Raw genomic sequence first — 115,343 nt, forward strand, 5'->3', positions numbered from 1 at the left:
CGACAAGGGCACGCAGCGCCTGTTCGAGAACGTCCTGCTGACCGGGCTTGGCGGTCAGAGTAGCAATAGCGGTAAAGGGCTGGGACATGCGCGGACTCCAGAATCGGGGTGAATTCGATGGAGGCCATCATTGGCTATTTCTCTGCGCGATAAAACCGGCTAAAAGAGCAGTCTCTTTCAATATTTTTTTGATAATCGAGGCTGCGCATGCTGCGTTTTGATGACCTGCAGTTGTTTGTCCGCGCGGCGGATCTGGGCAGCCTGTCGGCGGCGGCACGGGTGATGGACATGTCTGCGGCGGTGGCCAGCGCAGCGTTGAAGCGCATCGAGCAGCAACTCGGCGCACGACTGCTGGCGCGGTCGACCCGCAGCCTGCGCCTCACCGCCGAGGGTGAAGGTTTTCTCGAATATGCGCGCGCCGCCCTGAGCAATCTCGACGAAGGGCGTCGCCTGCTCGCCAGCGGTCAGGATCAGGTCAGCGGGATTTTGCAGCTTTCGGCGCCCTCGGACTTCGGCCGCAATCTGCTGCTGCCGTGGCTCGACGCGTTCCAGCGTGAACACCCGAAACTGACGGTGCGCCTGCTGCTTGGCGACCGCATCGCCGACCTGTTCCGGCAACCGGTGGACATCGCCCTGCGCTACGGCGAGCCGGAAGATTCCAGCCTGATCGCCTTGCCCATCGCCCCACACAATCGCCGGGTGTTGTGCGCATCCCCCGACTATCTGGCCCGGCATGGGGAGCCGCGCCAGCTCGAGCAATTGGCCCAGCACAACTGCCTTTTGTACATGCTCGGCAGCCGCGTCCACGACCACTGGAGTTTTCACGATGGCAAGCGCGAAGTCGGCCTGACCGTGAGTGGCGATCGCTTCAGCGATGACGCCGACGTCGTGCGGCTATGGGCGCTGGCCGGTGCCGGTATTGCCTACAAATCCTGGCTCGACGTCGGCGCCGATGTGCTCGCCGGACGCCTCAAAGTGCTGATGCCGGAACTGCTGTGTGAGCGCGCACCGCTGAATCTGTTGTGCGCCCATCGCGCACAATTGAGTAAGCCGGTGAACCTTCTGAGAGAGATGCTCGCCAGCCGATGCGCCGAATTGAGTAGCCAATTTCCCGGTTTCCTCAAAGTTGATCATTAGTCGCAGGCAATTAGAGAAATTTCTGTCAGGAACAATCGCCACCTGCCCAGGCCCAGGCGCAGGACGTCTGGCTTAACCCGCTTATACTAGCGCCCGCCTCATGCCTGCACTGACACCCGGCGCGCAGACCCCGTAACGCGTTGCCGGCTTTTGGTGACGGTTGCTACTTCTGCTGCCAGGTTGTGTGCCGGAGCAGCTGGTGTCGGTGGCATCCCTTGCCACCGATCCCGGGCGATTTTCGCGTGTTGGCCGATGCCCCATAACCGGCCAGGATGTCTCCGAGCGGTAGACGATACGATTCAACAGGGAGTGAACATATGGAACATGCACCGTGCATCAGCCAGATCGCGACATTGCTGGCCGACCCCAAGCGCAGCGCGATGATGTGGGCGTTGATGGATGGCTCGGCGCGGCAAGCCGAAGAGCTGGCGCTGCTGGCCGGGCTCTCGCCGTCGTCGGCCAGTGCGCATCTGGGACGCCTGTCCGCAGGGGGGCTGTTGAACATTGAAATGCGTGGGCGCAAACGCTTCTTTCGCCTGGCGGCACCGGAAATCGGCGCGGCAATCGAAGCACTGGCCAGCGCCACCATTGCCAGCGCGCCACGGCAAATCCCTGATGCGCTGAAACGCACGACTCCCATGGTCAGGCCGCAGGCGGCGCCGTCTTCGCTATTGCGCGCGCGATTCTGCGACGATCATCTGGGCGGCACCCTGGCGGCCGACCTGTATCAGCGCCTGCTCGACGCCGGCTGGATCGAACAGCTTGAGCAGCGGGTGGTGGTGACGCACAAGGGCTCCACCCGACTGGCGCAGCGCGGAGTGTTCATCCAGGCCCTGGCCCATCGCAACGTGCAGGTCGCCTGCGCCTGCCCGGACTGGAGCGAGCGCCGTCCGCACATGGGCGGCTCACTGGGCGCGGCGCTGTTGCAGTTATTCATGCAGTCCGGCTGGCTGACCTTGCCCAACGATTCCCGCGCCTTGCAGTTGACCGCCACCGGCCAGCGCGAAATCCATCGCTTTGCCAAGGAAACCGAGCTGGAAACAGCGTTCTAGAGCGTTGCTCGGCGATGAGCTGAAGGCTGACGTCGTCCACGGCTGTGAACAGGTCGCATCCAGTACGACCTCTGTATGACCATCGCGCACACTCGATCCGGGGATTTTCCGGATGGGGGAGCACAACATGAATACACAACGCTTTAGTGCGGCTGAACGCCTGGAACGGCTGCCGCTCAGCGGCTATCACCGCGTCATTTTCATCATCATCGCCTTGGCGTTTTTCTTCGATTCCATGGATCTGGCGATGATGACTTTCCTGCTCGGCTCGATCAAAGCCGAGTTCGGCCTGAGCAGTGCGCAAGCGGGGTTGCTGGCCAGCTCGAGCTTTTTCGGCATGGTGCTCGGGGCGTCGTTGTCAGGGATGCTCGCCGACCGCTTCGGGCGCAAACCGGTGTTTCAGTGGAGCATCGTGCTGTGGGGCGTGGCCAGTTACCTGTGTTCGACGGCGCAGACGGTGGAGACGCTGACGCTGTTTCGCATCCTGCTCGGAATTGGCATGGGCATGGAGTTTCCCATCGCACAGTCGATGCTCTCGGAGCTGATTCCGGCGCAACGACGCGGGCGCTACATCGCCCTGATGGACGGCTTCTGGCCGCTGGGGTTTGTCGCGGCGGGCGTGCTCTCGTACTTCCTGCTGCCGTTGATTGGCTGGCGCGATATCTTTCTGGTGCTGGCGGTGCCGGCGGTGTTCGTTCTGGCGATCCGCTTTTTCATTCCTGAGTCGCCGCGCTGGCTGGAACAGGCCGGGCGCGACGTCGACGCGGACAAGGTGTTGAACGGCATCGAAGCGCGAGTGCGTGCTTCGCTGGGCGGTGCAGACTTGCCGGAACCGGTTCGTTTGCCACGCACGGTGACGCCACCGGGTAATTTCTTCTCGGCACTCAAGCAGATCTGGTCGCCGCAATATCGCCAGCGCACAACGATGATCTGGAGTCTGTGGTTCTTCGCATTGTTGGGCTTCTACGGGCTGACTTCCTGGCTCAGCGCATTGCTGCAGCAGTCGGGTTTCGCCGTGACGCAGTCGGTGTACTACACGGTGCTGATCTCACTCGGCGGGATTCCCGGCTTCCTCATGGCGGCGTGGCTAGTCGAGCGTTGGGGGCGCAAACCGGTGTGCATCGTCACCCTGCTGGGCGGCGGGGTGATGGCGTTTCTGTACGGGCAGAGCGCGGTGTTCGGCGGTAACGTGGCGTTGCTGATCGGCACCGGATTGTTGATGCAGTTCTTTCTGTTCGGCATGTGGGCGGTGCTCTACACCTACACGCCGGAGCTGTACCCGACGTCCGCACGGGCAACCGGCTCGGGATTCGCCTCGGCCATCGGCCGCGTCGGCTCACTGCTCGGGCCATTGGTGACCGGGCTGGTGTTCCCGATTACCGGGCAGGGCGGGGTGTTCGCGCTGGGCGCGGCGTGCTTTGCGATCGCGGCGGGCGTGGTGTGGCTGTTCGGGATGGAGACGCGGGGCAAGACGCTGGAAGAGCTTACTGAAGCGCAGCTATTCAAATAAACGCAGCACCCTGTGGGAGCGGGCTTGCCCGCGATGGGGCCAGCAAATTCAACATCTATGTTGACTGACAATCCGCTATCGCGGGCAAGCCCGCTCCCACAAGTATTGATGTGATTTTGCAGTTGCTTACGGTTTTACCAACCGCGCATCCAGGCTGTTCTGCGCCAGGCGCTTGGCCTGATCCTGGGTCATGCCCAGATGCTCATGCAGAGCATGGAAGTTCTCGGTCACGTACCCACCGAAATACGCCGGGTCATCGGAGTTGACCGTGACCTTCACGCCGCGCTCGAGCATGTCGAGGATGTTGTGCTGCGACATGTGATCGAACACGCAGAGCTTGGTGTTCGACAGCGGGCACACGGTCAGCGGGATCTGCTCGTCGATGATCCGCTGCATCAGGCGCTCGTCTTCGATGGCGCGCACGCCATGGTCGATGCGCTGGATTTTCAGCAGGTCAATGGCTTCCCAGATGTACTCCGGCGGGCCTTCTTCACCGGCGTGGGCGACGGTGAGGAAGCCTTCGTCGCGGGCGCGATCGAAGACGCGTTTGAACTTGCTCGGCGGGTGGCCCATCTCGGAACTGTCGAGCCCGACCGCGACAAACGCATCACGGAACGGCAGCGCCTGATCGAGGGTTTTCTGTGCTTCGTCTTCGCTGAGGTGGCGCAGGAAGCTGAGGATCAAACCGCTGCTGATGCCCAGTTGCGTCTCGCCATCCTTGAGTGCGGCGGCGATGCCGTTGAGCACCACTTCGAACGGGATGCCCCGGTCGGTGTGGGTCTGCGGATCGAAGAACGGTTCGGTGTGGATCACGTTCTGCGCTTTGCAGCGCAGCAGGTAGGCCCAGGTCAGGTCGTAGAAATCCTGCGAGGTGCGCAGCACATCGGCGCCCTGGTAATACAGGTCGAGAAATTCCTGCAGATTGTTGAAGGCGTAGGCCTTGCGCAGGGTTTCGACGTCGCTCCACGGCAAGGCGATCTTGTTGCGTTCGGCCAGGGCGAACAGCAGTTCAGGCTCCAGCGAACCTTCCAGATGCAGGTGCAGTTCGGCTTTGGGCAGGGCGTTGAGCCAGTCGTACATAGTCTTTTCTCATCAGGTGCAATTCCGGCATTCTACAGAGGCTGGCCGCAACAATTGGCAAAACCTGACCAGGTGATCGATCAAACCGCCTCTTGCTCACGTCGATACGCGTAGGTATCGGCGAAACGCGACAGCAGGAATTCGGCGCAGGTGGTGGTCGGATATTTCGCCGGATGCTGCGCGTCCTGGCAGCCGGGCAGGCATTCGATGCGCGTGTCCGGGTGCGGTTCGGCGAAGAACGGCATCGAATAGCGATCTACGCCCAGCGGGCTGATCACCCGGTGCGGCGTCGAGCGATAACGGTCGTTGCTCCAGCGCGCCATCATGTCGCCGAGGTTGACCACGAACGTGCCGTCAATCGGTGGCGCGTCGATCCATTCACCTTTGACGTTCTTCACCTGCAAACCGCCGGCGCTGTCCTGATAGAGCAGGGTGATGCAGCCGTAATCGGTATGGGCGCCGGCGCCTTGCTGCTCGGCGGAACTGGCGGTGTGACGCGGCGGATAATGGATCATGCGCAACACGCTGACCGGTTCGACAAAACGCGTATCGAAGAAGTCGCGCTCGATGCCCAGCGCAACGGTCATCGCTCGAAGCAGGGTTTGCGCCAGCGCCTGCATGTCGAGGTAATGCTGCTCCATCAGCGTTTCCCAGCCGGGTTGCGCCGGGTGCCGATTGGGGCCGCGCAAGGGTTTTTCCGCGAGCACCTCGGGATGTTCGTCCGGCAGGTGCAGGCCCATGTCGAAGGTTTCTTTGAGGTCACTGGGTTTGTCCGGGTCCAGTTGCTCTGTGGCAATCGCACCGTAGCCGCGATGATGGCGGGTCTGAGTGATGTCGATCTTGAGTTTTTCTGCGGCGGGCAAGGCGAAGAAGCGCTGGGCGTGATCGAGCAGATCGTCGATGCGTTGCGCCGAGATCGGATGGCCCTTGATATAGAAAAAGCCCCACTCGCGACAGGCTTGGTCGATTTGTTCGGCCACCGCAGGCCAGGCGTTTTCGTCGTCGCTATAGAGCGGGCTGATATCAATGATCGGAAGCTGATCCATACACAATCCTTGAATACGCTGTGTTTCCAATGTGGGAGCGAGCCTGCTCGCGAAGAGGGAGTGTCAGACAACATTTTTGTTTAATGACACACCGCTTTCGCGAGCAGGCTCGCTCCCACAGGGTTTTGTGTGGTGAATCGGGGGACTACTTCGGCATCTCGGCCTTCATGCCCTCAACGTAATAATTCATCGAAGCCAGTTCCGCATTGGTCGCGCTCACGCCCGCCGGGATTTTTTCTACACCGGCCTGATCCTTGATCGGCCCGGTAAACGGCTGCAATGCGCCGCTCTTGATGTCGGCGATCAACTGCTCGGCTTCGGCTTTCACCGGCGCCGGCACCAGGTCGCTGATCGGCAGTTCCACCGTGCCTTCCTTCAACCCGCCCCAGTAATCCTGGGATTTCCAGGTGTGATCGATCACGCTCTGCGTCGCCTGAATGTAGTGCGGCGCCCAGTCGTTGACGATAGAGGTCAGCACCGCTTTCGGGCCGAAGTGGGCCATGTCCGAGGCGTAGCCCACGGCATACACGCCGCGCCGTTCGGCAGCCTGGATCGGCGCCGGGCTGTCGGTGTGCTGGAACACCACATCAACACCCTGATCGATCAGCGCGTTGGCGGCGTCGGCTTCCTTGCCCGGATCGAACCAGGAGTTGACCCACACCACTTTGATTTCGGTGCCAGGGTTGTACTTGTTCAAGGCCAGTTGAATGGCGTTGATGTCGCGGATCACTTCCGGAATCGGGAACGAAGCGACGTAGCCGATCTTCTTGGTCTTGGTCATCTTCGCTGCGAGGAAACCGCTGACGTAACGGCCCTCGTAAGTGCGCGCCAGGTAGGTGCCGAGGTTCTTGTCCTGCTTGTAACCGGTGGCGTGTTCGAACGTCACCTTGGGAAATTGCTTGGCGACTTTCACTGTCGGGTTCATGTAGCCGAAAGACGTGGTGAAGATCAGGTCGTATTTGTCCTTGGCCATGTTGCGGATCACCCGCTCGGCGTCGGCGCCCTCGGCGACGTTTTCCACGTAGTTGGTGGTGATCTGCGTGCCGAGTTTTTCCGCCAGGGCCTTGCGCCCCTGTTCGTGCTGATACGTCCAGCCGTGGTCACCGATCGGGCCGATGTAGACGAAACCGACCTTCAGCGGATCGGCAGCGCTGGCGCTCAGGCTGATTCCCAGACCGATGGCGGCGTACAGCAGTTTGTGCAGCGGACGTATTGGCATGAACCCGAACTCCATTTTGTTGTGTGTGCTCAGGGCCAATGCAAATTGCTGACCAACAGGACAACAAACTCATTTGAAAACGCGGTGCGGCCTTCGCGAGCAGGCTCGCTCCCACAGGGACGCATTTCAATGTGGGAGCGAGCCTGCTCGCGAAGAGGCCGGCAAGGCCAATAAAAGTGCATGCCTGAATCCAGCTGCCATCGCGTGGTGCGCAAAGATGTAACGAAACGTTAGCGGCGCTCGGCAGTCAGTAGCTTCATCAGCTCTTTTCGGCAAAAGGCCCGTCATGCTCTCGATCCTCAAACAAGAAAGCTTCCTGCTGCTGGCAGTCCTTGCCGCGTGCGTCGCTTATCCACTGGAACACTGGCTGCTGCACAGCGGCCAGATCGTCGCGCTGGGCGGCGGTCTGCTGCTGATCGCCTTTATCGTCGCCGCTTCGATGCGTGTTGCTCATCACGCTGAACTGCTGGCGGAAAAAGTCGGCGACCCCTACGGCACGATGATCCTCACACTCTCGGCAGTGCTGGTCGAAGTGGTGATCCTGGCGATCATGATGAGCAACGAAGCCTCGGCAACGCTGGTGCGCGACACGATTTATTCAGCGGTGATGCTCGACATCAACGGCATCCTCGGCCTCGCCGCACTGATGGGCGGGATCAAACACGGCGAGCAGTCCTACAACGACGATTCGGCGCGCAGCTACAGCGTCATGATCCTCACCGCGATGGGCGTGTCGATGGTGGTGCCGGAATTCATTCCCGAGGCCAACTGGAAGATGTATTCGGCGTTCACCATTGGCGCAATGATGGTGCTCTACGCGCTGTTCCTGCGCATGCAGGTCGGCCCGCACAGTTACTTTTTCAGCTACAGCTACCCGGACAAACGTCGCAAGAAAGAGCCGGTCGAGCAGGAGCCGAAACCGGTCAGCCTGGCGCTGTCGGTCGGCATTCTGGTGTCGGGGGTGGTGATCATCGGCGCACTGGCCGAGGTGATGTCCAAGACCCTCGATCTGGGCCTGGAAGGCACGGGCGCGCCGCCGGTAATCACGGCGATTCTGGTGGCAGCGATTTCCGCCGCGCCGGAGATTCTCACCGCATTACGAGCGGCGCTGGCCAATCGCATGCAGTCGGTGGTCAACATTGCGATGGGAGCGTCACTGTCGACGGTGATTCTGACCGTACCGGTGATGGAAGCGATGGCGCTGTACACCGGCCAGCCGTTTCAAATGGCGATGACCCCGGTGCAAACGGTGATGATCTTCATCACCCTGATCGTCAGCGCGATCAACCTCAATGACGGCGAGACCAACGCCATTGAGGGCATGACGCACTTTGTGCTGTTTGCCACATTCATCATGTTGTCCCTTTTGGGACTCTGAGCCGAGCCCAGCCCCCTGTAGGAGTTGCCGAAGGCTGCGATCTGTTGATCTTGCTTCTAGAAAACAGATCAAAAGATCGCAGCCTTCGGCAGCTCCTACAGAGGACTGTCGTTGGATCAGGTGCCGGCAATCAACTGCCGGGCCGCCTGGCTGTGATCGGCGATCAAACCTTTCAGATCCAGCCCTTCAACCTGACCATCAACCACACGCCACTTGCCGCCAATCATTACTCGATCCGCACGATCCGCGCCGCACAGCAGCAACGCCGAAATCGGATCATGGCTACCGGAGAAGCGCAGTTCATCGAGCTTGAACAACGCCAGATCCGCCTGCTTGCCCACGGCGATTTCGCCGATGTCGCTGCGACCGAGCAGGCTCGCCGAACCCTTGGTCGCCCAGCCCAGCACGCGTTCCGGGGTGATCTTTTCAGCGCCGTAGCGCAGGCGCTGGATATACAGGGCCTGACGCGCTTCGAGGATCATGTTCGAGGCATCGTTGGACGCCGAACCGTCAACGCCAAGACCGAACAGCGCGCCGGCGTCGGTCAGCTCGATGCTCGGGCAGATGCCGGACGCCAGGCGCATGTTCGAGCTTGGGCAGTGGCAGATGCCCGTGCCGGCCTGGCCGAGGCGGGCGATTTCGTCGGGGTTGAAATGAATGCCGTGGGCCAGCCAGGTACGCGGACCGAGCCAGCCGACGCTGTCCAGATAATCGACGGTGCGCAGGCCGAAGCGTTGCAGACAGAAGTCTTCTTCATCGAGAGTTTCAGCGAGGTGGGTGTGCAGACGCACATCGAGCTTGTTCGCCAGATCAGCACTGGCCGACATGATTTCCGGGGTCACCGAAAATGGCGAACATGGCGCCAGAGCGATCTGGATCTGCGCGCCGTCGCCACGCTCGTGATACTCGTGAATCAGCCGCTGGCTGTCGTCGAGAATCACCTGGCCTTCCTGCACCGTTTGTTGCGGAGGCAGGCCGCCGTCCTTCTCGCCAAGGCTCATCGAGCCGCGCGTGAGCATGGCGCGCATGCCCAGTTCACGCACCGTTTCGACCTGCACGTCGATGGCGTTTTCCAGACCGTCCGGGAACAGATAGTGATGGTCGGCAGCGGTGGTGCAACCCGAGAGCAGCAATTCGGCCAGCGCCACTTTCGTGGCGAGGGCGAGTTTTTCCGGGGTCAGCCGCGCCCATACCGGGTACAGGGTTTTCAGCCACGGGAACAGCGGCTGATTGACCACCGGCGCCCAGGCGCGGGTCAGGGTTTGATAGAAGTGATGGTGAGTGTTGATCAGGCCCGGCAGGATCACATGCTCGCGGGCATCGAACACTTCATTGCACGGCGCCGACGGCTGCTGACCGGCAGCGAGGACTTCGACGATGACACCGTCTTGCACGACAAGGCCGCCACGGGCATCAAGCTCGTTGGAAGTGAAAATGGCGAGGGGATTTTTTAACCAGGTACGGGTCGCAGGCATTGTGGCCGGCTCCTCTGAAAGTTGGGTTCAGGGTTGCCAGCTCAGTGTTGCCCTGTCTGCTGATCCAGGGTCGCCGCGAAGGACGAGGCGCGCAGTTTCAAACAAATCGCCCCATCGGGCAAGCCCAACCCGACCGGACACCACGGTCCCGTGTAGGAGCTGCCGAAGGCTGCGATCTTTTGATCTTGATCTTGATCTTGAAAATCAAAAGATCGTCCGATCGCGGCCCGAGCCTTCGGCAGCTCCTACACAGGAGATTCGTAGACTTACCAGGAAATGGTTTCACCCTTGTAATTGACGAAGTGATGCCCGCCCTTGCCGGTAAACGCATTGACCTGATCGATCAGCCCGCGGGTGCTGGTCTCGACGTCGAGATCGGCGCCTTCGCCGCCCATGTCGGTCTTCACCCAGCCCGGGTGCAGCGAAAGTACGGTCAGTTTCTGCTCGCCCAGTTGCGTGACAAAACTGTTGGTCATCGAATTCAGCGCCGCTTTGCTCGCCTTGTACAACGCCAGTTCCGGCGCGTCGGGCATGGTCACGCTGCCGAGTACCGAACTCATGAACGCCAGCACGCCGCTGCCGTCGCGAATCTGCCCGACGAAACGCTGGGCCAGATTGATCGGCGCCACCGCGTTGGTGAAAAACAGTTGCCCGACCTCGGCCAGGGTCGCGCCGCCCGGCGTCTGCACGTCCGGGCCTTTGACCCCGGCGTTGATGAACAACAGATCGAAGGTTTCGCCCTTGAGCTTCTGGCTCAGAGCGATCACCGCTTGCTGATCGTCCATGTCGAGCTTCTCGATGCGCACGTCACCCAGCGCTTGCAGCGCCTCGGCCTTCTGCGGATTGCGCACTGTCGCGGTCACTTGCCAGCCATCGCCCAGCAGGGTCTTCACCAGACCGAGGCCCAAGCCGCGGGAGGCGCCGATGATCAGTGCGTTTTTTGCCTGAGACATGATGGGTTTCCTTGAAAGTCAGCATTCAGGATTCAATGGACACGCCTGACCGCGCCACAGTTGCAGCGCTTGGCGAAAACAGGCTTTGATCCCGGAGCATACTCCAGGCGTCTTGAGTTTCTCGAGGGTGTTTGATCAGAAATAGTTGTGGGTCGTGCTCCAGATGTTGCCGGTGCGGACGCTTTCGCGAGCAGGCTCGCTCCCACATATGCCCGCGTTCACTCAGATCCCCTGTGGGAGCGAGCCTGCTCGCGAAGAGGCCCGCTCTGACATCAACTAATGTCCCGATTGCCACGGCTGCCCCAACGAAACCGGCGCATACAACCGAGTGCGCACGGCATCGCGGGACAGCAACACCAGCACCAAAATCGTCGCCACATACGGCAGCATCGCCAGCAGGCTCGAAGGTATCGCCAGTCCCAATCCCTGTGCCACCAAGTGCAGGATGCTGGCGAGGCCAAACAGATACGCCCCGAGCAACAACCGCCACACCCGCCAACTGGCAAACACCACCAGCGCCAGGGCAATCCAGCCGCGCCCGGCGGTCATGTTTTCCGCCCACATCGGCGTGTAGGCCAGCGACAGATAGGCCCCGGCCAGCCCGGCCATTGCTCCGCCGAACAACACCGCCAAGGTACGCACGGTCAGCACTGGCAAGCCCATCGCGCTGGCCGCATCCGGGTTTTCACCGACCGCTTGAATGATCAGGCCGACACGGCTTTTGATGATCACCCACGCCACCAGCGCAAACAGCGCGAACGACAGATACACCAGCAGATCCTGGGCAAACAGCATCCGCCCGATCAGCGGGATCTCACTCAGATACGGAATCGCCAGAGGCTCGAAACCCGCCAGCGGCTTACCCACCCAGGCCGCGCCGACAAACGTCGAAAGCCCGACACCAAAGATCGTCAGCGCCAACCCGGTGGCCACCTGATTGGCGTTGAACACCAGCGCGACCAGGGCAAACAGTGACGACAACAACATCCCGGCCAACATCGCCAACAGCACACCCAGCCACAGGTTGCCGCTGTTCAGCGCGACGATAAAACCGATCACCGCACCGAACAGCATCATGCCTTCCTGGCCGAGGTTGAGGACGCCGCTTTTCTCGCAGATCAACTCACCCAATGCCACCAGCAACAGCGGCGTGCCGCAGCGGACCATCGCGTAGAAAATATTGCTCAACAGATCGATATCCATCACAGCGCTCCGGCGGTTACGGCAGGGGTCGAGGCGCGCCGGGTCCAGCGCAGTTTCAGGCGTGGCCGATAGAGAATCAGCACGTCACAGGCGAGCAGGAAAAACAGCATCATGCCTTGAAACAATTGGGTGATCGCCTGCGGCAGATTGAGCGACATCTGCGCGCTCTCGCCGCCGATGTACAGCAGCGCCATCAGCAGACTGGAGAACAGAATGCCAAGCGGATTCAACCGTCCCAGAAACGCCACGGTGATCGCTGCGTATCCATAGCCCGGCGACACCTGCGGCACCAGTTGGCCGATCGGCCCGGTCACTTCGCAAACCCCCGGCGAGTCCGGCCAGAGCACCGCTGATCAACAGCGCCAGCCAGATCAGGCGCTTCTCGCGAAAGCCGACAAAACCTGCCGCACGTTTGTCCAGCCCGAGCACTTTGATCTGGAAGCCGATGAAGCTTTTCTGCAACAACACCCACACCGCAACCAGCGCGAGCAGGGCGAAATACACGCCGGCATGCACGCGGCCGTCCTCCAGCAGCAGCGGCAAACGACTGGCGTCGCCGAACATCGCCGACTCGGGAAAATTGAAGCCCGCCGGATCCTTCAACGGCCCGTGCACGCAGAACAGCAGCAGGTTCAGCGCGATGTAGTTGAGCATGATGCTGGTGAGGATTTCGTTGGCATTGAAGCGCGTGCGCAGCCATGCGGTGAGCCCGGCCCATGCGGCGCCCGCCAGCGTGCCGGTCAGCAGAATCAGCACCAGCGCCCAGCGACTTTGCATGTCGATAACGTTCACTGCCAGAGCACTACCGGCCAACGCGCCGAGTAGAAGTTGGCCTTCGGCGCCGATGTTCCAGATTCGCGCCTGATAGGCCACCGCCAGGCCGAGTGCGCAGAGCAGAATCGGCAGCGCCTTGACCAGCAATTCGGACACTCCATACAAATCGCTGACGGGCGCGATCAGCAGTGTGTGCAAGGTTTGCAATGGGTCGTGGCCCAGCGCGATGAACAACAGCGAGCCGCAGCCGAGGGTCAGCGCCGCCGCCAATAACGGCGAGCACCACAGCATCAGGCGCGATTGCTGGCCACGGGGTTCGAGAGAAAGCAGCATGTTGAAACTCCGTTAAACCGAAGCAGCGCGAGGTGAGTGATCGAACTGGCCGGCCATCCACGCGCCGACATCGCTCAGTTGTGTAAGGCCGGTGTCCTGCAGTGCCGACAGACGCCCGCCGCATAGCGCGCCGAGGCGATCGCTGATCTGGAACAGCTCATCGAGGTCTTCGGAAATCACCAGAATCGCCGCGCCGGCATCGCGCAGGGCAATCAAGGCGCGATGGATGGTGGCGGCGGCGCCAACGTCGACGCCCCATGTCGGGTGCGCGGCGATCAGCAGTTTCGGTTGCTGAAGAATTTCCCGGCCGAGGATGAATTTCTGCAAGTTGCCGCCGGACAGGCTGCGCGCAGCGGTTTGCGTGTCCCGGGTTTTCACGCCGAAACGCTGGATGATCTGCTGCGCGAGGGCTTCGACTTTGCCGCGTTGAATCAACCCGTGGCTGACTAGTCCTTGCTGGAAAGCACTGAGCAGGGCGTTATCGGCCAGACTCAACTCCGGCACCGCGCCGTGGCCAAGGCGTTCGGCCGGCACGAAGGCCAGACCGAGTTTGCGCCGCGCATCCGGGCGCAGATCGGCAACGTTTTTCTCTGCGAAGCGCAGGGTCGCCGCTTGCGCACGAGGCAAGGGCTGCTCGCCGCTGAGCAGGGCGAGCAATTCATCCTGACCATTGCCCGCGACCCCGGCGATGCCGACGATTTCACCGCTGCGCACTTGCAGGTCGATGTCTGTCAGCGAGCAGCCGAACGGATCCGGGTTGTGCCAGCTCAAACCCTGCACCTGCAGAAACGCCGCGCCACCGCTGACTTTCGGATACTCGCCAATCAATGCCGCCGCTTCGCCGACCATCAGTTGTGCCAGTTGCTGATCCGTACATTGCGCCGGCAGGCAATGCCCGGCTACCCGACCGCCGCGCAGCACCGTGGCGCTGTGGCACAAGGCCCGCACTTCACCGAGCTTGTGGCTGATAAACAGAATGCTGCAGCCCTCGTCGGCAAGGCGCCGCAGGGTGATGAACAATTCGTCCGCCTCTTGCGGCGTCAGCACCGAGGTCGGCTCGTCGAGAATCAACAGGCGGATGTCCTGCATCAGGCAACGGATGATTTCCACCCGCTGGCGCTCGCCGATCGACAGGCTGTGGACAAGTCGCTCCGGCTCCAGCGCCATGCCGTAACGCCGCGATACTTCGCGAATCTTCGGCTCCAGTTGCTTCGGCGTGCCGGCCGCCGCGCCCATCGCCAGGGCAATGTTCTGCGCGACGCTGAGGGTTTCGAACAGCGAGAAATGCTGGAACACCATGCCAATGCCCAACTGCCGCGCCTGTGCCGGGTTGCGGATCTGCACGCGCTGCCCCTGCCAGAGCATTTCACCGCTGTCGCACTGGGTGACCCCGTAAATGATCTTCATCAACGTACTTTTGCCCGCGCCGTTTTCACCGAGCAGGGCATGGATCTCACCCGGCGCGATGCTCAGGTCGATGGCGTCGTTGGCCAGACAACCGGGGTAGCGTTTGCTGATCTGGCGCAGTTGCAGGCGCGGTGGGGAAGGGGCGATGGACATGGCAGGCTCGACTGACTTTGAGTTGTGCCTGTGGATAAAGCAATTTCCTGGCCATTGAGTCAGGAACGCTTGCGGAGCCAGTCCGCAAGTGCCGACAGCAGCGCATCGGCGGGCGTTTTGCCTTTCTATCGAGCACCAATTCAGCGCAAAGCCATTGAACAGGCTCCAGTTTTGCTCGCGCTACGCTGGTTAAAAAACGAGCAATCAGTTGGGGCCTAGGCAGATCCAGCGACAGCGACGGTCATGAACGGCTTATCCACAGGTTGTTCCACAGTAATTGTGCGCAAGCGCCGAGGTCGGGCATAAGCACTGCGATGCTTTCTTCTAATGGTGATAAACGACGTTAACTATCTGTTTTTACGCTGTTTTTCCGTTTCGTCGGAACAATTGAACGAAAAGTGAACAAATCGCGCAAAGCCGCATGACAAAAGGGTTACAGCCGTGTGTGCTCAGGTTATCCACAGTCGGGTGCACAGCCGATGTGGGCAAGTCTGTGGAATAAGGAAAACGAGGGATGCCCTAAAAGATCGCAGCCTTCGGCAGCTCCTACATTTGAAATGCGATTCCCTGTAGGAGCTGCCGAAGGCTGCGATCTTTTGATCTTGGATTAGCGCTGCAACAAAATCCGCCCACGGCTCAGATCCGCCAACTGACTTTGCAGCACTTCGATCTGCGCTTCTCCTACCGCCAATTTCAACTCAACCCCATTGGCCGTGAAGTTTTCCTCCACCACCAATCCACCGAGATCCGCCACGCGCAACTTCACCAGCGCCAACTCGGCAAATCCGCAGGCGCAACTCAGCGGCACGCGGCTGATCAGCTCGATTTTTTCCGCCGCTTGCAGGCACTTGTTGGCGCCACCGCCGTAGGCCCGGGCCAGGCCGCCGGTGCCCAGTTGAATGCCGCCGTACCAGCGGATCACCAGCACCGCGACCTGATCGCAGTCCTGCGCTTCGATCGCCGCGAGAATAGGGCGCCCTGCGGTGCCGCCAGGTTCGCCGTCGTCAGTGCTGCGATATTGCGCGCCGAGTTTCCACGCCCAGCAATTGTGCGTGGCATTCAAATCGCTGTGCTGCTCGAAAAATGCCTGCGCGTCGGCGGTGCTGCTGATCGGCGTCGCCAGAGTGATGAAGCGGCTTTTGCGAATCTCTTCGCGGTATTCGCAAAAACCGCTGAGGGTGAAAGGCATAAACGTCTTATAGAGAGGGGAGTGAGGCCGCAGCCTTTGAGAATGATGCGGATCAGGTTGTTGCCGGCGTCTTCCATGTCTTGCTTGGTCAACTTGCTGCGCCCGGTGACGCGGCAGATCTGCGTGGCGAAGTCGGCGTAATGCTGGGTGCTGCCCCACAGCAGGAAAATCAGATGCACCGGGTCGACCTGATCCATTTTGCCGGCATCGATCCACGCCTGAAACACCGCCGCGCGCCCGGTGAACCAGGTGCGGTAATCCTGATTGAAATATTCGCTCAGGCATTCGCCGCCGCTGATCACTTCCATGGCGAAGATCCGCGAAGCCTGCGGCTGGCGCCGCGAGAATTCCATCTTCGCGCGGATGTAGCGTGTCAGCGCTTCGGCCGGGTCATCCTCGGCGGTGAGGGTGTTGAAGGTGCTGTCCCACAACTCGATGATGTTGCTCAGCACTGCCACATACAAACCGAGCTTGTTGGTGAAGTAGTAATGCAGGTTGGCCTTGGGCAGCCCGGCATTCTGCGCGATGGTGTTCATGCTGGTGCCTTTGAACCCGTGACGGGCGAACTCGTCTTCGGCGGCTTTGAGAATGGTCTCTTCGTTCTTCTGACGAATGCGGCTGGCGGGTTTGCCGCCGTGGGCTGGGACTTCAAAGGTCATAGGCACTTCCGGGATTGTCTGTGGGTGCAACCAGTTGCGTTGATAGCGCACCCACAGGCATCCGACAAGTCCTAGCGCGGAAAAACAGTTACGCCTGTTCGATCTTGTTCAATGACGCGGGGCTTTTTGTCTCAGCGGTTTTGCCTTCCGGCAACAACAGACACAGGACGATTGCCGTCAGCCCGCCGCTGGTGATCGCCGAGTCGAACAGGTTCTGCACCAGTTTCGGCAACAGGTGCAGCAGGTTCGGTTGCGCGGCGATGCCAAGGCCGACGCCGAACGAAGTGGCGATGATCAACATGCTGCGCCGGTCCAGCGGTGACTGCGCGAGAATGCGTACGCCCGCCGCCGCCACTGCGCCGAACATCACCAGCGTTGCGCCGCCGAGCACCGGTTTCGGAATCTGTTGCAGCACCGCACCGATCATCGGGAACAGGCCGAGGCAAAACAGGATCGCGCCGATGTACAGGCCGACGTAGCGGCTGGCAACACCGGTCAATTGGATCACGCCATTGTTTTGCGCGAACGTTGTGTTGGGGAAGGCGCTGAAGGTCGCCGCGATCATGCAGCTCACGCCGTCACCGAGCACGCCACCGCGCAAGCGGCTTATATAAGAAGGGCCGCTGATCGGTTGGCGGGCGAGCATGCAGTTGGCGGTGAGGTCGCCGACGGTTTCGATGGTGCTGATCAGGTAAATCAGCGCGACCGGCAGGAAAGCGGTCCAGTCGAAGTTGAATCCGAACTTGAACGGCGTAGGAAAACTCACCAGCGGCAAGTCAGGCAACGGCTGTGGCACTAATTTTCCGCTGAACCACGCAGCGAGACTGCCTAGCACCAGTCCGATGATGATCGCCGACAGTCGTACCCAAGGCGTGTTCGAACGGTTGAGCAGAATGATCGTCAGCAGCACGAACACGCCCAAGGCCAGATTGCCCGGCGCGCCGAAGTCCGGGGCATTGAAGCCGCCACCCAGATCGGTGATGCCGACCTTGATCAGGCTGATGCCGATCAGCGTGATGACAATGCCGGTCACCAGCGGTGTGACCACTCGGCGCAACTGACCGATGAAACGGCTGAGCACGATCTGCACGATTGCGCCGAAAAAGCACACGCCGAAAATCATCGCCAGAATATCTTCCGGGCTGCCGCCGCGCTGCTTGACCAGAAACCCGGCCGACAGCACCGCACCGAGAAACGCGAAACTGGTGCCTTGCAGACAGATCATCCCCGCGCCGATGCCGAACGGTCGCCGCGCCTGGATAAAAGTGCCGACGCCCGAGACCATCAGCGCCATGCTGATCAGGTACGGTAGATGCGCGGTCAGCCCGAGCGCCGAACCGATCACCAGTGGCGGGGTGATGATGCCGACGAAACTGGCGAGCACGTGTTGCAGTGCGGCGAGAATGGCGGCGAGTGGTTTGGGGCGATCGTTGAGGCCGTAGATCAGTTCACTGGACGAATCGGAATCTGGCTGCATGGTTTTGGCTTCTTGTTGAAGGACGAGTCAGCCCTTCACTGCAAAAACCTGTCCACTTGCTCAGGTTATTCCTGGATTCTGTCGATGAGGCCCTGCCGGGCTGGGCTCTGCGCGCTTATCTATCGCGTCGCGGCCAGACTCTCCAGGAAACTTTCCAGCACCAAATGAGGGCGCCGCCCCTTGCGCGTGACCGATGCCAGACTCAAATCGTAAAAACGCGTGCCGGCCTTGAGCGCACGCAAACGCCCCTGCTGTACCCAAAGATTGGCGTAGTGATCCGGCAGGTAACCGATGTAGCGCCCGGTCAGAATCAGAAATGCCATGCCCTCGCGGTCAGAGGCACTGGCGGTGCAGTTGAGCGCTTGATAATGCGCCTGAATCTCCGCCGGCAAACGAAAGGTTGGCGCAATCGCGTCCTGACTGTCGAGGCGTTGATCATCGAGTTGCTTGTCGTCGACATAAAACAGCGGATGACCCACCGCGCAATACAGCAGCGAACGCTCGCTGTATAACGGCTGATATTCCAGTCCTGACAAGGCGCTGGCCTGCGGCACCACGCCAACGTGCAGGCGCCCGTCGAGCACACCTTGCTCGACTTCATTCGGCGCAATCATGCGGATCTGGATCTGCACGTCCGGCCCGCGCTCCTTCAACTGCGCGAGGGCATGGGTGATGCGCATGTGCGGCAGGGTGACGAGGTTGTCGGTGAGGCCGATGATCAGCTCGCCGCGCAGGTGTTGGTGCAGGCCGTTGACCTCGGTGCGAAAACTCTCCAGTGCACTCAACAGCTGTAGTGCCGACTGGTACACCTCACGGCCTTCCTCGGTCAGGGAAAATCCGGCCCGGCCACGCTGACACAAGCGCAAGCCGAGGCGCTGCTCCAGATCGCTCATCTGCTGGCTGATCGCCGAACGGCCGATGCCGAGCACGGTTTCCGCTGCGGAGAAGCCGCCACATTCCACGACACTGCGAAAAATCCGCAGCAGACGGATATCAAAGTCACTGACCTGAGCCAGTGGATCGGCGCGGCGGCTGCTCATTTTTTGTTCTCTTTGTTTAGCATTGATCTAACTGAAGGTTAGAAGAGTTGGATTTCACCGACTTTATCGCCGTGGCAATTTAGCTGCAACAACGCTTTCCATCTCCCTGACGCTTATGCCCTGCGAGGTTTTGCCCGATGAACATGCCTGAAAACGCGCCGTCGCCACTGGCCAGTCAACTGAAGCTGGACGCGCACTGGATGCCGTACACCGCCAACCGCAACTTTCAGCGCGACCCGCGTCTGATCGTCGGCGCTGAAGGCAGCTGGCTGTTCGACGACAAGGGCCGCAAGATCTACGACTCGCTGTCCGGTCTGTGGACCTGCGGCGCCGGGCACACTCGCAAGGAAATTCAGGAAGCCGTTGCGAAACAGCTGGGCACTCTCGATTACTCACCGGGTTTCCAGTACGGCCATCCGTTGTCGTTCCAGTTGGCAGAGAAAATCACCGAACTGACCCCGGGCAACCTGAACCACGTGTTCTTCACCGACTCTGGTTCCGAGTGCGCTGACACCGCGGTGAAAATGGTCCGTGCCTACTGGCGCCTGAAAGGCCAGGCGACCAAGACCAAGATGATCGGCCGCGCCCGTGGTTACCACGGTGTGAACATCGCCGGCACCAGCCTCGGCGGCGTCAACGGCAACCGCAAACTGTTTGGTCAGGCGATGATGGATGTCGATCACCTGCCGCACACACTGCTGGCGAGCAATGCGTTTTCCCGTGGCATGCCGGAGCAGGGCGGTATTGCTTTGGCCGATGAGCTGCTGAAGTTGATCGAACTGCACGACGCTTCCAACATCGCTGCGGTGTTCGTTGAGCCGATGGCCGGCTCTGCCGGGGTACTGGTTCCGCCACAGGGTTACCTCAAGCGTCTGCGCGAGATCTGCGATCAGCACAACATCCTGCTGGTGTTCGATGAAGTGATCACCGGTTTCGGCCGCACCGGTTCGATGTTCGGCGCCGAGAGCTTCGGCGTGACTCCAGACCTGATGTGTATCGCCAAGCAAGTCACCAACGGCGCGATCCCGATGGGCGCGGTGATTGCCAGCTCCGAGATTTACCAGACCTTCATGAACCAGCCGACGCCGGAATACGCCGTGGAATTCCCCCATGGCTACACCTATTCGGCGCACCCGGTGGCCTGTGCCGCCGGCCTTGCTGCACTCGACCTGCTGCAAAAGGAAAACCTGGTGCAGAGCGTCGCCGAAGTCGCACCGCATTTCGAAAACGCGCTGCATGGTCTTAAGGGCTCGAAGAACGTCATCGACATCCGCAACTACGGCCTGGCTGGCGCGATCCAGATTGCCGGGCGCGACGGTGATGCCATCGTGCGTCCTTTCGAAGCGGGCATGGCCTTGTGGAAAGCCGGGTTCTACGTACGCTTCGGCGGCGACACCCTGCAGTTCGGCCCAACCTTCAACAGCAAGCCGCAAGACCTCGATCGTCTGTTCGACGCGGTCGGCGAAGTGCTGAACAAGCTCGACTGATTTTTCCCTCTATATATGTACAAAAGTGCGGGCGTCTCTCACGGCGCCTGCGGACCAGAATTCAGGAGTGTTCGATGAGCGTTATCCCGCATTTGATCAATGGCGAACTGGTGACCGAGAACGGTCGCGCGGTGGATGTGTTCAACCCGTCTACCGGCCAGGCGATCCATAAACTGCCATTGGCCAGCCAGGCCACCATTCAGAAAGCCATCGATGCCGCCAAGGCTGCGTTCCCGGCCTGGCGCAACACGCCACCAGCCAAACGCGCCCAGGTGATGTTCCGTTTCAAGCAACTGCTGGAGCAGAACGAAGCGCGCATCTCGCAACTGATCAGCGAAGAGCACGGCAAGACCCTGGAAGACGCTGCCGGTGAATTGAAGCGCGGTATCGAGAATGTCGAGTTCGCCTGCGCCGCCCCGGAAATCCTCAAGGGTGAGTACAGCCGCAACGTCGGCCCGAACATCGATGCCTGGTCGGACTTCCAGCCGTTGGGGATTGTTGCCGGTATCACTCCGTTCAACTTCCCGGCCATGGTCCCGCTGTGGATGTACCCGCTGGCGATCGTCTGCGGCAACTGCTTCATCCTCAAGCCATCCGAGCGCGATCCAAGCTCGACGCTGCTGATCGCTCAGTTGCTTCTGGAAGCAGGGTTGCCGAAAGGCGTGATGAGTGTGGTCCATGGTGACAAGACAGCGGTGGACGCGTTGATCGAAGCGCCGGAAGTCAAAGCGCTGAGTTTCGTCGGTTCGACACCGATTGCCGAATACATCTACGCCGAAGGCACCAAGCGCGGCAAACGCGTTCAGGCACTGGGCGGCGCGAAGAACCACGCGGTACTGATGCCGGATGCCGATCTGGACAATGCGGTAAGTGCACTGATGGGCGCGGCTTACGGTTCCTGCGGCGAACGCTGCATGGCCATCTCGGTGGCCGTGTGTGTTGGCGATCAGGTCGCGGACGCGCTGGTGGCGAAACTGGTTCCACAGATCAAAGCGCTGAAAATCGGCGCGGGTACCTCGTGCGGTCTGGACATGGGGCCGTTGGTTACCGGTCAGGCGCGTGACAAGGTCAGCGGTTATGTGGATGACGGTGTGGCGGCGGGCGCGACCCTGGTGGTCGATGGTCGTGGTCTGAGCGTCGCCGGTCATGAAGACGGCTTCTTCCTCGGTGGCTGCCTGTTCGACAACGTCACCCCTGAGATGCGCATCTATAAAGAAGAGATCTTCGGCCCGGTGTTGTGCGTCGTTCGCGTGAACAGCCTGGAAGAGGCGATGCAACTGATCAATGATCACGAGTACGGCAACGGCACCTGCATCTTCACCCGTGACGGCGAAGCGGCGCGGCTGTTCTGTGACGAGATCGAAGTCGGTATGGTCGGCGTCAACGTGCCGCTGCCGGTGCCAGTGGCTTATCACAGCTTCGGCGGCTGGAAGCGTTCGCTGTTTGGCGACCTGCACGCCTATGGTCCGGATGGCGTGCGCTTCTACACTCGTCGCAAGGCGATCACCCAGCGCTGGCCGCAGCGTGCAAGCCATGAAGCTTCGCAGTTCGCATTCCCTAGCTTATAAGTAGCTGGATGTGCAGAAGGCCGACCTTTCAGGTCGGCCTTCGCGTTTTCGGGGCTTTTTGCCCGATATGACAGAAATATGAAAATAGGTGTTGACGGCAGATTCCAGAGGTCTATAATTCGCCCCACTTCCGGCGCAGTCGAAACGGAAAACTCCTTGAGATTCAAAGAGTTACGCGGTTTTCGACAGCGGCTTGCTTCAGATCATCGAAGCCTGGAAGGAGTTGAAAGAGCAGTGATGTGTAGCTCTTTTAACGGTTCGATCTTCTCGGTCGAAAGCGGAGAAAAAGAGGTGTTGACAGCAGCGATTAACGCTGTAGAATTCGCCTCCCGCTAACGAGAGATCGGAAGCGCAAGTGGTTGAAGTTGTTGAAGAATTCTTCGAAAACTTCTGAAAATAATCACTTGACAGCAAATGAGGCTGCTGTAGAATGCGCGCCTCGGTTGAGATGAAAGATCTTAACCAACCGCTCTTTAACAACCGAATCAAGCAATTCGTGTGGGTGCTTGTGCAGTCAGACTGATAGTCAACAAGATTATCAGCATCACAAGTTACTCCGCGAGAAATCAAAGATGTAACCAACGATTGCTGAGCCAAGTTTAGGGTTTCTTAAAAACCCAAAGATGTTTGAACTGAAGAGTTTGATCATGGCTCAGATTGAACGCTGGCGGCAGGCCTAACACATGCAAGTCGAGCGGATGAGAGGAGCTTGCTCCTGGATTCAGCGGCGGACGGGTGAGTAATGCCTAGGAATCTGCCTGGTAGTGGGGGACAACGTTTCGAAAGGAACGCTAATACCGCATACGTCCTACGGGAGAAAGCAGGGGACCTTCGGGCCTTGCGCTATCAGATGAGCCTAGGTCGGATTAGCTAGTTGGTGAGGTAATGGCTCACCAAGGCGACGATCCGTAACTGGTCTGAGAGGATGATCAGTCACACTGGAACTGAGACACGGTCCAGACTCCTACGGGAGGCAGCAGTGGGGAATATTGGACAATGGGCGAAAGCCTGATCCAGCCATGCCGCGTGTGTGAAGAAGGTCTTCGGATTGTAAAGCACTTTAAGTTGGGAGGAAGGGTTGTAGATTAATACTCTGCAATTTTGACGTTACCGACAGAATAAGCACCGGCTAACTCTGTGCCAGCAGCCGCGGTAATACAGAGGGTGCAAGCGTTAATCGGAATTACTGGGCGTAAAGCGCGCGTAGGTGGTTTGTTAAGTTGGATGTGAAATCCCCGGGCTCAACCTGGGAACTGCATCCAAAACTGGCAAGCTAGAGTATGGTAGAGGGTGGTGGAATTTCCTGTGTAGCGGTGAAATGCGTAGATATAGGAAGGAACACCAGTGGCGAAGGCGACCACCTGGACTGATACTGACACTGAGGTGCGAAAGCGTGGGGAGCAAACAGGATTAGATACCCTGGTAGTCCACGCCGTAAACGATGTCAACTAGCCGTTGGGAGCCTTGAGCTCTTAGTGGCGCAGCTAACGCATTAAGTTGACCGCCTGGGGAGTACGGCCGCAAGGTTAAAACTCAAATGAATTGACGGGGGCCCGCACAAGCGGTGGAGCATGTGGTTTAATTCGAAGCAACGCGAAGAACCTTACCAGGCCTTGACATCCAATGAACTTTCCAGAGATGGATTGGTGCCTTCGGGAACATTGAGACAGGTGCTGCATGGCTGTCGTCAGCTCGTGTCGTGAGATGTTGGGTTAAGTCCCGTAACGAGCGCAACCCTTGTCCTTAGTTACCAGCACGTAATGGTGGGCACTCTAAGGAGACTGCCGGTGACAAACCGGAGGAAGGTGGGGATGACGTCAAGTCATCATGGCCCTTACGGCCTGGGCTACACACGTGCTACAATGGTCGGTACAAAGGGTTGCCAAGCCGCGAGGTGGAGCTAATCCCATAAAACCGATCGTAGTCCGGATCGCAGTCTGCAACTCGACTGCGTGAAGTCGGAATCGCTAGTAATCGCGAATCAGAATGTCGCGGTGAATACGTTCCCGGGCCTTGTACACACCGCCCGTCACACCATGGGAGTGGGTTGCACCAGAAGTAGCTAGTCTAACCTTCGGGGGGACGGTTACCACGGTGTGATTCATGACTGGGGTGAAGTCGTAACAAGGTAGCCGTAGGGGAACCTGCGGCTGGATCACCTCCTTAATCGACGACATCAGCTGCTGCATGAGCTCCCACACGAATTGCTTGATTCATTGAAGAAGACGATAGAAGCAGCTTTAAGCTCCAAGCTGATAGCTCTGAGCTAACAGTTACAAGCTCGAAATTGGGTCTGTAGCTCAGTTGGTTAGAGCGCACCCCTGATAAGGGTGAGGTCGGCAGTTCGAATCTGCCCAGACCCACCAATTTTGTTATGGGGCCATAGCTCAGCTGGGAGAGCGCCTGCCTTGCACGCAGGAGGTCAGCGGTTCGATCCCGCTTGGCTCCACCATAAACTGCTTCGAAGTTTGAGAGTTTAGAAATGAATATTCGCACTGAATATTGATTTCTAGTCTTTTGATTAGATCGTTCTTTAAAAATTTGGGTATGTGATAGAAAGATAGACTGAACGTTACTTTCACTGGTAACGGATCAGGCTAAGGTAAAATTTGTGAGTTCTCTTAGTTGAGAAATTCGAATTTTCGGCGAATGTCGTCTTCACAGTATAACCAGATTGCTTGGGGTTATATGGTCAAGTGAAGAAGCGCATACGGTGGATGCCTTGGCAGTCAGAGGCGATGAAAGACGTGGTAGCCTGCGAAAAGCTTCGGGGAGTCGGCAAACAGACTTTGATCCGGAGATGTCTGAATGGGGGAACCCAGCCATCATAAGATGGTTATCTTGTACTGAATACATAGGTGCAAGAGGCGAACCAGGGGAACTGAAACATCTAAGTACCCTGAGGAAAAGAAATCAACCGAGATTCCCTTAGTAGTGGCGAGCGAACGGGGACTAGCCCTTAAGTGGCTTTGAGATTAGCGGAACGCTCTGGAAAGTGCGGCCATAGTGGGTGATAGCCCTGTACGCGAAAATCTCTTAGTCATGAAATCGAGTAGGACGGAGCACGAGAAACTTTGTCTGAATATGGGGGGACCATCCTCCAAGGCTAAATACTACTGACTGACCGATAGTGAACTAGTACCGTGAGGGAAAGGCGAAAAGAACCCCGGAGAGGGGAGTGAAATAGATCCTGAAACCGTATGCGTACAAGCAGTGGGAGCAGACTTTGTTCTGTGACTGCGTACCTTTTGTATAATGGGTCAGCGACTTATTTTCAGTGGCGAGCTTAACCGAATAGGGGAGGCGTAGCGAAAGCGAGTCTTAATAGGGCGTCTAGTCGCTGGGAATAGACCCGAAACCGGGCGATCTATCCATGGGCAGGTTGAAGGTTAGGTAACACTGACTGGAGGACCGAACCGACTACCGTTGAAAAGTTAGCGGATGACCTGTGGATCGGAGTGAAAGGCTAATCAAGCTCGGAGATAGCTGGTTCTCCTCGAAAGCTATTTAGGTAGCGCCTCATGTATCACTGTAGGGGGTAGAGCACTGTTTCGGCTAGGGGGTCATCCCGACTTACCAAACCGATGCAAACTCCGAATACCTACAAGTGCCGAGCATGGGAGACACACGGCGGGTGCTAACGTCCGTCGTGAAAAGGGAAACAACCCAGACCGTCAGCTAAGGTCCCAAAGTTATGGTTAAGTGGGAAACGATGTGGGAAGGCTTAGACAGCTAGGAGGTTGGCTTAGAAGCAGCCACCCTTTAAAGAAAGCGTAATAGCTCACTAGTCGAGTCGGCCTGCGCGGAAGATGTAACGGGGCTCAAACCATACACCGAAGCTACGGGTATCACCTTCGGGTGATGCGGTAGAGGAGCGTTCTGTAAGCCTGTGAAGGTGAGTTGAGAAGCTTGCTGGAGGTATCAGAAGTGCGAATGCTGACATGAGTAACGACAATGGGTGTGAAAAACACCCACGCCGAAAGACCAAGGTTTCCTGCGCAACGTTAATCGACGCAGGGTTAGTCGGTCCCTAAGGCGAGGCTGAAAAGCGTAGTCGATGGAAAACAGGTTAATATTCCTGTACTTCTGGTTATTGCGATGGAGGGACGGAGAAGGCTAGGCCAGCTTGGCGTTGGTTGTCCAAGTTTAAGGTGGTAGGCTGAGATCTTAGGTAAATCCGGGATCTTAAGGCCGAGAGCTGATGACGAGTTACCCTTTGGGTGACGAAGTGGTTGATGCCATGCTTCCAAGAAAAGCTTCTAAGCTTCAGGTAACCAGGAACCGTACCCCAAACCGACACAGGTGGTTGGGTAGAGAATACCAAGGCGCTTGAGAGAACTCGGGTGAAGGAACTAGGCAAAATGGCACCGTAACTTCGGGAGAAGGTGCGCCGGTGAGGGTGAAGGACTTGCTCCGTAAGCTCATGCCGGTCGAAGATACCAGGCCGCTGCGACTGTTTATTAAAAACACAGCACTCTGCAAACACGAAAGTGGACGTATAGGGTGTGACGCCTGCCCGGTGCCGGAAGGTTAATTGATGGGGTTAGCTAACGCGAAGCTCTTGATCGAAGCCCCGGTAAACGGCGGCCGTAACTATAACGGTCCTAAGGTAGCGAAATTCCTTGTCGGGTAAGTTCCGACCTGCACGAATGGCGTAACGATGGCGGCGCTGTCTCCACCCGAGACTCAGTGAAATTGAAATCGCTGTGAAGATGCAGTGTATCCGCGGCTAGACGGAAAGACCCCGTGAACCTTTACTATAGCTTTGCACTGGACTTTGAATTTGCTTGTGTAGGATAGGTGGGAGGCTTTGAAGCGTGGACGCCAGTTCGCGTGGAGCCATCCTTGAAATACCACCCTGGCAACTTTGAGGTTCTAACTCAGGTCCGTTATCCGGATCGAGGACAGTGTATGGTGGGTAGTTTGACTGGGGCGGTCTCCTCCTAAAGAGTAACGGAGGAGTACGAAGGTGCGCTCAGACCGGTCGGAAATCGGTCGTAGAGTATAAAGGCAAAAGCGCGCTTGACTGCGAGACAGACACGTCGAGCAGGTACGAAAGTAGGTCTTAGTGATCCGGTGGTTCTGTATGGAAGGGCCATCGCTCAACGGATAAAAGGTACTCCGGGGATAACAGGCTGATACCGCCCAAGAGTTCATATCGACGGCGGTGTTTGGCACCTCGATGTCGGCTCATCACATCCTGGGGCTGAAGCCGGTCCCAAGGGTATGGCTGTTCGCCATTTAAAGTGGTACGCGAGCTGGGTTTAGAACGTCGTGAGACAGTTCGGTCCCTATCTGCCGTGGACGTTTGAGATTTGAGAGGGGCTGCTCCTAGTACGAGAGGACCGGAGTGGACGAACCTCTGGTGTTCCGGTTGTCACGCCAGTGGCATTGCCGGGTAGCTATGTTCGGGAAAGATAACCGCTGAAAGCATCTAAGCGGGAAACTTGCCTCAAGATGAGATCTCACTGGAACCTTGAGTTCCCTGAAGGGCCGTCGAAGACTACGACGTTGATAGGTTGGGTGTGTAAGCGCTGTGAGGCGTTGAGCTAACCAATACTAATTGCCCGTGAGGCTTGACCATATAACACCCAAGCAATTTGCTGACCTGAAAAGGCGCCAGATTGCGGTGTGTGAAGACGAAACGAACCGAAAGTTCGAAACGCACAAACACCAGCTGTCACATACCCAATTTGCTGAAGCGAGGCCGTCTGGTCCCGAGTCAGTACCCGAATTTCTTGACGACCATAGAGCGTTGGAACCACCTGATCCCATCCCGAACTCAGCAGTGAAACGATGCATCGCCGATGGTAGTGTGGGGTTTCCCCATGTGAGAGTAGGTCATCGTCAAGATTAAATTCCGAAACCCCAATTGCGAAAGCAGTTGGGGTTTTGTTTTGCCTGCGAGAAAGTTCTTACAGCTTTCGCAGACCTCGTCCGGCTGTCACAGCCGGCCGACAATGCTAAGGTTCTGCCTCGGCTTTAGCGATTTTCCAAGGAATCCATATGTCGGACGCCCAGTCCCTCAACGCTGCATTCATGGTGGTTCAGAGCAACAGTCTCGATGAGCTGCGCAGTCTTGTGGTCAGCATCATGCGGCGCTACCCACTGGCACCCCTGGAAAACGAAATCGCTTTGGTGCAAAGCAACGGCATCGCCCAATGGCTCAAACTGGCATTGGCCGAAGATCCTGAAGACGATGACCTTGGCGGTTGCGGGATCGCTGCGGCGATTGACGTTCAACTACCCGGCAGTTTCATGTGGCAGCTCTATCGCATGGTATTGGGACGAGAAGAGATTCCGGCGAAATCCCTGCTCGATAAGGCTCCGCTGACCTGGCGCCTGATGCGCCTCTTGCCACAGGTAATCGACCGCCCACATTTCGAGCCGCTGCAACGCTTCCTCACCAATGACAGCGATCTGCGCAAGCGCTATCAATTGTCAGAGCGTCTGGCCGATCTGTTCGACCAATATCAGGTCTACCGGGCCGACTGGCTGGAAGATTGGGCGGAAGGCCGCCACCAACTGCGCAATGTGCGAGGTGAAATCAAGCCTCTGCCAGCGACCAGTTGCTGGCAGGCAGAGTTGTGGCGAGCGCTGCTGGATGACGTCGGCGAACAGGGCATGGCGCAGAGTCGTGCCGGCGTGCATCAACGCTTCATGGAACGCATCAACATACTCGACAAGGCCCCGGCTGCGCTGCCGCCGCGCGTGATCGTCTTTGGCATTTCTTCATTGCCCGCACAAGTTCTTGAAGCGCTCGCCGGTCTGGCGCGCTTCAGTCAGGTTCTGCTTTGCGTACACAACCCCTGTCGCCATCACTGGGCCGATATCGTTGCCGACAAGGATCTGCTGCGACATCAATACAAGCGCCAACAACGCAAAAGCGGGATGCCCGTTGTACTTGATGCCGAAACCCTGCATCAGCACGCGCATCCGTTGCTGGCCGCTTGGGGCAAGCAAGGTCGCGACTATATCAACCTGCTCGACAGCTACGACGATCCCAACAGCTACCGCGCAGCCTTTCGTGACGGCCGCATCGACCTGTTCAGCGAAGCCCAGCCGCACAACATGCTTAACCAGCTTCAGGACGACATCCTCGAATTGCGCCCCCTCAACGAGACTCGTGAGCTCTGGCCCGCTGTCGACCTGACGCAGGACCAATCGATCCGGTTTCACATCGCCCACAGTGCCCAGCGTGAAGTCGAAATCCTGCACGATCAACTCCTGGCGCGCTTTAGCGCCGACCCGGCTCTACGCCCACGGGACGTGATCGTGATGGTCCCTGATATCGACAGCTACGCACCGCATATCCGCGCGGTTTTCGGTCAGCTCGATCGATTTGACCCGCGCTTCATTCCGTTCACTTTGGCGGACCAGGGCCAGCGTGGCCGCGATCCTTTGTTGATCGCGGTCGAACATTTGCTCAAATTGCCGGACAGTCGTTTCCCGGTCAGCGAGATTCTCGACCTGCTCGATGTTCCAGCTCTGCGTGCTCGCTTTGGCGTAGAGGAACGTGACCTGCCAACCCTGCACCGCTGGATCGAGGGTGCCGGCGTGCGTTGGGGCATGAGTGCCGAACAACGGGCCGGTCTCGGATTGCCTGAGGAACTGGAGCAGAACAGCTGGCATTTCGGTCTACGCCGAATGCTGCTGGGCTACGCCGTCGGCAGTGCCGATGCATGTGCAGGTATCGAGCCTTACGACGAAATTGGTGGGCTGGATGCTGCCCTGATCGGGCCACTGGTGGCTCTGCTGGATGCCTTGGAAATCGCTCACCAGCAACTCACGCAACCTGCTCAACCGAAAGAGTGGGGGCTGCGCTTGCAGGCGCTGATGCAGGTGTTCTTTCAGGCGAGCAACGAGCACGACGACTACCTGCTGACCCAGCTCGAAGAGCTTCGCGAGACTTGGCTGGAGACTTGCGAGGCGGTCGGCCTGACTGACGAATTGCCGCTGACTGTCGTGCGCGAAGCCTGGCTCGCCGGGCTGGATCAGGGCCGATTGTCGCAACGATTCCTCGCCGGTGCGGTGAATTTCTGCACCTTGATGCCGATGCGTGCCATTCCTTTCAAACTGGTATGTCTGCTGGGCATGAACGACGGCGATTATCCCCGCGCGCAGCCGCCGCTGGACTTCGATCTGATGGGTAGTGATTACCGCCCAGGCGACCGCTCACGACGTGAAGACGACCGTTACCTGTTACTCGAAGCGCTGTTATCCGCACGCACTCAGCTCTATATCAGTTGGGTCGGTCGCAGCATTCGCGACAACAGCGAACGACCCGCCTCGGTGCTCATCGGCCAGTTGCGCGATCACCTCGCCAGCGGCTGGCGTTCAATCGACCCTACCCAGGATCTATTGGAAGCGCTGACCGAAGAACACCCCCTGCAACCTTTCAGTGCCCGCTATTTCCACGAAGGCGAGCAACTGTTCAGCTACGCCAGTGAGTGGCAGGTGTTGCATCAAGAGAAAACGCAGCAAAGTGAAGCACCGTTACTCGCGCCATATGTTCAAGAGGAACCGTTGACGCTGGCATTGCTGCAGGATTTTCTGCGTAATCCGGTTCGGCATTTTTTCACACAACGTCTCAAGGTCTATTTCGAGGCTGCGCAAGCGCCGTTGGCCGATGAAGAACCTTTCGTGCTGGACGCGCTACAGCGCTACACGCTGAGCGACAGTTTGCTGGAAGCCGCACTCAGTCAGCCGGACGATGTCGATCAGGCACTGCACGCCCGGGCGCTGCGCCTGCAAAACAGTGGTCTGCTGCCTATGGCCGGTTTTGGCGAATGCCTACAGCGTGAACTGATCGAACCGCTACCGGATCTTCTGCAGCGTTATCAACAGTTGCTGACGTTATGGCCGACGCCATTGAGTAGTGCAATCCCGGTCAGTCTCGACTTGCAGTGTCTGCGGTTGGAAGGCTGGCTCTCGAGCCTGCACCGACGCGCCGATGGCGGCCTGCTGTCGGTCACGACCATTCCCAACAGCATCGGCTCGATCAAAACTCGCAAGTGGCATCGGCTGACCAAATCGTGGGTTACCCATCTGGTCGCCTGCGCCAGCGAGCATGCGCTGACCACGGCATTGGTCGCCAGTGACGATACGTTGTTGCTGGAGCCAATGGAGCGAGACCGAGCGTTGCGTTTGCTCGGTGACCTGCTTCTTGCGTGGCAATCAGGCATGCGCCAGCCCTTGCCGATTGCGATAAAAACCGCGTTCGCCTGGTTGTCTCAAACTGACCCGGTCAAAGCCGAAGCAACTGCGCGAAAAGCCTATGACGGTGACGGCCAGACCAGCAACGGCGAGCGGCGTGAAAGCCCGGCACTGCTCCGGCAATATCCCGACTTCGATGCATTGTTGGCAGACGAAACCTTCACCGGCTGGTGCGACGCCTTGTACCGCCCATTATTCGAAGCGCCGTGGCGTTCCTTGTCCAGCGAAGGTGCGCGCGCATGAGTACCAAAACACCGTTGGCTCTGGCCTTCCCGCTACGCGGCAGTCAGTTGATCGAAGCAAGTGCAGGCACCGGCAAAACCTTCACGATTTCGGCACTTTATCTGCGGCTGATTCTCGGCCATGGCGGCGAGACAAGCGGTTTTGCACGCGAACTGCTGCCGCCGCAAATCCTCGTAGTGACGTTTACCGACGCTGCTACCAAAGAGCTGCGTGAACGCATTCGGACACGCTTGGCTGAGGCCGCGCGGTTCTTCCGCGACGAAATTGTTGCCCCGGACGGACTGATTGCCCAGCTGCGCGATCAGTTCGATCCGCTGCAATGGCCGGGCTGTGCCAACCGCCTCGATATCGCCGCGCAGTGGATGGACGAAGCCGCCGTCTCGACCATTCACAGCTGGTGTCAGCGCATGCTGCGCGAGCATGCGTTCGACAGCGGCAGCCTGTTCACGCAATCCCTGGAAACCGATCACAGCGATCTGCTTGGCGAAGTGTTGCGCGATTACTGGCGACTGTTCTGCTACCCGATGCAGGGCGATGCGCTGAACTGGGTGCGCAGCAATTGGGGTGGCCCCGCCGCGTTGTTGCCTCGGGTGCGCGGCTTGTTTGCCAGCGAGCGTGACACCGATGAAGGCAAGGCGCCCGCGGAGCTGATCGAAGAGTGTTTGCTGGAGCGGCGAGCGGCGTTGGTCGAACTGAAAATGCCTTGGCGTGACTGGGCAGACGAGCTGCTTGCTCTCTGCCATGAAGGCGTCGCCAGCAAAACCGTCGATGGCCGCAAAATGCAGGCGCGTTATTTCGAGCCGTGGTTCGAGAAGCTCAAGACCTGGGCCGAAGACGAGTCGCTTGAGCAACTGGACATTGGCACTGGCTTCACCCGATTGACGCCCGATGGCATGGCCGAGGCCTGGAAAGGCCCGGCGCCCAGTCATCCGGGACTGGACGCCATGTCCGGACTCAAGTCGAGCCTTGATGCCTTGCCGACGCCCGATGCTGCTGTTCTGCAACACGCTGCCAAGTGGGTCGGCGCGCGTTTTGAAGAAGAGAAGCGCCGTCGCGCAGAAATGGGGTTCGACGACATGTTGCTGCGTCTGGATGCCGCGCTGCAATCGGAGGGCGGCGAGCGTCTGGCAACGCTGATCCGCGAGCAGTTCCCGGTCGCGCTGATCGACGAATTCCAGGATACCGACCCGGTTCAGTACCGCATCTTCGAGAGCATTTACCGTATCGAAGACAATCACCCTGACACCGGCCTGTTCCTGATCGGCGACCCGAAGCAGGCGATCTATGCCTTTCGTGGTGCCGACATCTACACCTATCTGCGCGCACGTCAGGCCACTACCGGCCGTTTGCATACACTAGGCACCAACTTCCGCTCCAGCCACGGCATGGTGACAGCGGTCAATCACGTGTTCGAACGCGCCGAGTCCCGAGAGCAGGGACGCGGCGCGTTTTTGTTTCGCGAGAAAACCGGCGAAAACCCGGTACCGTTCCTCCCGGTCGAGTCTCAGGGGCGCAAGGAAACGCTGCGGATTGCCGGGCAAGACGTCGCAGCACTGAATGTCTGGCTACTGCCCAGCGATCAGCCGCTGTCCGGCGCGGTCTATCGCCAGAAAATGGCCGCCGCCTGCGCCAGTCAAATCACCGCACTGCTCAATGGCGGGCAAACCGGCAGCGCTGGTTTCTTTCAAGCAGACGACTTCAAAGGTTTACGCCCTTCGGACATAGCGATCCTCGTCCGCGACGGTAAGGAAGCCCAAGCCGTACGCGCCGAACTCGCCGCCAGAGGTGTACGCAGTGTTTATCTCTCGGACAAGGATTCGGTGTTTGCCGCCCAAGAGGCGCACGATCTGCTGGCCTGGCTGAAGGCATGCGCCGAACCCGATGTCGAACGCTCGCTCAAGGCTGCGCTGGCTTGCACCACATTGAACCTGCCGCTGATCGAGCTGGAGCGGTTGAACCAGGACGAAATGGTCTGGGAAGCCCGGGTCATGCAGTTCCGTGGCTATCGAGAGCTCTGGCGCAAACAGGGCGTGTTGCCGATGTTGCGCCGCCTGCTTCACGACTTCCACCTGCCGCAAACCCTGATGCAGCGCAGTGACGGCGAACGCGTGCTGACCAACCTTTTGCACCTCTCGGAACTGATGCAGCAAGCCGCCGCTGAACTGGACGGGGAGCAAGCGTTGATCCGCCATCTGGCCGAGTTGCTGGCACTGTCCGGTCAGGCCGGTGAAGAGCAGATTCTGCGTCTGGAAAGCGACGAGCAACTGGTTAAAGTGGTGACCATCCACAAATCCAAGGGGCTGGAATATCCGCTGGTGTTCCTGCCATTCATTTGCTCGGCGAAACCGGTGGATGGCAGCCGTTTGCCGCTGCATTACCACGACGCTGCGGGCAAGGCGCAGATCAGCCTCAAGCCTACCCCCGAGTTGATCGCGCTGGCTGACGATGAGCGTCTGGCCGAAGATCTGCGTCTTCTGTATGTCGCGTTAACCCGCGCGCAGCATGCCTGTTGGCTGGGCGTCACTGATCTCAAGCGCGGCAATAACAACAGCTCGGTGCTGCACCTGTCGGCGTTGGGTTATTTGCTCGGTGGCGGTGCCGCTTTGGGCGAGTCCAGCGAACTGAATCGCTGGCTGCGGGATCTGCAGCAAGACTGCCCGGCCATCGGCATCAGCGAAATGCCTCAGCCCACTGATGAGCATTACCAACCGCCGCGCAATGAAGCAGTGCTACGAGCGACGCTACGGCCCAAGCGCAAAGCCAGTGAAAACTGGTGGATCGCTTCCTATAGCGCTTTGCGCATCAGCGACATATTGAGCGTCGGCAGCGATGAAGCACCGGACAGTCCGCAGGCGCAAAAGCTCTTCGACGACGAGCGCCTCGATCCCGACGCGCCACATGAAATCAGCAGCGGTGGCGCCGATATCCACCGTTTTCCTCGCGGACCGAATCCCGGCACGTTTTTGCATGGCTTGCTCGAATGGGCGGGCGCTGAAGGTTTTTCGGTTACCCGCGAAGCGCTGGAAGATGCAATTGCCCGGCGTTGCAACCTGCGCGGCTGGCAAGGCTGGATCACCACGCTGACTGACTGGCTGCCGCATTTGCTCAAGTCACCGTTGCCGATCGCTGGCGGGCAACCGCCGGTGGTTCTTGAGCAGTTGAAGCAATACCGCGTCGAGATGGAGTTCTGGTTTGCCAGCCACAAAGTCGACGTGCTCAAGCTCGACGAACAGGTGCGCCAGCACACCCACAATGGCGTCGCTCGTGTTGCGGCAGAACCGGTTCAGCTCAACGGCATGTTCAAGGGCTTTATCGACCTGACCTTCGAGCACGCTGGCCGTTACTACGTCGCCGATTACAAATCCAATTGGCTCGGCGTGGATGATCAGGCCTACACGGTGCAGGCGATGGAGCAGTCGATCCTCGACAACCGTTATGACCTGCAATACGTGCTGTATCTGCTGGCACTGCATCGCCAGTTGAAGGCGCGGCTGGCGGATTACGATTACGACCGTCACATCGGCGGGGCGCTGTATCTGTTTCTGCGCGGTACGCGTGCGGAAAGTCGTGGCGTGTACTTCGTGCGTCCGCCACGGGAATTGATCGAACGCCTCGACCGGATGTTCCAGGGCAAACCCGAACCCAAGTCCGAACCCGCCTGGGAACAGGGAGTCCTGCTATGAGCCGCACATTCGCCGATCTGCTGCCGACACCGCTGGAAGCGGACAGCCTGTCGAAACTTTCGCCGCTGACCCGCGCCGATGATTTGCTGTTGTTGCTGAGCCGTTGGGTCGAGCGCGGCTGGCTGCGCGCGCTGGACCGCGCCTTTGTCGCTTTCCTGCATGAACTCGAGCCCGAGACCGACCCGTTGGTGCTGCTGGCGGCGGCGTTGACCAGTCACCAACTCGGCCATGGTCATGTGTGTCTGGACCTGTTTGAAACCCTCAAGGCGCCGGATTTTGCACTGTCATTGCCGCCCGAAGGCGATGTGCAGGGCGGTGTGTTGTTGCTGCCCTCGCAATTGCTCGAAACGCTCGATGGAGCTCATTGGTGCAAAGTGCTGGCAAGTAGTCCATTGGTGGCCCTGGCCGCTGACCCGAGTGAAACAGCGCAGACACGTCCGCTGGTGCTGTCCTCGAAACGCCTGTACCTGCGCCGCTACTGGACCTACGAACGCCGCATCGATGCAGCGTTGCGCCAACGCTTGATGCAGCAGGAGCCGACGCCGGATGATCTGCCGCAGCGTCTGGATGAATTGTTCGGCGGCGCGGAATCTGCAGCTGTCATCGATTGGCAGAAACTCGCCTGTGCTCTCGCTACGCGAAGCGCCTTCAGCATCATCACTGGCGGCCCGGGCACCGGGAAAACCACCACGGTGGTGCGCTTGCTCGCATTGCTGCAGGCACCGGCCGTCGAGGCTGGCCATCCGCTGCGCATTCGTCTGGCGGCACCGACCGGCAAGGCCGCTGCGCGTTTGACCGAGTCGATCAGTCAGCAAGTGCAATCACTGCAAGTCGCCGAAGCGGTGCGCGCGGCGATCCCCAGCGATGTGACTACCGTGCACCGTCTTCTCGGCAGTCGACCGGGCACCCGGCATTTCCGTCACCATGCCGGCAACCGCCTGCCGCTGGATGTGCTGGTGGTCGATGAAGCGTCGATGATCGACCTGGAAATGATGGCGAACTTGCTCGACGCCATGCCGGCCCATGCTCGGCTGGTGCTGCTGGGCGACAAGGATCAGTTGGCCTCGGTCGAGGCCGGCGCGGTACTGGGCGATCTGTGCCGTGACGCCGAGGGCGGTTGGTACAGCCCGCAAACGCGACAATGGCTGGAGTCTGTCAGTGGCGAGTCGTTGCAGGGTAGCGGTTTGCATGAAGACTGCGACGGCACCCATCCGTTGGCGCAACAAGTGGTGATGCTTCGTCACTCGCGCCGCTTCGGCGAGGGCAGCGGTATCGGTCAGCTCGCGCGCCGGGTCAATCAGCAATTGGCCGATGAGGCGCGACAGTTGCTCGCGGCCGGCGGCTACGACGACGTGTATTCGCTACCGCTCAAAGGCGAACATGATCACAAGCTCGAACGCCTGTTGCTCGAAGGTCACGGCAACGGCCCGCAAGGTTATCGCCATTACTTAAGCGTACTGCGCGCTCAGCGTCCACCGTCAACGCGGCCACTTGAGCATGCGGACTGGATCGATTGGGCGCGCGAAGTCTTGCAGGCGTTCGACACATTCCAGTTGCTGTGCGCGGTGCGCAAAGGGCCATGGGGCGTTGAAGGTCTGAACCAGCGCATTACCACTGCGTTGCTCAAGGCGCGTCTGATCGAGAGCGATCAGCAGTGGTATGAAGGTCGGCCGGTGCTGATGACACGCAACGACTATGGTCTGGGCCTGATGAACGGCGACATCGGTATCGCCCTGAAACTGCCCGAGCGTGAAGGCGCAGAAATCGGCAAAACGGTTCTGCGCGTGGCCTTCCCGCGTAACGATGGTCAGGGCGGCGTGCGCTTCGTGTTGCCGAGTCGACTCAATGATGTCGAAACCGTGTACGCCATGACGGTGCACAAGTCCCAGGGTTCGGAGTTCGCCCACACGGCGCTGATCCTGCCGGACGCGCTGAATCCGGTACTGACCAAAGAGCTGATCTACACCGGGATTACTCGCGCCCGGCACTGGTTCACCTTGATCGAGCCGCGTGCCGGCGTGTTTGAAGAGGCGGTGCTGCGCAAGGTCAAGCGTCTGAGCGGGCTGATGCTGGAACTGGAAGAGGGCACCGAGCCTCCGGGATGAAGCGCTGAATGACCGACAACGAATACTGACCAACCGGTCAGAGGCAGGCGCCTCGCTGGTGTTCTGGCGCTGTGCTATCGTTGCGGCATCATTTCGTTACGCTCCAAGAGAATCCCTCCATGAAGGTGGCCGTCTGGGCGACACAGCGTGTGGTGGCCTGCCAGCACGCATTGCTGATCGTTTTGCTCTGGTTGTTCACGGGCAGCGCCATCGCCCAAGCGCAAACCGGGCCGGCCGAGCAACGGGCCAAAGCGGTCACGCAAGTGGTTCTTGGCATCCTCAGTTACGCACGCTGGCCGGTGGAACCAGCGCAATTGCGTCTGTGCATCGTCGGCCCCACCGAATACACCGATGACCTGGTCAAAGGCACCACGCAAGCCACCGGCCGGCCAGTGGCCGTGCGGCGTCTGCTGGCGGACAACCCGGCCATCGTCAGCGAATGCGATGCGGTGTACATCGGCAAGCTCACCGCCGATGAACGCAGTCGCCTGTTTGCATCATTGATCGGGCATCCGGTGCTGAGCATCAGCGAAGCCGACGATCAATGCACCGTCGGCAGTCTGTTCTGCCTGCGCGTCGGCGATGAACAAGTGTCGTTCGAGGTCAATCTCGACTCCGTGGCTCGCAGTGGTGTGCGCATACACCCCAGCGTGCTGCAGTTGTCCCGTCGCAAAGCGGCGGCGCCATGAAGCTGTTCAGTTGGAAGGCTCGCCCCACCCTTGGTTCGGTCATTGGCCGTGGGCATTTGATTGTCGCGCTGGTGGCGGTGGCGATGGCCAGTGTTTCGCTGACCTTGCTGGGCGTGCTCGCGCTGCGGGTCTATGCCGATCACAACCTGCACTTGATCGCCCGTTCGATCAGCTACACCGTCGAAGCGGCCGTCGTGTTCAATGACAAAGCGGCGGCAACCGAGGCGCTGGCGATCATCGCCGCCACCGAGGAAGTGGCAGATGCCCGAGTGCTCGACGCGCAAGGCCAATTGATCGCGCAATGGCAGCGCGTCGAGACCGGCTTGTTCTCCGAGCTGGAAATGCAGATCACCCGCGCTCTTCTGGAAAAACCGGTCAGCCTGCCGATCGAGCATCAGGACCGCGAAATCGGTCGCGTCCTGCTCATCGGTCACGGCGGCAGCCTGATGCGCTTCCTGCTTAGCGGCCTCGCCGGGATTGTGCTGTGCACCGCGATCAGCGCCTGGGTCGCGCTCTATCTGGCGCGGCGGCAGTTGCGCGCGATCATCGGCCCGTTGCACAGCCTCGCCGCCGTCGCCCACGCCGCGCGCAGTGAGCGAGCGCTGGATCGGCGCGTGCCGCCGGCGCAAATCGCTGAACTGGATAATTTGGGCAACGACTTCAATGCCTTGCTCGGCGAACTCGAGTCGTGGCAAACCCATCTGCAAAACGAAAACGAAACTCTCGCTCACCAAGCGACCCACGACAGCCTCACCGGTTTGCCCAACCGCGCGTTTTTCGAAGGCCGCTTGATCCGCGCCTTGCGCAACGGCAAAAAACACGATGAGCGGGTCGCCGTGCTGTTTCTCGACAGCGACCGCTTCAAAGGCATCAACGATAACTTCGGCCACGCCTCGGGCGACGCAGTGCTGGTGGCCATCGCCAATCGCGTGCGAGCGCAATTGCGCGAGGATGATCTGGTCGCGCGGCTGGGTGGCGACGAGTTCGCCGTGCTGCTCGCGCCGCTGCACACGGTCGAAGACGCTGAGCACATCGCTGACAAGATTCTCGCCAGCATGGACATGCCGATCACCCTGCCCGGCGACAGCAGTGTGGTGACCTCGCTCAGTATCGGCATCGCCGTCTATCCCGATCATGGCGCTACGCCTGGGACTTTACTCAACGCAGCCGACGCGGCGATGTACCAGGCCAAGCGCCTGTCGCGTGGCGCGCAATTCACCGCCGGGTCGGAGCGCCCGGTCGATTCCGTTCACACCAGGAGCTGATGTCCGTGTTCACTCTTCCCGTTCGACTTTTTTCCGCATTGCTGATGATCGCCGCGCTGACCCTGAGCGGTTGCCAGACCGCCCCGCAAAAGGGCCTGACACCGGCGCAGGTCGCCGTGCTCAAACAGCAGGGTTTCGAGTTGACCGACGACGGCTGGGAGTTCGGCCTGTCGGGCAAAGTGTTGTTTGGCAGCGATGTCGAAAGCCTGAACGCAGCCAGCACGGAAATCGTCGAACGCATCGGCAAGGCGTTGCTCGGCGTGGGGATCGAGCGCGTTCGGGTAGATGGCCACACCGATGCGTCGGGCAAGGAAACCTACAATCAGCAACTGTCGCTGCGCCGGGCCAAGAGCGTCGCCAACGTCCTCAGCACGGTCGGCATGAAGCAGGAAAATATCCAGCTGCAAGGCCTGGGCAGCAGCGAACCGGTGGCTTCCAACGACACCGCAGCGGGGCGTACGGAAAATCGCCGGGTGTCGATTGTGGTCAGCGCCGACTAATCGGCAAAGCGCATCTCCCGCGTTTCACCCATCAACAACGCCTGATTGCGCTCGGTCATTTTGACTTAGGGCCGAAAAGGGTCAAGTTCACCTTTGCAGGCTTTCAAACGAGCAATGACATCAGATGAGGTTTTCGCAGTGTCGATCCTCCCTGCGCCATCAAGGTTGATTTCCGTCGTTGTCCCCCATTTTGGCGTTATGTCGATACACCTTCTGAGTTTCTTGCCGGACCACCAATCGAACATCATGAAGAAGTCCTTATCTGGAAAGATGTGGCCAATGTCTGCTGTCCCTTCACCGGGGAGCATCCCACCTTTGTCGATACGATGCTGGGTGTTCCAGATATAGCGCAGCTCCTCCTTGCCATCGTTGGGGTAATTCACGACTACTCTCGGCAGAGTTACATACCAAAATACAAGCAAGGTAAGCAGGCAGAGCAGTACTACTTTTCCCTTACTCAACTTGCTTGCAAACGTGGACAATAACGCCATCGCCCCAATCCTCTGGTGTAACTGCAAGAACCTTCTCCATGATCATTTTGGCGGTAATGCCTCCGTCAGGATGCTCAGCAAATAGTTTGATCCCTATGCCAATCGATATCCGATCTGGTACATCGTCATAAGCCTTCATCCCGTCTACACCTGGGGTAGCGTGAGGTCCGCGACGTTTATTCCAATCGAAAACCTTTCGGATGGAGTCCGAGGCAATCTGCTCAACACCGGCACCATCGGCCAACACGCTTTCAGAAAGGCCTCCAGCTCGCCCTACGTAGCCGTAGTGGATATTTGACCAGATATCATAGAAATAGTCGTATTCACCCTGCTTTTGGTAATAGCTACCGAACCTCGCATAGATTTTAGGCTTGTGGTCCCAATCCCGATTTTGTCCAACACGCTCAGTCCAAATCGCCATTGCGGCCGCGCCGTTTGCAGCCCCGATTGCTTGAGGGCTCGTCGCGCCAACTTGGGCATACCAAGGTAGATCCATTTGCTTGCGGGTCTCTGTGGCAACGTCATAACTGAGCAGTTCTTTCATCTTCAAGACAGAAGGGTGATGAATATTGCGATTCATCTCGTCCGCAATGTATTCCGCCACCTCCTCCATCGTGTCAGGGTCTTTGCAAACGACAGGTTCTTCTTTTGCCTCTGGCTTCTTCTCCGGGGGCTTACCGGCTGCCTTAGGATCTACCAAAGCGTTCGCTGCTAAGGCTTTCTCTTTGAGCTTCGGGTCGGCCAACAAGGTCGCCATCTTCTCATCGTCTACGGAACCGTCTGGCCGGAAGGCTCCCAGCGCCATGAAATTAATAATGGTTGCCCCACCAGCGTCACCCATGACGAAGCCACCACCGACATCACCTGACCCCGTGATGACTGTCCCGCCGTGACTGGTTGGGCTCCCTAAGTGGGCCATAGGACGGCCGTTCACTTGTATAGAAGGAAAGCCTGTAGTGATTACTGCACCACACCCACAGGTATCACCAACGCGGGCGGAGCCCATGAAGTTGATATTTACGTCACCGGATGCGGAAGCGATAGGGGTAGTCCCGTGACCGGGCATTGGGCAGACGTGTTTGTCGCCCAGTCGAGCAGAAGAAATCATTGAGCATCGTCCTTGCATCTTTCGTCCATAGACAATCACCAGTCATCAAGCTGGTGCTTGGCAGGCTACCGTAAACATGGAGGAGGGTCTGTAGGAAAAGCCTCAATCGCGAACAGTGGGCGCTGCGAACAGTCCCACTGAGCGGAGTCACAGCAGACAACTGAGGGGAAGGGGCCACACTGACGACTACGTCTGCTATCTGCGCCGCTAAGGGTGTGACTGGGTAATTCCAGCACCAATTTAAAAACACCCACTATAAGCAGAGGGGAGACTTAAAGGTATTTCCCTTAGGTATTCGTTTGTGCAATCACTGGTGAAATCAAAAAAACCTCTCCATAACCAGAAGGGACCTTAAGTTACCCATAAGCCCTTCCTCTCTAAGTCTTCTTACTCGCTTCCTCTCTGGTGATGAATATCAATGACCAATAACCACCTAACCTAAAGGAGGGCTAAGCGATGACTACTCGGTGGGAGACCTGTGTAGCTGTAATCCGCACTCTGGCTACCCACCGTGTCACCTACCGATTTCTTGGTTTACTCCTTGTCGCTTTTGGAGTTAGTCAGGGTGGTGCTGCGGGCGAAGCCTTCGGGAATGTCTTCTGCGTTCTACTCGGTGGCTGTGCTGAGTGACCTTGCTGGGGTAATGGCGAATAGCTTCAGCGCCGACCGTTATAGGAGATAGAGCTTTTATCAATACCTATGTCGTCGCGAACAGCATTGAGGAGGCCGAGAGCCTTTTCCCGGACGTTAGTCCATTCATACGCCGCCTCACCGTGAGAGATTTCCAGAAGATGGTCCATCAACTCATCTTGAGCATCCATTACTGATTGAGGCGCCAGCATGGCGAGATAGCCATAAACCCTCATTCGTTGCTCGTTGAACTCATCGAAACGGGCCCCGGCTTCATTGGCTACTAATCTCCCGCTTTCGTGAGAGTCAAGCGAGGCAAGCAGTCGAGCCACCGAGTCGATAACCGCCCGATAGATCACCATTTTGTCATTCTGAAACCGAAGGGTTGTCTGCATGACAACATCGAGTTCCCGTTTGGTTGACTCAAGCTGAGCGGCAAGTTTATTTGTCTGTTTAGCCAGCATCTTGTCGGCCCATAGCTTCCCAAACCAAGTGGACAAACCCAATACAACGACACTTCCGCCCCCAATTGATACGAGTCCCGTGGCGAATATCTTCAAGGCATCTTCCCAGCTCATAGCAGCATCCTTTGGGCAAAGAATGAGTATGGTTGAATCCGGGGCGTCCTCACGAACCTTTGAGAATCTGACAGGAAAATCTGAATGACCACCTCAATACGGGCGCACTCGCGCATCCCCCCCGTTGGTGCCCTCGCGTGGTCCTTATCACGCCTGCGTGGGTCCTTATCGCGTGCCCATGCGCGCCTCCGGATGAGGGCTTTCCGGCAACCGTTCGGGTTCCTGCGAAGTGTCACAAGTCCTGTCATAACCCCTGTCACAAGTCGTTGCGGTGGCATGCCTGACCTCGCTACGATAGGTCTCCCTTACTCCTTGTAGACGCTCAGTCTGTAAACCGAAGGTCTCGCGTTTCGCCCAGTAATAACGGGCGGTTTAGCTCCGTCACCTCACGAATGTAATCCCACAACAACGTAATCCGCTTCAACTTGCGCAAATCCTCCCGGCAGTACATCCAGAACTGCCGGGTGATGTCGATTTCCTCCGGCAGCACCGGCAGCAATCGTGGATCCTGCGCGGCGAGAAAGCACGGCAGGATCGCCAGCGAGCGGCCCTGCTGCGCGGCGACGTATTGCGCGATCACGCTGGTGCTGCGCAAATGTGCGCTGGCGCCGGGCAGCACGTTGGCCAGGTAGAGCAGCTCCGAGCTGAACGCCAGATCATCCACATAACTGATGAATTGATGCTTGCTCAAATCGGCCGGGCGGCGGATCGGTGGGTGTTTGTCCAGATAGTCCTGGGTTGCGTACAGCTGCAAGCGGTAGTCGCAGAGTTTGCAGCAGACGTACGGCCCGTGCTCCGGCCGCTCGAGGGCGATGACGATGTCGGCCTCGCGCTTGGACAGGCTGATGAAGTGCGGCAGCGGCAGGATGTCCACTGAGATTGCCGGGTAGGCGTCGACGAAGTGGCTCAACTGCGGGGTGATGAAGAAGCTGCCGAAGCCTTCAGTACAGCCCATGCGCACGTGTCCGGACAGGGCAACGCCCGAGCCCGAGACTTGCTCGCAGGCCATGTGCAACGTGCTTTCGATCGACTCGGCATAACCGAGCAAGCGCTGGCCTTCGGTAGTCAGGACGAAACCGCTGGTGCGGGACTTTTCGAACAGTAATGTGCCGAGCGCCGCTTCCAGCGAACTGATCCGTCGCGACACCGTGGTGTAGTCGACAGCCAGGCGTTTGGCGGCGGTACTGGCCTTGCGGGTGCGGGCGACTTCGAGGAAAAACTTCAGGTCGTCCCAGTTCAGCGAGCCTAGCGAGGTGATGTTTTTTTGCATGATGGTCGGGCTTATATGTGCGTTCTTATTAGAAGTTTGCACATCTATACTCCAAAAACAGTCCGACAACCAATTCGTGACACACGCCTCATCTCAAGGCGAACCTTTCGCCTTGGCTCCTACGATAAAAACAAGTTCTGGAGACCAGCATGAACGCATCGCTTACGCCCAACGACACCACGCTGCAAAAGGTCAAACTGCTGATCGACGGCGAGTGGGTCGAGTCGCAGACCACCGAGTGGCACGACGTCGTCAACCCGGCCACCCAGCAAGTGCTGGCCAAGGTTCCGTTCGCCACCGCCGCTGAGGTCGATGCCGCTGTCAGCGCCGCCCAGCGCGCGTTCCAGACCTGGAAACTGACCCCGATCGGCGCGCGGATGCGCATCATGCTCAAGCTGCAAGCGCTGATCCGCGAGCACTCCAAGCGCATCGCCGTGGTACTCAGCGCCGAACAGGGCAAGACCATTGCTGACGCCGAGGGCGATATTTTCCGTGGCCTGGAAGTGGTCGAGCACGCGTGCTCGATCGGCACCCTGCAAATGGGCGAGTTCGCCGAGAACGTCGCTGGCGGCGTCGACACTTACACTCTGCGCCAGCCGATCGGCGTCTGTGCCGGCATCACGCCGTTCAACTTCCCGGCGATGATTCCGCTGTGGATGTTCCCGATGGCGATCGCCTGCGGCAACACCTTCGTGCTCAAACCGTCGGAACAGGATCCGCTGTCGACCATGCTGCTGGTGGAACTGGCCATTGAGGCTGGCGTCCCGGCGGGCGTGCTCAACGTCGTGCACGGCGGCAAGGATGTGGTCGATGGTCTGTGCACGCACAAGGACATCAAAGCCGTGTCGTTCGTCGGTTCGACCGCTGTCGGCACCCACGTTTATGACCTGGCCGGCAAACACGGCAAGCGCGTGCAGTCGATGATGGGCGCAAAAAACCACGCCGTGGTGCTGCCGGACGCCAATCGCGAGCAAGCGCTGAATGCCTTGGTCGGCGCGGGTTTCGGTGCGGCCGGGCAACGTTGCATGGCCACGTCGGTGGTGGTGCTGGTCGGTGCCGCAAAACAGTGGCTGCCAGACCTGAAAGCGCTGGCGCAGAAGCTCAAGGTCAACGCCGGCAGCGAGCCGGGCACCGATGTCGGTCCGGTGATTTCGAAAAAGGCCAAGGCGCGGATTCTCGAACTGATCGAAAGCGGCATCAAGGAAGGTGCCAAGCTTGAACTGGACGGTCGCGACATCAGCGTGCCGGGCTACGAGCAAGGCAACTTTGTCGGCCCGACCCTGTTCTCCGGGGTGACCACCGACATGCAGATCTACACCCAGGAAATCTTCGGCCCGGTACTGGTGGTGCTGGAAGTCGACACCCTCGATCAGGCGATTGCGCTGGTCAACGCCAATCCGTTCGGCAACGGCACTGGCCTGTTCACCCAGAGCGGTGCGGCGGCGCGTAAATTCCAGACGGAAATCGACGTCGGTCAGGTCGGTATCAACATCCCGATTCCGGTACCGGTACCGTTCTTCAGCTTCACCGGTTCGCGCGGTTCGAAACTCGGCGACCTCGGCCCGTACGGCAAGCAAGTGGTGCAGTTCTACACGCAGACCAAAACGGTCACGGCGCGCTGGTTCGATGACGACAGCGTCAACGACGGCGTGAACACCACCATCAACCTGCGCTGAGGATTCGACCATGAAAATCGCATTTATCGGGCTGGGCAACATGGGCGCGCCGATGGCGCGCAACCTGATCAAGGCTGGCCACTCGTTGAACCTGGTCGACCTGAACAAAACCGTGCTGGCGGAACTCGAGCAACTGGGCGGCACCATCCGCGCTTCAGCCCGCGAGGCGGCGGAGGATGCCGAACTGGTGATCACCATGCTCCCGGCCGCGGTGCATGTGCGCAGTGTCTGGCTGGGTGAAGACGGCGTACTTGCTGGTATCGGCAAAGGTGTGCCGGCGGTGGATTGCAGCACTATCGATCCACAGACCGCCCGCGATGTGGCAGCGGCGGCGGCCAAACAAGGCGTGTCCATGGCCGATGCGCCGGTGTCCGGTGGCACCGGTGGAGCGACTGCCGGCACGTTGACCTTTATGGTTGGCGCCACCTCGGAACTGTTCGCCACCCTGCAACCGGTGCTGGCGCAGATGGGCCGCAACATCGTCCATTGCGGTGAAGTCGGCACCGGCCAGATCGCCAAGATCTGCAACAACCTGCTGCTGGCGATTTCGATGGTTGGCGTCAGTGAGGCGATGGCGTTGGGCGATGCGCTGGGGATCGACACCGGCGTGTTGGCCGGGATCATCAACAGCTCGACCGGCCGCTGCTGGAGTTCGGAGATGTACAACCCGTGGCCGGGCATCGTCGAAACGGCGCCGGCCTCGCGCGGTTATACCGGCGGGTTCGGGGCAGAACTGATGCTCAAGGATCTTGGGCTGGCGACTGAAGCGGCGCGGCAGGCGCATCAACCGGTAGTGCTCGGCGCGGTGGCGCAGCAGTTGTATCAGGCGATGAGTCAGCGCGGTGACGGTGGGAAAGACTTCTCGGCGATCATCAACAGCTATCGCAAGCCGCAGTAACGCGATCAGCCCTTTGTGGCGAGGGGATTTATCCCCGTTGGGTTGCGCAGCAGACCCCTACATTGTGTCAGGTAAACCGAGTGCTCAGGGTTTGCGACTGCTGCGCAGTCGAGCGGGGATAAATCCCCTCGCCACAGGGTTCTCTATGTCCACAGGTAACACTGGGGTGTGTTCAAAAATTGCAGCAGGTGTTGCCGGGAAATCACGTCGGGTGATTTCCCGGCTTTTTTGCATCAGGCGAAGACGAAGTATTTGCGTACGGTCTCGACCACTTCCCACGTGCCTTTCATGCCCGGCTCAACCACGAAGATATCGCCAGCACGCAGATGAATCGGCGCCATGCCGTCCGGGGTGATCACGCAGTAGCCTTCCTGGAAATGGCAGTATTCCCACTTCACATAATCGACGCGCCACTTGCCCGGCGTGCAGATCCAGGTGCCCATGATCTTGCTGCCGTCTTCGCTGGTGTAGGCGTTGAGGTTGACGGTGTGCGGGTCGCCTTCGAGTTTTTCCCATTTGCAGGCGTCGAGTACCGGCAGCGGGTGGGTGTCGCGCAGAACGGTGATAGGGGCGGTCGCGGTCATGGGGACTCCGGGCAGGTGGACTTGAGAATTGAAGTCGCACCCTATAGCGCCCGGTCGTCGCTTAGTTGTCTGGGGTCGACATCGGAGTGCTCAGAAACGCGCGCAGCGGTGAGCGCTTGTAACAATGCGTTGGCGTAACCCGGCAGCGCGGCGAAGTCTTTCGCGCAGAGCAATAACGCGCGGCGCGCCCACGGCTCATTCAGGGGCAAGCACTGAAACCGTTTGAGCGCCGTACGTTCGACAGCGGCCAAGGGCACGATGGCCAGTCCCGCCCCTCGGGCGACCATACGCATCGCGCCATCAAAACCATCGGCGCGAATGCGCACCTGCATTCGTGCGCCGCTGTGCAGCGCCTGTTCTTCCAGATAAATCGCCAATGCGCTGTCGGCGCTCAATCCGACAAAGTCGTGCTGCAACGCGTCGCTGAAACTGACCTCGGCGGCGTCGGACAACGGGTGATCAAGCGGCAGAATCAGCACCAGCGGGTCGTCGCGAAACGCTTGAGTCTGTAGGCCGTTGGTGTCGACCGCGTCGGACACAATCCCCAGATCCGCTGCGCCTTCACGCAAGGCATGGGTAATTCGCGCACTGGGCAGTTCCTGTAGATCGATGTCGAGATTGGGATGGCTGCGCAAAAAGTCCGCGAGCACTTCCGGGAGGTACTCGGTAATCGCCGTGGTGTTGCATAACAGCCGCACCTGGCCTTTGACGCCATGCGCGTAATCGGCCAGATCCTGCTGCATGCGTTCAGCCTGTTGCAAAAGAATGCGCGCGTGGCGGGCGAGGGCTTTACCGGCCGGCGTCGGGGTGACGCCACGGCGGCCGCGCTCGAGGAATTCGGCGCCCAGCGAGGCTTCCATCGCGCGGATTCGAGCACTGGCGGCGGCGAGGGACAAGTGGCTGCGGGCGGCGCCGGCGGTGATGTTGCCGGTGTCGAGGATGTGCAGGTAGAGGCGCAGGTCGGTGAGGTCGAAGTGCATGGGGTTTGCCTCTGGTTTCGCGGTGGCTGGGCTGGCCCTTTCGCGAGCAGGCTCGCTCCCACAGGGACTTATGTACAGCGCAGATCCCGTGTGGGAGCGAGCCTGCTCGCGAAGAGGTCAGATGCCTCAACGCCGATGTCAGCCTCTTGCAAAGGAAGAGGCTGCCTCAGTATATGGCAGATTTTCGCCCAGCCTGGATCAGTGCACATTACCCCAATGCACACACTGACCGACTTCTACCAAACCCTCGGCCTGGCCCTGTCCCTACTGGTCATCACCACCTTCCTCCTCGCCGGCACGGTCAAAGGCGTGATCGGCCTCGGCCTGCCCACTGTCGCGATGGGCCTGCTCGGTCTGGCTATGGCGCCGGCGCAGGCAGCCGCGATGTTGATCGTCCCCGCGACCCTGACCAACCTCTGGCAACTGGCCTTCGGCGGTCATCTGCAAGGATTGATCAAACGCCTCTGGCCCATGCTGCTGATGATCTTCCTCGGCACCGGCATCGGCACCCTCTGGCTCGGCATGTCCAGCGGACATTGGGTAGTGCGCGGACTTGGCGCGGCGCTGTTGCTGTATGCATTGAGCGGATTGTTCTTGCCCACGCTACACGTCAAATCCGGGCATGAATCGTGGCTCGGCCCGCTGTGTGGCCTGATCACCGGCGTCATCACCTCCGCCACCGGCGTCTTCGTGATTCCAGCGGTGCCGTACCTGCAAGCGCTGGGGCTGAGCCGCGATGAGCTGGTGCAGGCGCTCGGCCTGTCCTTCACCGTCTCGACCCTGGCGCTGGCGCTCGGGCTGTTCTGGCACGGCGCACTCGGCGGTGGCGAATTGAGCGCTTCGCTGCTGGCGCTGATCCCGGCCATGCTTGGCATGTGGCTCGGTCAGTGGCTGCGTCAGCGCATCAGTGCGGTGCTGTTCAAGCGGGTGTGCTTTATCGGACTGGGCGCGCTCGGCGCCCATTTGCTGATCAGCGGCTAGCCGACGATTCGCTAAGCATGTCGATCGGGCGGATATCAAAATCACGCTCCAGATAGTCCATGCGTTTGGCGAAGAACGCTTTCATGTGCGGCAACGCCGAGTGCACATCCAGATGCGCCTGGCTGGCCCAGATCTCGTAGAAGATAAACAGCGTCGGATCTTCCTTGTCGCGCAGCATATGGTACTCGATGCAGCCCGGTTCGGCGCGGCTTGGCTCGACGTAAGCGCGGAACAGCGCTTCGAATTCGGCGGCTTTTTCCGGGCGGGTCTTGGCGTGCAGGATGAAACCCTGGCGTTCACTCATCACAACTTCCTCAAAAGCAGAAAGTGGCGATGCTACGGCAACAATTGCCGATGGATTCGTGCGTTTTGATCAAATGTATTTTGCGTCGATGTGGCTGTTTCCGCGCGAGATCGATGGTTAATCTGCGGCCATTCCAATTCTTGTTTCAATCCAGCCTTGAAGGCTGCGCCGAGGTTTTCCGATGAAGAAAGTGCTGTTGCTCAATGGCGGTAAAAAATTCGCCCATTCCGATGGCCGCTATAACACCACCCTGCACGAAACCGCGCTGAGCGTGCTCGATCGCGGCGGTGTCGACGTCAAGACCACGTTTATCGACGAGGGCTATGACGTTGCCGAAGAAGTGGCGAAATTCCTCTGGGCCGACGTCATCATTTATCAGATGCCGGGCTGGTGGATGGGCGCGCCGTGGACGGTGAAAAAGTACCTCGACGAAGTCTTCACTGAAGGGCACGGCAGCCTCTACGCCAGCGACGGCCGCACCCGTTCCGATGCTTCGCAGAAGTACGGCAGTGGCGGTCTGATTCAGGGCAAGCAATACATGCTGTCGCTGACCTGGAACGCGCCGCAGCAAGCCTTCGATGACCCGACGGATTTCTTCGAAGCCAAAGGCGTGGACGCGGTGTATTTCCCGTTCCACAAGGCCAACGAGTTTCTGGGCATGACCGCGTTGCCGACCTTCCTCTGCGTCGACGTGATGAAGCGTCCGAATATCGACAATGATGTGGTGCGCTATGAGCAGCATCTGACTGAGGTGTTTGGCCTCAAGGCTTGAGGCTTTCAGGCTAATATCGGGGTCACAGCAAAAGATCGCAGCCTTCGGCAGCTCCTACAGGGGGCATGGCGATTGGTTGCGATCTTGGCGATTTCAAAGAGGACACCCGTGAAAGCCAGATCCGATGAGTTGCAGATTTTCGTCTGCGTGATCGAGTGCGGTTCGATTTCCGCCGCCGCCGAGCAGGTCGGGCAGACGCCGTCGGCCGTCAGTCGCACGCTGTCGAAGCTCGAAGCCAAGCTCGACACCACGCTGATCAACCGCACCACGCGCCGCATGGACCTGACCGAGGAGGGCAAGTATTTCTTCGAACAGGCCAAGCTGATTCTCGACCAGATGGATCAACTCGAAGAACGCCTGTCCTCGCGCCAGCAAACTCCCTCTGGACGCCTGCGCATCAACGCTGCCTCGCCTTTCATGCTCCACGCCATCGTTCCCTACATCGACGAATTCCGGCAGCTGTACCCGGACATCCTGCTCGAACTCAACAGCAATGACCTGATCATTGACCTGCTGGAACAAAGCACCGACGTCGCCATCCGCATCGGCACCCTCGCCGATTCGACGCTGCATGCGCGTTCGCTCGGTTGCAGTCCGTTGATGATTGTTGCCAGCCCCGCCTATTTGAAAAAGCACGGTGCGCCACGACAAGTGGCGGATTTGAGCGAACACACGTTGCTCGGCTTTACCCAGAACGAAGGCCTCAACCAGTGGCCGCTGCGCTATGTGCATGGCGACCGTTGGCCGATCACCCCGGCAATCAGCGCCTCCAGTGGTGAGACCGTGCGCCATTTGGCGCTGGAGGGGCAGGGCATCGCCTGCCTGTCGCACTTCATGACCATCGACGACATCCGTGCCGGGCGCCTGAAAGTCCTGCTCGGCGAATTCAACAGCGGCTACCGCCAGCCGATCAACGCCGTGTACTACCGCAACTCGCAACTGGCGTTGCGCATTCAGTGTTTCCTCGACTTTATCCAGGGCAAACTCGCCGCCTACGCCAGCGCCGAATTCAAAGACTGATTCGTGATCCCTGCGCAAGAGTGAATTGGCCGAGGGCGGGTTTTTCGCCGGGTTTCATCGGCCGATACTCGCTGCATCACTTATTCACGCAGGGAGTTACTCCATGAACGTATTCGTTACCGGCGCGGCCGGATTTATCGGTGGGTCTATCGCAACCGCTCTGGTGCAGGCCGGGCACAAGGTTACTGGTCTGGTGCGCAGCGCCGAGCAGGCTGACGAGCTGAAAGCATTGGGCATGAATGCGCTGATCGGCACCCTTGATGACAGCCAGTTGCTGGCGCAACAGGCGCGTGCTGCCGATGCGGTGATCAACGCTGCCAGCAGCGATCATCGCGGTGCGGTTGAAGCATTGCTCGACGCTTTGCGCGGCTCGAATAAAGTCTTTCTGCACACCAGCGGTTCGAGCATCGTTGGCGATGCCTCCGGCGGCAAATCCAGCGATGACATTTACTACGAAGACAACCTGCCGGAACCGACTGTCGATAAGGCCGATCGCGTAGCCATCGACAACCTGGTGCTCGCTGCGTCGAAGGATGGAGTGAACTCGGCGGTGATCTGCAACACCTTGATTTACGGCCACAGCCTGGGCGTCAAACGCGACAGCGTGCAATTGCCGCGACTGCTGAAACAGGCGCGCAAAAGCGGCGTCGTTCGCCACGTCGGAACAGGGCAGAACATCTGGTCCAACGTGCACATCGAAGACGTCGTCGCCCTGTATCAGCTGGCGCTGACCAGGAATGTGCCGGGCACTTTCTACTTTGTCGAAAGCGGTGAAGCCTCGTTCATCGACATGACCACCGCCATGGCCGAAGCCCTCGATCTGGGCAAACCGCAAGACTGGCCATTGCCTGACGCCGAAGCCGAATGGGGCTACGAAATGGCCAACTACGGCCTCGGCTCCAACAGCCGCGTACGCGGCAAACACGCCCGCGAACTGCTGGGCTGGACGCCAAAGCGCACGTCGGTGGTGGAATGGATTCGTAACGAAATGGTGTGAGTTCAGCGCGCACCGAGTGAAGCCATTCGCGAGCAGGCTCGCTCCCACAGGTGACCGCGTTCTGCCTGGAAAAATGTAATTCCTGTGGGAGCTGGCTTGCCAGCGATAGCGGTGGATCAGTCGCCACCCATGTTGAACGTGGCGCCGTCATCGCTGGCAAGCCAGCTCCCACAGGGACTTTGTGGTGGCCAGGAAGCCATGAAAATCCCGCCCTCCGATTTTCATTAAACACGACACCCCATACCCACCAGCGACATCTCTTGTCTCTCCACGAAAATTACTTTCATGCGGTTTGAAATCTCTATCTCGAAATGATTTATGAGTTTCACAACCCATTCGAACGTGACCCTTTCGAGGAGTACCGCATGACGCCTTCCTTCGGCTATTGGCTGCTGGTCTACGCCGCCGTGGCCATCATCGCGCTGATCGTGTTGATCGCCCGTTACCGGCTCAATCCGTTCATTGTCATCACCCTGATTTCCCTGGGCCTGGCGCTGGTGGCCGGGATGCCGCCGTCGGCTGTGGTCGGTGCGTATGAGGCCGGCGTCGGCAAGACGCTGGGGCATATTGCGCTGGTGGTGGCGTTGGGGACGATGCTCGGCAAGATGATGGCCGAGTCCGGTGGCGCGGAGCAGATGGCGCGGACGCTGATCGAGCGATTCGGTGAGAAGAACGCGCATTGGGCGATGGTCTGCATCGCGTTTCTGGTCGGCTTGCCGCTGTTCTTTGAAGTCGGTTTCGTCTTGCTGGTGCCAATCGCTTTCACCGTCGCCCGCCGCGTCGGCGTGTCGATTCTGATGGTCGGTCTGCCGATGGTCGCCGGCCTCTCGGTGGTGCATGCGCTGGTGCCGCCGCACCCGGCGGCGATGCTCGCGGTGCAGGCCTATCAGGCCTCGGTCGGGCAGACCTTGCTGTACGCCATCGCGATCGGCATTCCGACCGCGATCATCGCCGGCCCGCTGTACGCGAAATTCATCGTGCCGCGCATTCAATTGCCGGCGGACAACCCGCTGGAAAAGCAATTTCTCGAGCGCGAGCCGCGCGACAGATTGCCGGGTTTCGGCATCACCATGGCAACCATTCTGCTGCCGGTGGTGCTGATGCTGATCGGCGGCTGGGCCAATCTGATTTCCACCCCCGGCAGTGCGTTCAACCAGTTTTTGTTGTTCATCGGCAATTCGGTGATCGCGTTGTTGCTGGCGACTTTGCTGAGCTTCTGGACGCTAGGGATTGCCCAAGGTTTCAACCGCGAATCGATCCTCAAATTCACCAACGAATGCCTCGCGCCCACCGCCAGCATCACCTTGCTGGTCGGCGCTGGTGGCGGCTTGAACCGGATTCTGGTGGAGGCCGGCGTCACCGATCAGATCGTCGGCCTCGCTCACGAATTCCACCTGTCGCCGCTGATCATGGGCTGGCTGTTCGCCGCGCTGATGCGCGTTGCCACTGGCTCGGCCACCGTGGCGATGACCACCGCATCAGGCGTTGTTGCGCCGGTGGCCATCGGTCTGGGTTATCCACACCCTGAGCTTTTGGTGCTGGCGACCGGCGCCGGCTCGGTTATCTTTTCCCACGTCAACGACGGCGGCTTCTGGTTGATCAAGGAATACTTCAACATGACGGTCGCGCAGACGTTCAAGACCTGGACCGTGCTTGAGACGTTGATCTCGCTGGTCGCTTTCGCGCTGACCGTCGGCCTTTCCTACCTGCTGTAACCGGAGCTCGCCGCCCATGGACATCCTCTACCAGATCCGCGCCCGCCAGGACTCCTTCAGTGCCGGCGAGGGGCGCATTGCGAGGTTGATGCTCGACGATGTCGGCTTTGCCGCCAGCGCCAGCCTCGAAGACCTCGCGCACCGGGCCGAGGTCAGCACCGCCACGCTGTCGCGCTTTGCCCGCACGGTCGGCTGCCGAGACCTGCGCGATCTGCGCCTGCAACTGGCCCAGACCAGCGGCGTTGGCAGCCGTTTTCTCGACCCGGCGGGCACGCCCGAGCAGTCGGCGTTCTACGGGCAGATCGTCGGCGACATCGAAACCACCCTGCGCCAGCATCTGGCCGGTTTCGATGAATCGCGCTTCGCCGACGCAGTGAAATTGCTCAGCCAGGCGCGGATGATTCACGCGTTCGGCATGGGCGGTTGCTCGACCCTGTGCAGCGATGAATTGCAGGTGCGCCTGGTGCGCCTCGGCTATCCGATCGCGGTGTGCCACGACGCGGTGATGATGCGCGTCACCGCCGCCAGTTTGAACGCCGAGCAAGTGCTGATTGCCTGCTCGCTGACCGGCATCACCCCGGAGCTTTTGGAAACCGTGGAGCTGGCGCGCAACTACGGCGCGCGCATTCTCGCCATCACTCGCGGCGATTCACCACTGGCGCAACTGGCCGACGTCGTGCTGCCGCTGCAAGGCGCGGAAACCTCGTTCATCTACAAACCGACGGCGGCGCGCTACGGCATGCTGTTGGCCATCGACGTGCTCGCCACCGAACTGGCGCTGGCCAGCCCTGAAGACAATCAAGAACGTCTGCGGCGAATCAAACTCGCCCTCGACGAATACCGTGGCGGCGACGATCACCTGCCGCTGGGAGACTGACATGCAGTACGACACCCTGATCCGCAACGCGCTGGTCATCGACGGCAGCAACACGCCGGGCTACCGCGCAGACGTGGCGATTCTCAACGGCCGCATCGAGCGCATTGGTGACCTGTCTGACGCCCGCGCCAGCGAAGAAATCGACGCCGCCGGCCGGGTGCTGGCGCCGGGTTTCATCGACGTGCACACCCACGACGACACCGTGGTCATTCGCCAACCCGAGATGCTGCCCAAGCTCAGCCAAGGCGTGACCACGGTGATTGTCGGCAATTGCGGCATCAGCGCTTCGCCGGTCACCTTGAAGGGCAATCCACCCGATCCGATGAACCTGCTCGGCAGCGCAGCGGCATTCGTTTACCCGCGTTTCAGCGACTACCGCGCCGCCGTCGAAGCGGCCAACACCACATTGAACGTTGCGGCACTAGTCGGCCATACGGCGCTGCGCAGCAATCACCTCGACGACTTGTTGCGCACCGCGACCCCCGACGAAATCACCGCCATGCGCGTGCAGTTGCGTGACAGCCTCGAGGCCGGCGCGTTGGGCTTATCCACAGGTCTGGCCTACGCCAGCGCCTTCAACGCGTCGCCCGATGAAGTAATGCAACTGACCGAAGAACTGACGGCGTTCGGCGCGGTGTACACCACCCATCTGCGCAGCGAATTCGCCCCGGTTTTGGAGGCGATGGACGAAGCGTTTCAGATCGGCCGACACGCGCAATCGCCAGTGATCATTTCCCATCTCAAATGCGCCGGCGTCGGTAACTGGGGGCGCAGTCCGCAATTGCTCGCAGCGCTGGAAGAGGCAGCGAAAACCCATCCGGTCGGCTGCGATTGCTATCCCTATGCGGCGAGTTCCTCGACCCTGGATTTGAAGCAAGTCACCGATGCCCATCGCATCACTATTACCTGGTCGACGCCGCACCCGGAAGTCAGCGGGCGCGATCTGATCGACATCGCTGGCGAATGGAAACTGTCGCTGGAAGAAACCGCGAAACGGCTACAACCGGCGGGCGCGGTGTACTACGGCATGGACGAGGCGGATGTACGAAGAATCCTCGCCCATCCGCTTTCGATGGTCGGTTCTGACGGACTGCCCGAAGACCCGTTCCCGCATCCGCGCCTGTGGGGCGCTTTCCCACGGGTGCTGGGCCACTTCAGTCGCGACGTCGGCCTGTTTCCGCTGCACACCGCCGTGCACAAGATGACCGGCCTGTCGGCGGCGCGTTTTGGCTTGCAGGAAAGGGGCGAGATTCGTGAAGGACATTGGGCGGATCTGGTGTTGTTTGATCCGCAAACCGTGCGCGATGTGGCCGATTTCAACGATCCGCAGCGGGCCGCTCAGGGGATTGAAGGGGTGTGGGTCAACGGCGTTTTGAGTTATCGCGACGGACAGGCGAATGGCAGCAGGGCAGGGCGGTTTCTGGCTCGCGAAGGTAATTTGCGCGAAGGATTTTATTGATGATGATGGCGCCAAAAGATCGCAGCCTTCGGCAGCTCCTACGGAGATCGCATTCCAATGCAGGAGCTGCCGAAGGCTGCGATCTTTTGATCTATGTCTCATAGTGGCACTGTGCAATTAAAGAAAGCCATCCACAAGCCGATTTGCTGACATCCTCCCCATCTACACTGTGGGGCCAATCAGTCAGGGAGCACCCCATGAGCTTCGGCAAAACCACCCCGATCCTGCGGATCTTCGATGAAGCCAAGGCTGTCGAGTTCTACGTCGATTTTCTTGGTTTCAAGATCGACTGGCAGCATCGCTTCGAAGCGAATTTTCCGCTGTATCTGCAGGTGTCGCGGGGCGAGTGTGTGCTGCATCTGTCCGAGCATCACGGCGATGCCTGCCCGGGTTCGGCGCTGCGTATCGAGACCGATGAGCTGGAGGCGTTTCAGCAGCAGCTGATGGCCAAGGACTATAAGTTTTCCCATCCGCAGATTCAGGCGATGCCGTGGGGGAGTCAGGACATGACGATCGCCGATCCGTTTGGCAATCGGTTGGTGTTTACCAATGCGATCAGTCTTTGACTTGAACGCCTAGCGCGACCTGACCTCTTGGGATTGCCCGCAGGCATCAGTAACACTTGCGGGCGCTCACCTCATTCCGTCGGCACCAACCGATCCAGCACCCGATTCACCGCCATCTCCGCCACCATCACAATCTGCGCGATGCCCTGCAGGGTCTTGCGTTGCGAGCCGTTCACCAGCCCCGCCTGATCGTTGAGCATCACCGTCGCCGACCCCAACGTTTCGCAGGCGTCGGCCAACAGCGATTCGTTGTCGGCCTCGGGATTGGCCATGTACAGCGTGTTGGATTTGTAGGGTGGGGCCATGAATTCAGCGCTGGACGGGCCGAGATAATGATCGAGGGCGCGGTCGGCGGCTTCGTGGAATTTCTTCGAGTCGGCGGATTCGTAGGGGGATGCCGGGTCGGTGGTTGGCGGGTTTGGGGTTACTTTGAACATATCCAGATCCTCATTTTGGCTGGCCACCGCTTCCCTACTAAAGGAAGTGGAGGCAGCTGTGCGCAGGTTAGTAGACCGGGGATCTGGGAAACCGGCGCGCCCGAGAGCGCCCTGCGCACAGCCACCATAAAGCTCAGGCGAGGCCTGACTGTCTGATGAACGATGCACCCCAAATACTCCGGGCTACTAAACCCGATCACTGATAGGCAGTGACGCAATCACAGTAGCGATGAGGTCTGGGGCGCACAAGCCGGCGGATTCTGGCGCAGGCGTAGGCAGCGGCGCAAGGAATTGTGGGTGGTTTCGCGGAATGTCTGGCGGCTTTAAACGGTTGTGCCAAGACGTGTTTAATCGGTGTGGCGAATGACGCCTTCGCGAGCAGGCTCGCTCCCACAGGGGATCTGCGGTGAACTCGGAAATGCAGACAACCGAGAACTACTGTGGGAGCGAGCCTGCTCGCGAAGAGGCCATCAGCATCACCGCCGATTCCGCAGCCGAAACTCCCCCGGCGGCATCCCGCGCCAGCTCTTGAACGTGCGATGAAACGAGCGCGGTTCGGTGAAACCCAGATACTGCGCAATGTCCTGAATCGGCAACGTGCTATTAAGCAAATAATGCTCCGCCAACTCCTGACGCAGCTCATCGAGAATCTGCTGATACGACGTCCCGACCTGCTGCAACTGCCGCTGCAACGTGCGCACCGAGACGCTGAGCTGCTCCGCCACTTGCTCCTTGCGCGGCAAGCCTTCCTTGAGCAAGGCGCGCAGGATGTTTTTCACCTGCTGCGCCAGCGACGCATCTTCCAGCGTCGCCAGCAAACCCATCGCGTGTTCTTCCAGGGTTCGCAGCAATTGCGCATCGGCCTGGCGCAGCGGCAACTGCAAATAATCCAGCGGCGCCACCAGCGCCGAATACGCCTGATCGAACAGCACCGGGCAACCAAAAAACGCCTCGTACTCGGCCAGCGTCACCGCATCCGGCCGCGCATGCTCCAGCCATACGCAGGCCGGCGACAGCTGCGTGTCGGCGATCCAGCGCGCGTAGTGCAGCCACGAACCGAGCACGTTTTCCACCAGATGCCGACGAATCCGTGGCCGCTCGTAGCGGCAGGTCCAGATCAGATGCACGTGCTCGCCCTGCACCTCGGCGCGGCTGACGCCCATGTCGCCGACGAGTTTTTCGAACGGCATGATCCGGCTCATCGCATCGCCCAGCGTCGCGCAATTCATGGTGATGTAACCGAGCACGCTCCACGAATTGGGCAGGACGAAATTCGCCGCATGCAGCCCGAACAACCCATCGCCCGAGTGCTCGCAGAAATAATCCAGCAAGCGCTCGTGAATCTCACCCGGCAGGCGCAAGGTGTTGTCACTCAACTGCTGCGCCTGCAACCCGGCCGCCGCCAATGCAGGCTCGATGGCCATGCCCAACTGTTCGGCATGGCGCAGGTATTTGAGCAGCGGCGGAACGGAAGTGAAGCCGAGCGATGGCATGGTCGCGGTCCTTTGATCGACGGCGCGTGAGCGAATGAATGCCGCAAGGTAAGTGGATTGCCCGGAGAAAGTAAATGCCCGGACGTTTGGCGCCATTCGCTACAGGTTCTGGCCGGATGCGACCGTGACAGATCTCCAGCGCTGACTAGTATGCAAGCTTGATCCAACGGCAGAAAAAGGACGCACGCATGCGACGCTGGAACGGCTGGGGAGAGGCAGGCACGGTGGTCGAACTGCCGGCCCAGGGTGCGACATTTCTCCACGAACGCTTGGGCGCTGGCCGGGCATTGCCCGATGCGACTCTGGCAGCGGCGTTGGCGCAAGTGCCGACCTCGCGTCTGGTGCCGCATCGCTTGTACAGCGTCGATACTCACGATCGCCTGCTGCACGCTCGCGGCCAGAGCCTGCCGGATTGGTTGGCATTACGCGAAGGCGCGCTGGGTACTTATCCCGATGCCGTGGCGTTTCCCGAAACCGCCGAGCAGATCCGCCAATTGCTGGCCCTCGCCCATGATCAGGACCTCTGTCTGATTCCCTATGGCGGCGGCACATCGGTGGCCGGGCACATCAATCCGCCGAACTCCACGCGGCCGGTGCTGACGGTGTCGCTGGCGCGGATGAATCGCCTGACCGACCTCGACGAACAGAGCCTGCTGGCGACGTTCGGCCCCGGCGCCAGCGGGCCGCAAGTCGAAAGCCAGTTGCGCGCGCGCGGCTACACGCTGGGACATTTCCCGCAGTCGTGGGAGCTGTCGACGCTGGGCGGTTGGGTGGCCAGTCGTTCCAGCGGCCAGCAGTCGTTGCGCTACGGGCGGATCGAGCAATTGTTCGCTGGCGGCACCCTGGAAACGTTCGCCGGGCCTCTGCAGATTCCAACCTTTCCCGCGTCGGCGGCAGGTCCCGATCTGCGTGAAATGGTGCTCGGTTGCGAGGGCCGTTTCGGGATCATTTCCGAAGTCAAAGTGCGAGTCAGTGCGTTGCCGGCGGACGAGCGTTTCTACGGCGTGTTTCTGCCCGACTGGCCGCACGCGCTGCAAGCGATCCGGCAACTGGCGCAGGCGCGCGTACCGCTGTCGATGCTGCGCCTGTCCAACGCGGTGGAAACCGAAACGCAACTGGCGCTGGCCGGCCATCCGCAACAGATCGCCTGGCTGGAGAAGTACCTCAAGCTGCGCGGCGCCGGCGACGGCAAATGCCTGCTGACCTTTGGTGTGACCGGCAATCGCCAGCAAAACGCACTGTCGCTGAAACACGCGCGCCAGCATCTGAAAGCCTTCGGCGGCGTGTTCACCGGCACCCTGCTGGGCAAGAAGTGGGCGCAGAACCGCTTTCGTTTTCCTTACCTGCGCGAGAACCTGTGGAACGCCGGTTACGTGGTCGACACCCTCGAAACGGCCACCGACTGGAGCAACGTCGACCACTTGCTCAGCCTCATCGAAAACAGCCTGCGCGACGCCTTGGCCGCCGAGGGCGAAAGGGTGCATGTGTTCACTCATCTCTCGCACGTTTACGGCGAAGGCTCGAGCATTTACACCACTTACGTGTTTCGCCCGGCAGCGGACTATGCCGCGACGCTGGCGCGCTGGCGCATGCTCAAACACGCGGCCAGCCAAACCATCGTCGACAACCACGGCACCATCAGCCATCAGCACGGTGTCGGCAAGGATCACGCGCCGTATCTGCTGCGCGAAAAAGGCCCGCTGGCGCTGCAGACGTTGCAGGCGCTGAGCGCACATTTCGACCCAGAAGGGCGCCTCAATCCCGGCACGTTATTGCCAGAGTCGCGGCCATGACGGCGAACTGGAACGCGCAGTGGCGCGAGCAGATTCTGCCGACGCTGGCGGATGAAACCTGGGACCTGATCGTCATCGGCGGCGGCATCAGCGGCGCCGGGATCGTCCGCGAAGCCGCGCGCCGGGGCTGGCGTTGTCTGCTGCTGGAGCAGCGCGATTTTGCCTGTGGCACCTCCAGCCGATCATCGAAAATGGTCCACGGCGGTTTGCGTTACATCGCCAAGGGCCAGTGGCGCCTGACCCGCGATTCGGTGCGCGAGCGCCAGCGTTTGCTTGATGAAGCGCCGGGGCTGGTCGAGCCGATGAGTTTCATGATGCCGCACTATCGCGGCGGCTTTCCCGGGCCGCGCGTCATGGGCGGCTTGCTCTCGGTGTACGACGCGCTGGCGGGGCGGCGCAACCATCGTTTTCATGACGCGCAGCAACTGCGTTTTCTCGCCCCGGGGGTGAAGGAAAACGGCCTGCTCGGCGGCAGCTGTTTTGTCGATGCGCTGACTGATGACGCGCGGCTGGTGATGCGCGTACTGCGCGAGGCCCGGGCCGACGGCGCGGTGGTGCTTAATGGTGTACGGGTCACGCAACTGCTGCGTGAAGGCGGGCGCGTGTGCGGGGTTCAGATCGAAGATGGCGAGGTCGGCGCGACGCTGCAATTGCGCTCCGCTGTGTTGGCCGTGGCCACAGGCGCGTGGGCTGAGCGCTTGCGTCCCGTTGAGTCAGCGAAGCAATTGCGCCCGTTGCGCGGCAGTCATCTGTTGCTGCCAGGCTGGCGTCTGCCGGTGGCGCAGGCGTTCACTTTTCTGCATCAGCGCGATCGGCGCCCGGTGTTCGTGTTTCCGTGGGAGGGCGCGACGGTGGTCGGTACCACGGACCTCGATCATCGCGAGGACCTCGACTACAGCGCGCGCATTTCCAGCGAAGAGCTCGACTATCTGCTCGCCGCGTGCCAGCAGCAATTTCCCGGCGCCGAAGTGGGCGTCGACGACGTGCTGTCGACCTGGTCAGGCGTGCGTCCGGTGGTGGGCAGCGCGACGGGGGCGCAGCAGGGCAAACCGTCCAACGAAACCCGCGAACATGTGCTGTGGCAGGAGCCGGGTTGCGTGACTTTGGCCGGCGGCAAACTGACCACATTTCGCCCGCAAGCGCTCGAAGTGCTCAAGGCGTGTGCGGTGATGCTCGGGCGTTCTTTTGTCGATGACGGCGCGCCGGTGTTCGCCGCTGTGCCGCCGCTGACGATTGCGGGACTGAGCGGCAATCAATGGCGACGCTTGGCCGGACGTCACGGTCGAGACCTGCCGAGGCTGGCGCAATTGCTCGGCGAACTCGGTCTGGAAACGGTTGGCGCCACCGATACTTTGTGGGCAGAGCTGGCGTTCGCCTGCGAGGCGGAAATGATTCTGTACCTGGATGATTTGCTGCTGCGTCGCACCCGTTTGGGCCTGTTGCTGCCGCGCGGTGGCGAGGATTTTTTCCCGGCGATCCGCACGCTGTGCCAGCCACGATTGGCCTGGGACGATGAGCGCTGGCAGGCGGAAATCCAGCGCTACCGTTTGCTGTGGCTGCGCGATCACGGCTTGCCGGAGATCACGCCATGAAATACCTACTGGCGATCGACAACGGCACCCAGAGCGTGCGCGCGCTGCTCTTCGATCTGCAGGGCAATCTGCTCGGCAAAGGCAAAGTCGACTTGCAGGCGTACTACTCGACGCAACCCGGTTGGGCCGAACAGGATCCGGAATATTACTGGGCGAAACTCGGCGAGGCCTGCCAGCAACTCTGGCAGCAGACCGGCATCGACCGTGCGCAGATTGTCGGCGTGTCCCTGACCACCCAGCGCGGCACCGTGATCAACGTGGACGCCAAGGGCAAACCGCTGCGCCCGGCAATTGTCTGGCTCGATCAACGTCAGGCTGAGGTCGAGGGCAGCATCAAAGGGCCGTGGGGCTGGCTGTTCAAACTGGTCGGCGCCCAAGCGACGGTGGATTATTTTCGCGCCCAGGCCGAGGCCAACTGGATCGCCCGGCATCAGCCCGATGTGTGGGCGGCGACTGACAAGTTTTTGCTGCTCTCGGGTTTTCTCACCCATCGCTTGTGCGGGCGCTTCGTCGATTCGGTCGGCTGCTGCGTCGGCTATCTGCCCTTCGACTTCAAACGGCTGAGATGGGCGGCGCCGCATGACTGGAAATGGCAGGCACTGGCGGTGCGCCCGGAGCAGTTGCCGAGCCTGCACAAACCCGGCGAAACCCTCGGCTATATCAGCGCCGAAGCCGCCCGGCACACCGGCATTCCCGAAGGGCTGCCGTTGATCGCGGCGGGCGCGGACAAGGCCTGCGAAGTGATCGGCTCCGGCGTGGTCGATGCGCGCACCGTGTGCCTGTCCTACGGCACCACCGCGACGATCACCAGCACCCGCTCGCGCTACCTGGAAATCGTCCCGCTGATCCCGCCGTACCCCTCGGCCGTGCCTGATCAGTACAACTGCGAAGTGATGATCTATCGCGGCTACTGGATGGTCAGCTGGTTCAAGAACGAATTCGGCCTGCGCGAAATGCAGCAGGCAAAAGCCCAGGGCATCGAACCGGAGCAACTGTTCGACGCACTGGTCGACGCGGTGCCGCCGGGCTCGATGGGTTTGATGCTGCAACCCTACTGGTCACCGGGCATCCGCGAACCGGGCGTGGAAGCCAAAGGCGCGATGATCGGCTTCGGCGACGTACACACCCGCGCGCATATCTACCGGGCGATTCTCGAAGGCCTGGCCTACGCGTTGCGCCAGGGCATGGAGAACATCGAGCGACGCTCAAAAGTCTCGATCAAACGCCTGCGCGTCGCCGGCGGCGGCTCACAAAGCGACGCCGCCATGCAACTGACCGCCAACATCTTCGGCCTGCCGGCAGAGCGCCCGCATGTGTATGAAGCGTCCGGGTTGGGGGCGGCGATTTGCTGCGCGGTGGGGTTGGGATTGCATCGGGATTTTCCATCGGCCATTGCGGCGATGACTCGGGTTGGAGCGGTTTTTACACCGCAGCCTGAGGCGCAGAAGGTTTATGAGCAGTTGTATAAAGAGGTGTATTTGCGCATGTACCGGCAGCTCAAACCGCTGTACCAAAGCATCCGCAAAATCACCGGGTATCCCGAATAGTCCCCACACCATACACCCCAGTGGGAGCGAGCCTGCTCGCGAAGGCGCAGCGTCAGGCACTGTTGATTCGCCTGACCCACCGCTTTCGCGAGCAGACTCGCTCCCACAGGGGTATTGCGGTGTGCCGTTACCGACGATGCCGCTCGGCGGGCCTGACTCCAATCAAACCTGAATATGCTAGCCTGCAATCAATGAGTTCATTGATTGCAGGAGGGCGACATGGCCAGCATCACCATTCGAAACCTTGACGAGAAGCTCAAGGAGCAGTTGCGCATTACCGCAGCACACAACGGACATTCCATGGAAGAAGAGGCTCGGCTGATTCTGGGCCGAGCGCTCACCACGGTTGATCGTGCCGGAGGGCTCGGCAGTCGGATTCACCAGCGTTTCAGCGCCGAGGGCGGAGCCGAGCTCGATCTGCCTGCGCGGGTAGAAAAACCGCTCGGGGTGGATTTTTCTGAATGATAGTGCTCGATACCAACGTTCTATCCGAATTCATGCGCATCGAACCCGAGGCTCAAGTGTTGGCTTGGGTGGATGCGCAACCGGCCATGGACCTGGTCATCAGCGCAATCACCGTGGCGGAGATACTGCACGGCATCGCTCGATTACCTTCCGGCAAGCGCAAACAAAAACTCCAGGCCCACGCTTTGGCAATGTTTGAAGAGGATTTTGCCGGGCGGATTTTGCCATTCGATGCCCACGCAGCCGTCGAGTACGCGACGCTGGTAGCCGATGCAGAGGCGAAAGGGCGGGGGATTGCAATGGCCGATGCGCAAATCGCAGCGATCTGCCGAAATCGTGGAGCCGCGATTGCTACACGTAATGTCCGGGATTTCGAGTTTTCCGGGATTGAAGTGATCAATCCGTGGCAGGTCTGAAAATCTGCTCTGCCATATAAACCGCTTTCGCGAGCAGGCTCGCTCCCACAAGGTTTTGCGGTGTGATCAAAATCCAGCGAGCCCCACAAATCCAATGTGGGAGCGAGCCTGCTCGCGAAGGCGCAGTGTCAGGCAACTTTGATTTGATTGACCCACCGCCTTCGCGGGCAAGCCCGCTCCCACAAGGGATCTGCGGTGTGCTCAAATCCTGTGACCCACATAAATCCAAATGTGGGAGCGAGCCTGCTCGCGAAGGCGCAGTGTCAGGCAACATGGATTTGATTGACCCACCGCCATCGCGGGCAAGCCCGCTCCCACAGTTATCGAGGTGAACACATCAACAGTGCTCGATCACGAAAACCTGTGGGAGCGGGCTTGCCCGCGATTCGGTTTCAGCCTCAGCGCAAAACAAACGTCATACGCGGAAGTGGCTGACCATCTGCTGCAACTGACCACCCAACCGCGCAAGCTCAACACTCGACGCTGCCGTCTCATCACTCGCCGCAGCGGTCTGTTCGGACACGTCGCGGACGTTGATGATGCTGCGGCTGATCTCTTCGGCCACGGCGCTTTGCTGTTCGGCAGCGGCGGCGATCTGCTGGTTCATCGACTGGATGTTCGACACCGTGCGGGTGATGTTTTCCAGCGAGGCGCCGGCCTTGCGCGTCAGGGCGACGCTGCTGTCGGTCAGCGCGCGGCTGTTGTTCATCACTGCAGAAACCTGCTGGGTGCCGTTCTGCAGACCGGCGACCAGGCCTTCGATTTCCTCAGTCGACTTCTGCGTGCGTTGAGCCAAACCGCGCACCTCATCGGCAACCACGGCAAACCCACGCCCGGCTTCACCGGCACGCGCTGCTTCAATCGCGGCGTTGAGCGCGAGCAGGTTGGTCTGTTCGGCAACAGCCTTGATCACGTCCATGACGCTACCAATCTTGTCGCTTTCCTGTTGCAGCACGCTCATCGCTTCGGTCGAACGCACCACTTCGCTGGCCAGACGCTCGATCTGTGCGATGGCCTCATTCACAACCTTGTCGCCTTCACGGGCTTCGCCATCCGCCGCGGCGGCGGCTTGCGACGCTTCCTCAGCATTACGCGCAACTTCCTGCACGGTGGCAGTCATTTCGTGCATGGCGGTGGCGACCTGATCGGTCTCGACTTTCTGGCTGTTCACACCGGCGCTGGTCTGTTCGGTTACAGCCGACAACTCCTCGGCGGCGCTGGCGATCTGAGTGACGCCGTCGCGGATGCCACTGATCAAATCACGCAGGGTCACGCCCATGCGCGCAATGCCTTGCTGCAACACGCCGAGTTCGTCGCGGCGGGTGACGGTGACATTCTGGGTCAGATCGCCGCTGGCGATGCGCTCGACCACGGCCAGGGTGTCCTGCAACGGGCGGGTAATCTGACGGGTGATGATTACCGCCGCAATCACGCCAACCAGCAGCGCCAGCAACGTACTGATCAACTGGAAGGTGCGCGCCTGGGCACTTTCGGCATCACGGCGATCAAGCTGGATCTGGTACAGCTGCTCGCTCAGGGCGACGATGGTGGTGCCCTGATCGGTCATTTCCTTACGCGCCTGCACCGCATCGGTGTTGGCGTTCTTGTACGCCATCAACGCACTGCGATAACTGGTCAGTGCGGTTTCCAATTGGCGCAGGGCATCCTGCTGTGTCGCGGCAAATTGCGCGTTCAGCGGCTTGAGGCTGGCGATGGCCGCGTCGATCTGGCCGACGGCTTTCTGCTCGGTCTCGGCGTTGCTGGTCGCGGTGTAACCACGCACTTCATAGCGCGCGAGGATGAACGCTTCCTTGGCGGCGGTGACAGCCTGGAACTGCTCGAAACGCTGATCGCTCAACTCCAACTGCTGCACACGCTGGCTGATCGATTCGATCAGGTTGTAGGCGTTCTGGGCGTTGACGCTCATGGTGTCGCGCGCACTGTTGCCGGTGCGATAGGCGTTGCGCATTTTGTTCAGCGAGGTCTGGTATTCAGCGATGGTCGCGGCCTGCTGCTTGAGCAGTTTGACGTTCTCCGGACTCTTGAATTTGCTGATCAACGCCTGTTGCTGTGCGGCGAAGCTTTCCAGGGTGGTTTGCACATTCTGCGCGGCGGTTTCGTCGCCATTGGTCAGCATGTATTGCAGGCGCACCACGCGCAGTTTGGTCAGGCCAGCGTTGAGCTGGGTGATGTCGCTCATCCAGTTGCTGCGGTCGATCAGGCCACCAAGACTGGTCCAGCCGGTCAGCGCCAGAACGCAGGTCAGGGCCAGCACTAGGCCGAAGCCCAGGCCGAGTTTCATGTTCACGCTGATGTTACCGAACCAGCTATTCATGCAAATCCTCCAGAAACGTTGGGTTTCTTGGTCGTCAGTTAAGCTGGAAGATTGTTGTTCTTTTGAGCCAGCAGGGGTGTTAGCAGGTCTGTATCGGCCGCAAACCCGAGAGCTGAAAGGATTTTTGTCTGACAGGTTTCGCGCAACTCAACCCAGGCGCCGCGACCAGCGCTGATCCGGCGCCTCGAACCCCGGATTGACCAGCGCCGTCAGCACATGATCCTGCCAACGCCCGGCAATGTTCAGATACGCCTTCGCATAGCCCTCACGCTCAAAACCCAAGCGCTCAAGTAAACGCGCACTGCGCTCATTGCCCGGAATGTAATTGGCCATGATCCGATGCAGATTCTGCACATCGAACATATAACCAATCCCCGCCTCCAGCCCCTCCTGCATCAAACCCTGCCCCTGATGCGCCTCATCGATGTGATAACCCAGATAACACGCCTGAAACGCCCCACGAATAATCCCGCTGAAATTGCACGCCCCGATCATCTGCTGACCGTCCGGCGACAGCAGCGCGAAATGCATCGCCAGGCCTGCTTCGAAGGCACTGGCCTGGATCTCGAGGCGACGGCGGATGTTGGCGGTGGAGAAATAGTCGGTGGTGCGGATGGGCGACCAGCGCGCCAGGTGACGCTGATTGCGCAGGTAGAACGCGCTTTCGAGCTCGGCCTGATCGGGGGAGAGGATCGCCAGCGTCAGGCGCGGGCAGGGCAGGGATAACAGCGGCATCGAGCGCTCCTTGGCGAGGGATCTGCTGGCAGAGTCGCGCATATGCTGGGGAGCGGCAAGATATGGAGAAGCCGAGGCGAAAAAAAGCCCGCTAGGAGCGCGGGCGAACCGTAGTTTCTTGAATGAGCGGGGGGATTTTATCGGTTCGCGGGGCGGGGTGCGGTGAAGAAAAATTCATGTCGAAAGAGGCGCATCAATTTTTCGCCATGCTTTCTGACGGGCCGCTACCCATAAACCGCTAACGGCTTCAATACCTGCAAAACCAAGCGATGATTTTCAGAACATCTTTGCTCACAAATTCGCGTATGGCGAAATTTTGATACTACACGTCGAGTTGGCGGGAGCGACGAGGGACTGGCGGCGATTATTGTTTTCGCACAAATGCAGGAAAAAAAAATCATGCTGCCGTTGATTGAAAGAACAGACAGTCACGTTCATTTTTTTACTTCGCAAGACCTGCGCCGAGTGTCCGCTGCGCTGCCCTATGCATTACCTGAGCCGCACTCGCTGACGGCTTATCTGGATAACCTGATGGCTGCCGGTATTGCTCCGACGCTGATCAATAACGTCCATCTCAGTATTCTGCCGGACTCGGAAAACGTATTTGCCTCGTTTGACGAACTCCAGAAGCTTCAGGCAGCCGACCCTCAGCGCTACGGCGGCGTTAGGTTGGTGGGAACGATCAAGGCAGATCCGGCTTACGCCACAAAAGAACGGCTCTCGCATCCACAAGTGATTGGCGCCCGCATCGTTTTGCACGATGCACGGCCGGAAAGCGTTTCTCCTACGCAGTTCAGTAATGAGCAATGGCTGGCGTTTTATCAACGCTTGCAACCGCATCAACATCTGCACATCTACGCGAAAGAAGCCGAGACGAATTTGCGCGTACTGCGCCAAATCCCTCGCGATGTGCGGGTCATCATCGATCACCTTGGCACTTGCCACCCTGAGCGGGGCATCACCGAGCCTGCCTGGATCGCGCTGCTTGCCGAAGCCAGCGTACGCGGCAACGTGTGCTTCAAGGGGCCCGGCTATCGCACCAACAGCCAACCCGAAGAAACCGCTCGTTTCGTGACGCAAATCGTCCGCGCAGTCGGTGCTGACAAGATCCTGCTGGAAGCAACCGATGCCCCGCATGTCGGAACGAACAACGACGGAGTGAAGTTTTCCGCGCTGTTCAATCCGACCAAGGCGTTCAACTTTGTTGATGCCGTTGCCCTGCATGTTTCCCAAGTAACCGAAATTCCTGTTGGCCAACTTCTGCGAGGAGCGTCTGGCCAGTTGGCAAATAGATCTACGCCCACACTCTCACTTCGAGATCACCCGCAATGACGAACATTACAACAAGAGACATCAACTTCAGCGTCAACTACGGCGATGAAACCCTCAGCCTCAAAGGCACGGTATTTCAGCCGGAACAACGCGACGCGGAATCGCAAAAACTGCCACCGGTAATTTTCAACTCCGGCTTCACCGGCGGAGTCACGATGTACGGCCAACTGTTCGGTCGCGCCCTCGCGGCCCTTGGTTATCGGGTCATGACGTACGACGTGGCAGGCTTCTTTTCCAACAAGCACATCCGTAACACCATCGAGTCCGGCGATAAAGTCATCACCAACGTCATTCTCGAAGACCAGAAAGATGAAGTGCTGGGGGCCGTTGCGTGGGCGCGGGAAAATTTCGGTGAGATGCCGGTAGTCGCATCGTGGGCGATGGGCTCGGTGGCAAGCCTTGGAGCGGTGGCTGAACTCGCCGCGGCCGGCGCCGAACAGATCCGCTTCTGGGTGCCGATGAGCTACACCAACATCCGCAAATTGCAGGCCTTGCGCGCAGATCCGGCGGCAGCCGATGCGGCCATCGCGCAACTCGCCGATGACGCGCCGATCCCGCCGTTCGACACTGGCACCGATGAGACCCGACTCGGTTACTACCCACTGGATCCTGAAACTCAGGCCTATGTCGACCAGCAACTGGGCGGCTACACCGAAGCAGGCGGCGCTGATCGTTGGCCGGGCTGCACCTACGTGACGGCGAAATCCTACAAGTCCTACGTGCAATATGACCCGGAGCAATCCATCGAAGGCGCAAAAGGCTTCCCGCCCGCGCTGATCATTCACGGCGCTGACAACACGTTGCACATGCCGTCGGAGTCCGTGCGTCTGCATCAAAACTATCCGGGCGATGCCGGCCCGCACGCGTTGATCATTTCGAAAATGCAGCATGGTCAGCAGAATCAGGCCGACCACCCGGTATTCAAATCGATGATCCAGAGCATCGACGAAGCCATCCGCGCACGGGCCTGATCCGCTCGCCATTCTCCTGCGAGACCTCGGATATCGAGGTCTCGCAGCGATTCCCCAGCCTCGCGGGGCTTGTCCTGTCTGGCTGAATGCGTGCCCAGCCCCTAACATGCGGGTCGAGAGCCGTTCGCTCGAACGGCTGGCCCTATGAAAGGATCTGGCGATGACAGCCCCCATCGATTCAGCGACGTCTGTGAATAACTGTACGACCAAGCGAATCGGGCTGCTCATTCTCCCGCAGTTCTCCATGATGGCGCTGGCGGGTGCCAGTGAGCCGCTGCGTGCGGCCAATCGGCTGTCCGGCAAAACCCTTTATGAGTGGACCCTGCTGACTGAATCAGGCGGCCCGGTCAGCTCCAGCAGCGGCATCGAAATCCACACCGTGCCGGTTGATCAGGCGCCGGAACTGGATCGCGTGTTCGTTCTGGCGAGCCTGGACATCGAGCATCAGAAACCACCGAAAATCCTGCGTTTCCTCCAGCGTGCCGCCTCGCGCGGGATTACCGTAGGAGCGCTGAGCACCGGCACTTTCATCCTCGCCCGTGCCGGTTTACTGGAGGGCAAGCGCTGTACCTTGCACTGGGAATCCATCGGTCAGTTCTCCGAGGAATTCCCGACGATCGAAGTCACCCGGGAGCTATACGTCAACCATGACAACCGCTGGACCTGCGCCGGAGGTACGGCGGCGATCGACCTGATGCTGGCGCAGATCGCGCTCGATTTCGGTAATCAGCTCGCGGCGAGTATCGCCGAGCAATTTCTGCACGCCCGGATACGTGCGCCGGAAGAGCATCAGCGAATGTCGATCCAGTGGCGGTTCGGCATCCACGATCGCCGGCTGACCGCCGCCATCGCGTTCATGGAAAACAATCTTGAGAACATCGTCGGCATCGAAGAAATCGCCGACCGCTGCAATCTCTCCCATCGGCAACTCGAACGTCTGTGGCATCAGCACTTTGGCATGACGCCGAAGAAGTTCTATCTGGAGCTGCGATTGAACGAAGCGCGGCGGTTGCTGCGTGAAAGTACCCAGCCCATTGCGTCGATTGCCTACAGCTGCGGGTTCGTTTCGGCATCCCATCTGGGCGCTGCTTACCGTCGTGTCTGGGGCTGTACGCCCGGAGAAGAGCGGCGGAAATTTGATGATGCTCACTCCTGATCGCGTTACACGGCACATCCACCATAGAACCTCCGGACCACTCACTCCGCAAAATCCCCTAGCTAGCTAATGACTCGGCCCGCGAAGCAAAGACTTCGGCGAGCCTGTTCATTTAACGACCGCGCCTACAGCTATCTGCCATCACTGCAAAGCGCTGCACTTCATGCAAGCTGGTCGCGTCACGTCGATTTTTTGATAGAAATCGTCGAACTCCAAGCTCAGAGTGTTTGCACGGGCGCGGTACTGTTTCGTCCAGACACGGCGTTCACTCCAGATGCGCGACCGATAAAAACAACAATGACGTACAGAAGGCACAACCCTCATGGAAACCTTGAGTTTCATTCTGGAAAACCCTGGGCTGATCGGTCTGCTACTCGGCCAGCACCTGTTCATCGTGGCGGTAGCGGTGGGGCTGGCAATTCTGACCGGCGTGCCCGTGGGGATCTTCATTTCCCAGCACCCCAGAACACGCCGTTGGGTCCTGGCCTTCGCCGCGGTTCTGATGACCATTCCCTCCGCCGCGCTGTTCGGGCTGATGATTCCGGCGCTCTCGCAGATCGGCTACGGCATCGGCGTGGTGCCGGCGGTCATTGCGCTGTTTCTCTACTCCCAGTTGCCGATCATCCGCAACACCACCACGGCGATCGCCAACATCGACCCTGCGTTGCGGGAAGCCGCCATCGGCATGGGTATGTCGACCGGGCAACGACTGCGCAAGGTTGAGCTGCCCATTGCGGTGCCGCTGATCATGGCCGGCGTGAGGATGGCGACTGTCATCAACATCGGCATCGCAGCCATCGCCGCTTACATCGGCGCCGGCGGCCTCGGCAGCCTGATCATTCGCGGCATCGCGCAATCGGATACCCGACAGCTTCTGGCCGGTGCGATCGTCATCAGTGTCATCGCCATCGCCGCCGATTATGCGCTGTACGGCTTGCAGCGCCTGCTGACGCCAAACGGCTTGAACAAGAACAAACTGGCCACCGGCCGAATGAAGGAAGCGACGACGTGATCCAGATCGAGAACCTGAACAAGCAATTCGGCGCTATCACGGCGGTAGAAGATGTCTCATTCAATGTCGAAGAGGGACAGATCTGCGTACTGCTTGGGCCGTCGGGCTGTGGCAAAACCACGACGCTGAAAATGATCAACCGACTGATCACGCCGACGTCCGGCACCATCAGAATCAACGGTCGCGACACGTCCGAACTGGACAGCGTCACCCTCAAACGCTCGATCGGCTATGTGATCCAGCAAGTCGGCCTGTTCCCGAATATGACCGTCGAGGAAAACATCTGCGTGGTGCCCAATCTGTTGGGCTGGGACAAGAGCAAAAGCCGTAAACGCGCCGCCGAGTTGCTGGAAGTGGTCGCGCTGGATCCGGCGAAATTTCTCAAGCGCTATCCCTGTGAGCTGTCCGGTGGGCAACAGCAGCGCATCGGCGTAGCGCGGGCGCTGGCTGCGGATCCGCCGGTGATGCTGATGGACGAGCCCTTCGGCGCCATCGACCCGATCAACCGCGAAGTGATCCAGGACGAATTCATGCGCATCCAGCGCCTCGTCAACAAGACCGTGTTGTTCGTCAGTCACGACATTGATGAAGCGGTGAAGATGGCCGACTGCGTCGCCCTGTTCCACAACGGCAAAATCCAGCAATTCGGCAGCTCGGATGATTTGCTCGCCCGACCCAACAGCGACTTCGTGGCGAACTTCATGGGCGGCGATCGGATCATGAAACGCTTGCGCCTGCTGCGCGCGGCGGACGTCGTCAGCAAGATCGCGCCGCGCGAACACATGCAGATCGTCGGCAGCAACAGCGCCATCACCGCGCACTCGCACCTGATCGTCAAACCGGGCGATGACCTGCGCCAGGTGCTCTCGCAACTGCTCGGGCGCGGACAGGACTGGGCGCTGTGCAACGACAGCGACGGACGCTTTGTCGGCTATGTGCACCAGGCTGACATCCTCGCGCGACTGGTTGAAAACATCACTCCGGCGGTGCACTGACCATGGCGGACTTACTCAACCGATTCTGGCAGGGGCTGCAGTTCTACTGGGGTGACATCAGCTACCTGACCGTCCAGCATTTGCAGATCGTCGCCGTCAGCGGGGTGTTGGCTATCGCCATTGCGCTTCCGTTGGGTGTGTGGATGAGCCGCCCGGCGAACCAGCGTTATGCCATGGCCAGCATGCAGGTCCTGAACGTGGGGCAGGCGATCCCCAAACTCGCACTGTTGGCGTTGGCCATGAGCTTGATCGGCGTTGGCAGCGGGGCGGCCATCATCGGCTTGTTTGTCGCGACCTTGCTTCCCGTCGCGGTCAACACTTACGAAGGCTTGCGCGCGGTGCCGCAGCATCTGGTCGAAGCAGCCGAAGCCATGGGCATGACGCCACGAGAAACGCTGTGGAAAGTCGAAATTCCCAATGCACTCAACGTGATATTCGCCGGCATCCGCACCGCACTGGCGATCAACGTCGGCACGGCGCCACTGGCCTTCCTCGTTGGTGGCGGCGGACTGGGCGAGCTGATCTTTACCGGAATCGACTTGAACGACTTCGGCATGATGCTCGCCGGCGCCCTATCGACCGCGCTCCTGGCGATTGCCGTCGATCTGGGCTGCGGTTTGATTCAAACCGTTGCAGTCTCCCGAGGCTTACGCATGGCCGGCCGCCAATGAATCCGAACACCCTTCACCTAAATCAATAACATGAGGTGCACGATGATTAATCGAATGCTGGCCAGTCTGATCTTCAGCTTTAGTCTCGTTGCCGGTGTTGTCGGCAACGCGTCTGCCAACACCACAATTGTCGTCGGCGGCAAGAAATTTACCGAACAGCAACTGGTCGCCGAAATGACCACACAACTGCTGCGCGCCAACGGCTACAAAGTTGATAAACGCGCGGACCTAGGGTCATCTGTACTGCGCGCGGCCCAAGAGAACGGTCAGGTTGATGTGTACTGGGAATACACCGGCACCTCCCTGATTACTTACAACAAAGTCACCGACAAACTCAGCGGAGAGGAAACCTACAAGAAGATCAGCGAACTGGACGCGCAAAAGGGCATCACTTGGCTGAATCCTTCCAAGGCCAATAACACCTACGCACTGGCCATGCGCAAAGTCGACGCCGAAAAGGATGGCGTCGTCTCGATCAGCGATCTGGCAAAAAACATTGAAGCGGGCAAATCGTACAAGTTTGCGTCGAATGCCGAGTTCTTCTCCCGGCCCGATGGCCTGCGTCCTCTTCAGGAGGAGTACGGGTTTGAATTCGAGCGGAAGAATATTGTGCGGATGGATGGTGGGTTGACCTATCAGGCACTTAGGGATGGTCAGGTGGATCTGGCGTTGGTGCTGTCGACTGATGGGCGGATACCGGCTTTTGGGTTTGTGGTGTTGAAGGATGATAAAGGGTTCTTTCCTGGCTATGCGTTGACGCCGGTTGTTCGGACAGAGGTGCTTGAGGCGAATCCGAAGGTTGGGGAGTTGCTGAATGCGCTTTCTTCCAAACTGGATGACGGGACGATTGCGGGGCTGAATTCGCGGGTGGATGTGGGGCGGGAGGCTATTGAGGGGGTGTCTAAAGCGTTTCTGCAACAAAGCGGTTTGCTTTAGTTGGGAGCGGTGGCGTTGGGTGACAGTGGGTTTCAGCGTGACAGTTCAGATTAGGACTGTTGGTGAGCTGGTTTCGCTGATTGCGCCGTTGAGTGAAAAGAGACGGTCACGCTGAAAGCAAAATTTACTGACTTCCAAGCCAAGAAAAGACTTCGATGGACGTTTTAAATGAGCCGGGGTAATCTGAACAGGTAGAGTAAGTTGTTGATATTGAAATAAAATGACGGTTTTGTTTTTTGCCTGGAATGCCATTTGGAATGCCAATGACATTTGCTTGGTACCCTGGGGCGTCTTGATAGGGTGCGATTGCTATACCGCCTCTCTGCTACTTATCAGGCTTTAGCTGGTAAGTGAAGCGCTGAGGCTGAGCAGGAAAGTCGCCCTCCGAGATTGTGTCATTTTCATTTCTCGGTGACTTGCAGCGGTATCCCTTCCAGTCATACCGCTGAGGGCTGAATGGACTAGATAGACGTTTCTTCTCACGTAAATATCTTCCTCAGGGTGAACGGCTTCCGCTGAGGTCGGTGCTTTCTTTTTCCGCCGCTCGAGTCGGACCTGTTAGCCATTTTTCATGGGGGCGGCTCCTATTTGATGCAAAGGCTATCTGGAGGTCAGATCCGTTTTCGCCAAGCCTCTCATTGGTATATGTTATAACGTAACCTTTAACTCTAATTTTTTAATCTCGTGCATAACCGTGACAATCGCGCGCGATTCCCCATTGCTGTGCCGGCTTGCGCATGGAGCTCCCAGTCTGTGTTCTGGTTCTCTTTAGCTCAGCGAGGGGGATGTTTTCCAGCTACAGCTTACCCGCTAATCGCGGATTTTGATGAAGTAGCTCGGCTGAGCCCCAAACCCGCTCCTTACCTCAGGCTTCCAATACTCTTGTTCGCTGAACAGAGGAAGCTCCTTGATAGTGAGCGTTTCGCCGTTCTTCAGTTCGGGTTCTCCTCTTTTGAGCAGGATCGATTCTTGGAACCGGTAGCGGCCTCCTTCCTTGGCGATATGTCCCAGCTTGGTCAGCAGTTCAATGGCTGCCTCCAAACGCTCAGTATTGGCCCGTCCCCTGAGACTACTGGGGCCGTACTGTTTTACCTGGGTTAGTGTGAAAGTGGTTCGTTGCCCTGTCATGAGATCGTTAGGTGGCGTCGATGAGAGGCGCGTGTTGGGTGAGGGGTCGTTTCTGTTCCTGTTTGTAGGTCTGTCTGCGAGAGGGCTTTCTTTGTGGGCGGTTTTCAGTAGGTAGTGTGCCAGTTGGTTCGCATCCGTCACGAGCTGCGGCTCGTTGGCCAAGTGCTCGATGAAGTGCTTTGAGCAGTTCTGAGCGAACTTCCAGCAGAACTCCAGGGTAAGGTAGTCGATCTCGATATCGCTGTCTGAGGTGCGCTCGAACGTATGTAGGATGGCCGCCAGACGGCTCGTGTTTTCCAGCAACTTGGAAGCGTGATCCTTAGCGTAGTGGTATAGGCCGTTTTCCTGCATTTGTTGTTCGAGTTGCCGACTGTACTGGTACCAGAGATTTGCGGCCGGCTCCGAGAAACGTAGTACTTGGCGATCAGGCGAAACGGAGGGGGCCAAGCATTCGCGGATGCGGGCATTGAAGGCCTGTAGGCGAGGCAGTTCAGATAGTTTTTGATCGGTACGTTGGCCAGCCATTGAGCGGGGCTTGGCGACCAGGAAGCGGGCGAGAAAGCCCGTGCCGCGAGCCTCCTCCCCGCGCCTGCCCATGAAGCGCGCGATCACGCTAGGTTGTGCCATTAGTGACAAGGTGAGGCGGGCATTTTGGAGAATGAAGCCTTCTCTGGAAATGCGATCGACGATAACGCTGCTGCCATCCCAGAGAGTATTGAGTTTGTCGAGCTCACCCAAGGCCTTGCCGCTGAAAATACTGTTGGCTTCGCTAGTCAGCAGGCAGCCATTGGGCGTGTTTTCGTAAAGCATCTGCACAAGGGCCTGCGGGGTGGTGTCTTCATAAAGGAACTTGCCCGAGCGGGCGGATTGCGGTTCAGCTCTTACATGCTCAGCGACAGTCTCCAGGGCTGCGCGCGTGGCGGCGTCGTCGTCTTGGGCTGCGTATTTGCTGTACATACGCTCCAGGTGTCTCTTGCGCGTGCTCCATAGCTGCTGTTCGACCCGATGCTCCACTAAGGCGACCTCGTAGGCTCGATGCGCTACATCATTCAGGTCGTTAATCGCCTCGAAAAAATTGTTCTGTGTGGTGGTCTTGCGTTCACCGGAGTCCGCAATGGTCAGCAGCATCAGTGAGGTTGGCACTTGGTGTCCGGTTGGCATTCGTATATCGATACGTTTCTGGCAAGCGGTGGCCATGGCCCCGAAGGCGCACATCATTGCCATTTCTCGGGAAACCTGCAGCTCTCGGGCAGCCTCAGTTACAGCGGCCTCTACCAAGCTGTGCTCGCGGAAACAGGGCCAGCCGTTCTGGTAGGTAATTGGTTCACTGCCAATGGCTTCAAGTTCTTCATCATATGTATTGATCATTTTTACCCGCTATTTCCGCTAGCCTATAGCGAAAATAGCAGACTATTTGAATTACTTCCTTATCTGGTTTTAACGAGCATGAGGTGGGGCATGTATTTCCCCAGCTCGATTGGGACGCGGATTGAATCGCGGCTCTGCGCGGTTTTTTTATACGTCCCCTGCACATCCTCTGAGCCACAGAGGAGCCTGCTCATGCGAATCATCCGTCTGAAGGAAGTCATCGACTCGACAGGTCTTGCCCGGTCGACCATCTACAAATACATCGCGGAAGGCACCTTCCCGAAACCGGTATCTCTGGGCGACCGCTGCGTCGGCTGGGTCGAGAGCGAGGTGCACGATTGGATCTTGGCAAGGATTGAGGAGCGTGATCTGACCGAGAGCTCTGCAGTGAGGTCTACAGGTCACCTGAGCATGGCCCGTTAAAAGCCAGCATAACCGCCATGACCAGTTATGGCTGGTCATGGCGATTATGCTAGGTAGGCTGGAGTCCCACGTCGGATGCCCCAGTAGGCCGAGCAAAGCGATGGTTTATTTCCGGAGTAGATACCCTGAAGAAATTCACGGAGTGGCCGTGAAAAGGCATTCCGCGATCACGGTGCAGTCGAGAGCATCATCTGCGGCACGAGTATTATGCTTTTACTAGCTATTCCCACCGGTAGGGTGCACCGCGTTGCTGATGCGGGTTGCAGGCACTGACCACTGCATATCTAGCGAGGGATCAAGAGCACTAGGAGATAACGGTTAAAAATTCCACATGATGAAGATCGGTATGAAACTCACCCAGGAGTCATACCCATGCTTCGTCATCCAGGTAACACAAACCTCCACCTGTACCGCCAACCGACCTACCGTGGTCTGTCCTTGATGGTCGGCAAGGGGCCATTTGTAGAAGAGTACCTATTTCGTCTCCTGCGTGTTATCGAGCTGGCACTGGCCCAGTATCCGAGGGTCATGGCATTCAGGGTGGACCTAAACCTGCCGAAGGATATCGATCTGTCCAACTACGCAGATACCAACAAGGTCATCAGCAGATTCATCGAGTCCTTTGGCTCCAAGATCGAACACCACCGCAGTCAGCTGCGTGAGCAAAAGAAGGACACTCGTAGTTGCAGGGTCCGTTATGCCTGGGCAAGGGAGGTTGGAATGAAGGGAAGGCCGCACTACCACCTGGTATTCCTGCTGAATCATGATGCTTATCACAGGCCGGGGCGGCTGCAATCTACGAGGCGAAATCTCGTTGCGCGCCTGCAGGAGGCTTGGGCCAGCGCTTTGCGGCTATCGGTCGATCAAGTCGGTGGGCTGGTGAATATCACTGACGATGCCACGTATAGAATCTACCGGGACGTCCCCGACGGCAAGATGGATGAGCTACCGGAGTTGTTTCTGCGGTCCAGCTACCTATGCAAGGGAGCTACGAAGTCCTACGGGGATAATCATCATGGGTTCGGAAGCAGCAGGGGCTAATTGCCTACCCGTGAGGTCTGGCTCCATCGTATCAACACGTTACGGGAGGCTGCCTGCCAGTTACGGCGCTAGCAGGTTGCGGTACTACGAGCGCTGATGGCTGATCAAAGTAAGCGTCCGCCCAACTCACCTTGCGTAAGTCAGGCCGGCATCCACTGATGCGGTAGCAACTGCCCGATTTCACTGGCCCGCTGTGTCGGCAGTCGGTGAGGGATAACATCTAGCTCGACGTCAATGGAGGACTGAAATGGCAAGCGGGACTCGACCGATGCGAAAGCAGCTATGCAGGCTGACATTGCATGGGGCGAGCTGATGATCGAGTGGATGGAGAAGCAGGAAAGCCTGGTTGAAACGTGAGAGGCAACCCAAGGATCGTGAGCCGATGGGCTGCGGCATTACGATGCGCCGGGCCCATGAGCGATGACCGTCTTGTTTTGATGCCCAGCTCCATCTCTTAAGGTTAATGCGACCTCTCAGCCCACCTGCAGGAAATGGGCTGCCAGGCTTAACCCACGATCACCACCAGTGCGTGGCTACGAATGGACGGATATTTTCCAGTCTTGCCGGCAGCTCCCCATGGCATACCATGCCCAGGTAGGTGGCGGCCCGGGTAGCCCCGACATACAAGAAGCGTTCGAACAACCCCGGGTTAGCCTCAGCGAGGCCATCGACTCCGACGAAGAACACAGCTTCAAATTCGAGGCCCTTGATGTGCTGGACGTCGAATACCCGGATGTCTGACTGATTGCCCAAAGATTGGCCGTCCGCGCATGGAGTGGCTCGCAGGCTGATCTGTTCCAGCTTCTTGGTAAGCGTATCCGCCATCGGCCGGACGTGATCTTCTGAGGTGACCAGTACCGCGATGGTCGGAATGTTCTCACCTTTGGAACGCATCCGCGCATCGATCTCGATGATGCGATCCGCGACCCAAGTGGACGCGTCGTCTTCACTCAGGTGCTCACCTAGCACGGGCTGGACGCCTTCGTGGTTAGAGTGCTCTGGCAGGGTGCCGACAGCTTCTGTATCTCCCTGCATGAGATCGAGAAGTTTGATAGCAAAGGTGTTCAGCAGCCGACTTTGACGGTAGACAGTGTTGATTCGCCGAGGCTTGAGGCGCGGGGAAATCCACTCAAGCTGGTCAATGCGTTTCAGGCCATGTCCGGTGATTCGCTGGTTGAAGTCACCACACGCGAAGAACGATTCGGTCGACAGGTCAGTCAGGCTTTCCATACAGGCAAGCTGAAGGGTAGAGAAGTCAGTCGCTTCATCGACCAGCACTTGGTGCAGGAACTGGTCAGAAATCTTGGCTAGCTCTGTGAAGCGCGGATCATCAAGGTATCGTCTCACGAACTCCTGCCGAATGAGTTCGCGCGCTGACCGGAGCATCAGGAGCAGGATAGCGTCCAGCTCGGTCTCGTCGATGTGCGCGGGGGTGTCAGGCTTCTGGTAGTCATAGAGTTCAAGTGCGAGGCACTCTCGGCGGAACGCGCGATAGCTCGTAGGGACTTCCAGAACGTAACGTTTCCACGCATTCCTGAACCGCCGCAGAGCGTTCTGGAAGCACATTTCGCGACCCAGCGTTTTCAGCCATTCAGCTTGCGGAACCCTATCTCCGAGCCAGTCACGAATCCGGGCTGCCCGACTCGACTTCCCAAGGCTGCCGTTTCGATACAGGGTGCGCGCGTGGCTCTGCAGGAACTGCTGATACGCCTGAAACGCCCTGCGCTCCGCCGTGTGGTTAGGTGTGCTCGTGCCATCGGTGCCAGTGTCGTCGTCGAACTCTTCACCTTCTTCGATTTCATCCTCGCTTTGCCCCAGGCTTTCGAGGACGGTAGCGAGCTCAACGAAAACAGATTTATTCCTGTTGTAGAGCAGGCTACCTTGCTGCTGGATAAGCTTGTCGGTCGTCTTGCGGCTGGTTTTGAGCAGCGGCTCGATCCTCGCCTCGATTCTGTTCCAGATCGCGTATGCACCGAGCAACCCCTCGGGACTCAGTTCATCTACCGTGGTGAGCAGCTCTTCCACGACTGGATCCGAGAGGTTCGGCGCCGAATCTTTCAGGAGGCCAGCGCCCTCCCTGAGTGAGCTGAGCAGACGGTTTTGGTGATACGCCTTAAAGTCGGCAAACCATTGACGAGGATCATCACTGACCGAAAAGCTGGAGTAGCGGCGATCCTCCTTGAGAATGCAGCTACCGCTATTGCCGGTTCTCAGAATGCCAAATGTTGACCTGGCCAGATCATGCCGACGCTTGTTCCAGGTTTTGATGTGATCGTCAGACGCGGGAACATTCTCCCGGTTGAATGCCTCTTTGACGTAGTGCTTCAACAGGTCGGAGGGTGTGAACATCATCCAGCGTTGGCGGTTTGTCGATGAACCAAGCAGCCGTTGCTCGTCTGGGCTTAATGCCTGCACGTCGAGTTTCTGCCCAAGGCGTTTGATCAATGTTGTGGTTTTGCCGGTACCTGGAGGGCCGAGAATGATCAGCTGATGATCAATCGACAGCCGGAAAATTTCGTCCTGGATTTTGTCGAGAATGGCCTGGTCTCGCAAAGCCATGGCTCTGCGTATTTCATGGACTACACCCTCCCGGATTTTCTCTTCCTCAGATGCGCCGTCCAGCATCGCAAGGAATGCATTGTCGTCGACGGGCTGAACGAGCTTTCGAAGGGACGCGATTGTCTGTGGAGTTGCACGCTGGCGGCGCCAGATGCTATCGATGGCATCCCAAACGTCGTCTCTCTTTAGAGGCTTCAGCTCCAGCTTTTCGAGAATACGATAGCCTTTCTGCTTCCCAGCAACCTCAAGCTCGACACTTTCTCCAACATCGAAGACGGCCAGACGGCCGATAGGTGTACGGTAGCCCGCCAGCATTGTCCCTTTGACCGTGATGTTGGTCGTGCGGCAGATATAGTAGGTGACCACCTCGCCTTCGTCAGTCTCGGCAACCACACGTGAGACTGCAGGTTCGCGGACGAGGCTGAGCAACGATTTGGTTGTGGCGTCACTAATAGATGCGATTTTGGCTACAGCTGCAGTGTTGGTGAACGTGTTGATCACTGCCAGGGCGTCGGACGCCTCACCGCTACGTGCCGCTAGAAGCCGCGCTGCACCATCCTCAATCTTGTGAAAGGTTTCCAGTGCCTCAGTCGCAACGTCGTGGGCATCACTGAAACTCATTGAAGCTCTCCTTGTTTCAATTGGGCATCGCCTGGCCGGCCAGGCGTGTCACAGTCCGTGTCCAGTGCTCAGGGTGGTGATGTTCTTTGGCTGACCCAGATGCTAAATCCTGGCGGCTTGAGTTGCCAGCAGATTGCCATGATAACCAACGAATTATCGGTGAGAAGAAGGTTTGGATTTGGCGTATGAGCCATGAAAACGCGCTATGCAATCACAATCCGGTGCGCAGTGCTGAATTCAGCACGGGCCACTCCAGCCGCTCAAGCCCAGCGGTTAACGTTCTGCCCTACGCGTGCTAAATCTGAATGGTATACGTGGCAAGTCCCATCCATGACGTTTCCTGGCCGACTTGAAACCTCAACATGGTTTGGCAAGTGCGGAGCGGAACGATCACCCTTTCCAAGGCTATTGATGGTCAGCAGCATGGCTGCTGATCATCGTGCGCGTGAGCCTAATGTCGTACCCGTGCTAGCAGGCGATGTCCCGGGCTGAATAGTCTTAACCAGGCCAAGGTTGGGCCGCCGTTCAAGGAGGAGGGAAGGCCTGTTAATCGATGGGCCTGATCGCGTCCGTGCTTGACGCTAGCCGAACGCGAGGCAGCGGCCTCCGTTGCGTTAACGCTACACTAGGCATCTTATTACTCCTACATGCCGGCGGCCTGAGTATGTTGCCAAAAAAACCGAGCATGTCTTTACCCGTGCTTGGTCAGTAGATAAGGTAACGAACATCGCAAATGGAAGGTCGCGGTACAGCAGGGATGGTTTTCAATATGTGCTGCTGTCGCAGCCTTACAGTACACCTCCCCTCTGATCCCCGACAGTCGTTGATTGATTTTGATGGTACCTGTCAAGACTGGTGCCAGAGGGGGTTTGGTGCATGAATGAGTTGGTTGAGGCCTTGCTGGCCGCCGTTCCCTCCGATGGCTCCAGTATTGGAAACCAGTCGTTGCTAGAGCAACTCAGGATTCAGTTTCCACAGCTAAGAGATGAGTTTTATTGGCAGACGCGTGACGCCCTGATAGGACAGGGGGTGTTGCAGGCCGGTAAAGGTCGTGGCGGCTCTGTACGGCGTACTGACATTGAGGTTCCACCGGCAAGTGATTGGGTTCAATTCCTACGTAGCTATGGGCCGTCATCGAGCAATCTGGCGATGTTCGACGAGTACGTTTCGAGGGCGTTGGCACAGGCAGGAGTAAAGCCGATTAGCCTGTCGACACCTCTATTAGAGGACATGGTGGGGCACATTGAATCCAAGGCGCCAGGATCTATTTTGATAGCTGGAACAGCTGGTGATGGTAAGACGTACCATTGCCGTGCCCTGTGGGAGCGCATTGGGGGGGATCCCAAGGCTTGGGCCGCCAAGGGCAACGTGAAAGAGTTACATCTGGCGGATGGTCGCTTGGCTGTCTTTATCAAGGATCTTTCCGAGCTCAATGGCGAGGAGAGCGATCTGCCATTGCGGCGACTGGAAAGATCGGTGCTAGAAGGCGATGATTCTGAGGTAGTGATTCTTGCCGCAAACCATGGCCAAATTCTTGATCGTCTACGTGATCTAGGCCGTCGCCAGGAGCGTGATCACCCACTTCGCAAGCCGCTGCAAGAGCGCTTCTTACAGGCCGGGCCAGCTCCTGAGCGCCTGGCTGTGTTCGATCTTAGTCGCTCGACTAGCCGCAAAACGTTAGATGAGGTGGCTATGGCTGTGGCGGGGCATCCCGAGTGGGACAACTGCAAACGCTGTGCACTTCAGGCCGACGGTAAAGTTTGTCCCATCGACGAGAATCGCCGCAGGCTTTTGGGTGAGGCGGATGGTGGGCAGCTCTCTCGTCGCTTGGGCGATTTGGTTGAAATCGCCAGGCACAATGGGCTGCATCTACCTATACGCGACTTACTTGCGCTTTGTTCAAATATGATCCTCGGTTGCTCCGATGCCAAGCAGGCCAAGGACAACCTGCTGACCTGTGCCGATGTCGCGAAGATTCAGGAAGGAGGCACTCTTGGGACGGCTAGTGTCTATGCCAACGCCTTCGGAGCCAATCTCCTTAAGCGAAGGACCTCTGACCGCCCCATCTTCAAGGCGATGTCCAGCTTTGGCGTGGGCGATGAGTCCACCAATGCTGCTGATGGGTTGCTGGTTTATGGGAAGGACGATTTGCGGCTGCAAGCCGACTTCGAGCGTTTGGTCGCGATCGATCCTATCTATGGGGCCACGACTGCCTTCCGCGCTGCCCAAAATTCCTATTTGGAAGGGTATGAGGGGGCACGCTTGGAAGGAGAGGCGGCCGAGTTCCTTACGATGCTTGAAGACCAGCGACGCAGGCTCTTCTTCACACTTCCGGATGGGGAAAGAGGTTATCCGCATTGGTCGATGACAGCATTCTGCTTTGCTGGGGACTACTTGGAAATCATCGAAGCGCTCAAGGCGCAGAAGCCCGTTAGCGAGATAGTCCGCGGGCGCCTTGCTAAGGGTCTTAACCGCGTATTAACAGGTCTCCTTCTCGAAAACGAAGATCGCATCTTCATCGCTAGTTCGGGCGGTTTCACTCAAAGCCGAGTCAGCGTGCTTTGTGACCACGAGACGTTCTCCCGCAGGCAGGGCGGCGTAGGTATGGCGATCAAGCTTGTCGAGGATACGGGCCGCCCTCGACTCGACGTTTCGCTCGCTGCGGGCCCGGGCAATTCGGTTGCTTTCGACTTGACCCCTATCCGTCATGAGTTTCTCTCGCGTGTGGCTGAGGGGGCTTTGCCAGCGAGCTTCTCCAATGAGTGCCTCGAAGATCTGCTGGCTTTCAAGGCGAAGCTCTTGCGGAAGGCAGAGATCGTCAAGAAAGCCAGCCTAGCAGGAGATGATGATGAAGTAGGTAGTGAGACCGCCATGCTGACACTCAACTTCATCGATATTGAGCCAGGTGGTCGCGGCTTTTCACGCCCTGTGACGGTGAGGATCTCGGAATGAGTGGAATCATCAAGAGGCCTGAGATTAAAAGCGTCGATTTTTGCGTCGACGAGAACATTTGGGGTCATCGCCTTTATGACGAGCAGCTTCCTCACCTGACTGTTCTAGAGTTCTTGGGCGTACTCGGCTCGAACTTGGATCAGCCGCTCAGGCCTCACCAGGATCAGGGCGGCTCAGTTATGTTCAAGCCGCAGCGGCAAGTCCGTTTGCGTGGGTTACTGTTCAACAACCCATACGTCGAATCGATTGCGGAGAACGCCGCGTCTGATGAGGAGAAGTGGAAGCAGTGGTTTGAGCGCTTTAGACAGGGAGCCACAGGTAATGGTGATGAAGACATGACCTATCTGCGCCGCTCATTCACTAGCTTTGATGACTTCGCAAAGGCTATCGAACTGCTGCGTTCCTCGTCATTCGAGTCTCGCAGTAACAAGCGCTGGAGTTCCAAGTTCGTCTTTCCTTTCGGCCCAGACGCTCTTTATGAGGACTTGGCGATCAATGCAAAAGGAAATATGAGCAACGATCGTCGCTTCTTTGCTCGTACAGGCGAGCTGCTCTATCTCATGCTCACACGGGCTAAGCGTGGAGCGGAGCTCGGTGACAGCCTTGCCAAGCGCCTATTCGATAACGAAGCAACGATGAATCGTTTGGTTAGGGCTCTGCAAGGTACGTCGCAGGGTGTCGAAGAGCCCCGGCTTTCGGGTTATCTACCCGAAATTGCCAATAATCGTTTCGATCAAATCTGCGACGACTGGTTGTCGATCTTGGACAGGGATATGCCGATCTATGATGCATTGGAGCATTTGATCGCGATCACTGGCCTGAACATGCTGCTCTATTTCTTGGAACGAGCTAAGCGGGTTGCAGGTGATGACGATCCGGTCGAGATTATCTGCGAAATCGTCTCCAAGGAGCGAACGAAGGTGCGAGCGCTTTCTGGCGATAGCTATCAATTAAATCAAGGGCTGCCAGCAAAGGCGGTGCGGGCTCATGTTGAGTCGATCCGGTTGAATGTTGAATGGGCTGCAGCTGAATCTGCAGAGTTTCCGGATGCTGAGCGTGTAAAACTCATGCGTGACCGCTTCCAGTGGCCGCCGACTGATGGTGGCGACGACGAGGACTCCACCGATAAGAGTCCAGATGAGTTGGTTACCAAACTGGCTGATAATGCTTTGGCACGCCATCAGCAGCATGTCGGCAAAATTCATGCGTCATGGTCGCGTGCTATCGGGCTCAGCTCACGCAGACTATCGAGACGCACCCGCTATGCGCCGAACGATAGGTTACTCAAGTCGATTGTGGTTTCCATCGTGGAAGACAGGATGCAGTTCGATGAGTTTCTCGCCGAAGCCAAGTGCCGATATGGCCTGGTAATTGGTGACGCAGAGGGTGCGCGCTTAGTCAGCGCCAAGTTAGTAGACCAAGAAGAACTCAGCGAGAACCGAAACAATCTTGAGGCCCGTCTCGTCAGCTTGGGCTTGGTTCGCAGGCTTTCCGACTCCTGCTCATTTGTAGAAAACCCGTTTGCGTTTCAGGGAGAAGCGGCATGCTGACTGATCGCATTATTGGGCGTGTCGGCGCGAATATTCTCGCCCAACGCATATCTAATCCTGGCCAGTCTGGTGATTTGGCTGCGCTCTTCAGGCTAGACAAGCTTTCATCCAGTCAGATCGGGGCAGTCGCACGAGCCATCCTTGCCAATCCGGACCTGCTTGCCCGGGTAGAACTCATGATCCCGGAGGCCTTGGTAGAAGGCCAAGGCCTACCGTCTGACATTCTGATTCCGCATAACGCAGGCTATGTGCGCAATAACGCTTTGACCGCCAAAGCGGCGATCCTGACTGCCAATGGCAACGAGCACAACCTCGCGGACACATTGGGTCATGTCATGGCCATAGGCGCCAAGGAGATGCGGGCTGACCCTGCTCCGTGGGTCGAGGCCACGCTTCATTCAGGCGGTATTGCACCAGTCCTCGACGACCGATCGGTGTTCCATTCAGCCCTAGCCGGATTGTTAGCATCCTCGGAACTTTCGTTAGTGCAGCTTGGCGAGTTTTGTTCTGCAATTGTCGAGGCTATCGCCACGCACGGGCTGCCCATCCGTGATGCGGTTGGTTACGCCTTACCATGCGCGGGACTCCCCAGAGACAGCGCCTTCTTCTCGAATGCCAAAACTTTCTCAGCATCGCGTAAACCATGGCACAAGGCTTTCACCAAACTCTTTGCTCAGCGTGCGCCGCTGCTTAAAAAACTCCGCCAGAATGGCCAGCCTCTTGACTCGGAGGAGATTACTGAGCGAGTCGAGGCTAATACTGCAGAAATTTCGGAGGGGGCCCGCCAAGCCCTTGATGCATTCGTCGCAGCGCCTGCTGGAGATCAAGAGGCATCCGATGCCCTCGCCCAATTCGAGTGGGAAAGCGATGGCGTTTATCTTGCCTTTGACAAGCCGAAAGAAAAGCAACTTGGCTTAGCAGAGTCCACGATCCGTTTCTTCGATCATGAGTGTGATCAGGAGGACTCACTCGATGCCGAGGGTCGCAAGCTATTGGAGGACTTGAAGGGGCGTGAGCGTCGCTCTGACTTCACGGAGGAGGACGAAGAATTTTTCGTTAAGCAGCGAAGGCTCTTGGAGCAAGACAGCAAACTTTGCTCGCGCTGGGAAAAAGCTCTCTATGGCAAGCCCATTGACTGCAATGACTTCTTCGAAGGCTTCGCTCGAGTGGTTAATAGCTTGCATGCCGGCCTGCGTGATTCGGAAGGAGAGCGGATCCTACGTTTCACTGTGACCAAAGGCCGTAAGGAGTGGCGCGAGCGATTCAACTACGACGCCGGCAGCTACTTCTCGGCTATGTACCGCGGCTTAAAGGAGCTCATGGGCTCCAAGGTAGAATGGAAGGTCGAGCGGTTAGGCAATGCAAACTTACCCGATCCCCTCTTCGACTATGAGGCCTTCTTCGCTAAGGAGAAGGAGCTTCGCAATGATAAGAAGAGCAAGGTTCGTCCGAACCCGTCGCTATCGCGCCTAGCCCTGCAGATCAAGTTTGACGTTGCCTTGATCCAGATCGCTAAGGACAAAGAGACAGTGTTAGCTAAAACGCAGCTCCTTTGGAGCTACAGGCCCACGTCAATTGGCTTGTCGATGGTCGCAGACATGGGCCGCCTCTTGGAGAAGGGCGCGGTAGGTTGTACCGAAGTCCCCCGCAAGTTAGTAAGCAAGAAGGGTGGGGTACAAAACGTCTCGTTGCTCGACACCGGGACGCTGGAGGCGACTTACTCGACTGATGCGGGGTCGCTGGTTTCTTCGGCCAGCAAGCTCCAAAGCCTGCGCCATGTGATTAAGACCCGGATCAAAGAGCTCGCCGAGCGGGGTAGGCTGACGGCTCATCAGCAGAGCGAGGTAAAGGTATCGTGGGATAAGTTCGAGGAGGATTACATCAAGGCGATGGAGGACTTCGTCACGACTGGGCTACATGGCGATGCCGTTATGCGTCAAGCGGAGTCTTACGCCGAACTGTTGAACACCTTGATGGTAAATGCTCGTGGTGATGTGTGTCGCTCGCGGCTGGTCGCTGAAATACTATCGGTCGGGACGGTGCGTGTTGCCGGCGAAAACCCAGCAGTTATCATCCCGCCTTGGCATCCAGAACGAATGAAGGCTCTAGCGGTAAAGACGCGACGCGTTGCCGGTTTCGCTACACACTTGCTCTCCAGCGCTAGCATTCTCTATGGTGACCGCGAGATTTTTATGCGGGAACTTACCGACGAGATCGCTCATCCGTTCTATCCAGAGATTGCGGTTCTCAATCGGGGCGGCGCTTTGACGCTTGTCTCGGAGAGCAGCACGGTTAACGGTTATAGTCTTTTGGAGTCACCGACGCGTGGCGCTGAGGAAGCCATGACCGATGTCGATCCAACGGCTGCAGCCAAACAGGCGCGCGAGCTTTTGGAGCGTTATGTTGGGCTGCAGCCCCACGAGGCAAGCAACCTTAGCGTTGTGCTTTATAACGCAGATGCAGCTGAGTTGCCGCTGGCCACAGTGCGCGAGCTCTCCTCTATACAAGAGGATGGCAAGCTCCAATGCAGTGTTTCGGTACGCCACTCAGATCAAGGAAAGCTGCGGCGAGTCTATGGCGAGCTGGTCAACAAGGCTGGTGATGATCCTGATCTGCCAGTAGTCAGCGAAACCAGCGAAAACTTCATCTCGAAGCTGCGTATTTCTGTAATGCCCCTCTCGGCGACTCCAAGAGAGAGTGCGCTGGGTTTTAAGGCTTTCGATGTGGCTTTCCTGCATGACGTGGTCGCGCGCGAGGCCCAAACAGAATGGCTCCCAGTGCAGTGGACCAACGATCGGCCGAACTTGGATCATGCGCCTTCCCGCTGGTCTTACCGGAGCGTGTCAGGTGAGAACGAGCTGAAGTCGACCACATTCCTAGTTTGCCCATGGCAAACGGCATCAGGTTGGGCGTACGTGTCGGCTGTCGCCGCAGTTTGCCGGCAGACGGACGCTATGCCAGGGGAGCGATTCCTGCCTGCACGCCGCATTTCCCTTCAAAGCCCAGCTCTGGCTGAAATAATCAAGGACGCTCACGAGTTGGCCGAATGGGTAGCCACCTACGACGAGCTTCTCGACAAGCGCCAGCTTCAGCACAACAACATCACGGTGGTGCGCTACCGTAGAGGCTCGACTAATGGCCGCAATATGATTGTTAGCTCGACCTCGGAGCTTCGGTTGTTGAGCGTGTTGGTTCGTAGACGCTTGGATGAGTTGAATCTCCAGCTCGGATCCGACGAGATTCAAATCGCTGTCGACAAGGCGAAGCGCGACGCACTTTCAGTCTCCGGAGATATCGTACTGCGTGCAGCCAAGCGGGGTGTATCTGCCGGAGAGATGCTAGGCCTTGTGCTAAGTCGTTACTTGCTTGCAGAGGAGTTCCAAGCCTCAGCGAATGGTAGGCAGGTATTGACCGCCTATTTCCTACTCGACGATTACGCAAGCTGGCTATCTCAACCTGAAAGCCGTATCGCGGATATTTTGGCGCTCAACGTTGAGGAGTACGAGGAGACTGTTCGCGTCGTCATTTCAATTGTTGAGGCAAAATATGTTGGAGCCGATGGGGTGGCTCAGGCGCGACGGGGCTCCAAGGATCAGCTATTGGCAACATTAGGCATGTTCCGTGAGGCGCTCTTCGGTGATCCTGGTCGTCTTGATCGGGATATTTGGTTGGCCCGCTTGGCCGATATGCTTATAGATGCGGACATCCCGCCCGGTATGACGGGTTTGATGGAGCGTGCTCGCGCCAAGTTGCGAGATGGCGATGTAGAGATTTCCCTGCGTGGGTACTCGCACGTTTACGTTCACACCTCGGACGCAGGTTCCGCCTCGGCGTCTGAGCAAGAGCTTCTTGATGAGACAGGGGGCGTTATGGCTTGGCAGGAGGTTTTCGATCGGCCGGACTTGCGAAAACTCGCCGAAGCTTATGCTAAAGGCTCTGGAGGTCACGAGGTTCGATCAGGTATTGGGGCCCAGCAGCCTTGGGAAGGGCACTGTTTTAAATTGCCCGCCCCGCGAGTGCCTTGGTTGGCCGCAATAGGCCAGCTATCGAGTGGGCAGATCGATACTTTTGTTGAAGAAGTCGCTTTGATAAGCAAAGACTCCGAGACGGCTTCGCCGATTTGCCCAGTGGGCGCGCCTCCAGTACTGACAGAGGAGCCTGTCCTTGCCTCTGTAGCTATCGTGGATTCAGCGTCTACTCAGCTTTCCGCTACGAATTCCAGCTTCGGAGGCGGGCTGTCTGATCTAGTCGCGTCTAAGTTCTCCGGTGATGCGCAAGCCGATGCCGAGCGGGAGGAGTGGGCTCAAGACATCACTAAGAAGCTCAAATTTGCGCTTAATAGCTATGGTCTGCAAGCGGCTATACTCGGCACTCGTTTGACTCCAAACGGCTGTCTCGTTCGTCTGGCGGGTTCTGATCGCTTGCGTGTCGAGGATATCGAGAACAAACGAACACAGCTCCTTACTACTCACGCCATCAACCTCGTGACTGTCCAGCCTAAGCCTGGCGAGATTGTGGTGACGGTCGCTGGTGCAAAGAGGCAGGCTGTGTCGCTTTGGGAGCTTTGGTCGCGTCGAGAACTCAATAGAAACGTTGCGGGTATCAACACCTCATTCTTGTTAGGTCTCCAGGAGATTAATGGTGCGTTGCTATATCTGAATTTGGGGGTCGAGTTCGGTGGGCTTTCATCACATGAACCGCACTCGTTGGTTGCTGGGGCTACGGGCAGTGGCAAGTCGGTACTCATCCAAGCACTTATATTGGATATCGCTGCAACCAACCCCAAGGAGTTAGCCCAAATCATCTTGATTGATCCAAAGATGGGAGTGGACTACGCGCCATTGGCCGACTTGCCGCATATGCGCGATGAGATCGTCACCACTAAAGAAAAAGCCGCCGAGGTTCTCGACGCACTGGTTCAGGAGATGGAAGATCGTTACCGCGCCTTTGCAAAAGCGAGGGCCCGTGACTTACCGACCTATAACTCGAAAGTTTCGACCGAAGAGCGTTTGCCAATGGTCTTTCTGGTTCACGACGAGTTTGCAGACTGGATGCTTGATGATGCTTACAAATCGGCAGTGGGCGCGGCAGTTCAGCGGTTGGGTGTGAAGGCGCGTGCAGCAGGTATTCATTTGATCTTCGCAGCACAGCGTCCAGACAAGGACGTAATGCCGATGCAGCTTCGCGAGAATTTAGGCAATCGTTTGATATTAAAGGTCTCTAGCGAGGCAACTTCGAAAATTGCGCTAGATCGACCGGGCGCTGAGTTATTGCTAGGGAGGGGGCATCTTGCCGCTAAGCTTAATGGCGAGCAGGGGTTAGTGTTTGCTCAAGCCCCTTTTCTGTCAGATCAGGATATTGAAATGGCAGTACTAGCCATCTGCTCTGATAACTCAATGCACGGAGCCAGTAGTCGTGAAAATTGACGATGCGATTGAGATCGTCACGAAGTTCTTAAACAAACTAATTGGGGCATGGCTATACCTCAATCAGAGCTCCGGTGCAGTCATAAGTCGCAATCATAAGAGTTTTCCTAAGTGTGCGAGCATTCCAGGCGACTGTTAAGTATCGCGTGAAGGTGGTATCAGTGACAAAAAAACTTGTTGATCATTTGGCGCGATGCGACGAAAACTCACTAGTCACTTTGTTGGGGGAGACTACCGTAGCTCTCCTAAAAGCGGTTGGTAGTGATGCATATAACGTGGATGGCTTAGCCTATCTAGTTGTAAGTATGCATGGTGAAGAAGGTGCGTTGCGTGACAGTGCCATTCGTAATTTACTTTTTTCAAATTTGGACGGTGATGAGGGAAGGGCGCTCTGTGAACTTCTTCAATTTCCGACTTCTGCGGCAATGATGACGTTAAAGGGCGTTGATTTCGACAATAACCTCCTGAATTTAGAAGTTTTAATGGGTTGGTATGATGTGGCGGTAGACGCCAATAATTCCAAAGGCAGAGAGGTCGAAGGATCACGGAAAGCTGTGGCAAACCATAAACTTAGGTCTCACCAGTTAACGGCATTTCGAAAGCTAAGAAAATCCATTGCCAACCCAGACACATCAGTTTTAGTTAATATGCCATTTGGTGCGGGTAAGTTGCGATTAGTGGTTACCGCAGTACTCGATCTTTATCGGTCTGAGCCAGATGGAAGAGCTATTGTTTGGCTTGGGATAGGTGAAGCCCTTTGCGATGAGGCATTTATTGAACTTCGTGAGGTTTGGGAGCAAATAGGGTCGCGGGATGTGACCATTTATCGTGTTTATGGTGATCGGCCTGTTCCAGATCTAGGCAGTCTAGAAAATTGTATCATCGTTGCCGATATTAGAAAACTCAACGATGAGGGGGGCGGATTAGAAAAAATAGGTCGAAAGACCCGAGTGATAGTTTTCAGTGATGCCGAGCATGTTACTCATCCGATCGGAGTTAAGATCATCGAGCGGTTTTCGAAAGAGGGTGCCATTAGTTTGGTGGGGATATCAGCTATATCCTCTTGCGGCATAACTCAAATACCTCACCAAGCAGCGTTCCGTGCAAAATTTTCAGGGGCATGCATCACTATTGATGATGAAGATCCCATGAAGCTGCTACGAGACGCTGGTTATGTAGGTAAAGTCATCAGTGAGATTCGGGATCTAAAGTGCGGTATAGCAAAATTTGTAAACGATAATGCGCTGGAATTTGATCTTGATTTTGTAAATGAGTTGAGCAAGGACTTTGAGCGAAACCGTTGCTTGCTAGACTTGCTTCTGGCTGAGTCAAAGGCTGCAGGTAAAGTTGTGTTTTTTGCTACAACTGCCGAGCACGCTCGTTTGTTTGCCGGTTTGCTAGCCTTGCGCGGTGTTAGAGCAATGTCGGTGACTAGTGAAAAGTCCCCAGACGAACGAGCGGTCATTATACAAAGATTTAACTCTCGCGATGAGCAGATACTTTGCGTTCATGGTTTCTTCATTTCGGGAGATTCTATTCCCTCTGTTGCTGTTGGTATCGTTGCAGTCCCTACATTATCGGCGTCCGTATTTCTTGGGATAGTGGGGCGATTAGCAAGCACCAAAAGAACTGAAAATAATTACCTGCGGGTCATAGTCGCTTCTGATTCGCTGCCTGTGCAACGGCAGCTGACGGAAAGCCTTGATACCTGGAATAAATTAGATATTTAGGAAACTAGTAATGTCATTCCCAATTATTCCTCAAGATCTTTCTATTTCTGCAATGCGCAGTTCGGGGTATCGAGATACCGCGCATGCGCTAGCCGAGTTAATTGATAATTCTGTTCAGTCTGGCCAGGAGTCCGGTGAGCGGACAGAGATCGAGCTTATATGCATCGATACCGTCCACGGTAATGGCCGTCGACGGCTTTCCAATGTGGCGGTTTATGATAATGCCGGAGGTATGGAGCCTGCATTGCTACGTAAAGCGCTTCAATTCGGAAATGGATCTCGTCTTGAGCCTAAGAATCAAAAAGGGATTGGCAAGTTTGGTATGGGGCTTCCGAATTCGTCAATCTCTCAATGTAAGCGTGTTGATGTGTGGAGCTGGCAAAAAGGCATAGTACACCATGCATATTTAGATGTAGAGGAAATCAAAAAAGGAGTAATGACCGATGTCCCCGCCCCAAGTGTTTCGACGATTCCCGCTATGTGGCTGTCATTGATCGTAGGGGAGATTGGAGAAAGCGGAACTCTGGTGGTCTGGAGTGATCTGGATCGAGTCTCATGGAAGCAAAGTACAACGCTTCTAAGGCATACCGAGTTTATTGCCGGGCGCGTATACCGTCATTTTATTAATAAAAAGTCTGTACGGATTAGACTTGCAGCTTATGAGCAGAACGGGTCCGGTTACCCTGCGCTGTATGAAAGTTTTGTTCGGCCTAATGATCCATTGTATCTAATGAGTGGCACTAATGCTCCTTTGCCGTTTGACCAGGTGCCCGCGTTTGAAAAATTTGGAGAGCTGAAGATTCTGGTTGGCCATAATGGAGAGGAGCACGAAGTGATAGTTCGTGCGTCAATCTGTAAGCCTGAAGCTAGACGGGATGGGGGAGCTAAGCCTATTGGGCAGCATACTCTAAAGAATCAGGGGATTTCTGTTGTGCGATCCGGTCGTGAACTAGAGATGAATCATAGTTTCCTTCATTCCTACGACTCTCGCGAGCGTTGGTGGGGTATTGAGGTTGAGTTCGATCCTGGTTTGGATGATGTTTTTGGCGTGACCAACAATAAGCAAGCAGCAACTGGATTTATGCGCTTAAGCTTCGAGGAGGATGCGGAGGCTGAGGGGCTGTCAGAGCGTAGTTATCGCGAAATGCTGGAATTAGATAGCGATCCCAGGCTGCCTATGTATCGTATCAGTCGAGAGATCGAAAAAATGCTGGGTGTTATGCGCGCTCAGGTAGCGAAAATGCGCGAAGGAGACCGCGTTCAGACGAAGAAGGACCGTGCCGAGAACAAAGCAGAGCAGGCAGCTACGGACTCTGTAAATCGTCGTCGAGATCGTGTTGGGGATACAGGTCGAAGTGACAAGCAAGAGGCGCTGTCGGATGATGAACGTACTAATGCTTTATCTACTGAAATAATTCAGGATGGAGTTGAAGGTGATAAGGCTCATGAGATTGCCGTAGATTATGTAAGTAAGAAAATCAAATTCCGGTTTAAGCATGCCGATGCTCCGGGGCAGATGATTTTCGATGTGGGCGCAACTGGTGGCATCATTCTCGTAACTTTAAATACTAGACACCCCGTTCATGGTCGGCTTTTCGAGGCTCTCCGAGATGATGATGGCCCTGATAAGCAATATGCTAAAGAAGTCCTTTCCTTAGTTGCAGCATGGGCGCGAATGGAAGATGAAGCACCTAGTGAAAAGTCACGTCTTGCCATGGAAGACGCACGCTTGAATTGGGGGCGTATAGCCATGGATTTCTTTGACCTAGAGGATTAATTGGTGGGAGGGCGCGAAGCAATACGAGGTTTTTCTATCCAAACTTTGATTTGTTTGTTGGATTCATTACAGGCGAATGAGGGAACCTGGGTGGCTGTCACTATTGAGCCAGATTCGATTAATGAAAAAGCGGACATATTTTGGGAGTTTTCCGGCGGAGGGAGTCGCCTTCAGCAGGTTAAATCTTCTAAAAATCAGATTGGTCTGGCAGATGTCGTTTCTTGGTGCAAAGAGCTTAAAGCTTCGGGGCAGGCTGAGAGTTACCAACTTATGTTGGCAGGTCCTATAGCCGCCGCGGTCCTTGAGAAGGCTCCTTTTGATGGCGTCGATGTTCCCCCGCCTTCGCCAATAGATATATTGGCGCTAACCGATCAGGCCATCACAAAGTTAGATCGCTATTTGTTACTTAAGGCGATCGATCCGCTGCCCGTAGCAGTTCGGGAGTCATTGGTATACTTAATTTCTGCCCGCCTTTTGGAAGGTGCGGCTTATGGTAAGCGATTGGCTCGGGAAGAATTTGATGGATGGCTGTTGCATTGGATTGCTGTTGCTTATCCAGAGGCAATCAAGCAACGTTTGTCCGTAGATTGCAGTGTGCTCTGGAGTAGTGTCGAGCTTTCTAGCCCTGCAGAAATCTCAAGAAGAGCATTTGAAATAGTGCTTCCGCTCTCTGTTATTAATGGCGGGGCTTCAACTGCCGTCGTCGAGTGGTTTCTATTGAGAGTGTCATCACAGGGCAGAGAAATGAGATACCGCCCGGTCGCAATTATGCCTGAGACTTGCGCTGGCACATTGAATAGGAAAGAAGTTGCCAAGGCATTTGGCGAATTTGCTATCTGTCCAAAGTCCGCGGTTCGCTACGAACTACTATTCACCCCAATTGAGCGAGCGGGTTATGTGGTCGATGAGTGGCCTCATGGTTGGCATGATTTAGAGTTGTTCGTCAAATACTCAGGTCAGGATATGCCGAGATCAGTAAAAAAAATATCCATTTTGATCGCGATGGATGAGAGTTCGGTGCTCGGTACTAAAAGGGTAAAGAGTATCTCTATCTCTGACCTCGAGAGTTTTCTGGATATGCTCTAAATTTATTTATGACAGATCAAGCATGAGCTGTTTCCTTCGTCGTCTCCGTAAATGTCATCGATATCTTCCGGACATATTTTCACTGGGCGTAGCGGGTTCACAGGGATGTTTTTACGAAGGCGCGCGCGGCGGATCTCATATTCGGCTTTGATCTCAGTAACACGCGCAGGCTTCTCTAGATCCCAAAGCGACTCCCCCTTAGTCCAAGTGAAAGGTGAACCATGCTCCAGTGCATCTTTCTCTAATGCCTTGGCCTTTTCGAAGTCCTCGGGGTGGCGCTCTTTGAGGCGAACCCATTCGATCTTTTGTTGGAAGAAACAGAATGTGCAGCCACTGCGAGAGCGCCATTCGTAGTACTTTGGATAACCCAATCCAGAGGACTCGAGAATATCGACGACACTAGCTTTATCGACGCCCGCCTCACGGAAGGGGAATTTCACATGCATGTTTTCGGCTTTTGCTGAGTACCCCTCGCGGTACTCCTCATCAGCCCGGATCGCTACATAGGAGAAAACTTTATCACCAGCTGCCAGCCATGGTTTTACCCACTGTTCGAACGGTGCCAGTTTGAGTTGACGCGTACACCAGCGAGTCTGTGCGCTGGGGAGGAAATGGTTGTATTCACGCAGCCAAAAGCGGAAGTCCCGACGGGGATTAAGTCGCTCGATGGGCTTTCCTAAATAGCCTTCGAGTCGTCCCAGGAACTCGTAGACCTCGGGAAGTTCCTCGCCGGTATCAGTAAAGAAGTAGTCGATATCCAGCTCGGGATGGTGGTCACGCATCCACACTGCCAAAGCTGCGCTATCTTTTCCTCCGGATAAACCCAGTACGTGTCGTTCAGTCATGCATCTGTTCCTTTTCGATAACCAGGTTCATTCCGACTTTGGCTAAGATGGCAAGTAAAATGTCAGTATCAAGGCCTTGATCCTCCAGCATTTTGGCTATTTCATTGGCCTTTTGTTCTACTGTTTCACGATGACGCTCTGAGATCGAAAAGGATCTAGAAATCGTTGTTGTTTCCGCTCCTACGCCAATGACAACTGCGATTGCTTCACTTTGTGCTGGACGATCTTTGACAGCGACGAAGGCCTCAGCCTCGCGGAAACGTCTTGCGAATTGGACAAGTTCGAGCACCGCAGCATCGATATGGCGGTCCACCCAGTCGCGTGGTGGTTTATCGGCGGCTAGGCTCAGAATACCTTCCAAGACGGAGCGGCTGCCATCGTAAGACCCCAGTCTTGTCGAGAATGCATCGAGCCTGAAGTTGCCTGAAACGCCTGCGACAGCCCGCGCCCTTTCACGGAGTGATTCCAAGTTGTCGAGAGGTGCATCAAGTGCTTCAAGCATCTTGGCTTCTACTTCGGAGAGCATCATTGCGTAAGCTGTTGCGATTTCTTTCAGGGGCGCGCGCAGAGCATTCACGTAGGCTTTGCCATCGGCTACCTCCAGCAGCGTTGGTAAATCGACGAACAGCACTTTGTGCGGGTCGCTGGCCTTTAGCAGCATGTCACGAATTGCTTTGGCAGTTTCACCCAGCCGCTGTGTGCGCCGAGACCACTCTGGCAAATTAAAAATCAACGCCACAAGGCCACGCGCCGCCTCTAGAGGATCAGCAACTCCTCCTATTTCCCCCACTTCCTCGAGGAGATGAGAGATGCCATCTAGAATTCGGCTCTTATCCTCATCAATCGCGATCCAGCGGAGCGTAAAGCGGGTCGGATCTTGGAGGCACTCGTCGATGTCAGCATCGCTGAGTCGAGAGATGAACATGCCTTCCTTGTATACGGCGATGTTGGCTTTATGCACCAACAAGAATGCTGTCAGAAAAACTGGCAGTATGCCCCGCTTCATGCCGTACGGCGGCATGCTCCAATGGTCATAAATGGTGCTCACGCTTACGCGGGCGCTGGTATCGGCAAAGAGTTGCTGAGTGAACGCCCATAACTCGGAAAAGCCTTTGGGTGAGGCTTCGCATGGCTCGCAGACGCGCCAAGCCTCTCCCTCTTTACGGTATAGATGTGATGCCACGAGCAGTGTTTCGAAAAGGCCGCGCTCGGCAGGGAAGCCTTCAATACCTAACCGCTCTTGGCCTTCGGCGTTGATCATTGCGTGTAACAGATCACGGCGGGCTTTAACGCTATTGCTCGACACACTATCGCGATTAACTAGCTCGCTCCACACTCGAGGACAATGCTCATAGAGATCGTCGGCGAGGTCTGAAGCAATAGGTGATAGCTTTGCACCAGGCTCAATAACCTGGTCGCTACCATCATGCCATTTGCAGAGTGAGGCAGCAGCTTGAAGTTGGTCCTCAAGGTCGGAGCGAGTAGCGGCCAAGCGGGCGAATACTTCGCGGCGGGCGACAGGGTCTCCTCCGAGCTCGTGGCGTTCCTTTACCTGCTCTAATGCAACCAATTCGGTCGACAGTTCCGCGATCCGGGCATGATTATCCGGGATGCCTACTAACACCGGCCAAGGTTCTTCGTAAGCACAGGACTGAGCTCGCTTTCGAGCCTCACGAAGAGGCATGTCTCGGCCGGGAAGCGCAAGGATGAACTGGCCGAACTCTCCCCGCTGGGGTTTGTAAGTACTTGCGATCTTTTCCGCTTGCTCGATGCTTCGCAGAGAAATTTCCATCCAGCGCATTGAGCCCGTTTCGTGGTAGTGCCGCTTGGCGACCACTGGGTGCATTCCCATAAGCTGGGATAATTTGGCGTAGTCAATGCCAGGAGATGACGCTACAGCTTGGGCAATAGCTGCATCGATATCGAAGTCGCTACCTTCAAAAACTGACCAAGCTCCGGTATAGCTCTTGAACAGAGCCACTTTGAGCGAGGCCAGTTTCTTCAGTGCGGCCTCGATCTCATCCTGTGGCACGCTGTGGAAAAGGGTCGACAAGACTGGTAAGTCGGCGGCAAGCCCTGAACCAGTGCGGAAGAGGTCGATGACGGCGATGTTTTTAATCAGAGACACCTGCAGCAAGTCACCAGATTTGGCCTCAGCACGCTCCACAGCTTCGACAGCTTGGGACCAGCGGTGCCCATCTGCAGAAGCTAGGATGGCAGGCTCTAGGTTCGCACGCAGATATTCCCAATAGTCGCTAGGGCGATACCAATTCGATTGGTTCAGCGGAGTCGATTGTAGGTAGGCGCGAAACCCATAAGGCTCGACTGAAGATAGGAAGCCAAAAGTGCTCCGCTCATTTTGACCGAACTGCCGCTTCGATATTGGACCCAACAATGCAGCCATGGTTGGATGCAGCGGCCAGCAGCGTTCTAAAGCAACAGCGAAATCATTGCCGACGGCTGGGCGACGTGACCTGACGGCATCGGCAATAGAGTCAGAGGCCCCCCGTATCCACTCGGGTCGCCGCTTTGCATCAATTGCACGGCCGATAAGCTCGACAACCTCGTCGCTTGCCGCCACGAAAGGGAGGTCAAGGTAACGGCCTTGAACCTTGCCCCAGTCGTCACGAGTGTCGATACCAAGACGGTTGGCGTACTGTGCGAAAGATTGATGCAGCACTCCAATCACAACCAGTCTGCCTTCAGCGCGGGCAGATGCTTCTGCGAGCTCTTGGAAGAAGTAGACATCGTCGCCCACGCCTAAGGCCGAAGCTTCAAGGAACTTGCCCATCTCATCAATGAACACCAAGACACCATCGTTCGGGCGGTCTTTGGCTTCGGCGATCAGTTCATTGATGACGTCCTGTGCATTGGGTTTGTTGCGACGTTCAAAACCCTTGTCCTGAGCCTTGCGAAGGGCTAAGTCCAGTTCCTTGACGACACTACCGCGCCGGCCAACCACTGGGATTACGAGCCACCCGTCTTGAACTGGAAAAGCACTGTCAAAGTTTGGCTTCGAGTCCAAATTTAGTGTAGATCGGGCTTTTGCGCGAAGGCTCTTATCAGTATGGAGGGCGCTCGCCAAAGCTACGGCCAGAGATGATTTTCCGCCGCCGAAGGGGCCTGTCCAAGTGAAGCTGCGCTGATTGGTTGCGGCAAGCTGCCTACTCATGCCCTCTACCACAGTCGCTGCGGTCGAATGGAAGATATACCCGTCGAGTGCGTCGGATCGGCCAATGTCCGCATCAATACGGATTGATCGTTGGTACTGATGAGAAATCTGGACGATGTCGGCGAGCACTGCCTCTCTTACCTCAGTCATATGCGCGCCTAACCATGTCTTGTCGATCGTCATCAGAGAGGTTTTTTTTGTGGACTTGGCGAAGGCCAGCGGAGTCGGACCACGCTAACTTGCCTCCGGTCAGATCGGCCAAAGAGATCAAGCGCTGGGCTATCGACTCTTCGTCGAGCTTAAAGACTCGACCTGGAGAGCCTTCTGCATATGCGATGGTCTCGAAAGCTAGCGAACTTTGGCTGTCTGCAGTTCTGCGCCAAAAATCCATGAGGGCATAAGTGAAGACACCATCATGAAGTGCAGCCTTGGGGCCGCGTCGGAATGCATATTGCCCCTTGTGTACTTCTTGCAGCAGCCCCAACTCCCCGAGTAAAGGCTCGGCAAAATCCTCTGGAGAACCGGTTGCTGCCCGTGGCGCGTAGCTACGTAGACAGGTCTCCAAGTCACGCGAAATAGTTGCTGTAGAAAGGCGGTGCTTGGGATCTAGGCTTCGGGCATACAGGGCCAAAGGCTCTTCGAGTTCTTGGCGTGTAAAGGTTGGAGCTGTCACATGATTGAAGAGCCAATACCATGTGGTCGAGCGGTGGTGCCGCCCGGCGAGGCGCCAATGTACGAGCCATGCTGTAGACGGGTTCTCCGCATAGGGGTCGAGACCTCCATTTCGCAGTATCTCCATTGCCAGGCTTTTTACGCGGAACGCATCGCCTTCTTCGGCCATGATCCCGCATGACAATGCCCAATGCCGAATCGATGAAACCATGTTTTTACCAACACCGAAGGCTGCGATTGCAGACTCATCGGTGAAGGTTGATTTGGTAATCAGTCCGTCATTGCTCGCTTGATCGAACGCTTTCTTAAGCCACATTTGGCGAAGAGGAAACGTTTCATGTCCGGAGAGGTGCACGGATGCAATTCGGTTAGGTTTGGTGTTTGTATTCTTCATGATTTCAAGCTTACCGCGAACTGGTGGATTACTCCAGTTTGAGACTCTACGAGTTTAAGCTGTATATGTATACAGTTATTTGGCGTTCATCCGCAACCGATCCTGAGCTCTCGGTGAGGTGCCGGATCGGCTGAACGCGTCGCCTTCCCTTTGGAGGGGTTGCTAAGGCAAGGGCATGTCGTCTCATGATCTGAAGTCAGGCCTGGAGTTTTGAGATTGTGTGCTTGGATGACCAAAAAAGAACGCGTTTAATGAGTGAGCAGCCTTGAGGCTGCCCGCTCATTGACTGATAGCTCAACGACTTCGTTTCTGTTTGAGGTGCTGCAAGATGATGAAAATATAGGACGCAAGCAATATCGCCACTAGCACAACAGGCACGCGTAGCAGCATAAGCATCACCGCTAGGCAACCAGCCAGGACTCCGACAAAGGCGAACACAGCTGCGAGAAGCTTGAGTACCGCTAACAGCAAAGGTTTCATAAGTGCCCCCGCACGGCCATCGACACGCAATCCTCGTTCCCGATCACGATGTGGTCGAGTGTCCTGACATCTACCAGGTAGGTGCCGGTGGCTTCTCCTGCTTTTAGCTTCTGCAGTTTCATCTATTGCTCCTTGGGCCGGTTTAGGTAGTAACGGATTGCGCCTGGCATTGGGTTGCAAGCTTTTCAGCTAGGTCTGGTTTGCTTGAATGCTGCGGTGGAGGTTTGGACGGGTGTTGATCGGCATTGGCTTCAACTGAAAAGAACTCTTCAATCACGGCGCTACTGTCTTCCTCGTTGTCCTCGAACGCACCGTTACCAAAGCAACGTCGTGCTGCCTCATCCAGCGCAATCTGATCGAAGCCAGCAGTCTGCCGTTGTGCGTCCAGTTCGTTGGCAGTCAGCAGCGCCTCGGCCATATCCATGCCGGTGCGTACGGTGAGATCGACGTAGAAGATTGGCGTGCCATGGCTCTGCCGAGTTGACTTCCCGCGCAGACGCAGCTCCAGCGGCAGGCAGGCTAGTCGGTTACCCGACATAGCCTGGAAGTAATGCAGGCGTGCGGCCAAGGTGCGGATGCTGTTAAAGCCGGTGGTGCGGAACACAAAGCTTCCGAGCGGATCGTCATCGCCGATCAGTACATTCAGCCGGCCGTAGGGTTTGCAGGCACCGCCTTTGGCCAGCGGGCAGGCATCAGGCGATGGGCAGGGCAACGATTGCATGCCGTCTCGGGTGACACGCTTGCATGTCTCGCCATTGCCCACGCACAGCGGCCGCCCAGATTGCCGGTCGAACAGCGTGTAGTCGGCGCGAAAATTCAGTTCAGGTTCGTTGAACAGCAGACGTACCGGGATGCTGCGTAGCTTGTACTCCTGGCTTTTGCGCAGCTCATCGTTGAACGGGTGCAGCAGCCAGCCTTCCTTGCCTTGCACCTGTGAAGTGATGGTGAACTGGTCATCTTTCTCCGGCAGGCGTTTGCCGTTCTTCTCGATGACCTTGCCTATGGAAATTCGCCCGAGTACCGGCGGGGTGATAGCCAGACCTTTGAGCATGGTGGTTCTCCTACAAAAGAGAAAAGGCCAGCCACGCAGCGTTAACTGTATGGGATGGCCAAAGGGAGGGAATGGTTAGGCGTGATTGGATTAGCCGACCAGAAAGCGCCTGCTGCCTTCCTTGAGCTTGGTGTAGCGAACCTGCAGGTAGGGTTTGTCCTTCAGCATGCGTTCAACATCGAGCACGTTGCTGTCTTTGGATTTCTTCCAGCTGATAAAGCCGTGGCTGAACTCCGCGCGGGTGGCATCTCCCATGGCCTGTTGCAGCAACTGCTTTAGCTGGGCTTCGCGCGTTTCCTTCTCGCTGATGGACTGGCGCACAGCTTTGAGCTCTAGGTAGGCCGCTGCCAAACCAGCGCGGCCACTGAAATCAGCGGTCTGGCCGTTGTCCTTCGGATAGAGCGCACGCAGTGCCATTTCAGCCGAGGCTGAACCATCAGCAGGCGGTGGTGTGTCTGTCTCGACGTAGTGCCAGAACTTACGCTCCAGCTCGATCAGGCGGGCAATCATCTGCTCGTCCCGTTCGATGCGGTGGATCTCTAGGGTCTGGCCGCCCAGCAATACAGCGACATCCGCAGCTTGCTTGCCGGTGACTGCAAGCTGGTGCATTACCTGCAGTTGCACATACTCGGGCACGCCTTCTTTCCAGAGGCGTGCGCCGTTTATGCCGGCTGTCTTGCATTCGAGGATCTGCACATCGTCAGCACCGATTACCTCTCGGTCGATGTTGGCCAGCATCCAGGACAACTCAGGGTTTGGATGCTGCAGTACGGCGTTGATGCGCCGTACGCGTTTGCTGGTGCGCTTGCTGTAATGCCAAGCCACGATCGGCTCCAGCACATTGCCCCAGTACATCGGGCTTTCCTCATCGTGCGGATCGGCCTTAGGCAAGGTGGTGTCGCGACCTGTTTTCTCCAGCCACAGCTCTAGCTGCGACTTGTAGGGATTTAGGCCTACTGCAGCGCCAGCATCCGAGCTGCCGATGCCCTGTTTACGCACCATCAGCCAATCTTCACGAGGCAGTTCCTTGGTACTGATTAAACGCAGCGCCGGGCGCGGCTTGCTGGCGCGGCTCAACGAAGTAGCTTTCATAGCGTTCACCTTGTGGAAATAGAAACGCCCGATCAGCAACCAGGCTGATCGGGCGTTATGGAGTGGAGGAGGTAAGCGGTTAGGCCACCAGTTGCAGAGCGGTGTCCAGGGCGCGTTGCTTGATCTGCGCACCTTGGCCGAACCAGGCCGAGTCCATGCGGTATTCGTTGCTGCGGGCGCGGCGCTCGTGATCGACAAACTCGGTCACTGCATTGAGCAGGCCCCATGCAGTGCCACGTGCCGAGTCGAGCTGACTGCCCCGACCACGACCCTCGTACAGTTCCTGAACCTTGCGCAGAGCGCGTTCGTTGGGCAGTACCTCCGGCAGTGCGCCGGTTGGACTCGTCTCACACAACACGGACATGAAGAACCCCAACGCCTCATGCCACTGCACCTTACGCTCAGACAAGGCCCGCATGCGGTACATAAACTCATCCCACTGCGAGACGGCGATGCCGAGCTGCTTCTTCACTGCTTTCGGATCGAAGCGGGTGTTGTGCGGCACCTTGATCGCGCGGCTGGTGCCGTCCAGGGCGATGGTCAGGGTGTTGTTGCACACCACTCGCACGGTGGTTGGTGTTGCTGTGGTGGCCAGGGTGCCGTCGCAGGATGTAGCCAGTAGCAAGTAGCCGTTGACCTGATCGTTACCCTTGAGCGCTGCGCCTTGCCCGGTACGCGCCAGCGCCCAGAATTTTCGACCACCCTTGAGCACGCCGGCGGTTTCCAGCTCATAGCCGGAAACCTCGGTAAGGTCACGATAAAACTCCAACACTTCCCGAGGCTGCACGGTGTGATAGCGCTGGGAGACCACCGACAGCGGTGCCTTGGTGTCCGAACGGAAGAGTACCTTCTGCTCGGAGAAGGAATGGATCGCGCCCAGGTGGCCGACGGTCTCTGATTTGAAAAGTACGGGGCTTTCCTGGATCGCCCAGTCCATGCCGGCTTCGCGTTGCCAGACTTCGATGGGTTGTTTCTGGGTGAGTTGATTACCTAGGCCATGCCACGGTGCAGCGCCAGCGTAGGCCATAGTTTCGACGAGATGGGCCATGGTTGAGATTCCTTTGGGTGCAGGCCGGCATAAAGCGCCGCGCCCAGCGCAGCACCGTCCGGACGATATGGATAGAAAAGGTGTGGTCCTGCCAGATCAGGCCGGAAGGTTAAAGCGGTGACCGCAGAGCAAGCAGAGGTTGTGGGCTAGGACGTGGCGATCAAGCGACTCACCCAGTTGGGCGCCGAGAGCGCAGCCGCCGACACCGCCGGCCAGTCCGCCGAGGATGGCACCTGACACTGAGCCGAGAGTTATGCCGACGGGCCCGGCAATAGCGCCGATTAGCGCACCAGCCTGACCACCTGCTAGAGCTGCGCTGACGCCACGCGCGGCACCACCTACTGTGCCGATGGCCGCGCCGACTTTCATAGCGTGATGGAAAGAAGCAACTTTTGGGGAGTGACAGCGAGGACACTGCAATGACATGGGATGAACCCTCCTGGTAGTGGTGTCATTGCTGTTATGTAGAGTTGAGATTTTTTTGAATCGAATCAATACGCCTTTGGGCGCGTGTTTTGGTCGCTATGGCAGCGAACGCATCCAGCCGCCTGTATTGGACCGCAATTATGATGAGTTGTGTCTGCTAAGCGAGGCGACACACATTGTCGTACCTACCAGTCAAGCTAGCGCCATTCGACAGCCGTAGGACATCGCTATGACAATTTCCCCGCGCCCGTTCACCCTTGTCTGTGCTCACTGTTCTTGGAGAAAAACGGTTCTGCCTCACAACGATTTGGCATCGCTCGGCCCAGCTGCGTTCATCCTTTGTCCTGAGTGTCATACCCCTTCGTTGGAGGGGCTGGAGGCCAATCGACATGAAATCCTCAGAACCCGCCTGGAACAATTTCTAAGCCTCAACGATTGACGTTTAAAGTCGCGACACCTTTTGTCGCTCTGCCCCGGTAAATGGTCAAAAAGACCTAGGAGGTTACGATTATGAAAAACCTGTTTGCCGTCATAGGACTTTGTGTGGTGCTAAAGAAAAGCTATGAACTGTATCGCGAGTACAGCGAACTGAAGCGCGAAAGGAACGCGCGCCAGTTTTCTCCCTCCTGAGTTAAGGGTAGAACCTCAAGTTCCGCACACCACTGCCGAAAGGCTTATGTCTTATGTCGATTACAATTGATGGCAAAACGCTACTTTAATCAGTAGCATCGACGCCAAATTGACGGCAGCCTCCTGGCTATCAGTTGACCCGCAGAACAAGGTAGTCATCATGTCCCAAGCGAAGGATACGCTGCTCAGGCTATTCGCATTACTGCGCCTGATCCCCACAGAACCGCAGCGAATTGCAGCTCCGACCCTGCTTGAAAAGCTTCGCGATAGAGGGTTTTCCGTAACACTTCGCTCGGTTCAGCGTGATTTGAACCGGTTGTCGACGCCTTTTTCGTTGCAATGCGACGAGAGCGAGATCCCGTTTCGTTGGAGCTTCACGCGGGATGCGCCGCTCAGATTGGAGGATATGGATGCCTCCACCGCACTGGCCTTGTATCTGTCGGAGAGCCATCTGACTACTTTGTTGCCGCAGACTGTTCTGGACCAGCTCGGTCCACAATTTCGACGCGCACGTAACTTCCTGGGTGATCTGGGCCACAACGGATTGGCCGATTGGGCGCGACGAGTTCGGGCGATTCCCAATGGGAAAACCTTGCTGCCTGCTGCGATCGATCCCGACGTCTGGGGGCAAGTGTCTACCGTTTTGCTGGAGCGCCGGCAACTGCAAGTGACTTATCAGAGTCGGAGCAAGGGCGAACTCAAACAGTTTCGCCTTCATCCGGCAGGCCTGGTATCGCGGCATGCCATCAGCTACTTGCTGGCTTCCGTAGATGGCTACGGCGACTTGCGCCAGTTTGCCCTGCACCGTATTCAGCATGTTCGTGTACTCGATGAGCCGTCCGTTTTGCATGCGGCCTTTGATGTGGACGATTACATCGCGACCGGCATATTCAGCCATCGTCAAACCGGCATAGAGGTAGAGCTGATCGCGGATGTTCATCCGCAGATTGCTTTCCTGCTTGGAGAGACTCCGCTGAGTCATGAGCAGACCTTGAGCGATATCCCCTCGCATACCTGGAAGCGTTTACGCGCCCAGGTGCCGCTGGATCGTGAAACGCTGTGGTGGATCTTTGGCCTGAACGACAACATCCGCGTGCATGGGCCACAGGTGTGGGTCGATGAGATAGGGGCCAGGTTGCACGGTATGCAAAACCTCTACACATCAGTTGACCACGCGACATGAACTGTCGCATGGCCATGGAAGACTGCGGCCGTTTGATTGCCAATGGATTAACGCTTGTCAGGTGCTCAAGGCGCCGGGCGATAGGGACAGAAACTGATGACGCGCTCCACCGTTACGCCCCTCAAATCCCGAAAAGTCGGAAGCTCGGTGTCTGCTGGCAACGCCACCTTCGATGTATTGGTGTTGGCCACAATGAGCGCAGGCAAAACGTCGTTTATCAACGCATTGATTGGCCAGGAACTGCTGCATACCGCCAATGAGGCCACCACTGCCTGTGTGACCCGTATAGAGCATCGTCAGGGCGCGCGGCGATTCAGTGGTGCCTGCTATTGCTACAACGACACCGAATTGGCCTCCCAGCCTTCGCCGTCAGTAGCGCTGCTGCAGGACTGGAACGCCAATGTCGAGGTCAAGCGCATCAGCCTGGCGGGAACCTTCAACGTGGTGCCGCGCCCGGCACCCGGTTTGGTGCTTCACGACACGCCAGGGCCAAATAACAGCCAGGATGAAAACCATGCCCGGTTGACGCTGGAGGCAATCCGCAACGTGTCGTTTAAGGCGCTTTGCTACGTGCTCAACGCTAGTCAACTGGGGACTCGTGACGATCGGTTGCTACTCGAACAGTTGCGCGAAGAACTCGCCGCCAAGCCTGCCCAGCCTATCTATTTCATCCTCAACAAAGTGGATTTGCTCGATCCGGAGAAGGGCGAAAGCATTGAGGGCTATGTGCACAACGCTCAGCGTTATTTGCGCGATATCGGTTTTGAACAGCCGATCATCATTCCGACAATGGCCAGTGCAGCGCTGTACGCGCGCAAGGCCCTGAGTGCCGAAACACTCACGCGCGCGCAGCGCTCTAAGTTGCGCCAAGTGCTCGATGACCTGGATGTCAACAAGTGCGCATTGCTCAATGCCACAGTCGCACCAGACCTGATCAAGCGTCGCGTCGGCAAGGCGCTCTATAACCTCGAACGCAAACTGCAGGCCAAGGAATCCGATACCCGAGCCTACGATAAAAACCGATTGCAGCAACTGGTCACCATCAGTGGGCTTAAAACCGTTGAAGCCCTTATCCATCATCAGCGCCGATTAGATGAGCAACCATGAATACTATTGAAATTATCCATAACCCTTTCATCGTCGAGACTCAGTTCCTGATCAGTGGCCAACCGCCGGCCGAAGGCTGCAAGCTGTCGAGCTATAAAGAATCGCGGCTGCAAGTGTGGATTGAGAAGCTGTTTGATGAGTTGAGCCAGTTGTTCAATGGTGACAATAACTTTGAGGTCACTTTCAGAGGCGTCGAGTCGGATTATCTGGACGTGGTTGACGCCGCAAAAGTGGCGATGGGCAAAGGCATGCAGGTCACCCTGCAGTTTATCGAAGCGGACCCGGCCGAAGAGCGCCTGACCCGTATTCGTGAGCTGATGGAGGAGGCCAAGCTCCATCCTGAATTTGAGCATTTCATTCGCGAGAATGCCGATGTCAGCCAGTCCTTTGAAGAAGCGTTCAATAAGGATTTTGACGTGTATGTGGTGGCGACTATGTCCTCGGGCAAGTCGACGCTGATCAACGCCATGCTTGGCCAGGACCTGTTACCGGCGGCCAACGAAGCCACTACCGCAACCATTGCGCGGATCACCGACAACGCATTAATGGGTCAACGCTTCGCAGCCCAGCGCGTGACGAATGATCACCGCGTTGCGGAAAACAGCGACAACGTAAGCCTGGAAGTGCTCCAGGCATGGAACAACCTGCCCGATACGATGCGCATCGATATCGAAGGCAAAATTCACGCGATTCAAGACCGTGACAGCGTACGCCTGGTATTGACCGACACGCCGGGCCCGAACAACAGCCAGGATGCAAAGCATCAGCTCAAAACGATGAGTTTCATTCAGGACTCTCAGCGCAACCCGCTGATTCTGTATGTGCTCAATGCCAGCCAATTGGGCACCAACGACGACAAAAACCTATTGGGGCTGGTCGCCGAAACCATGCGCAAGGGCGGAAAGCAGAGCAAGGATCGGTTCATTTTTGTCATCAACAAGATGGATGTGTTCGATCCTGAGAAAGGCGAGGACCTGCCATCCGTGCTGGCCCGCGTCAAAAACTACCTGGTTGAAAACGGTATTTTCAATCCGCTGATCTACCCGGTATCGGCCAACCTGACGCGGCTGCTGCGCAAGCCTCAGCACTTGCACTCACGCAAGGAACGCGGTGAGTTGAACTCCATGATGGACATGTTTGGCGAAGAGCCGAGCATGAACCTGCTGCAATACATGCCGATTACCGAGCGGGTCAAACGTAGCCTGCAAGAAAAGAAACTTCCCGAGATCGTGCTGAGCAGCGGATTGCCGGCGGTGGAGGCGATGATTGACGAGTACATCGACAAGTACAATTTTCCACATCGGGTCAAGCGCGCCTATGACGCGATGATCAAGGCCATTGCAGTCGGACTTAACGAAACCCAACTGATCGAGCAACTGGATCAGGACGAAAAGACGCTGGCGCATATCAATGAAGAGATCCTGGCGCTGGAGCTTCGGCAGGAGCAGGGGTTCGATACGCAGGCCTACAAGGACAAAATAGCGCGTGAAGGCAAGGTGTTGCCACGGGCCACCGAAGATGAACTCGCGACCTTGGAAAATGCTTCGGGTAAGTATCTCCGGTCGGTCAGTGAGCGGTTTATCGGGGAGGTTGAGCCGCGGATCGCTGAAATGCGGGTCAAGGAGGTTGAAGAGGAACTCCAGTTCCAGTACCGGAAACTCATCAATGCCTACGAGGCCGTATTTATCACGAGCCAACAAGTCATCCGTGATGATCTCCAGGCGGAGTATCAGCGTTATATCGTGGATCTGTTCAAGGACTGCCAGCATTTGAAGTTGCCGATTTTGGACAGCCTTCAAAAAGCCGCGGGTGATATCTCCTTCAATCTCACCATCAAGAGTGATGAGGTGCAAACCAAGCGGGTTGTGATTGACCGTTACGAAGTCAGCGACAGCAGTTGGTACAACCCTTTTTCATGGGGCTCTACCCGTACGGTTTACAAATATGGCGAAGAGAAGTCGGTTGACCTGGCCAAGCTCTGGAATCCCCGCAGCACCCGTATAAATACTGAGTTTGCTCGACTGGTCGTGGCCGCTCGCACAGAAATCGACAATGGCAAGACCGTCCTGATTGATCAGTTCATGGCCTTCATGGGGCGTGAGTTCGAAACCAAGTTCAATGAATTGATCGACTCGCTCAAAGAAAAAATGACCGATCGCGACGTTCGTAAACAAGCCCTTGAAGAGGCTCGTGAGTTGCAAGCGTGGATCAACCAATTCAAAGAAAAACTCGACGAAACCCTAGCGGTTTGACCTCGGAGCTTCTATGACGACTAACACCGCAATGATTGGAAAAGTCCGTGAGCAGTTCTTGGCGGCGCTCGATGACACACAGGTCGGCACTGAACTGTTGCAACAGATGGTGGATGCAGCGCGACAGCGCCCGGGAGTGATGGACGCTCACGAGGTGGATCGCATCACTCGCGCTATCGATGTGGATCCGGTGAGTTGGAACCCGGACTATTTCAGCCGGCAAAAGTTTTTCGCCGCCCGCAATTTCTCCGCGGAGCGGCTGGAACATTTAATCCAGGTTCGCGATGTGTTTCGTCAAAGAAACGAAAAGGGGTTCACACCCACAGATTCCGTTTCACCAGCGAGAAAAACACCGATGAACAATGCTTCCCTTGACTACCAGCCTTCCAGCAACCTCAAGCAGTTTGTCGACGAAGGCGACTTGCTGACGATCCGAACGGCGTTGCATCTGGAACTCAATGATCGTCGTCTGGATGGCGCCGATTTGCATGCTGCACTTGTGTGGATCAAAGGCAAAGTCCCCGGAATTTTCGAGACCTACGCAGAGGGGGCTTTTGCGCGCGAACCTGTTGCAGATGAGAAACAATGGACCGAGGATTACTACGACCTCCAGGTTACATACCTGAAAACTAACTTTTCAGAACAGCGCTTTGTGCATTTGATCGAAGTTCGCGATCTGTTGCGCAATAGTGCTGTCGAGGGCTTTGCTTCGACTAAGGCGGCAGCGCCAAAACAAACTACCGGTGCATATTCCGCTCCTGCGGTGGCTCAAGCATCACCTCGCAGCTCCCGCCAGGCTATTCCCGACACCGCACCGGATCGCAACCCCGCCTTCAGGACCGCACTGCTAATTGGCGGTGCGATTGCCGCGGTGGTCGTGTTCCTTGTGGCATTGGTTCGGTGAGCGTATGACAACTTCTATACTGACCCGAACCGCACTGCAGGACATACGTGAAAACGCTGGCCTGACCCTTGAGGCAGGGCGCGCACTGATCAATCGCAGTTACCTGTCGGAACTGGAACGTTATCCGGTCCATGCCTTCGCGGAGAAGGGGCTGCGGTTCAATGCGGCCAGTGATGCGCGGATTTTCCGCGTCGAGCGCATCGTCCAAGACAACAAACAATCCGTGCTTGAAAGCACGACGGCCGCTTACACCGCACTGGGTGCTGCGGGTTACTCGGTTTTCTTGATATTGCGTTCTAACGGTATTGAAACCGACCTATATATCGGTACCCGGGGGGAGCCCGGCAAAACTCTCGGGCACAGTTCCGGCGAGTTGCTGCGGGAGACTTTCAAGGGACACTTCTCGGGCAGCTCATTAGTGCCGCTGCAGCAACAAGAGGCTGACGTCTTGCTGGGGGCGGTCCAGGCCGAAAAGGCTAACCCTTCGGCGAGTATCACGGCGGTCACAGGTGTTCCTGCGTTGTCGACGGAGAACCGCGAGCACTTCATGCAAGGGCTCGAGCGCTTTATCGATGCGGCTGAGCGCCGTGTGTATCATGCGATAATCCTTGCTGAGCCGGTTTCGTCACAAAACCTTGACCTAATTCGTGCCGGTTATGAGCAAGTGGCCACACACCTTTCGCCCTTGCTCAAGCAACAATTATCGTTCGGCGAGCAGGACAGCGATTCCGTTGGGCTGAGCATCAGCCAGGGCTTAAGTGACTCCCTTGGGCACAGCCTTGGGCTGACCGAGACCAAGGGTACTTCGACAACGCTGGGTACATCTACCACTGACACCACCGGTACCAGCGAATCGTTTAGTGCGCAGACCCTGACCTCGAAAACGGTCGCTATCGGTGCCAATGTGCTCGGTATGGTGGGTGGTGCGACATTGGGGCCATTCGGCGCGATGCTCGGTAGTCAGATCGGCTCGGCCGCTGCAGCGCTGCTCAACGAACAACGCACCACCGGCACCAGTCAGTCGACGTCCACAGGTCGCAATGAAAGCCACGGCACGTCCTTCAGTGAGGCCGCGTCGAAGACCACCTCGACCACACACACCACCAGCACCACCGACACTCATTCGTTGAACAAAACCCTGGGCTCTAATCGGCAGATTTCGATTGAGACCGTGGACAAGACCATCGAGCAGTTGCTCAGCAAAATCGATCACCACCTCGAGCGTATCGACGAAGCCAAGACATACGGCGGCTGGAACTCGGCGGCGTATTTCATCGGTGACAGCACTGCGTCGTCCGAATCGTTGGCGAGTATCTTTCTTGGGCTGGTACGCGGCAGCAAGTCCAGCCATGAAGACTTCGCCCTGACCACCTGGAAATCTGCCAACAAGTCCGCTGTGCTGGACTGGCTCAGCGCGTTCAGCCATCCGCAATTGAAGCCGGGGTTTTCGAAAAAGATCCCGATCAGTTACCTCACGCCCGCCACGCTGGTGTCTGGTAAGGAGATGGCGATCCAATTGAGCCTGCCCCGACGCTCCACCTCCACGGTGGCCGTGCTGGAAACCCAGGCGTTCGGCCGCAAGGTGCAGCGCCTGGATGGTCACAGCAGTGAGCCAGGCAAGGGCAAGACACTGACCTTGGGCAACATCCGCCACTTGTGGGAAAACCTGCCGCAAAAGATCGAGTTGAGCCTCGATCAATTGGCCAGCCATGTGTTTGTCAGTGGTTCGACCGGTGCCGGTAAAAGCAACACGCTGTATGAAATGCTCAGCCAAATTAGCGCCGCCGGCGTGCCATTCCTGGTGATTGAGCCGGCCAAGGGCGAGTACAAACACGTCTTTGGTCATCGCGATGACGTCAATGTATTCGGCACGCATCCGGCCCACTTTGAATTGTTGCGCATCAACCCGTTCCGCTTCCCGTTGGCCATTCATGTGCTGGAGCACGTTGATCGGCTCGTGGAAATCTTCAACGTCTGCTGGCCGATGTATGCCGCAATGCCTGCCGTACTCAAAGAGGCAATCCTGCAGGCGTATCAGCAATGTGGTTGGGACTTGGACGCGTCGACCAACCGTTACAGCGATGCATTGTTTCCGACGTTCAGTGACCTGCTCAGTACCCTGCAAAGCGTGATCGAGGCCTCCGCGTACTCCCAGGAGCTCAAAGGTAACTACATCGGTTCGCTGTCCACGCGGATCAAATCCCTGACCAATGGCTTGAATGGGCAGATTTTTACCGCTAACGAAATCGACAGCGCAGTGCTGTTTGATCAGAGCGCAATCGTGGACCTGAGCCGCGTCGGCTCGTCCGAGACCAAGGCCCTGATCATGGGGATCCTGGTGATGCGCCTGAGTGAGCACCGAATGGCCTGTGGTGGCATGAACCAGCCGCTGCGCCACGTCACAGTCCTTGAGGAAGCGCACAACATCCTCAAGCGCAGCCCGTCCGAAGGCGGTGCTGAAGGGGCAAATGTGGTCGGCAAGTCAGTGGAGATGCTGACCAATGCCATCGCCGAAATGCGCACCTATGGTGAAGGTTTCATCATTGCCGACCAGTCGCCCCATGCGGTGGATATCGCCGCGATTCGCAACACCAACACCAAAATAATCATGCGCCTGCCGGATGAAATGGACCGTCGTTTAATCGGCAAGTCGGTGGCGTTGCGTGATGACCAGCTTGAAGAAATCGCCAAGTTACCCAAAGGCGTCGCCATCGTTTATCAAAATGACTGGCTGGAGCCGGTGCTGTGTCAGGTGAAGAAATTCGCCGGGTATGAAACCCCTTATGTGTATACCGCCAATGACAAGCGCGCCGTGCGTAGCCAGGATTTCAACCTGCAGGTACTCAACCTGCTGCTGAGCAACCGTATCCGCACGCCAGTCGCCTTGGATTTAGCGTTGCTGGAAAATGGCTTGTGTGAATTGCCGTTGCTGGCTCGCAGCAAAATTGCGCTGTTCGAGGCGCTCAATGCCCACAAAGAAGAGAAGCCGTCGGCGCTGTGCAAGCCCGAGGCATTTGCCTACGCCGCACAATTGGTGGTCGATGTGCTCGGTTGCCGGCAGCAGGTTCAGCAGATCATTCAAACGGCGACCGATTACGGGCAACTCAGCAATCAACTGGACCAGCTGCTCCACGAGCGAGCGACAGCCTTGAGCACTGAGCTGGCCCTGGCGACCCAGCAATGCTTGATGAAGGATTACAGCCTCCAGCACGAGAGCCATATCGATATTTATTCTGCATGGCGTGCGCGCCTCGAAACAGGGAGCGTTCTGTGAACTTTGAAAATTTCTTTGCTGGAAAAACCGAGGTTCCGTCCAACCTGGCGTTACTGGCGCGCGAAATGCCGGACCGCTGCCTGATCGTTGTCGAGCTTGATCGACCTATCGTGCTCACCCAGGAAACCCGCCTGGAGCTACCGCAAATGTCGCCGGAAACCCGTGAGCGGCTTGAACTGCTGGGCGTTCCAAAAGAGGTTCTGGATGCTATCGGTAGTGAAGCCGAAGCGAAAATCTATGAAGGCGCGAATCTTGAACCGGCCGAGGTCAATGGCAAGGATGCACTGATTCGTACCGACATCGATTACGATCAAAAAGATTATATGGGTACCACCAACCTGGACCGGATGAAGTCGGGAAGGGCTCCGCTGGATGCCAACGGAAAGCCGATCGAGTTACATCACATCGGCCAGAAACAGGACTCGCCATTGGCAGAATTGACCAGCGCTGAGCACCGTGGCAACGGAAACGATAACGTGCTGCACAACAAACAGAAGGAGTCCGAGATCAATCGCGAGG

The 115,343-nt window shown here is 57.7% G+C and carries 82 protein-coding genes, 2 tRNA genes, 3 rRNA genes and 3 pseudogenes (2 of these 90 cut by a window edge); 54 read left to right on the forward strand and 36 right to left on the reverse strand.

The genetic code is table 11. The features are described 5' to 3' along the window. Positions 1-88 carry the 5' end (the start) of a putative quinol monooxygenase gene (locus FEE99_RS07810; RefSeq protein WP_041479645.1) on the reverse strand. It extends 206 nt beyond the left edge of the window, so the window shows 88 of its 294 coding nt (coding positions 1-88); it begins with the start codon at positions 86-88; its stop codon lies beyond the left edge, outside the window. A gap of 119 nt (positions 89-207) precedes the next feature. Here FEE99_RS07810 and FEE99_RS07815 point away from each other — a divergent pair, with 119 nt between their 5' ends. The 3 genes from FEE99_RS07815 to FEE99_RS07825 all read left to right on the forward strand — a co-directional run bounded on the left by FEE99_RS07815 (position 208) and on the right by FEE99_RS07825 (position 3,699). After that, a complete protein-coding gene (locus tag FEE99_RS07815) occupies positions 208-1,137 on the forward strand; it encodes a LysR family transcriptional regulator (protein WP_016771820.1) in 930 nt (309 codons plus the stop codon). A 317-nt stretch (positions 1,138-1,454) separates the two neighbouring features. Beyond that, positions 1,455-2,189 (forward strand): ArsR/SmtB family transcription factor, encoded by a 735-nt coding sequence (locus tag FEE99_RS07820; protein ID WP_041479646.1) that lies wholly within the window; start codon positions 1,455-1,457, stop codon positions 2,187-2,189. A 127-nt stretch (positions 2,190-2,316) separates the two neighbouring features. Beyond that, the gene (locus tag FEE99_RS07825; protein ID WP_041479647.1) at positions 2,317-3,699 is read left to right on the forward strand and encodes an MFS transporter; all 1,383 of its coding nucleotides are present in this window, start codon (positions 2,317-2,319) and stop codon (positions 3,697-3,699) included. Positions 3,700-3,825: 126 nt separating this feature from the next. Here the strand turns inward: FEE99_RS07825 and FEE99_RS07830 are convergent, their stop codons facing one another. From FEE99_RS07830 to FEE99_RS07840, 3 genes are all read right to left on the reverse strand, one after another. Beyond that, positions 3,826-4,779 (reverse strand): adenosine deaminase, encoded by a 954-nt coding sequence (locus tag FEE99_RS07830; RefSeq protein WP_024011466.1) that lies wholly within the window; start codon positions 4,777-4,779, stop codon positions 3,826-3,828. Between the two features lie 80 nt (positions 4,780-4,859). Further along, positions 4,860-5,825: a 2-oxoglutarate and iron-dependent oxygenase domain-containing protein gene (locus FEE99_RS07835; RefSeq protein WP_041479648.1), complete on the reverse strand. Its 966-nt coding sequence runs from the start codon at positions 5,823-5,825 to the stop codon at positions 4,860-4,862. A 145-nt stretch (positions 5,826-5,970) separates the two neighbouring features. Further along, a complete protein-coding gene (locus tag FEE99_RS07840; protein WP_041479649.1) occupies positions 5,971-7,044 on the reverse strand; it encodes a BMP family ABC transporter substrate-binding protein in 1,074 nt (357 codons plus the stop codon). A 286-nt stretch (positions 7,045-7,330) separates the two neighbouring features. Here FEE99_RS07840 and FEE99_RS07845 point away from each other — a divergent pair, with 286 nt between their 5' ends. Continuing rightward, a complete protein-coding gene (locus FEE99_RS07845; protein WP_041479650.1) occupies positions 7,331-8,422 on the forward strand; it encodes a calcium:proton antiporter in 1,092 nt (363 codons plus the stop codon). A 116-nt stretch (positions 8,423-8,538) separates the two neighbouring features. Here FEE99_RS07845 and FEE99_RS07850 read toward each other — a convergent pair whose 3' ends face one another. The 9 genes and pseudogenes from FEE99_RS07850 to FEE99_RS07890 form a co-directional block, all read right to left on the reverse strand. Beyond that, positions 8,539-9,897 (reverse strand): 8-oxoguanine deaminase, encoded by a 1,359-nt coding sequence (locus tag FEE99_RS07850; protein ID WP_016771813.1) that lies wholly within the window; start codon positions 9,895-9,897, stop codon positions 8,539-8,541. Between the two features lie 266 nt (positions 9,898-10,163). Further along, positions 10,164-10,850: an SDR family oxidoreductase gene (locus tag FEE99_RS07855; RefSeq protein WP_041479651.1), complete on the reverse strand. Its 687-nt coding sequence runs from the start codon at positions 10,848-10,850 to the stop codon at positions 10,164-10,166. 276 nt (positions 10,851-11,126) lie between these two features. Continuing rightward, entirely contained in the window at positions 11,127-12,053 is a 927-nt protein-coding gene (locus FEE99_RS07860; RefSeq protein ID WP_041479652.1) for an ABC transporter permease, read from the reverse strand. Further along, a pseudogene (locus FEE99_RS07865) lies at positions 12,053-13,160 on the reverse strand (ABC transporter permease). The gene FEE99_RS07860 and the pseudogene FEE99_RS07865 overlap by 1 nt, the downstream one beginning before the upstream one ends. Before the next feature lie 12 nt (positions 13,161-13,172). After that, entirely contained in the window at positions 13,173-14,720 is a 1,548-nt protein-coding gene (locus tag FEE99_RS07870; RefSeq protein ID WP_041479653.1) for an ABC transporter ATP-binding protein, read from the reverse strand. 607 nt (positions 14,721-15,327) lie between these two features. Further along, a complete protein-coding gene (locus tag FEE99_RS07875) occupies positions 15,328-15,909 on the reverse strand; it encodes an IMPACT family protein (protein ID WP_041479654.1) in 582 nt (193 codons plus the stop codon). 17 nt (positions 15,910-15,926) lie between these two features. Further along, positions 15,927-16,568 (reverse strand): annotated as a pseudogene (locus FEE99_RS07880) (TetR family transcriptional regulator C-terminal domain-containing protein); the annotation flags it as partial. Between the two features lie 88 nt (positions 16,569-16,656). Further along, a complete protein-coding gene (locus tag FEE99_RS07885; protein WP_041479656.1) occupies positions 16,657-18,045 on the reverse strand; it encodes a uracil-xanthine permease family protein in 1,389 nt (462 codons plus the stop codon). A 119-nt stretch (positions 18,046-18,164) separates the two neighbouring features. Beyond that, a complete protein-coding gene (locus FEE99_RS07890; RefSeq protein ID WP_016771807.1) occupies positions 18,165-19,085 on the reverse strand; it encodes a LysR family transcriptional regulator in 921 nt (306 codons plus the stop codon). Positions 19,086-19,222: 137 nt separating this feature from the next. On the opposite strand from FEE99_RS07890, the gene FEE99_RS07895 reads away from it, so the two are divergent. The 13 genes from FEE99_RS07895 to FEE99_RS07955 all read left to right on the forward strand — a co-directional run bounded on the left by FEE99_RS07895 (position 19,223) and on the right by FEE99_RS07955 (position 39,841). Further along, entirely contained in the window at positions 19,223-20,572 is a 1,350-nt protein-coding gene (locus FEE99_RS07895) for an aspartate aminotransferase family protein (RefSeq protein ID WP_016771806.1), read from the forward strand. 74 nt (positions 20,573-20,646) lie between these two features. Next, positions 20,647-22,140: a CoA-acylating methylmalonate-semialdehyde dehydrogenase gene (locus FEE99_RS07900; RefSeq protein ID WP_041479657.1), complete on the forward strand. Its 1,494-nt coding sequence runs from the start codon at positions 20,647-20,649 to the stop codon at positions 22,138-22,140. 629 nt (positions 22,141-22,769) lie between these two features. Then, positions 22,770-24,306, forward strand: a 16S ribosomal RNA gene (locus FEE99_RS07905). A 123-nt stretch (positions 24,307-24,429) separates the two neighbouring features. Then, positions 24,430-24,506, forward strand: a tRNA-Ile gene (locus tag FEE99_RS07910). 10 nt (positions 24,507-24,516) lie between these two features. After that, positions 24,517-24,592: transfer RNA gene (locus FEE99_RS07915), tRNA-Ala, on the forward strand. Between the two features lie 238 nt (positions 24,593-24,830). After that, positions 24,831-27,724: ribosomal RNA gene (locus tag FEE99_RS07920) — 23S ribosomal RNA — on the forward strand. A gap of 153 nt (positions 27,725-27,877) precedes the next feature. Then, positions 27,878-27,993: ribosomal RNA gene (rrf, locus tag FEE99_RS07925) — 5S ribosomal RNA — on the forward strand. The 16S, 23S and 5S rRNA genes sit together here with 2 tRNA genes alongside, the layout of an rRNA operon. A gap of 153 nt (positions 27,994-28,146) precedes the next feature. Continuing rightward, positions 28,147-31,599, forward strand: a complete 3,453-nt coding sequence (gene recC, locus FEE99_RS07930; protein WP_041477861.1) for an exodeoxyribonuclease V subunit gamma — start codon at positions 28,147-28,149, stop codon at positions 31,597-31,599. Beyond that, complete coding sequence (gene recB, locus FEE99_RS07935; RefSeq protein ID WP_143979132.1) at positions 31,596-35,282, forward strand: exodeoxyribonuclease V subunit beta; 3,687 nt, start codon at positions 31,596-31,598, stop codon at positions 35,280-35,282. Before recC ends, recB begins: the two co-directional genes overlap by 4 nt. After that, the gene (gene recD, locus FEE99_RS07940; protein ID WP_041477863.1) at positions 35,279-37,387 is read left to right on the forward strand and encodes an exodeoxyribonuclease V subunit alpha; all 2,109 of its coding nucleotides are present in this window, start codon (positions 35,279-35,281) and stop codon (positions 37,385-37,387) included. Before recB ends, recD begins: the two co-directional genes overlap by 4 nt. 119 nt (positions 37,388-37,506) lie before the next feature. Next, positions 37,507-38,076, forward strand: a complete 570-nt coding sequence (locus FEE99_RS07945) for a YfiR family protein (protein ID WP_041477864.1) — start codon at positions 37,507-37,509, stop codon at positions 38,074-38,076. Beyond that, on the forward strand, positions 38,073-39,341 hold the full coding sequence (locus tag FEE99_RS07950) for a diguanylate cyclase domain-containing protein (protein ID WP_064361056.1): 1,269 nt from the start codon (positions 38,073-38,075) through the stop codon (positions 39,339-39,341). The genes FEE99_RS07945 and FEE99_RS07950 overlap by 4 nt, the downstream gene beginning before the upstream one ends. Next, positions 39,341-39,841 (forward strand): OmpA family protein, encoded by a 501-nt coding sequence (locus tag FEE99_RS07955; RefSeq protein WP_177327009.1) that lies wholly within the window; start codon positions 39,341-39,343, stop codon positions 39,839-39,841. The genes FEE99_RS07950 and FEE99_RS07955 overlap by 1 nt, the downstream gene beginning before the upstream one ends. A gap of 65 nt (positions 39,842-39,906) precedes the next feature. Here FEE99_RS07955 and FEE99_RS07960 read toward each other — a convergent pair whose 3' ends face one another. Both FEE99_RS07960 and FEE99_RS07965 read right to left on the reverse strand, forming a co-directional pair. Next, positions 39,907-40,332 (reverse strand): hypothetical protein, encoded by a 426-nt coding sequence (locus FEE99_RS07960; RefSeq protein ID WP_041477866.1) that lies wholly within the window; start codon positions 40,330-40,332, stop codon positions 39,907-39,909. Next, complete coding sequence (locus FEE99_RS07965) at positions 40,295-41,440, reverse strand: polymorphic toxin type 44 domain-containing protein (RefSeq protein ID WP_041477867.1); 1,146 nt, start codon at positions 41,438-41,440, stop codon at positions 40,295-40,297. The genes FEE99_RS07960 and FEE99_RS07965 overlap by 38 nt, the downstream gene beginning before the upstream one ends. Positions 41,441-41,896: 456 nt before the next feature. Here FEE99_RS07965 and FEE99_RS07970 point away from each other — a divergent pair, with 456 nt between their 5' ends. Then, entirely contained in the window at positions 41,897-42,070 is a 174-nt protein-coding gene (locus FEE99_RS07970; RefSeq protein WP_221264967.1) for a gp19.5 family protein, read from the forward strand. A 26-nt stretch (positions 42,071-42,096) separates the two neighbouring features. On the opposite strand, the gene FEE99_RS07975 is transcribed toward FEE99_RS07970, so the two are convergent. Together FEE99_RS07975 and FEE99_RS07980 are read right to left on the reverse strand one after the other, a co-directional pair. Then, on the reverse strand, positions 42,097-42,648 hold the full coding sequence (locus FEE99_RS07975) for a hypothetical protein (RefSeq protein ID WP_041477868.1): 552 nt from the start codon (positions 42,646-42,648) through the stop codon (positions 42,097-42,099). 322 nt (positions 42,649-42,970) lie between these two features. Beyond that, positions 42,971-43,918, reverse strand: a complete 948-nt coding sequence (locus FEE99_RS07980) for a LysR family transcriptional regulator (RefSeq protein WP_041477869.1) — start codon at positions 43,916-43,918, stop codon at positions 42,971-42,973. A 149-nt stretch (positions 43,919-44,067) separates the two neighbouring features. Between FEE99_RS07980 and FEE99_RS07985 the strand changes: the two genes are divergently transcribed. Both FEE99_RS07985 and mmsB read left to right on the forward strand, forming a co-directional pair. Next, positions 44,068-45,594 (forward strand): CoA-acylating methylmalonate-semialdehyde dehydrogenase, encoded by a 1,527-nt coding sequence (locus FEE99_RS07985; RefSeq protein ID WP_041477870.1) that lies wholly within the window; start codon positions 44,068-44,070, stop codon positions 45,592-45,594. Positions 45,595-45,604: 10 nt separating this feature from the next. Beyond that, a complete protein-coding gene (gene mmsB, locus FEE99_RS07990; protein ID WP_041477871.1) occupies positions 45,605-46,492 on the forward strand; it encodes a 3-hydroxyisobutyrate dehydrogenase in 888 nt (295 codons plus the stop codon). Positions 46,493-46,725: 233 nt separating this feature from the next. Here the strand turns inward: mmsB and FEE99_RS07995 are convergent, their stop codons facing one another. Both FEE99_RS07995 and FEE99_RS08000 read right to left on the reverse strand, forming a co-directional pair. Continuing rightward, the gene (locus FEE99_RS07995; protein ID WP_016770579.1) at positions 46,726-47,076 is read right to left on the reverse strand and encodes a cupin domain-containing protein; all 351 of its coding nucleotides are present in this window, start codon (positions 47,074-47,076) and stop codon (positions 46,726-46,728) included. 41 nt (positions 47,077-47,117) lie between these two features. Next, positions 47,118-48,056: a LysR family transcriptional regulator gene (locus FEE99_RS08000; protein ID WP_041477872.1), complete on the reverse strand. Its 939-nt coding sequence runs from the start codon at positions 48,054-48,056 to the stop codon at positions 47,118-47,120. Positions 48,057-48,272: 216 nt separating this feature from the next. Between FEE99_RS08000 and FEE99_RS08005 the strand changes: the two genes are divergently transcribed. Then, positions 48,273-49,037, forward strand: a complete 765-nt coding sequence (locus tag FEE99_RS08005) for a sulfite exporter TauE/SafE family protein (RefSeq protein ID WP_041477873.1) — start codon at positions 48,273-48,275, stop codon at positions 49,035-49,037. On the opposite strand, the gene FEE99_RS08010 is transcribed toward FEE99_RS08005, so the two are convergent. Continuing rightward, positions 49,027-49,341, reverse strand: a complete 315-nt coding sequence (locus tag FEE99_RS08010; protein WP_041477874.1) for a putative quinol monooxygenase — start codon at positions 49,339-49,341, stop codon at positions 49,027-49,029. The genes FEE99_RS08005 and FEE99_RS08010 overlap by 11 nt on opposite strands. Before the next feature lie 181 nt (positions 49,342-49,522). Here FEE99_RS08010 and FEE99_RS08015 point away from each other — a divergent pair, with 181 nt between their 5' ends. From FEE99_RS08015 to FEE99_RS08045, 7 genes are all read left to right on the forward strand, one after another. Further along, positions 49,523-50,113: an NAD(P)H-dependent oxidoreductase gene (locus FEE99_RS08015; protein ID WP_041477876.1), complete on the forward strand. Its 591-nt coding sequence runs from the start codon at positions 49,523-49,525 to the stop codon at positions 50,111-50,113. A gap of 108 nt (positions 50,114-50,221) precedes the next feature. Beyond that, positions 50,222-51,133 (forward strand): LysR family transcriptional regulator, encoded by a 912-nt coding sequence (locus FEE99_RS08020; protein ID WP_041477877.1) that lies wholly within the window; start codon positions 50,222-50,224, stop codon positions 51,131-51,133. Positions 51,134-51,236: 103 nt separating this feature from the next. Continuing rightward, positions 51,237-52,130 carry an NAD-dependent epimerase/dehydratase family protein gene (locus FEE99_RS08025; protein ID WP_041477879.1) on the forward strand — a complete coding sequence of 298 codons (894 nt, stop codon included), beginning with the start codon at positions 51,237-51,239 and terminating at the stop codon, positions 52,128-52,130. 365 nt (positions 52,131-52,495) lie between these two features. After that, positions 52,496-53,845, forward strand: a complete 1,350-nt coding sequence (locus tag FEE99_RS08030) for a GntP family permease (protein WP_041477881.1) — start codon at positions 52,496-52,498, stop codon at positions 53,843-53,845. A gap of 16 nt (positions 53,846-53,861) precedes the next feature. Next, a complete protein-coding gene (locus FEE99_RS08035; protein ID WP_041477883.1) occupies positions 53,862-54,722 on the forward strand; it encodes a MurR/RpiR family transcriptional regulator in 861 nt (286 codons plus the stop codon). Position 54,723: 1 nt separating this feature from the next. Beyond that, positions 54,724-56,181 carry an N-acyl-D-amino-acid deacylase family protein gene (locus FEE99_RS08040; protein WP_041477884.1) on the forward strand — a complete coding sequence of 486 codons (1,458 nt, stop codon included), beginning with the start codon at positions 54,724-54,726 and terminating at the stop codon, positions 56,179-56,181. 197 nt (positions 56,182-56,378) lie between these two features. After that, complete coding sequence (locus FEE99_RS08045; protein ID WP_016771789.1) at positions 56,379-56,747, forward strand: glyoxalase superfamily protein; 369 nt, start codon at positions 56,379-56,381, stop codon at positions 56,745-56,747. Positions 56,748-56,818: 71 nt separating this feature from the next. Here FEE99_RS08045 and FEE99_RS08050 read toward each other — a convergent pair whose 3' ends face one another. Both FEE99_RS08050 and gliR read right to left on the reverse strand, forming a co-directional pair. Next, positions 56,819-57,184 carry a DUF6124 family protein gene (locus tag FEE99_RS08050; RefSeq protein WP_041477886.1) on the reverse strand — a complete coding sequence of 122 codons (366 nt, stop codon included), beginning with the start codon at positions 57,182-57,184 and terminating at the stop codon, positions 56,819-56,821. Positions 57,185-57,660: 476 nt separating this feature from the next. Further along, on the reverse strand, positions 57,661-58,677 hold the full coding sequence (gene gliR, locus FEE99_RS08055) for an AraC family transcriptional regulator GliR (RefSeq protein WP_041477887.1): 1,017 nt from the start codon (positions 58,675-58,677) through the stop codon (positions 57,661-57,663). A 188-nt stretch (positions 58,678-58,865) separates the two neighbouring features. On the opposite strand from gliR, the gene FEE99_RS08060 reads away from it, so the two are divergent. The 5 genes from FEE99_RS08060 (at position 58,866) to FEE99_RS08080 (ending at position 64,490) form a co-directional block, all read left to right on the forward strand. After that, entirely contained in the window at positions 58,866-60,470 is a 1,605-nt protein-coding gene (locus FEE99_RS08060; RefSeq protein ID WP_041477888.1) for an FAD-binding oxidoreductase, read from the forward strand. Then, a complete protein-coding gene (locus tag FEE99_RS08065; RefSeq protein ID WP_041477889.1) occupies positions 60,467-62,062 on the forward strand; it encodes a glycerol-3-phosphate dehydrogenase/oxidase in 1,596 nt (531 codons plus the stop codon). The genes FEE99_RS08060 and FEE99_RS08065 overlap by 4 nt, the downstream gene beginning before the upstream one ends. Then, positions 62,059-63,609, forward strand: a complete 1,551-nt coding sequence (locus FEE99_RS08070) for an FGGY-family carbohydrate kinase (protein WP_041477891.1) — start codon at positions 62,059-62,061, stop codon at positions 63,607-63,609. The genes FEE99_RS08065 and FEE99_RS08070 overlap by 4 nt, the downstream gene beginning before the upstream one ends. Positions 63,610-63,828: 219 nt before the next feature. Further along, positions 63,829-64,074, forward strand: a complete 246-nt coding sequence (locus FEE99_RS08075) for a FitA-like ribbon-helix-helix domain-containing protein (protein WP_041477893.1) — start codon at positions 63,829-63,831, stop codon at positions 64,072-64,074. Continuing rightward, the gene (locus FEE99_RS08080) at positions 64,071-64,490 is read left to right on the forward strand and encodes a type II toxin-antitoxin system VapC family toxin (RefSeq protein ID WP_041477894.1); all 420 of its coding nucleotides are present in this window, start codon (positions 64,071-64,073) and stop codon (positions 64,488-64,490) included. The genes FEE99_RS08075 and FEE99_RS08080 overlap by 4 nt, the downstream gene beginning before the upstream one ends. 415 nt (positions 64,491-64,905) lie before the next feature. On the opposite strand, the gene FEE99_RS08085 is transcribed toward FEE99_RS08080, so the two are convergent. The 3 genes and pseudogenes from FEE99_RS08085 to FEE99_RS08095 form a co-directional block, all read right to left on the reverse strand. Continuing rightward, entirely contained in the window at positions 64,906-65,769 is an 864-nt protein-coding gene (locus FEE99_RS08085; protein WP_370593494.1) for a methyl-accepting chemotaxis protein, read from the reverse strand. Positions 65,770-65,811: 42 nt separating this feature from the next. Further along, positions 65,812-66,825 (reverse strand): annotated as a pseudogene (locus tag FEE99_RS08090) (methyl-accepting chemotaxis protein); the annotation flags it as partial. Between the two features lie 147 nt (positions 66,826-66,972). Beyond that, complete coding sequence (locus tag FEE99_RS08095) at positions 66,973-67,560, reverse strand: GNAT family N-acetyltransferase (protein WP_041477898.1); 588 nt, start codon at positions 67,558-67,560, stop codon at positions 66,973-66,975. 399 nt (positions 67,561-67,959) lie between these two features. On the opposite strand from FEE99_RS08095, the gene FEE99_RS08100 reads away from it, so the two are divergent. The 7 genes from FEE99_RS08100 to FEE99_RS08130 all read left to right on the forward strand — a co-directional run bounded on the left by FEE99_RS08100 (position 67,960) and on the right by FEE99_RS08130 (position 74,633). Continuing rightward, entirely contained in the window at positions 67,960-68,892 is a 933-nt protein-coding gene (locus FEE99_RS08100) for an amidohydrolase family protein (protein WP_052392151.1), read from the forward strand. After that, positions 68,889-69,863 (forward strand): hypothetical protein, encoded by a 975-nt coding sequence (locus FEE99_RS08105; RefSeq protein WP_041477899.1) that lies wholly within the window; start codon positions 68,889-68,891, stop codon positions 69,861-69,863. The genes FEE99_RS08100 and FEE99_RS08105 overlap by 4 nt, the downstream gene beginning before the upstream one ends. Before the next feature lie 160 nt (positions 69,864-70,023). Continuing rightward, positions 70,024-71,019 carry a GlxA family transcriptional regulator gene (locus tag FEE99_RS08110; protein WP_041477900.1) on the forward strand — a complete coding sequence of 332 codons (996 nt, stop codon included), beginning with the start codon at positions 70,024-70,026 and terminating at the stop codon, positions 71,017-71,019. 322 nt (positions 71,020-71,341) lie between these two features. Then, positions 71,342-72,031, forward strand: a complete 690-nt coding sequence (locus FEE99_RS08115; RefSeq protein WP_041477901.1) for an ABC transporter permease — start codon at positions 71,342-71,344, stop codon at positions 72,029-72,031. Continuing rightward, positions 72,028-73,026, forward strand: coding sequence for an ABC transporter ATP-binding protein (locus tag FEE99_RS08120; protein WP_041477902.1), 999 nt, complete (start codon positions 72,028-72,030; stop codon positions 73,024-73,026). The genes FEE99_RS08115 and FEE99_RS08120 overlap by 4 nt, the downstream gene beginning before the upstream one ends. Positions 73,027-73,028: 2 nt before the next feature. Further along, positions 73,029-73,697, forward strand: a complete 669-nt coding sequence (locus tag FEE99_RS08125) for an ABC transporter permease (RefSeq protein WP_041477903.1) — start codon at positions 73,029-73,031, stop codon at positions 73,695-73,697. A gap of 54 nt (positions 73,698-73,751) precedes the next feature. Continuing rightward, positions 73,752-74,633: a glycine betaine ABC transporter substrate-binding protein gene (locus tag FEE99_RS08130; protein ID WP_236169279.1), complete on the forward strand. Its 882-nt coding sequence runs from the start codon at positions 73,752-73,754 to the stop codon at positions 74,631-74,633. A 45-nt stretch (positions 74,634-74,678) separates the two neighbouring features. Here FEE99_RS08130 and FEE99_RS08135 read toward each other — a convergent pair whose 3' ends face one another. Together FEE99_RS08135 and FEE99_RS08140 are read right to left on the reverse strand one after the other, a co-directional pair. Continuing rightward, positions 74,679-74,903 carry a hypothetical protein gene (locus tag FEE99_RS08135; protein WP_143979034.1) on the reverse strand — a complete coding sequence of 75 codons (225 nt, stop codon included), beginning with the start codon at positions 74,901-74,903 and terminating at the stop codon, positions 74,679-74,681. A 540-nt stretch (positions 74,904-75,443) separates the two neighbouring features. After that, a complete protein-coding gene (locus FEE99_RS08140; RefSeq protein ID WP_143979033.1) occupies positions 75,444-77,129 on the reverse strand; it encodes a YfjI family protein in 1,686 nt (561 codons plus the stop codon). Between the two features lie 192 nt (positions 77,130-77,321). Between FEE99_RS08140 and FEE99_RS08145 the strand changes: the two genes are divergently transcribed. Both FEE99_RS08145 and FEE99_RS08150 read left to right on the forward strand, forming a co-directional pair. Further along, the gene (locus FEE99_RS08145; RefSeq protein WP_143979032.1) at positions 77,322-77,552 is read left to right on the forward strand and encodes a helix-turn-helix transcriptional regulator; all 231 of its coding nucleotides are present in this window, start codon (positions 77,322-77,324) and stop codon (positions 77,550-77,552) included. A 372-nt stretch (positions 77,553-77,924) separates the two neighbouring features. Beyond that, positions 77,925-78,593 carry an inovirus Gp2 family protein gene (locus FEE99_RS08150; RefSeq protein WP_143979031.1) on the forward strand — a complete coding sequence of 223 codons (669 nt, stop codon included), beginning with the start codon at positions 77,925-77,927 and terminating at the stop codon, positions 78,591-78,593. 516 nt (positions 78,594-79,109) lie between these two features. On the opposite strand, the gene FEE99_RS08155 is transcribed toward FEE99_RS08150, so the two are convergent. Further along, positions 79,110-81,773 (reverse strand): ATP-binding domain-containing protein, encoded by a 2,664-nt coding sequence (locus FEE99_RS08155; RefSeq protein ID WP_143979030.1) that lies wholly within the window; start codon positions 81,771-81,773, stop codon positions 79,110-79,112. Between the two features lie 876 nt (positions 81,774-82,649). Here FEE99_RS08155 and FEE99_RS08160 point away from each other — a divergent pair. The 6 genes from FEE99_RS08160 (at position 82,650) to FEE99_RS08185 (ending at position 96,294) form a co-directional block, all read left to right on the forward strand. Further along, entirely contained in the window at positions 82,650-84,725 is a 2,076-nt protein-coding gene (locus FEE99_RS08160) for a hypothetical protein (RefSeq protein WP_143979029.1), read from the forward strand. Continuing rightward, the gene (locus tag FEE99_RS08165) at positions 84,722-86,275 is read left to right on the forward strand and encodes a hypothetical protein (protein WP_143979028.1); all 1,554 of its coding nucleotides are present in this window, start codon (positions 84,722-84,724) and stop codon (positions 86,273-86,275) included. Before FEE99_RS08160 ends, FEE99_RS08165 begins: the two co-directional genes overlap by 4 nt. Beyond that, positions 86,269-91,701: an FtsK/SpoIIIE domain-containing protein gene (locus FEE99_RS08170; RefSeq protein WP_143979027.1), complete on the forward strand. Its 5,433-nt coding sequence runs from the start codon at positions 86,269-86,271 to the stop codon at positions 91,699-91,701. The genes FEE99_RS08165 and FEE99_RS08170 overlap by 7 nt, the downstream gene beginning before the upstream one ends. Before the next feature lie 161 nt (positions 91,702-91,862). Continuing rightward, entirely contained in the window at positions 91,863-93,431 is a 1,569-nt protein-coding gene (locus FEE99_RS08175) for a DEAD/DEAH box helicase (protein WP_143979026.1), read from the forward strand. Between the two features lie 10 nt (positions 93,432-93,441). Further along, positions 93,442-95,208 (forward strand): ATP-binding protein, encoded by a 1,767-nt coding sequence (locus FEE99_RS08180; RefSeq protein WP_143979025.1) that lies wholly within the window; start codon positions 93,442-93,444, stop codon positions 95,206-95,208. A 3-nt stretch (positions 95,209-95,211) separates the two neighbouring features. Continuing rightward, entirely contained in the window at positions 95,212-96,294 is a 1,083-nt protein-coding gene (locus tag FEE99_RS08185; protein ID WP_143979024.1) for a hypothetical protein, read from the forward strand. Positions 96,295-96,296: 2 nt separating this feature from the next. Here the strand turns inward: FEE99_RS08185 and FEE99_RS08190 are convergent, their stop codons facing one another. From FEE99_RS08190 to FEE99_RS08225, 8 genes are all read right to left on the reverse strand, one after another. Further along, a complete protein-coding gene (locus FEE99_RS08190) occupies positions 96,297-97,139 on the reverse strand; it encodes a phosphoadenosine phosphosulfate reductase domain-containing protein (RefSeq protein WP_143979023.1) in 843 nt (280 codons plus the stop codon). Beyond that, positions 97,132-100,494 carry an ATP-binding protein gene (locus FEE99_RS08195; RefSeq protein WP_256675354.1) on the reverse strand — a complete coding sequence of 1,121 codons (3,363 nt, stop codon included), beginning with the start codon at positions 100,492-100,494 and terminating at the stop codon, positions 97,132-97,134. The genes FEE99_RS08190 and FEE99_RS08195 overlap by 8 nt, the downstream gene beginning before the upstream one ends. Beyond that, positions 100,454-101,377 (reverse strand): DUF4007 family protein, encoded by a 924-nt coding sequence (locus FEE99_RS08200; RefSeq protein WP_143979022.1) that lies wholly within the window; start codon positions 101,375-101,377, stop codon positions 100,454-100,456. Before FEE99_RS08200 ends, FEE99_RS08195 begins: the two co-directional genes overlap by 41 nt. 476 nt (positions 101,378-101,853) lie before the next feature. Next, positions 101,854-101,979, reverse strand: coding sequence for a hypothetical protein (locus FEE99_RS08205; protein ID WP_256675353.1), 126 nt, complete (start codon positions 101,977-101,979; stop codon positions 101,854-101,856). A 20-nt stretch (positions 101,980-101,999) separates the two neighbouring features. Then, complete coding sequence (locus FEE99_RS08210) at positions 102,000-102,908, reverse strand: recombination directionality factor (protein WP_143979020.1); 909 nt, start codon at positions 102,906-102,908, stop codon at positions 102,000-102,002. A gap of 90 nt (positions 102,909-102,998) precedes the next feature. Continuing rightward, entirely contained in the window at positions 102,999-104,000 is a 1,002-nt protein-coding gene (locus FEE99_RS08215; protein ID WP_143979019.1) for a YqaJ viral recombinase family nuclease, read from the reverse strand. Between the two features lie 79 nt (positions 104,001-104,079). Continuing rightward, the gene (locus FEE99_RS08220; RefSeq protein WP_143979018.1) at positions 104,080-105,048 is read right to left on the reverse strand and encodes a DUF932 domain-containing protein; all 969 of its coding nucleotides are present in this window, start codon (positions 105,046-105,048) and stop codon (positions 104,080-104,082) included. Positions 105,049-105,144: 96 nt separating this feature from the next. After that, positions 105,145-105,417 carry a hypothetical protein gene (locus tag FEE99_RS08225; protein ID WP_225739969.1) on the reverse strand — a complete coding sequence of 91 codons (273 nt, stop codon included), beginning with the start codon at positions 105,415-105,417 and terminating at the stop codon, positions 105,145-105,147. A gap of 847 nt (positions 105,418-106,264) precedes the next feature. Here FEE99_RS08225 and FEE99_RS08230 point away from each other — a divergent pair. From FEE99_RS08230 to FEE99_RS08255, 6 genes are all read left to right on the forward strand, one after another. Beyond that, the gene (locus FEE99_RS08230) at positions 106,265-107,287 is read left to right on the forward strand and encodes a helix-turn-helix transcriptional regulator (protein WP_024657954.1); all 1,023 of its coding nucleotides are present in this window, start codon (positions 106,265-106,267) and stop codon (positions 107,285-107,287) included. Positions 107,288-107,383: 96 nt separating this feature from the next. Next, positions 107,384-108,394, forward strand: a complete 1,011-nt coding sequence (locus tag FEE99_RS08235) for a dynamin family protein (protein WP_225739943.1) — start codon at positions 107,384-107,386, stop codon at positions 108,392-108,394. Continuing rightward, positions 108,391-110,646 (forward strand): dynamin family protein, encoded by a 2,256-nt coding sequence (locus FEE99_RS08240; protein WP_122500325.1) that lies wholly within the window; start codon positions 108,391-108,393, stop codon positions 110,644-110,646. The genes FEE99_RS08235 and FEE99_RS08240 overlap by 4 nt, the downstream gene beginning before the upstream one ends. Before the next feature lie 13 nt (positions 110,647-110,659). After that, entirely contained in the window at positions 110,660-111,550 is an 891-nt protein-coding gene (locus tag FEE99_RS08245) for a hypothetical protein (RefSeq protein ID WP_143979016.1), read from the forward strand. Positions 111,551-111,554: 4 nt separating this feature from the next. Then, complete coding sequence (locus FEE99_RS08250; RefSeq protein ID WP_135290551.1) at positions 111,555-114,824, forward strand: ATP-binding protein; 3,270 nt, start codon at positions 111,555-111,557, stop codon at positions 114,822-114,824. After that, positions 114,821-115,343 carry the 5' portion of an HNH/ENDO VII family nuclease gene (locus FEE99_RS08255; RefSeq protein WP_057406260.1) on the forward strand. It continues 65 nt past the right edge of the window, so 523 of the gene's 588 nt are visible here — the first part of the coding sequence; it begins with the start codon at positions 114,821-114,823; the stop codon falls past the right edge of the window. The genes FEE99_RS08250 and FEE99_RS08255 overlap by 4 nt, the downstream gene beginning before the upstream one ends.

The sequence above is a fragment of the Pseudomonas sp. ef1 genome (assembly GCF_007293365.2).
GTDB lineage: Bacteria > Pseudomonadota > Gammaproteobacteria > Pseudomonadales > Pseudomonadaceae > Aquipseudomonas > Aquipseudomonas siliginis.

Excerpts from the sequence above, each read along its gene's own strand:
- FEE99_RS07995 (WP_016770579.1), bottom strand. The coding sequence starts at position 47,076 with ATGACCGCGACCGCCCCTATCACCGTTCTGCGCGACACCCACCCGCTG.
- FEE99_RS08070 (WP_041477891.1), top strand. The coding sequence starts at position 62,059 with ATGAAATACCTACTGGCGATCGACAACGGCACCCAGAGCGTGCGCGCG.
- FEE99_RS08190 (WP_143979023.1), bottom strand. The coding sequence starts at position 97,139 with ATGACTGAACGACACGTACTGGGTTTATCCGGAGGAAAAGATAGCGCA.
- FEE99_RS07875 (WP_041479654.1), bottom strand. The coding sequence starts at position 15,909 with ATGCCTTTCACCCTCAGCGGTTTTTGCGAATACCGCGAAGAGATTCGC.
- FEE99_RS08010 (WP_041477874.1), bottom strand. The coding sequence starts at position 49,341 with ATGAGTGAACGCCAGGGTTTCATCCTGCACGCCAAGACCCGCCCGGAA.
- FEE99_RS08180 (WP_143979025.1), top strand. The coding sequence starts at position 93,442 with ATGTCATTCCCAATTATTCCTCAAGATCTTTCTATTTCTGCAATGCGC.
- FEE99_RS08220 (WP_143979018.1), bottom strand. The coding sequence starts at position 105,048 with ATGGCCCATCTCGTCGAAACTATGGCCTACGCTGGCGCTGCACCGTGG.
- FEE99_RS08115 (WP_041477901.1), top strand. The coding sequence starts at position 71,342 with ATGGAAACCTTGAGTTTCATTCTGGAAAACCCTGGGCTGATCGGTCTG.
- FEE99_RS08135 (WP_143979034.1), bottom strand. The coding sequence starts at position 74,903 with ATGTCATTGGCATTCCAAATGGCATTCCAGGCAAAAAACAAAACCGTC.
- FEE99_RS08080 (WP_041477894.1), top strand. The coding sequence starts at position 64,071 with ATGATAGTGCTCGATACCAACGTTCTATCCGAATTCATGCGCATCGAA.
- FEE99_RS08015 (WP_041477876.1), top strand. The coding sequence starts at position 49,523 with ATGAAGAAAGTGCTGTTGCTCAATGGCGGTAAAAAATTCGCCCATTCC.
- FEE99_RS08095 (WP_041477898.1), bottom strand. The coding sequence starts at position 67,560 with ATGCCGCTGTTATCCCTGCCCTGCCCGCGCCTGACGCTGGCGATCCTC.
- FEE99_RS08155 (WP_143979030.1), bottom strand. The coding sequence starts at position 81,773 with ATGAGTTTCAGTGATGCCCACGACGTTGCGACTGAGGCACTGGAAACC.
- gliR (WP_041477887.1), bottom strand. The coding sequence starts at position 58,677 with ATGCCATCGCTCGGCTTCACTTCCGTTCCGCCGCTGCTCAAATACCTG.
- FEE99_RS07850 (WP_016771813.1), bottom strand. The coding sequence starts at position 9,897 with ATGCCTGCGACCCGTACCTGGTTAAAAAATCCCCTCGCCATTTTCACT.
- FEE99_RS08025 (WP_041477879.1), top strand. The coding sequence starts at position 51,237 with ATGAACGTATTCGTTACCGGCGCGGCCGGATTTATCGGTGGGTCTATC.
- FEE99_RS08130 (WP_236169279.1), top strand. The coding sequence starts at position 73,752 with ATGCTGGCCAGTCTGATCTTCAGCTTTAGTCTCGTTGCCGGTGTTGTC.
- FEE99_RS08165 (WP_143979028.1), top strand. The coding sequence starts at position 84,722 with ATGAGTGGAATCATCAAGAGGCCTGAGATTAAAAGCGTCGATTTTTGC.
- FEE99_RS08085 (WP_370593494.1), bottom strand. The coding sequence starts at position 65,769 with ATGGGCGTGACCCTGCGTGATTTGATCAGTGGCATCCGCGACGGCGTC.
- FEE99_RS08125 (WP_041477903.1), top strand. The coding sequence starts at position 73,029 with ATGGCGGACTTACTCAACCGATTCTGGCAGGGGCTGCAGTTCTACTGG.
- FEE99_RS08160 (WP_143979029.1), top strand. The coding sequence starts at position 82,650 with ATGAATGAGTTGGTTGAGGCCTTGCTGGCCGCCGTTCCCTCCGATGGC.
- FEE99_RS08050 (WP_041477886.1), bottom strand. The coding sequence starts at position 57,184 with ATGTTCAAAGTAACCCCAAACCCGCCAACCACCGACCCGGCATCCCCC.
- FEE99_RS08110 (WP_041477900.1), top strand. The coding sequence starts at position 70,024 with ATGACAGCCCCCATCGATTCAGCGACGTCTGTGAATAACTGTACGACC.
- FEE99_RS08140 (WP_143979033.1), bottom strand. The coding sequence starts at position 77,129 with ATGATCAATACATATGATGAAGAACTTGAAGCCATTGGCAGTGAACCA.
- recC (WP_041477861.1), top strand. The coding sequence starts at position 28,147 with ATGTCGGACGCCCAGTCCCTCAACGCTGCATTCATGGTGGTTCAGAGC.
- FEE99_RS07965 (WP_041477867.1), bottom strand. The coding sequence starts at position 41,440 with ATGATTTCTTCTGCTCGACTGGGCGACAAACACGTCTGCCCAATGCCC.
- FEE99_RS07890 (WP_016771807.1), bottom strand. The coding sequence starts at position 19,085 with ATGAGCAGCCGCCGCGCCGATCCACTGGCTCAGGTCAGTGACTTTGAT.
- recB (WP_143979132.1), top strand. The coding sequence starts at position 31,596 with ATGAGTACCAAAACACCGTTGGCTCTGGCCTTCCCGCTACGCGGCAGT.
- FEE99_RS08045 (WP_016771789.1), top strand. The coding sequence starts at position 56,379 with ATGAGCTTCGGCAAAACCACCCCGATCCTGCGGATCTTCGATGAAGCC.
- FEE99_RS08030 (WP_041477881.1), top strand. The coding sequence starts at position 52,496 with ATGACGCCTTCCTTCGGCTATTGGCTGCTGGTCTACGCCGCCGTGGCC.
- FEE99_RS07860 (WP_041479652.1), bottom strand. The coding sequence starts at position 12,053 with ATGGATATCGATCTGTTGAGCAATATTTTCTACGCGATGGTCCGCTGC.
- FEE99_RS08000 (WP_041477872.1), bottom strand. The coding sequence starts at position 48,056 with ATGCACTTCGACCTCACCGACCTGCGCCTCTACCTGCACATCCTCGAC.
- FEE99_RS08195 (WP_256675354.1), bottom strand. The coding sequence starts at position 100,494 with ATGACGATCGACAAGACATGGTTAGGCGCGCATATGACTGAGGTAAGA.
- FEE99_RS07960 (WP_041477866.1), bottom strand. The coding sequence starts at position 40,332 with ATGGCGTTATTGTCCACGTTTGCAAGCAAGTTGAGTAAGGGAAAAGTA.
- FEE99_RS07885 (WP_041479656.1), bottom strand. The coding sequence starts at position 18,045 with ATGCAGCCAGATTCCGATTCGTCCAGTGAACTGATCTACGGCCTCAAC.
- FEE99_RS08065 (WP_041477889.1), top strand. The coding sequence starts at position 60,467 with ATGACGGCGAACTGGAACGCGCAGTGGCGCGAGCAGATTCTGCCGACG.
- FEE99_RS08225 (WP_225739969.1), bottom strand. The coding sequence starts at position 105,417 with ATGAAAGTCGGCGCGGCCATCGGCACAGTAGGTGGTGCCGCGCGTGGC.
- FEE99_RS08230 (WP_024657954.1), top strand. The coding sequence starts at position 106,265 with ATGTCCCAAGCGAAGGATACGCTGCTCAGGCTATTCGCATTACTGCGC.
- FEE99_RS07980 (WP_041477869.1), bottom strand. The coding sequence starts at position 43,918 with ATGCAAAAAAACATCACCTCGCTAGGCTCGCTGAACTGGGACGACCTG.
- FEE99_RS08215 (WP_143979019.1), bottom strand. The coding sequence starts at position 104,000 with ATGAAAGCTACTTCGTTGAGCCGCGCCAGCAAGCCGCGCCCGGCGCTG.
- FEE99_RS07840 (WP_041479649.1), bottom strand. The coding sequence starts at position 7,044 with ATGCCAATACGTCCGCTGCACAAACTGCTGTACGCCGCCATCGGTCTG.
- FEE99_RS08040 (WP_041477884.1), top strand. The coding sequence starts at position 54,724 with ATGCAGTACGACACCCTGATCCGCAACGCGCTGGTCATCGACGGCAGC.
- FEE99_RS08035 (WP_041477883.1), top strand. The coding sequence starts at position 53,862 with ATGGACATCCTCTACCAGATCCGCGCCCGCCAGGACTCCTTCAGTGCC.
- FEE99_RS07820 (WP_041479646.1), top strand. The coding sequence starts at position 1,455 with ATGGAACATGCACCGTGCATCAGCCAGATCGCGACATTGCTGGCCGAC.
- FEE99_RS07825 (WP_041479647.1), top strand. The coding sequence starts at position 2,317 with ATGAATACACAACGCTTTAGTGCGGCTGAACGCCTGGAACGGCTGCCG.
- FEE99_RS08145 (WP_143979032.1), top strand. The coding sequence starts at position 77,322 with ATGCGAATCATCCGTCTGAAGGAAGTCATCGACTCGACAGGTCTTGCC.
- FEE99_RS07945 (WP_041477864.1), top strand. The coding sequence starts at position 37,507 with ATGAAGGTGGCCGTCTGGGCGACACAGCGTGTGGTGGCCTGCCAGCAC.
- FEE99_RS08060 (WP_041477888.1), top strand. The coding sequence starts at position 58,866 with ATGCGACGCTGGAACGGCTGGGGAGAGGCAGGCACGGTGGTCGAACTG.
- mmsB (WP_041477871.1), top strand. The coding sequence starts at position 45,605 with ATGAAAATCGCATTTATCGGGCTGGGCAACATGGGCGCGCCGATGGCG.
- FEE99_RS08205 (WP_256675353.1), bottom strand. The coding sequence starts at position 101,979 with ATGAAACTGCAGAAGCTAAAAGCAGGAGAAGCCACCGGCACCTACCTG.
- FEE99_RS07870 (WP_041479653.1), bottom strand. The coding sequence starts at position 14,720 with ATGTCCATCGCCCCTTCCCCACCGCGCCTGCAACTGCGCCAGATCAGC.
- FEE99_RS08250 (WP_135290551.1), top strand. The coding sequence starts at position 111,555 with ATGACAACTTCTATACTGACCCGAACCGCACTGCAGGACATACGTGAA.
- FEE99_RS08240 (WP_122500325.1), top strand. The coding sequence starts at position 108,391 with ATGAATACTATTGAAATTATCCATAACCCTTTCATCGTCGAGACTCAG.
- FEE99_RS08245 (WP_143979016.1), top strand. The coding sequence starts at position 110,660 with ATGACGACTAACACCGCAATGATTGGAAAAGTCCGTGAGCAGTTCTTG.
- FEE99_RS07975 (WP_041477868.1), bottom strand. The coding sequence starts at position 42,648 with ATGAGCTGGGAAGATGCCTTGAAGATATTCGCCACGGGACTCGTATCA.
- recD (WP_041477863.1), top strand. The coding sequence starts at position 35,279 with ATGAGCCGCACATTCGCCGATCTGCTGCCGACACCGCTGGAAGCGGAC.
- FEE99_RS07950 (WP_064361056.1), top strand. The coding sequence starts at position 38,073 with ATGAAGCTGTTCAGTTGGAAGGCTCGCCCCACCCTTGGTTCGGTCATT.
- FEE99_RS08200 (WP_143979022.1), bottom strand. The coding sequence starts at position 101,377 with ATGAAGAATACAAACACCAAACCTAACCGAATTGCATCCGTGCACCTC.
- FEE99_RS07895 (WP_016771806.1), top strand. The coding sequence starts at position 19,223 with ATGAACATGCCTGAAAACGCGCCGTCGCCACTGGCCAGTCAACTGAAG.
- FEE99_RS07985 (WP_041477870.1), top strand. The coding sequence starts at position 44,068 with ATGAACGCATCGCTTACGCCCAACGACACCACGCTGCAAAAGGTCAAA.
- FEE99_RS08170 (WP_143979027.1), top strand. The coding sequence starts at position 86,269 with ATGCTGACTGATCGCATTATTGGGCGTGTCGGCGCGAATATTCTCGCC.
- FEE99_RS08210 (WP_143979020.1), bottom strand. The coding sequence starts at position 102,908 with ATGCTCAAAGGTCTGGCTATCACCCCGCCGGTACTCGGGCGAATTTCC.
- FEE99_RS08235 (WP_225739943.1), top strand. The coding sequence starts at position 107,384 with ATGACGCGCTCCACCGTTACGCCCCTCAAATCCCGAAAAGTCGGAAGC.
- FEE99_RS08150 (WP_143979031.1), top strand. The coding sequence starts at position 77,925 with ATGCTTCGTCATCCAGGTAACACAAACCTCCACCTGTACCGCCAACCG.
- FEE99_RS07845 (WP_041479650.1), top strand. The coding sequence starts at position 7,331 with ATGCTCTCGATCCTCAAACAAGAAAGCTTCCTGCTGCTGGCAGTCCTT.
- FEE99_RS07830 (WP_024011466.1), bottom strand. The coding sequence starts at position 4,779 with ATGTACGACTGGCTCAACGCCCTGCCCAAAGCCGAACTGCACCTGCAT.
- FEE99_RS07855 (WP_041479651.1), bottom strand. The coding sequence starts at position 10,850 with ATGTCTCAGGCAAAAAACGCACTGATCATCGGCGCCTCCCGCGGCTTG.
- FEE99_RS08005 (WP_041477873.1), top strand. The coding sequence starts at position 48,273 with ATGCACACACTGACCGACTTCTACCAAACCCTCGGCCTGGCCCTGTCC.
- FEE99_RS07970 (WP_221264967.1), top strand. The coding sequence starts at position 41,897 with ATGACTACTCGGTGGGAGACCTGTGTAGCTGTAATCCGCACTCTGGCT.
- FEE99_RS07955 (WP_177327009.1), top strand. The coding sequence starts at position 39,341 with ATGTCCGTGTTCACTCTTCCCGTTCGACTTTTTTCCGCATTGCTGATG.
- FEE99_RS08105 (WP_041477899.1), top strand. The coding sequence starts at position 68,889 with ATGACGAACATTACAACAAGAGACATCAACTTCAGCGTCAACTACGGC.
- FEE99_RS07900 (WP_041479657.1), top strand. The coding sequence starts at position 20,647 with ATGAGCGTTATCCCGCATTTGATCAATGGCGAACTGGTGACCGAGAAC.
- FEE99_RS08100 (WP_052392151.1), top strand. The coding sequence starts at position 67,960 with ATGCTGCCGTTGATTGAAAGAACAGACAGTCACGTTCATTTTTTTACT.
- FEE99_RS07835 (WP_041479648.1), bottom strand. The coding sequence starts at position 5,825 with ATGGATCAGCTTCCGATCATTGATATCAGCCCGCTCTATAGCGACGAC.
- FEE99_RS07815 (WP_016771820.1), top strand. The coding sequence starts at position 208 with ATGCTGCGTTTTGATGACCTGCAGTTGTTTGTCCGCGCGGCGGATCTG.
- FEE99_RS08075 (WP_041477893.1), top strand. The coding sequence starts at position 63,829 with ATGGCCAGCATCACCATTCGAAACCTTGACGAGAAGCTCAAGGAGCAG.